Raw genomic sequence first — 115,343 nt, 5'->3', positions numbered from 1 at the left:
TCAACGTCATCCCGAAGGCATACGCCCACATCACGGGGGCGGCCTTCCGGAAAACCTGGAACGCTTCCTGGGCGACTACGGCGCGGACCTCACCATTCCCTGCTGGGACAACACCGCAGCCCAGAAAATCCTGAAGCATGTGGACCCGCAGGACCGCTTCAACACCTTTAACATGGGCATCGGCTGGGTAGCCATCGTGAAGCCGGAGGACGTGGAAGCCGCGCTGAAGGCAGGCCCCGGCGGCACCGTCATCGGCACGTTGAGAGAAGGCCGCGGCATTCATGTCAAGGTACAGGGCGAATAGAGAAGGCACCATCTCCTTGCAGCGGATACACCACACTTACAGGACAATCTTTTCATCACAATCCCATGAGCGATTTTCTTAAACACGAGTGCGGCGTAGCCGCCATTCGTCTGCTTAAGCCTCTCTCTTATTTTCAGGATAAATACGGCTCCACCCTCTGGGCGTTCAACAAGCTGCTCATCCTGATGGAAAAGCAGTACAACCGCGGCCAGGATGGCGCGGGCATCGGCTGCGTGAAACTGAACATGCCCCTCGGCCAGCCCTACCTGTTCCGCACCCGGGACGCCAGCAAGGACGCCCTCACCACCATCTTCAACGGGCAAATCAAGAAGCTTAACAAAAAAGTCCGCCGCGGTCAGGTCAACCTGAAAGACGCTGAAGACATTAAAAACAACTTTGACTACGGCGGGGAAATCCTGATGGGGCACCTCCGCTACGGCACCTCCGGCCTCTTTGACGAAGGCTCCTGCCATCCCTACCTGCGCCGCACCAACTGGCCGACGCGCACCCTGATGGTGCTGGGCAACTTCAACATGACCAACACGCCGGAACTGAACCAGCGCATGATTGAGCGCGGCCAGCATCCCGTCTTCGGCACGGACACGCAGACCGTCCTTGAAGAAATCGGCTACCATCTGGATGAAGCCCATACGGACCTTTACCGCGCCCTGCGGGACAGCGGCATGCCCGGCCCGGAAATCCCCCATGCCATCTCCTCCCGGCTCAACATCCAGGAAATCATTCACAACTCAGCCAGGCAGTGGGACGGCGGCTACGCCATCATGGGCGCCATCGGCAACGGGGACTACTTCTGCCTGCGGGACCCGCACGGCATCCGCCCCTGCCACTACCTGATTACGGATGAATTCATTGCCGTGGCCTCTGAACGCGTCCCGCTGATGACCGTCTTTGAAGTGGAAAGCGAACAGGTGCAGGAACTGCCGCCGGCCAACATGCTTTCCATCAAGGCGGACGGCACGCACGTCATCACGGAATTCACCACGCCCCTGAAACCCACGCCGTGTTCCTTTGAAAAGATATACTTCTCCCGCGGGAACGACCCCATCGTGTACCGGGAACGCAAGGCCCTGGGCGCGGCGCTGACCCCGCAGATCGTGGACTCCCTGGAAGACCGCTTTGACAAATCTGCCATCACCTACATTCCCAACACGGCGGAAACCGCCTACTACGGCCTGCTGGAAGGCCTGCGCGTCTACCGCCGCAAGCGCGTGCACGCCCAGCTACTGGAAGCCCTGAGAAACGGGACCCTGGATGAAAACATGCTGGACAGCGCCATCCTGAAACGGTGGCCGCGCGGTGAAAAAATCGCCCACAAGGACATCAAGATGCGCACCTTCATCACGCAGGAAAAGAGCCGCGCGCAGCTTGTCTCCCACGTATATGACCTCACCTACGGGGCCGTGGGACCGGAAGACGTGCTCGTCGCCATTGACGACTCCATCGTCCGCGGCACCACGCTGAGAAGGTCCATCCTCCGCATCCTGGGCCGCACCAATCCGCGGAAAATCGTCGTCGCCTCCACCGCTCCGCAAATCCGGTATCCGGACTGCTACGGCATTGACATGTCCGAACTGGGGAACTTCATCGCCTTCCAGGCGGCAGTCTCCCTGATCAAGCAGCACGGGCAGGCCCGGTTGCTGGAAGAAGTATACAAGGCATGCAAGGAGGAACTGACCAAGCCCAGGGAAGAACGGCGCAACTGCGTCAAGGCCATTTACGAAGGCTTGACGGACGCTGAAATCTCCCGTGAAATCACCCGCCTGGTCACTCCGCACGACGCCCCGTGCCCCGTGGAAGTCATCTTCCAGACCATCGAAAACCTGCACGAATCCATAGAAGGCCCCTGCGGCGACTGGTATTTCACCGGAGACTACCCGACTCCGGGCGGATATACCACAGTTAATGTGGCATACATGCGCTGGTTTGAGGGTAAAGGGGGGCGTGCATACGATTTGCCCTTGTAGCGGGTCCCTATTTTTGGGTATTCTGCTGCTAATATGTCGGGACCCATTGCATATACGACCTTGGAAGACACTGAACTGGTCGCCAGGGCGCGGGAGGGAGATTCGCGAGCTTTTGACGAACTTGTCATTCGCCACAGCCGCAAGCTCCATGCCACCCTGTACCAGATGACGGACAACTACGACGATGCCTATGACATCGCCCAGGAAGCGTTCTCCAAAGCCTACCGGGCCTTGCGCTACTTCAACGGACAAAGCGCCTTTTATACATGGCTGCACTCCATTGCCGTCAACCATGCCAGAAACTTCCTGAAAAAACGCAACCGCAGGATGACCTACAGCCTGGACGACGACGAGTACGGCGACCATACGGAAAAGGACATGAACATGGCTGACGAAACGGACGGAGCGGACCCTGAACGACGCACCCATCTGAACGAACTTCAGCTCAAGATTAATGAAGCATTGAAAAAACTATCCACCAAGCACAGAGAAGTCGTTGTGCTTCATGATGTAAAAGGACTCAACCACACGGAAATATCCGCCCTTCTGGGCATCTCTGAAGGAACGCTCAGATCACGTCTGCATTATGCCCACAAGGAGCTGCAAGGCCTGCTGGCGGAATATCTGAGTTAACGGTGGAAAAAATATTGAACATCGGTTCCCTCCGCCCTGTCAAACGCATAGTCCCAGATTCGGGACTAAAACACCCTAACCTTTATTACACTTAACATCAACGACGATGGATAAACAATCCACAGAACATAACGAGGAAACTCTGGTTGCCATGCTGGCATCTTTCCGTAAGGAAGCTTGTTACCATGACAACTTTGAAGAAGATTTCCTCCGCAATTTTCATCTTAGAAAGGAAACCGATCCGGCTACCCACTCTGCTTGGAAATTGTTACTCGAACGCCTGGACAACTATCTGCAGAACTTTCGTGGCTGGCAGTGGGTCTATGCTTCCATGTCCATCGTGACATTGGCTGCGGTAGGCGTTATTATCGCATCCGGGAACATGGATGATCCTTCCGACTCTTACGCATCCTCCACCAAGGATAAGGAAGAGATTCTCCTGAAGGAAAAAGCGGTTCCCGTAAGTAAGGAAACTATTGAACAACCCTCAACCGAAGTCGCCCCTGCGGAAAAACCCGAATTCACCACGGGAGCGCCTTCATATGAAACATCGGCCAACGACAATCAGCTGAAAACTGATTCCAATACCGATAAAAAACCGGTATCCCGAGTTCTCATCGAGATGTAACAATCCATGATGAACCTGGCTCCGATATTGGCGGGCATAGCCGTTGCAGGCTTGATTTATCAAGCGGCGGCCGTGCCTGCCCCTTTTAAGGTAGAAGCCATTCCCCACCAGGCGGAAGGAGAGCCGTACACGGCCATGGCGGCGCAGGTCGGAAAAGACATGCTCGCCTCCCTGATTCCCTACCGGGTCTTTAAAAACGGCGGTGTGACCTACTACCTTGGGGACAAGGACACCCCTCCCCTTCAGGTATGGGCCCAGGAAAAGCTCACGGGCCTGACGATTTTCAAGGTGGACGCTGCCCGCATACACGACGGGCAGGCGGTTGTGACGCCCTCCGGCCTTCTCAAGCGCGGCGACAAGCTGGCCTTTGCCAGCAGCCGGAATGAAACCACCCTGGGAATTTACGTGGGCATGGAGCACTCCATAGGAGACACCAGCTTCCCGCTGCGTCTTGTCCGCGCCCAATTCCCCAAACTGGCTGCGCCGCCCATCGGCCAGCCGTGCTATGACGCTGAAAACCGTCTGGTCGGCATCGTGCTGGGAGTTTCCCGCAAGGGAACCTGCCACCTGCTGCCCGCCCAGGCCATCTCCTTCCTGGCAGCCCATCCGGAAGCCAAGAGGGTGCGCCTGGGATGCCTGCTGGATATCAACGCCTCCACTCCCGTCATTGAAGGCCTCATTAACGGAGGCCCTCTCGCGCGGGGAGGCATCCAGACAGGAGACATCCTCATCAGCATCAACGGCACGACCATTAACAACTACGGGGACATGCTGGATGCCACCTATTACCTCACGGGGGAAAAGCCTCTGACCGTTGAAGTCATTCGCGGCACCCAGGTGGTAAAAAGCAGGGGCATCATCCCCACGCAGGACTCCCGTTAATCCGGAACCCCGGCTCCCAAGGGAATGCCGGGGTTCGGAACGGTCCTTCTCAAAATCGGCCCGTGCCTTGTTTCAGGCTTGAACTAACCCGCCGGCGCACTTAAAAAAGGGCGTGCTTCAAATCGTCTTCAATAAAATCAGCGCTGCGGAAGTATCCAGCATCCCCACCCTGGAACAACTGGACCTGCTCGGGGACTTCCAGGTCTCTGAATCCACCCTCCAAACCCTTGATGACGCCCGCTTCGGCAAGATGGAAAAGGATGGCAAAATTCTTTACCGCTACGTAGCCAGGGACTACCGCATCTACTTTGAAGTCATTGAAGGCAAAGTGGTCGTCCACCGCGTTCTGCACGCCAACAGCCTGAACGACTTTCTGTTCCGCACCAACATCTCCCCGACCGCAGGGGAAGATGAAATCCTGAGCCAGTCCAAACACTTCTGGAAACTCATTGACGAAGGCAAAAAAGCCTCCAAAGCCTGACCCCTCCCCACCCATGGCCTGCATCATTCTGGGCATCACCGGCTCCATTGCCGCGTACAAGGCGGCGGACATCGCTTCCGCCCTCGTCAAAAGCGGGCATGAGGTGCACTGCGTCTGCACGGCCAAGGCCCTGGAATTCGTTACAGCCCTCACCCTGCACACAATCTCCCGCAATCCCGTCTTCTCCTCCTTTGAGGATGAAAAGGCGGACTGGGTTCCCCCGCACATCCAACTGGCCCAGCGGGCGGACCTTCTGCTCGTGGCCCCCGCCACGGCCAACACCATGGCCAACTTCGCCCACGGCTTCGCCCCGGACATGCTCAGCTCCCTCTATCTGGCCTGCCAGGCCCCGGTGCTCATCTGTCCGGCCATGAACGTCCACATGTGGGAACACACGGCCACGCAGCAAAATGCGGCCGTCCTGAAACAAAGAAAGGGCCACTGCATTCTGGGGCCCTGTGAATCCGGCGTGCTGGCCTGCGGAGCGGAAGGAGCGGGAAAACTGATGCCAGTAGACCTGATTGTTCAAAAAACGCTCTCCCTCCTGCCGTAACGGCGGCATAAAATTACTCCATGCCTGTTTATTGGTTTGCCCCGGGAGAACTAAATCTTTTATCATGGACATTATGAAAATGCTCCTGTTCTTCCTTGGCTCCCTCATGCTCTGCTCCTGCGGCCCGGACAAGTATCCCGTCAGCTTCCACATGGAGACGGGAGCGACGGACAGCAAAAAATTCGCCTTTGAGCGGGACGGGCATTACTACAGCAAGGCTCCCTTCATTTCCCAGAAGGACATTGAATCCTACTACTCCTTCCCGGCAGAGGACAATACCTACGGCATTGTGGTCAATGTCAGAAAAGGCCTGGACAGCCGGGTAGAAGGAGTAACCGCCGCCAACCTCGGCAAGCAGATACTGCCGGTCGTCAACGGTCATGCCATGCAGCCTCTGCGCCTTTACAACAAACCCGTTACCTCCGGCAAACTGGCCGTCATGGGCGGCTTCTCCCCGGCGGACCTTGCCGCCATGGCGGAATTCATTCCTCCGGCGGACCCCAAGAGGGAAGAGCCCATCAACAAGCTGGCCGCCGTCACCAAGCCCCTTCTTCCCATCAAGGACCCCACCCAGGAAAAGAAGGAAGCCAAGGAGCCCGAAGAACATAAGGACCGCACCGTGGTCAGCACCCGCCGGGGGCGGATCTGATCCAGCACCCCTTGTATGAGCATGCACGGCAAGTTCTTCCCTTCCCTGATCGGCATCCTCTTGTTCTTCTGGAGCATGCCATTCCTGATGGCGGATATTGTCGTGCGCTTCCCCACGGAAAACACGGCCTTGCTGGACAACCGTCCGCAGGACTTCTACATGTACGTGGACCGGAACTTTGAAGGGAAGAAATCCCAGCCCTGGGAGGCGGAGCCTACGGCTTTACCCGGACCCTCGTCAGAACCCAGGCAGGCCCCGTAGCCGTCAAATTCCATGAAGGAATCGATATCAAGCCGCTCAGGCGCGACGCCTCCGGCATTCCGCTGGACGACGTGCATCCCGTAGCCGGAGGCACCGTGGTCCACGCTTCCGCCAACCCCACCCACAGCAACTACGGCCGCTATGTGGTCATCGAACACCAATTGGCGGACGGCCCGCTTTACAGCCTGTACGCCCATCTGGCTTCCGTCTCCTGCAAGGAGGGGGACCGGGTAGGCACCGGAAACGTCATCGGAAAACTGGGCTACTCCGGAGTGGGCCTGAACAAAACACGCGCCCATGTGCATCTGGAACTTTGCCTCAAGCTCCAGGACGACTTTGAAAACTGGTATTCCAGCCTGAAACTGGGTACCCCCAACCGCCATGGCGCCTACAACGGCCTGAATCTGGCCGGTTTTGACCCGGCCCCCGCCCTCATGCAGTGCAAGGACGGCGCGGAATTCTCCCTCTCCCGCCATATCTCCTCCCTGCCCGTTCAGTACGTCGTACGCGCTCCATCTACCGGAAGCCTGCCCAATCTTGTCAAACGCTACCCCTTCCTGCTGAAACCGGGACCGGCCAATCCCAAGTCCTGGGAAATCAGCTTTACGGGAACGGGAGTTCCCGTTTCCGTGACTCCCTCCGACCAACCCTGCACGGAACCCTCCGTCATCCGGGCTGTTCCCCATCCCTTCTCCCAACTGTACAGGACCTGCAACCGCGTTTCCGGCTCCAGCAAAGATCCGAAGCTGACCGCCTCCGGCAAACGCTACATCCGGCTCATCTTCATGGGGCCTGAATCATAATCCTACGATGATGCACACCTTCTTCAGTCCCCGTTTTTCCCTTGCCGTTCTTACGTCCTGCGCGGCTTTTCTGCTCACCATGGGGGGCACTCCCCCTGCAGCCGCGGCAACACCTCCTCCGGAGGCTCCCCTCTCGCAGGACAGGCAGGCCCTCCTGAAAAATAAAAAATACCAGCAGGGTCTGAAAGCCCTGGAAGACCGCCTGCCCCTGGAAGCCAGCAAGCATTTTCAGGAATGCCTGAACTCCAAAAATCTTCCGGAATCCCAGAAAGCCATCATCCGCCCCTTCCTGGCGGAAGCCCTGATCCGCGCCAGAAAAACGGAAGAAGGGCTGACTGCCTGGGAACAACTTCCGGACTCCTCCATGAAATCATACTGGATGGCGGCGGGCCTCTTTAACAAAGGCTCCTTTACCAGGGCCCTGGAAAAACTCTCCTCCATTCCTGAAACGGACCCGCTCTCCCTCTACGGCTTCCAGCTGAAAGCCCAGCTCGCGCGCCAGCTTCAGGACCGGCAGCTTTTACTGGATGCCCTCACCAGGCTGGGGCAGGCGGAATCCACCGCCATCTCCCGGACCGCGCACGTCCTTCTGGCGGACGTTCTGGTGAACCTGGGGCGCTATGCGGAGGCCGCCGCCATTCTTGAACAATTCAAGACGGGAATGGACGACGGCACGGCCAGGGACCTGCCCATGCGCTCTTATGCCGAACTCGTGGAAGGCAAACTGGCCGACAAACAGGGGAACCTGGACCAGGCCATAAAAATCTTCGCCGCCGTCATGGACAACAAGGCCTATCCGGGGAAAATCCGGATCTGGGCCGTCTGGCCCTCGCCAGGGCGGAAATCGTCCGGGAGAAAAACAACCCGGAACAGGCGGAAGAGGAAACGCGCGCCCAGCCTCAGGAAGAGGAAGCCCCACACACTGCCGGAACGGCGGAAGAACGCCTGCTGGCGTTCATTGGCGGCAAATCGGAATCCTCCCTGCTGATGGACGCCTTCAACATCCTGCTGGAGGAGGACATCTTCCGCACCAATCCCCAGGCGCTGGAAAAACTCACCGGCTGGGTGAATGCCAGGGATGCGGGCCGCCAGCCGGCAGCCATGTATGCCATGGGAAGCCTGCTTCTGGCAAAGGACGACCTGGCGGGAGCTGTCAAAATGGCGGAGGACGGCCTCTCCAAATATCCTCAGAGCCTTCCCGTCCAGACCCTTTCCCTGAATACCATCACCACTCTGCTGGACAAAAACCGCGTGGAAGACGCGGAACGCCTTATCTCCAAATATCCCGGAACGTCCCCCGGCCTCGTCTTCCAGCAGGGAGCCCTGGCCTTCCGCAAGGGAGACTACCCTCTGGCGCAGAGCCTCTTCCGGGAAGCAGCCCGGCGCGCCTCTGAAAAAACGGCGGAAAGCGCCCTGTTCAATGAAAATCTGGCTGCGCTGAACGCCAATGACGCCGCTGGAGCCGCCGCCCTGGTCAAGGAAGCCGCCGGCTCTGCCCAGCTCCGGGAACACATCCTCTTTGAACAGGCCCATTACGCCGCCAAAAGAATGAACCCCCAGGCTCCCGAACTGCTGGCGTCCTTCGTGGCACTGGCGACAGACCCGGCCCTGAAAACCCAGGCCCGGCTGGACCAGGCGGAAGTGGCCCTGAACCTCAACCCGCCGGACCTTGAAACCGTGCAGGCCATTCTTCCGCCGCTGGAAAAAGAACAGCTGACTCCGGAACAGACCATGCAGCTTGCGCGGCTGAACATCCTGGAGGCGGAAAGCCGGCAGGAATGGCCCAGCGCCATCCAAGCCTGCCGCCAGGCCATCGCCCTGGATTCGGAAGGCAAACAGGCGGACATGCTCTATCTCAAGCTGGGGGAACTCCTGTACAAGAACGGGGATTTCCATGAAGCGCAGCTTGTCCTCCAGCCCTTCCCCTCCAAATACCCTGGCAGCCCCCTCCAGGCGGCGGCCCTCTTCCTGGCCGGAAAAGCCGCCCAGCAAAGCAACACCGGCAATACGCTGAAAGCCGCCCTGAACATCTTCAAAACCCTGGGCGCGGGGGACACCCCCTTTGCGCAGCCCGCCAGGATAGAAGAAGCCTCCGTCCTGCTGCGCATGGGAGAAGCGGACCAATGCATCGCCGCTCTGGAAAACCTGCTTTCCTCCCCCCTTCCGCGCTACATGCGCCTGCTGGCCCTCTCCATCCAGGCGGACGCCTGGGTGACGAAGGAAGACACCCATTCGGACACCCTCCGCAAGGCCATCAACCTGTGCACGGAAATTCTGGACACCCCCAACCTGGGCCTGGCCTGGAAATTCAAGGCCCTCACCCAGCGGGCCCAATTCTACGAACGGATGAACGACCAGAAAAAGGCGCTGGATGACTACGCCTCCATCCTGGCCCATACGCCCAGCGGCAGTTCCGCCAACAAGCGCCGGGACTGGCACTGGTTCTACAATGCCGGTTTCGCCTCCATCCGCCTGCTGGGCCAGCTCCAGGACTGGGACGGCGCCCTGGCGCTGGCTAAAAAACTGGCGCAGACCTCCGGTCCCAGAGCCAGGGAAGCGGCGGCCTACGCGCGCCGCATCCAGCTGGAACACTTCATCTGGCAGGATGAACCGGAAAATGCCGCTCCAGAAACCGGAAAGCCGGAAACGCCGGCTCAAACCGCCAGTTAAGCCGCCCCCTCCCGTCATGGACACTCCATCTACAGCCAAAAACTGGAGACTCAACGCAGCAGCCGTCATCATGGACGCCGACGGCTACGTGCTGCTGGGCAAGGACAACGGCCGCAACCCGTACTGGCACTTCCCGCAGGGAGGCGTCATTAAAAATGAAAGCATTGAACGGGCGCTCGCGCGGGAGGTATGGGAGGAAGTGGGCCTGCGTCCCACGGAATACACCATTGTCAGTCGCCTCCCCGGCCTGCGGTACAAATACCCCTCCGGCAACCGCAAAGTCACGCGCTGGATAGGCCAGGAGCAAACCTACTTCCTGGTGCGCTGCAAGGCCAGGCGCCCCAAGACGGACCTGCACCGCAGCCCTGAATTCTCAAAAACGAAATGGATACCCCTCCAGGACCTCAAGCTGGAGATGTTCCCCAAATTCAAAAGGAAAGTCATCAAGGACGCCCTTCAGCAATTCTTCGGGCCGGATTTTCCGGCCAAACCCGCCGCCATGAAAACCTCTTCCACCTCCTCTCCCGCTTCTTCAACGTTAACTTCGCATACAATGAACCGTTACCTGGTGCCTCCGGGCAAAAAACTGCGTTTAAAGGATTACTCTCCGGATGACAAATCTCTCTTCTCCGGAACCAAGGAAGAATCCCTGGTTGAATTCGACAAGCTGAGGGAAGAACTGCAGGAACTGCAGAAAAAACTCTTCGCCCAGCACAAGCACAGGGTTCTCGTCATTCTGCAGGCCATGGACGCAGGCGGCAAGGACGGATGCGTCAAGCACGTCTTTTCCCGGGTGGACCCGCAGGGGCTGCACGTGGTTCCCTTTAAAAAACCCACTATTGAAGAACTGGACCACGACTTCCTGTGGCGCGTGCACAAGGAAGTGCCCGCCAAGGGGCAGATTGCCATCTTCAACCGTTCCCATTACGAGGACATCATCGCCGTCCGCGTGAAAAAAATCTTCCCGGACCCCGTCTGGAAGCGACGTTACAAGCACGTTCTGGATTTTGAATCCATGCTTGCGGAAGAAGGCACCGTCATCATCAAGCTGTTCCTGAATATTTCCAAGGCGGAACAGAAAAGACGGCTGGAATCCAGGCTCCAGGATCCGGACAAACTTTGGAAGTTCTGCATGGACGACCTGGATGACCGGAACCGCTGGGACGAATTCCAGACGGCCTATCAGGATCTCATTGAAAAAACGTCCACTCCGGATGCTCCCTGGTACATCATTCCGGCAGACCGGAAATGGTACAGGAACCTCGTCGTCGCCCGCCTGATGGTGGAAAAACTGCGCCATCTCCAGCTCACGTTCCCCACTCCCAACTTCAATCCGGCGTCCATTATCATTCCAGATTGATAAACTCTGTCATACCGATAACTAGTTTGTGCATCATAAAATTATTTTTGTACATTTCTCGGTATTCAATTGTCCCATTATTACAAAATCTGCATTATTCACAATAACAATCAAAACTTAGAATTTCTAACGCTTGACTGGGACAGTGAAAAATTGTTAGAAAACAACTTAACACCTAGAACGTGTAAACATTCTATATAGAAAAACAGAACCCAATGTATTTAGCATCCCAACGTAAAGAGTTCATTCTGAAAACGCTGGCCGAACATGGAGCCGCAAGAACCATTGCTCTGGCCAAACAGATGAAGGTCACGGATGAAACGGTCCGTAATGATTTGATTAACCTTGAGAAACGCGGCTTTCTCAAGCGCGTCCACGGCGGCGCTCTGGCCCTTACCCATAAATCCCTCCATGAAGACATTGTCACTCAAGACGATGTTTCCATAAGGATTGCAAAAAAAGCCGTCCAGAACATCCCCGCTTCCGTGGTCATGTTCATTGACAGCAGCACCATGGGCTACCAGATCTGCAACCACATTAATTCCAGGGATACGCACGTGGTTTCCAACAACCCCACGCTGCTGACCCGGCTTGAAGGCATTCCGAACCTGAGCTTCTACTGCACGGGCGGACGCTTCGACCGCGAAGCCCTGGTCTATGTGGGACAGGAAGCCGCCAAGGCCGCAGGTTCCCTGAGCATTGACATGGTTGTACTGACGCCGGACTGCTACTCCCCCAAGCATGGCGCCGGATACAAGAACATGCTTCAATCCGAATTCATCAAGAGCGTCATTCCCCCGGATGCCAAGGTGATCATCGCCATGCCTTCCACCAGCGTAGCGAACAACCCGGCATTCTATACCGTTGCGCCCTCACAGATCTCCATGCTCATCACTGATGAAGCCCTTTCTCCTGAAATGGCTGACCAGATTGAAAAGAGCGGCGTCAAGGTGGAGCTCGCCTGACGCCGGCCTGCTTTACAGGGGGCGGAAGTTCTTCGGAACTTCCGCCTTTTTTATGATGATCATATACTCTCTCCTTTCCATTCCGTCCAGTACTCCCGGCTTCCTGTCAGCTCGTCATCCCTGGAGCCAATCTCCTCAAATCCTCCACGCCTGTAGAACGCGCGGGCACGGGCGTTCTCCTCGTAAACGCCCACCGTCAGCATCCCCTTGCTGTGCTCCTTCACCCAGTCCAGCAGAGCCGTGCCTATTCCCTCGCACTGACGCTCCGGCGCCACAAACAGAGCGGCTTCTTCCCCTTCCCCCACCAGGCAGGCAAACCCGACAACACGGCCGCCGTCCCTGCACATCCATGACCCTTACGATTACTTAGGGATGCACCCTTACCGTGATTTATGGCCGGTCACACCATTTTTGAGCTGATAACAGTTTATACTTGACCATCCCCTGAATTTATCTGAAAAGAAAAATCGCTTATTTAGTATTTGGAAATGAGTAAAGGTAGGCTTGTTTCAGAATTGTATAAATAAACGAAAAACACCATAGATTTTCTGCAATAAACATGGAAAAGATTGCTGCTTCCCTGTTGGCGACAGCTGGTATTGCCTGCGCCCAAACATACAACTACGATTCCTCCTCTGAAACGCTTGTGATAACAGGCAAGGGCAATACGGTTGCCGACCGCATTACTCTGGAAGGACCAATAACCCCCGGGAGCACAGTCCCTGGGACTTCGGAAATATTCGGAGACACAAAAGAAATTATCTTAAAAGACGTTTGGACATCTCCCGATTCGATCCGCATTAAATATGTGGAGCCGACTTCTGAGGGAAACAACACGACGCTGAAATTAGAAAATTCGCGTTTGGGCGCATCGGGGGACTTTGATAAAGGCGGCACGGGGTTAATCCTTATTTTGGATTCCCAATCCAGTCTTGAACTATACGGGAACCGGCTCACCAACACAATCAGAATCGAAAACCAAGGCAACATAAGATGCACAAACGGCACTGTAAGTGCAAGCTCGTATTTGTGGGACAACAAGACAACCACAGGTTCTTCAGGCGTTCTGGGCGGAAGTGGATATTATAGCTTCGGGAACGTTTCCTCTATCGAGACTAATAAAGATTTCGGACTCATCAAGACCAGCGGTCAAATTACAGACCTCGAAATTTCGGGAATTTACACTGTGGACGGGAATTCCGCAAAAACAATCGACGACGACTCCTACATCGTGGGTGTGAACACGTCGAGCAGTTCTGACGGGCAGGCGATGACGATTTCGGGTTCACTTACAATCAATGCAAAACAAGGCACGGGGATAGGTATACTGGCCAACCAGCTCGGCAGCGACGACGTTTCGCTCAAAAATAACTATTCGGGCCAAATTTACGTGACAGCAAAAGACGCCTTCGGTGTAAAAGTTGGTAAAAACGCGGCCAAGGACCCCTCTGCTGCGGGCGACATCTACTCGCTTTCCGTGGGCGAACTCGACATCGAAAGCACAATCACTTCGGGCAGCACGCAGGGTGAAGCAACGGGTATATACGCAAAAAGCGTCAAGCGCGATTTGACAGCAAATGCAATCACAGTAAAGGGGTACACCAATGCAACCGGTATCCATCTGACGGAAGGCGGCCGCAACCTCACCATATCCGATATGCAAGTAAGCGCGGGAATCAGCGGCAACGCAGCAGGCATAATCGCCGCGCCAGGCAGAGATAACCCTGTTTCCACAGCCGGAAACCTCGAAAACATCAGGATAGATAATTTGGAGGTTTCAGGCGGCGCAGATGCCACGGGTATCTTTGCAAACTCCATTACAAAATCGGGCCAAAATGAAAACATCATAGGCAACATTACGGTTTCGTCTGAAAACGGATTGGCAAACGGTATTTTCGCCGACAACGCTGACATCACCCTCGGCGGCAAAATCCTATCCTCAAGCGAAAACTCCAACGCCTACGGAATTTGGACGGAAAACGACCTTTTCTTAAAAATGCTCGATGGTTCGGAAATCTCGGCAATCGCTGCAAACGAAAACTCCAGCGCCCAGGCAATCCGCTCGAAAAACCTCTATCTGACATTCGACGGCAGCGCGACGATAAATGGCGACCTCATGGCGGACGCCGGCATGGAGCTAAACAACGGAGGCAATGTAGTCGTCAACGGCAATATCGAGGGTAAACATCTTGCCGCAGAATCAACAATCGGCACGGTTTCAGGCAAAATGAAATTCGACTCGGTTGCCGGCCTGAACATTACCGCATCAGTGGGTTCGCTCGAAATCGGTACGTCGGGCGAGGATTCGGGTATATTAAAGTCAACACAGTCGAGACATCAGCAAACATTTCAAACGCCGTTTTGGTGACAATCGAAAACGCAAACGGCAACGTCTCGTTCAACTCGGTTAATTCGGCGACGGTAAACAACGCCGTTGGCGACATCTCAGCAACAAATGTCACTAACGGACTGAACGTCGGCGATGTCGGCAACATCCGCGTAAGCGGTACGAATGTCAATGTGCTTGACGGCAAAACTGTGAGCGGCGACATCGTTTCGACGACAGACCTCATACTGTCAAACGAAGGTTCGGCAACACTCACGGGTTCAGTTTCGGCGGGCGGGAACAGACTTACGATAAACAGTGTCTTCGGCATAAACTCTTCAGCCGCGACCGTAATCAGCGCGGGGACACTCGGGGGCGCGGGCTTGCGCGGCACCATCAACAACCACTACGACAACATCTTCGGTTTCTCCGCAACCGACGACTCTTCGGGAAGCCTCACCGCCGCAACCGCCTTGAAAGGCACGCACGACGTCGTCTCGAACAACATTTCGGGCATGATTGACGGCGACTTGGATCCTTTTGAAAACACCTACATCACCGTGAAGTACGTCAACGTCGGCAGCAATGTCGGCTACGAAATCAAGAAGAACACCTATCTTGCCGAAGCAGTTGCGACAAACGAATTCGAAAAGGCGTTGGCAAAAACCTACGACGATCTTGAATACATCGACGGCGACGACGCGGCGAACGAGGCGGCAGTTACCAAAAAACGTAATTTCGCCGCAATGGTAAAAAGCGGCACACTGGGTGCGATACTTCCGCAGTCGGTAGTGCACAGCGTGCGCATGAACATGGATCTTGCCGACATAATCCACCTCGACACGCTCAACCGCACGAGCGCGGCAATCGACGGCCTCGGCGCAAAAAGCAGCGGCACGGAAGTTTCGGGGGGCGTTTTTCAGGCATTACCGTCCGCAACATAAACAGGTTTGCCACCTACGGCGGCGATGAAAACATGGATGGGTCGAGCGACTATATTTCGGGCGGCTTGGTGAATTTTGAATACACGGCGGGTAACACGTTTCTTGCGGGCTTCGGCTTCGGCGGTTTTCAGGCAAAATCGTCAGGCAAGGGCAACTGCGGCAAGGCGGAAACCCAAAGCCTTGCGGTCAACGCCTACACCGACTGGCGGTTCTTCGGCAACTTTGACTGGTACTTCGGTGCAACCTATGCTTTCGGCATGAACAAAGCCGAAAGGATGAACATCCTGAACAAAAGCAAAGCCGATTGGAATTCAAACCTCATCGGTGTCTTCACGGGCGTTCGATACGCGTGGAAGCCTTTTGCCGACACCGGATTTTACCTGAAACCCACAATCGGCGTAAACGCGGACTTCCTGATGAACCCGTCGTTCACGGAAAAAAGCGGGGAAGAACGCATGAGCGCGGAATCAGAAAACTATACAAGCGTGAAGTCGCTTGTGGGAATTGAGGGCACTTACGCGTTTTCAAACGGCTTCTACTTTACGGGCAGAATGTTCTACACGCACGAATTTTGCGACGACCGCTACGGAGTAAATGCCATGCTCGGCTCTTCCTTCATAAGGGTAAGGGGCTGGAAAATGGACAGGGACGCTGGCGTATTCGGCGCAGGCATCGGATACAGCATCACGGAACAGTGGAGCGTCTATGCCGACTATGCCGCGGACGTTTCGGACAAAGTGCGCCACAACGTCAATATGGGCGTCACGTTTAAATTTTAAGTCGATTCGCGAATGAGCAAAAAATCTGCAATATATTTCTGCCGCAATAGAATCGCCTCATAAACATCTGTAAAAGCATTGATAGGGAGGGAGCCGCTGTTACTGAGCTCCGGTGTCATGGAACACAAACGGCTTTCTGTAAAAGCGCCCCAGCCTCTCAGCCCTTCCATTCTGGCCTGTACACGAGCACCGGGCCGGTACGCGAAGACTGAACGCCGCGCACCTTCCGAACGGCGGAGCCCACCAGGGCGGCAGCCTGTTCCACCTCCTCCTGCGTCGTCATGAAAGACAGGGAAAAACGCAGGGAGGAACGTACCGCCTCATCAGACAATCCCATGGCCGTCAGCACGTGGGAAGGCATCGGCTGCAGCGTGTGGCAGGCAGACCCAGCCGAACACAGCAGGCCGGCAGGTTCCAGCAACAGCATCAGCGCTTCCGCCGTACATCCGTCAAACGCCAGATTGGAAGTATTGGGAATACGTTCCGTTCCGCCGGAATGCACCGTCACGCCGCCCACCTGTGCCCGCAGGAGAGACTCAAAAGAATCCCGCATCCGGGACAGCCGTCCGGCGTCCTCCTCCAAGTGCCTCAATGCCGCCCGCGCCGCCGCACCAAAACCAATGATTCCCGGAACATTCTCCGTGCCGGACCTCAAACCGTACTCCTGCCCCCCGAACAGCAAAGGGGAAAAAGGAGCCCCCGCTCTCCTGTACAGACATCCAATCCCTTTGGGGCCATGGAATTTGTGTGCGGATACGGAAGCATAATCCACTTCCATTCCATGCAAATCCACGGGAATTTTTCCGGCGCACTGCACTATATCCAAATGCACGGGAACTCCATGTTTCCCGGCGGAGGAACACAAAACCGCCGCATCCTGCAATGCGCCTGTCTCATTATTGGCCCAGGCAAAAGAAACGCCGGACACGCCCCCTGCGCACATGGACTCCCATTTTTCCGGAACCGCTCGCCCTTCCCTGTCCACGGGGCAGACACAGCCGCTGCCCAGGGCCAGGGCCGTCTTCAAGGAGGCGTCATGGTCCGTGGACAAAACGCCTATCCCTCCCTCCCGCTCCCCGGCCATCTGGCGGAAAGCCATATTAGACGCCTCCGTTCCGCCGGAAGTAAATACAATTTCCGAAGGAAATGCGCCCAACAGGGCGGCAACGGCCGCACGGGCTTCCTCCACCGCCTCGCGCACGCTCCTGGCGCAGCCGTAACCGGCGGACGGGTTGAAAAACCGTTCTTTTAAAAACGGCTCCATGGCCTCGTAAACCTCCGGGGCCAGCGGTGTGGTAGCGTTATTATCCCAATAAATCACGCCTTCATAACTCCCCCAATCGCGGGAAGGAGTCAAGCCGGAACATAATGCGCAGCTGCACAAGATCACTCTTCACTTTTACCCGTGATTCCGCATAATGCCTCTCATGCGTTTTCTTATCACGGCAGGCCCCACCAGAGAAGCTATTGACCCCGTCAGATACCTCACCAACCACTCCTCCGGAAAAATGGGGTATTGCCTGGCGGAAGCGGCTGTTCACGAAGGCCACAGCGTCCTTCTCATCTCCGGCCCCACTTCCCTGGACATCCCGCACGGCGTGGACTTCCTGCCGGTTGAATGTGCACGGGAAATGTATGATGCTGTCAAAAACCAGGCTCCCTACGCCGACGCCGCCATCCTCAGCGCCGCCGTAGCGGATTATCGCCCCGTTTCCGTTCCGGACCGCAAAATCAAGAAAACGGGGAGCGCATGATTTTGGAACTGGAACGTACTGCGGATATTCTTGGCTCCATGCGCGCGGAATTCGGCTTCAGAGGCATTCTGGTAGGCTTCGCGGCGGAAACCCATGACGTGGAAAATTACGCGCGCGGCAAACTGGAACGCAAGCGGTGCGACATGATTGTGGCCAACGACGTTTCCCGCAGTGACATTGGTTTTAACTCCTCTGAAAATGAAGTGCTGCTCGTTTACCCGGACCGGACGGAGCTTTTGGAAAAAGCGCCTAAAACGCAAATTGCCTTTCAAATCATTGAGCGCGCATGCCGTCTCGCACAGGGAAAAGCTCCGTCATGGCGCACGGCAGACCCGTTCCACGCTTGAACCGGAAGAAGGTTTGCCCCACGATCCGATGTCGGCATGTAAATGCCGGCGGCCTTTCCCAAAACTACATTTTCCATTTTCATGCCCGTCACTCTTCAGGATTTAGGCTGGAACGACCACTTTCAACGCGCTTTCAACGCCGTCGCCAAACCCGGCTGGGTTCCGGGACGCCTCATCCGGGAAACGAAAATCAACTTCACCGCCCTGCTGGACGGCGGGGAAGACGTGGACGCGGTCGTCAGCGGCAAGCTCTGGCATGACGCCGCCACGGATGCGGAACTGCCCGCCGTAGGAGACTGGGTGGCGATTGACCCGGGGGAAGCGGGAGACGAAGCCGTCATACGCGCCATTCTCCCCCGCCAGACCTGTTTTTCCCGCAAAGCTCCGGGAAAAAGCAGCGCGGAACAGGTTCTGGGAACCAATGTGGACACCGTAGCCGTGGTGACGGAGCCGGGAACGGACTTCAACCCCAGGCGCATGGAGCGCTACTTTACGCTCATCCGCCGCAGCGGCGCCGCACCTCTCATCCTGCTCAATAAAACGGACCTTTTCTCCAGGGAGGAAGTGGACGAAGCCGTGCAGGCCCTGCGGGAACTCTCCCCGGAATGCTCCATCATCGGCATCAGCGCCCTGCACAACAAGGGAATCAAGGAATTCCGCAAATGCCTTTCCAGGGGAAAAACCATCTGCATCGTCGGTTCCTCCGGAGTGGGAAAATCCACGCTGGTCAATACCCTGCTGGGGGACGAATGGCTCTGGACGGGGGAAGTGAATGAGGTGACCGGCAAGGGACGCCATACGACCGTGGCGCGCGAACTGGTGCTCCTCAAACACGGCGGCCTGCTGATTGACAATCCCGGAATCCGTGAAATCCAGATGTGGACGGATGAACATACCCTGCGGGAAAGCTTTGCGGATTTGACGGAGCTGGCCCAGGAATGCAAATTTGCGGATTGCAGCCACGGCACGGATTCCGGCTGCGCCATCAGGAAAGCCGTGGAGGAAGGAACGTTGGACAGGGAGCGGTACTTGAATTTCCTGAATCTGGAAGATGAAATCGCGCGGCTTGCCAAACGCCAGAAAAAAAGGCAGATGAACGTGGAACGGGCCGGGAAGAGAGACCGGAAGGTACAGGCCCGGAATTATGAGGACCGCGTGGAACTGGAACGCCGCCACAAGCCCAACCACCGCAGCCATGACTGATTCTCCGTCAAATTGGCTTGTCAAACCGCAGAGGCGCGCTTACCAGTAAGGGATGCTCTTCCCATGCAGCCTTTTCCGCGCTTCCGCGGCCCTTCTGGCATTGGGCGCGCTTCCTCTCTCCGCAGCGGAACAGCCGGACCCCGCCCAAGCCAGGCCCGTCGTTTCCATCACGGACCTGAACCCCGTCCGGCTGACGAGAGACGCCCACAGCAAACTTCTTGTGGCGCAATGCACCATTAACGGCGTTCCATGCAATCTCATTGTGGACACGGCGGCCTCCCACACCACGTTTGACATCAAATTCATCAAGAGAATTTCCCCGGCCTGCCGCTTGAAAACGCGCAGATCGCCCCCGGCTCCAACGTCAACACCGTTCCCCAGCTTTTCGCCATGAAGTCCTTCTCCATCGGAGGGCTTCACATTAAAAACTTCTTCGGCCTCGCCATGGACCTCACCCCCCTTCAAAAAGATATGCAGGTCAGGGTGGACGGCATTCTGGGAATCAACTACCTGGGCTTCTCCCCGTTCCTGCTGTCCGTCAGGGATGCTTCCCTCCAATTTCTGGAACGCTCCCGCTTTCCCTCCCAGAACATGAAGCCGCTGGAAGTGGAACGCCACCCATCCGGAATTTTCTATGTCCGCTGCTCCCGGGGAGGAGACGCCTTCCTGCTGGCCCTTGATTCCGGTTCTTCCCTTTCCCTGGCCCCGCTGGAACAGTGGCCCGCGGACCCAAATGGAAACCAGCTCACGGCCAAGGCCTCCGACATCAACGGACACAGCGGGGACCGCAACGTCATGAAGCTGGGCATACCCTCCACCCTCCGCATGGGGCCGGACTTCCAGATGGACGGCCTTTCCTTCGCCGTGACGGGAACAGGCGGCAGATGCCAGATAGGCGTGGACACCCTCCAGCACTTTGACATCATCATTGACGCGCCGCAGGGGGAGTCTTCGCCCTGCCGCTCCATTCCAAGCCGGAGGCCCGCGGACAAAAGGCTCCCGCCGTTAAACGGGAATCTTGAGCATGATGCAGATCATGCGGATGGTGCGGGCCGTAGCGCCGAAATGGGCTTTCAACGCCACCTGCGCGCGGGAGGACTGGGCATGGGCCAGCAGCGGATTGTCCAGCATCTCCTTGAGCACGTCCGCCAGACGCTCCTCATCGCACCGGGTAATGCCGTCCACGCCCTCAAGCAGCTGGACCAGCGCATCGAAATTCTCCATGTGCGGCCCCGTCAGCACGGGCACGCCGCAGGCAACGGCCTCCGCCGGATTCTGGCCGCCGTCCGCCAGAAAGCTCTTGCCGATCACGGCCACATCCGCCAGCGCGGTCCAATCCCTCAATTCTCCGGTCGTATCCGCAATGTAGCAGACATTGTCCTTCAGGGTTTCCGGAAGCTCGCCATCCGTCCGCAGCACGCACTGCCAGCCGCGGGCCTCCAACTCACGCACCACCGTATGGCGGCGTTCCGCATGCCGGGGAACTATCAAGGGGAAGCCTCCCGCCTTGCGCACGGCCTCCGCAATCAGCACTTCCTCCCCGTCATGCGTGCTGGCGGCCAGCACCACGGGCTTGCCGCGCTTCAGCTTGTCCAGAATGGCGGCAAACTCCGCATTGGTTTCCTTGCGCTCCGCCATCTGCTGGTCAAACTTGATGCTGCCCGTCACATGGATGATGGAGGGGCGCACCCCCACGGATTCAAACCTCCGGACGTCTCCCTTGTCCTGCACGCCCATGGCGTCCAGCGTGGAAAAATAATATCGTGACACCCATTTAAAAGCGCGGTAGCGGCTCTCGGACCTGGCGGACATTCGGGCATTGATCATCGCCATGGGAATGCCCCGCACCTTGGCGGCGCGGGCAAAGTTCGGCCATAATTCCGCCTCTACCAACACAATGGCTTCCGGTTCAAAACGGTCAAAGCACCTCCCCGGCAGGCCCAGCAGGTCAAAGGGGGCATAAATTACGCGCACGCCGGACACCTGGGCATTCACCGCCGTATCATGCCCCGTAGCCGTGCTGGTGGCCAGCACCGCGGAACCGCCGCGCTCCCGGAGCCACGCCCGGAGAAATTTGAGGGCCAGCACCACTTCACCCACACTCACGGCATGCACGTACAGCACCCCCTTCGGCTCCCGGTTGTAGGAAACCCGGTACAGGCCGAAGCGCTCCATCAACCCCGTGCCGAAGCCGCCGCGCCTCTTCTGCTTGAGCAGGTAGGAAGGCAGCGTCACCAGCCACCCGAGGGTGTACAGGACATTGTAACAGAAAGAGAACAGGAAGGCTTTCATCTTACTTCTCAGGCAATCGATAGAACAACAGCATATTTTTCCCGTACCGGCGGGTATCCACCAGGTCCAGGCCGTCAAACTCCGCGGCGCCTTCCATGCCGGTTCCCCAGCCTTCCTGCACTTCCGCAATAAACACGCCGCCGTCCTTCAACAGTCCGGCAATTCCGGCCTCCGCCAGCTCCACAATAAAATCCCGGTCCGCCGGGCCCTTGCAGTAGGGGGATCTGCAAAAACAATGTCGTACTTCCTGCCGGCCAGCAGCTCCCTTTTCACAAACTGCACGGCGTCTCCCTGGATGACGGCGCCGCCCTCCAGGCCGGTTTTGGCAAGATTGGCCTTGGCCGTCGCGCAGGAAAGCCGGGAAAAATCCACCATGCGGGAGCTCCCTGCCCCGCGGCTGAGGGCTTCCAGGCCGAAGGCTCCGGAGCCGGTGAACAAATCCAGCACGTCGGCATGGTCAATCAGCGGGTTCAGGATGGAAAAAAGGGCCTCCCTGACCCGGTCGGTCGTGGGCCGCACTTCCCCTTTGGGAACAGACAGTGCTATGCCGCCGGCCTTTCCGCTGATGATACGCATGTTTTTACCGGAATGAAAGGAACGTCTTGTTGTCCCTACTGGCGCGCCTTGGCCTTGGCCTTTTCCAGCAGGGGGTCTCCCGTAATGCGGGTGATGGGGATGCGCAGCACGATGGACTGGTTGGCAATGGCAATATTATCCGGATTCTTCTCGGACATGTTGTAAACGAAATAGGTATATTTGCCGTCCTTGGTCTTGCCCGCGATAATGGTCTCCGTCAGGGTGGAAAGAATGGTCTTCTTTTCCATGGTCCATTCCTTGCCGCTCCATGCGCCGTACACGTTCAGATCGTCATAGGAAACGTCCCCTTTCAGGGCCAGGGCGCCGTTGGGGGAAATCCAGGATTTGGTATTGGAGTCATACTTCAGGGTGCTCATCGGCAGCGGTCCCTGCTGGGCCACCGCGGCCAGAGTCCAGATGCCGCGTTCCCCGGAGGCGAAAATGCCCACAGCTACGGGGGCCACTTCCTGCACCTGCTTCAGCTTCCAGCATTCCAGATACTTGGCATACTCATCCTTGGTCCAGCCCAGACGTTCGTCATACGGAACGGGCTGACCGGGAACGATCTGGCTGACGAGCTCCTTCTTGTCCTTGTCGGGCAGGGAGGCAAAAACGCCGTCAATCTTTTCCATGAATGGCTGAAGGCTTTCATCAAGCACAACGCTGACGGCGGAAGCTTCCGCCATTTTGCCGACCGGGAGATATTCATCGATTATTTCCGGCTTTTCTGCTGCGGACAGGGAAGAAACCAGAACGGGGACCATCAGTGTTAAAGCCAGATTGCGGAGCGCTTTCATAACGTGTTCGTACATTTTACTCAACAAAACACCCTTGGCAAGAGTCAAAGTGAGTGTTATCCGTATGTACATCATGAACTGGAAGTTACTTTTCACTACCCTGGCCGCCGCTCTGAGCCTTGCTTCCTGCGTGTCCACCCCGGCATCCCGCATCCAGAAAAACCCAGCCCTTTTCAATTCCCTTCCGCCCAGCCAGAAAACGCTGGTGGAAGCCGGACAGATTGCGGAAGGCATGTCGCCGCCCGCCGTCTTCCTGGCCTGGGGAGACCCCTCCGCCGTCGCGGAAGGCAACCTTAACGGAAAATCCGCCACCCGCTGGATTTACTCTTCCCTCCAGCCGGTTTACACCCCGCCGCCCTCCTTCTGGGCCGGGCCCTACTGGGGAGGCCCCTATTGGGGACCGGGGTTCTACCGTCCCTATTACCCGTATTACAATGACGTCACCTACGTCCCGGTGGATACCGGCTACGTGCTGTTCATCAACGGCAAGGTGAAATCCTGGGAACGCAGGCGCTGATTAAAGAACCGGCAGGCCCGCACGGGATGGAATGCGGCGGCGCAGCAGACGGAGGGAAGCTTCCGCATGATGCGCCGTTTTTCTTTTTGCCATTCTTCCGCGGCCTTTTTTCTTTCCCTTCCGTTCCCGGACTCTTCGTTCAATCCCTGTCCCCGGACAGGGGGCGTTCCAGTTCCTCCCGGAATTCAGGGAAGAACGCCTTCAATTCCCCGGACACCTTAGGGTATTCCAGTTTCATTTCCGCCAGTGCCTCCACAATGGCGCACATGCAGACAAGCCTGGAATACCACTTGTTGTCCGCCGGCACCACATACCACGGCGCGTCCCGGGAAGAAGTATGACGTATCATTTCCTCATACGCCTTCTGGTACTGGTCCCAGAACTCGCGTTCGTGGATGTCCCCCTCTGAAAACTTCCAGTTCTTGTGCGGGGTGTCCAGCCGCGCCAGAAGGCGCTTTCTCTGTTCCTCACTGGAAAGGTTAAGGAATATCTTCACGATGCGCGTCTTGTTGGCGAGCAGATGGCGTTCCAGATTATTGATGGATCTGTACCTCTCCTTCCAGAAGGCTCCCTTGGCATGGACGGGATCAAACCCCTCCCCCGCCAGAAATTCCGGATGCACGCGCACGCTCAGCACTTCTTCATAGTAGGAACGGTTGAAAATGCCGATCATTCCCCGCCGGGGAAGACGGGCCACGCACCGCCACAGGAAATCATGGCTCCGTTCCAGCGTGGAGGGCGGCTTGAAGCTGCTGACCACGCACCCCTGCGGATTGACTCCGCCCATCACATGCTTCACAATGCCGTCCTTGCCCGCGCTATCCATCGCCTGCAGCACCACCAGCAGCGCATAGGATTCGCTGGCATAAAGCACCTCCTGAAGCTGTTCCAGCAGCTCAATGCCCTTCTCCAGCTTGTCCACGGCTTCCTTCTTGCTGTCCTTGTCCAGCTTGCCCAGATCGCCCGGATCATAGTGGGATAACTTGAACCCCTTGCCGTCCGTCACCCGGTACGGCTCAATGAACTTTTTGCAGCGTTTGACCAGACGGGAAGGAATATCTATCATTCCGGTAATGACACCGTTCTGCGTCAAGACGTTGAAATAACCGTAAAAAACTCCGCCTTCCTCCCGGACGGCCGTCCGGCCCCTGCAGCATGAAAAATCCGCAAAAGGCGGAATGGCGCAGGGAAACGTCAATTCTCTATGCGCACCTGGTCCGCGGGAGTATTTTCCAGCTTGCAGTCCTCAATGGACCATGTGCGGGGAGGCTGAACCTTGTTATTTTTAATCAGGATGTTGGCGCACCTCTTGAACTGGAAGGGCTTCTGCCCCCAGCCCCTGAAATCATTGTTGTAAATGATTTTGTTGTTGACGAATTTAAGGTTATCCGTGGAAATGGCAAACAGCAGCGGCACGTCGAACGTCTTGAACACATTGTTTTCTATCAGGACATTGCGGTGATAATAATCCTTCTGCTTGTTCAACTGCTTGACTTCCGGGTAAATGGAAATGATGGCGTTCGTGAACTGGTAGCGGGAGGTCAGGTTGTTGATGAAGGTATTCCTGCGGATCACCACTTCATGGCAGGCGCCGCTTTCATACCAGCCCTGGGCGTCCCCGGCCAGCAGAATGGCCGCGCCGGAGGAATGGTCAAACAAATTGCCCTCCACCAGAACCTTCTCAGGCGTCGTGAAAAGAGAACCGCGGGCGCGGTTGTTGCGGACGATGTTGTTGCGGAATACTACGGAAGGGTAAAAATCCGCATTTTCCACGGCGTCCCCGGCCTTGACGGACGGAGGCAGCGGTTCTTCCAGCGTGATCACCAGTTCCGTAGAACTCTTCTTCACGGCGGTTTTTACGGTAGCGGTGCTTCCCGGTTCAAGCGTAGGCCCGTTGATAAAACGGATTTTTTCACCGGGCAGGAACACTTCAAACCCCACCGCCTGGCGGTGCATGTACTTGCATTTCAGCGTATGGCTGTCCACTACCTCCGTCACGCCCAGGCAGGTGGAATGAACGTTGATGGCGTCATCCATCATTCCCTCGAACAAGGCTTTCTCCACCACAATCTCGCCCCGGGTGTTGGAAAAATGGGTGGCGTCCGCCCCGGCGGTGTGCACGCGCCCCGTCCCTTTCCTGACCATGACGCCGCCGCCCTTCATGTGGAAATCCTCCGACCGCTGGACCAGCAAAGCCATGCCCGTGCTCTGGTGCAGGGCCACATCATTCAGGACCGTCTTCCGCGCCCGGTAAACCACGCATCCCGGATGGGGGCGGTTATAATTCCGCAGCACCAGCGTATCCCCCGGCTTGATTCCCTTCTGCTTGAGGTTCCAGTCCAGCCGGAGGCGGTTCCCTCCGAGGGGTTCCACCCGGCCGTTCCAGCCCATGTCCGACGTATTGGCAATGATGTGCCCGGTCCCCTTCTCAAAGGCCATGCAGCTCCCCATTCCTTCCTCCCAGCCTTCGCCCAGGAAAACGAACCTGTTGTTCCTGATTTCATAGGGGTAGGCTTTTTTGTCTATTTCCACCTCCGTGGACCTGTCGTCCGCATTCAAGACGCGCGCTTCCGTACAATAGGACCGTTCATAATCCACGGACAGACGGTTGATGCTGACGTTTTCGCTGTCCATGACCAGCAGGGGAACCACCTTGCCGTGAAACAGGAACAGGGAGCCATTGCCCTCTACGCGGACATTCCGCAAATCGGTCAGGGTCACGCACACCGGATGAACCAGGGGCTGGTCATGGTTGGAGATATTGAAGCTCATGTTCAAGGCTCCCTCCGGATAAAAATGATAGACTCCCCTAGGGATGTTCAGCACGCCTCCTCCCTGCTTCCGCAGGGCGGAAATCGCGGACCGCAGGGCCGGACCCTGATTTTTCCTGACGCCGGGAATCATGCCGAATTTGGCGGCATTCACCACGGCTCCCTTCATGCCCTGCGGCTCACCGCCCGTTTTCCAGACCAGGTCCACCCAGTCTGCGTGGTCATAGGAATTATTTTCCACCCGGTCAGCCATCAGGTAAAGATGCCGTATGCCGTTTTCCGCTACCGGAACGGAAAACTTTTTCGCAGGCATTCCCCTCTTCATCACGCCGGAACTCCATAAAACTTCGGAACCGCTCATTACACGGAATTCCACGCTGCCGTCTCCGTCCGTACCGTCGTCAATGCCGCAGGCCCCTTCCAGCTTCCACACTCTTGAGCCGCTGCCCTCCGGCACAGGGAGCGGAATCATGGATGTAGCGTGAGTGCCGATGCCCGCAGCGTATTTTTTACCCCCGATGCTCAATTCACCATTCTTGAAAGACCGGTCCAACCGCGTTTCCCCCACCTCCTGGCGGGCCATCAGCAGACTGGCGGCAGGCACCTTCACGGCTGCGGACCCGGATTGAGCCGCGCCTTCCTGCCCCCGGGATAGTGCCGGGAATGATCCCGCAACGCACGCTGCGGCCACAAAACTCCATGAAAACATCCGGTTAAACATATCCTTTATTATACCTTTTCCCCGGTTTTCTTCTATCAGAAAAATTCCAATTCCTGCAAAAGCCGCCCATGGAGAGAAAAGAGAGATTGCCTTCCTCCTCAAATTCGGGGACACTCTTTCCATGCGACCAGCTTTCCTCCTCCTGCCCGGCATGCTGCTGACGCTTTGCGCCTGCGGGCGCGGCGGCGCCACGCTTGAAACGGATAACGTCCAGGCGGAATGGTTCCCCAACGGGAGCCGCACGGCCATTGTCCTGGATGGTGAAACGGAACCTGCCCCAGCACGGGAAATCCAGCGCGCAAACTCCGGCATGACTCTCTTATACAACTCCCTGGGTGACGGCAGAGGCACCCTGGGAATCAACGGGGCTCTTCCGGAAACGGCAACGGTGACGTACCGGCAGGGAACATCACCCGCCGTCCTGCACTTTAAGACCTCATCCCGGGAAATACTCCTCAGCGGGGTGTGCCGCCTGGACGCGGAAGGCAAAACGTCCTCCCTGACCGGCTGGAGCTGCCAGGAACGGGGGACAGCCCTACCCCGCACCGGCACGGCCGGAACCATGACCACGGAAAATTCTGGACAATGAACCTCATGCGGATGCTGAAACCGGGAAAATGGAAAATCCTGAGCGCCCTGCTGGCCGGAGCGCTGGCCCTGGCGTGCGTCCAGTGTTCCGTCCGTTCCCTGGTGTACCTGCCGCCCCAGCCCAAGGACAAAACCGTGTATCTGGAAAAACGCGCCGCCTGGGAGCCCCACCGGCGCACTTTCCACCATAACGGGGCCCAGCTCAGCGGCTGGCTTATTGAAAAGAAGGGACAGCCCCTGCTGGTGTATTATGGAGGGAATGCCATGGACATCTCCATGATGCTTCCCTACCTGGACCGGTTCCCCCATGCCAAGCTCCTGGTCAACTACCGGGGATACGGTCTCAGCACCGGCACGCCCACGGAGCAGAACATCATGGGGGATTCCTTGGCGATTCTCGACTCCGTGCTGAAGGAAACCGGAAGAACGCCGGACGACGTCATCCTGGTCGGGCAAAGCCTCGGCTCCGGAGTCGCCACGCAGATAGCCTCCGTCAGGAACGTGAAAAAGCTGGTCCTGCTGGTTCCCTTTGACAGTCTTCTGGAAACCGCCCGCGGCCTCTTCCCCTACCTTCCCGTCAAGCTTCTCCTGCCGGACCACTTCCGGTCAGACCTGGCAGCGCCCAAAGTAGGCTGCCCCGTCAGCATCCTGGCGGCAGGATCGGACGAAGTCATCCCGCCTGACCACGCCAAGCGGCTCCGGGACTGCTTCTCCACGCCGGTCAACTACCAGGAATTCCCCGGCGCCATGCATAACACCATCTGGCTCAGCCCCGGCTTTGACAAGGCGTTCTCCAGGAGCATCAGCTACTGAGCCGCTTCATTCCACAGGGGCCAGAGACACCCGGCGCAGGCATTCCCCCTCGTGCTCCAGCAGCAGCCAGGAAGTTCCCTCCGGCAGCGCGTCCGGAAACAGGTTGGCCCATTCCACAATGAGCACCGCGTCCCCGTCCAGATACTCGTCCCAGCCTATGCCGAGCAATTCGGACTCATCCTTCAGCCGGTAAAAATCAAAATGGCACGCCCGTAGGCGCCCGTCCGCATGCTCGTGCACCAGGGAAAACGTCGGGCTGGCCGCCGCATCGGAACTCCCCAGCCCTTCCATAATCCCTTGAGTCAGGTGCGTCTTTCCGGCGCCCAGCTCCCCCACCACGCCCAACACTTCACCGGGCATTAAAATTTTACCTATTTGCCGTCCCAGCTCCCTCATTTCCTCCGGAGAATGAGTTAAAACGGGGCCGTTTTTAAAAATTTTATACCATTCGCTCATTTTTTCATGAAATTTTGCTTGTCTAAAAGAAGGTGATATGGTTTATTGCGGCTCCCGCATCCGCGGGTGAACCTTAACAGTGATAGCAATGGCATACGCAATTTTCAAAACAGGTGGCAAGCAGTACCGCGTTCAGGCGGGCGACGTGATCGACGTTGAGTGCATCAATACCCTTGAAGAGGGTGCTGAAGCAAGCTTCGATCAGGTGCTTATGGTGGAAAATGACGGAAACGTGACCCTCGGCACCCCGACGGTGGCAGGAGCTACGGTCTCCGCCAAGGTCGTCAGCCAGTTCCGCGACAAGAAGATCATCGCCTTCAAATTCAAGCGCCGCAAGGGCTTCCACAAGAAAAAGGTTCCCGCCGCGCCATGACGAAGCTGGAAATCACCGGTATCAACGCCTAATTTCAACCCTTAATTTTATCCTAATCTTATGGCTCACAAGAAAGGTCAAGGTTCTGTCAAGAACGGTCGCGACTCCCGCAGCAAGCGCCTCGGCGTTAAAAAATTCGGCGGGCAGGAAGTGATCGCGGGCAACATCATCATCCGCCAGCGCGGCACCAAGTGGCACCCCGGCAAGGGCGTGGGCATGGGCCGTGACTACACCATTTTCTCCCTCGTGGACGGCCGCGTGTTCTTTGACCGCGAAGGCCGCCGCGTCAATGTGGCCCCGGAAAGCTCCGAGGCTGCCAACTAAATTACAGATAACTCTATCTCCCTGCAGGGGCGGCCATCCACAGGGATGACCGCCCCTTTTTTACCCCTCCCCGCGCCCGAATAAATAACAGGAATTGTTCTTGCAAAACAATTGACCCTCCCCCACTATCCACGCAGAGCATGAAAAATAAGATATGAATCCCAAAACAGATTCCAAACAAGCCGCCCGCACCGCCTCTACCCTCCCGGTTATTTCCGGTTTGAGACTCACCAAGCAGCGACAGGAAGTCTACCAGGTTCTCCTGGAACAGAGAGACCATCCCACCGCGAATGAAGTTTACCAGCGGGTGCGCAAAAAGCTCCCCAGCATCTCCCTGGCCACCGTTTACAACTGCCTGGAAGCCCTGGTGAATCACGGCCTGGTCAATCAGGTCAACTTTGAACGCAGCTCTTCCCGCTTCTGTCCCAATCTCGTTGATCATGGGCACTTCCAGGACACCCGGACCGGCTGCATTTACGACATCACCATCAAGGAGGGCGTGGATTTGAAGGAATTCATCAACCTGCCCGACGACGTGTGCATCGAAGAAGCCCAGATCACCCTCAGGGGCTCCATCATCACGCCGCAGGGCTAAATCCCTTTCATCATCATGAGTCTGGTCATTAAAAATTTGCACGCCAAAGTGCAAGGCACGGAAATACTTAAAGGCATCAATCTTGAAATTCCCAAGGGAGAAGTGCACGCGATCATGGGACCCAACGGTTCCGGAAAAAGCACCCTCTCCAAAGTCCTCTGCGGCCACCCGGACTATGAGGTGACGGAAGGGGAGGTCTGGCTGGACGGACAGAACCTGCTGGACATGAGCATTGACGAGCGCAGCCGCGCGGGCCTCTTCCTGGCGTTCCAGTATCCCATGGAAGTTCCCGGCGTGTCCAACGCCAACTTCCTGCGCGCCGCCATGCAGGCCCGCATGCCCCAGGGGGAGGAACTGGATGCGGTTACCTTCTACAAGACGCTGTATGCAAAAATGGACCAGCTCGGCATGTCCCGCAAATTCACCTCCCGCGCCGTCAACGAAGGCTTTTCCGGCGGTGAAAAGAAGCGCAATGAAGTGCTGCAGATGCTTCTTCTGGATCCCCTTTACGCCATTCTGGACGAAACGGACTCTGGCCTGGACATAGACGCCCTCCGCATCGTTTCGGAAGGAGTCAACTCCATGCGCTCTCCCTTCCGCAGCTTCCTCGTCATCACCCACTACAAGCGCCTGCTGGATTACATCAAGCCGGACGTGGTCCACGTGCTGGCCGACGGACGGATTGTCCGTACCGGCGGCGGAGAGCTGGTGGACGAACTGGAAAGCAGGGGATATGAATTCCTGAAAGAGGCGGAAGGAGCGGAAAAGGCGTAACGCCGCCAATCCGGCAGTCAATCATGAGCGACACACCTGACATGTCAGAGGACGGGAACAAACAGAACCTGTTTGACTTCGACCGGAGCAAGGGGAACTTCTCCTTCCCGGAACGCCATAAATTCAACGCCGGCTACGGCCTGACGGAGGCCACCATCGACTACATCTGCGACGTCAAGGACGATCCGGAATGGGTGCGCCAGTTCCGCAAAAATGCGCTTGCCGTCTTTGAAAGCAAGCCCATGCCCACCCACTGGGCGTCCCCGGACATTGAAAAAATAGACTTCTCCCAGATCCGCTACTATCTTTCCGACGGCGAACGGCCCAAGCGAAGCTGGGACGACGTGCCGGAAGACGTAAAGCGCACCTTTGAACGCCTGGGCGTCCCTGAACAGGAACGCCAGTTCCTGGCGGGCGTGGAAGCCCAGTATGACTCCGAGTCCGCCTACTCCAACATGAAGGAGGAACTCCGCAGCCAGGGCGTCATCTTCGTCAACTCCACGGAAGGCCTGAAATACCATGAAGACGTCTTCCGCCCCTGGTTCGGCAAAGTCATCCCCACGGGAGACAACAAATTCTCCGCCCTGAACAGCGCAGTATTTTCCGGCGGTTCCTTCATTTACGTACCCAAGGGCGTGAAACTCAAGCACCCGCTCCAGGCGTACTTCCGCATCAATTCGGAAAACTTCGGGCAGTTTGAACGCACCCTCATCATTGCGGATGAAGGGGCGGAGCTCATGTACATGGAAGGGTGCACGGCCCCCCAGTTTGAAACCACCACCCTCCACTCCGCCGTCGTGGAGCTGGTGGCCCTCAAAGGAGCGAAAATCCAGTACGTCACTGTGCAGAACTGGTCCTCCAACGTCTTCAACATGGTCACCAAGCGCGGACTGGCCATGGAAGACGCGGAAATCCGCTGGATAGACTGCAACATAGGCTCCGGACTCACCATGAAATACCCGGCTGTGGTGCTCAAGGGCAGGCGTGCACGCGGGGAAGTCATCTCCATCGCCCTGGCGAATACGGGCCAGCACCAGGACACGGGTGCCAAAATGATCCACGCGGCGGACGACACCACGTCCAACATCGTTTCCAAATCCATCAGCATCGGTGAAGGGCGCGCCAGCTACCGGGGCCAGGTGGTCATGGGCAAAGGCCTCAAGGGCTGCAAGAACAACACGGAATGCGACGCCCTCCTGCTGGCGGCCAACAGCCGCACGGACACCTACCCCGCCATCACGGTGAAGGGGGACAGGAACACGGTGCAGCATGAAGCTTCCGTCTCCCAGGTCTCTGAAGAAATGCTCTTTTACATGCAGCAGCGGGGCATCCCGAAGGCGGCGGCCATGTCCCTGGCCGTCAACGGATTCATTAACGACCTCGTTCAGGAATTCCCCATGGAATATTCCGTGGAACTGCGCAGGCTCATTGACCTGGAAATGGAAGACAGCATCGGATAAGGAGGGAAATGATGAACCACTTGCTCAACGAAGAACAATTCCCCGCAGGCTTCCTTCCCGCATGGTTTGAAGCCAGGCACCGCCAGGCCCTGGAACAGGCGGGCCAGCTTCCGGAACCCTCCCGCCGCATGGAATCCTGGCGTTTCGGAACTCCCGGCAACGAATCCCTGGAAAACTTTGAAGCCGCCCCTCCCGTGGCACCGGAAGCCCTGGCCTCCATCATCAGGGAGCATGCCTCCATGCCGGACGCCATCCGCATCGTTTACGCCAACGGCCTCCCCGTCTCCATCCCGGAAGAACTGCCGGAAGGCCTCGCCGTGATGGATCTGGAAGACTTTGTGCTCCAATACCCGGACGCGGCCCGGAAACACCTGGAAACAGCGCCGGAAACGCTCGGTTCCGAAAAACTGGCCGCCCTGAACACGGCTCTCCAGCACAACGGTCTGGTCATCATGGCGGACCGGGAAATCTCCTGCCCCCTGGAAATCTTCCACTTCATCTCCGGGGACAACGTGGCCGTCTTCCCCGCCACGCTGGTCATTGCGGAGACCGGAAGCCGCCTGCACATCCTGGAACGCCACGTCAGCGCGGACCACGGCAGCCAATTCTGCGGAGCGCTCCAGCAGCACCATCTTTCCTCCGCTTCCTCCGTCAAATACGCTTTGGTCCAGGAGCTCAACAGCCGTTCCCGGGCCGTGGAGCTCTGCCACATTATGGCGGACGATTCCGCGGAAATGGAGCACCTCGTCAGCCATCCCGGCGCGGCATGGGCCAGACAGGAGACGGTCTGCCTCCTGAACGGAGACAGCGCCAACGTACGCCTGCTTTCCGCCAGCCACCTGAAGGAAAACAAGGAGCTGGACCAGAGAACCTACCAAAAGCACCTCTATCGCGGAGCCTCCAGCAACCTGCTTTACGTCAATGTGCTGGATGACGAGGCCAGCAGCATTTTCAGCGGCATGATCCTGGTGGCGGAAGGTGCTCACGATACCAGCGCCTACCAGAGCAACCGCAACCTCATCCTCAGCCCCCGGGCGGAAGCAAACTCCATTCCCGGCCTGGAAATCCTGGCGGACAGGGTGCAGTGCTCGCACGGTTCCGCCACCTCTTCCATCTCTCCGGAAGAAATCTTCTACCTGCTTTCACGCGGCATTCCGGAGCACACGGCGCGCAGGATGATTGCCCAGGGCTTTCTGAAACATGCGCTGGACCAATTCAGTGATGAAACCCTCCGCGCCGCTGTAGAGGAAATCGTCCTCTCCTGAACCGTTCTTCATCCGGGGAAACCGTGTCCCTTTCCTCCTCCTTTCGCTTCCTTGATAAAAGCCTCCGGAATGAAGCACGGTTTTAATTGCCGGGAGGCATTCTCCCGGAGAAACGGTCCCGCGATTGACAGGGACCATCTTCATTCATAATGGAAAAACCAGCGGATTGCGAATCCGGCCAAAAGAACGGCGGTTGATGCAAACCTGAAATCTTTTGCAAGGCAGAATTTTATCAGGAATCCACACCTTCAAATTAAAGAAAAATTTCTTTTCCGATAACCGGTCTTTTCTATTAACTAATTCGGTTTCAGAAAAACATGTTGACTTCGAATTCGCAATCCGTAATCTCTGGTAAGATACTCAATTTTCAAAAGGTCATCACATGATTTCCATCGCCATCATTATCCCCGCCTACAATGAAGAATTGACCATTCGGGAAGTGATGCAGGATTTTCATTCCCACTGCCCGGAAGCGGCCATTTATGTAGTTGATAATAATTCTTCCGATAAAACTGCGGAAATAGCCAGGAAAACTTATGAAGAATTAGGCTGTTCCGGCACGCTGCTTCAAGAAAAACGGAAGGGTAAGGCCATGGCCATTAAAAAGGCGTTCCGGGAAATAGATGCGGACGTTTACGTAATGGTGGATGCAGACCTGACCTATCCCGCCGCCGACCTCCCCCGCCTGCTGGAACCGGTTCTCCAGGGAGATGCGGACATGGTATGCGGAGACCGCCATGACGCCGGCATTTACAGCCGGGAAAACAAGCGCCCCATGCACAATACGGGAAACAAGGCCGTCCGCATGCTCATCAACAAACTGTTCCAGGGCAACCTGCATGACATCCTGACGGGCTACCGCGTCTTTTCCAAGCGGTTCGTCAAAAACTTCCCCATTCTCTCCACGGGCTTTGAACTGGAAACGGAAATCAGCATCCACGCCCTGGACAACGGCTATTCCGTCGTGGAAATCCCCACTAATTACATGGACCGCCCGGAAGGCTCCGTATCCAAGCTCTCTACCGTATCTGACGGGGTGAAGGTCATCAAAACCATCTTCGCCGTCCTGATGAACCACCGCCCCCTGTTCTTCTTCTCCATCATCAGCGCGGTTCTGCTCATCCTCGCCATTCTGGCCGGCATCCCTGCCGTTCTGGACTACTTCCGGTACGACTATGTCTTCCACCTTCCGCTGGCCGTCCTGTCCATGGGCCTTTTCACCGTATCGGCCCTCGCGCTGACCATCGCCTTCATACTTCACGGCCTCCGGTCCGCCCAGCGGTACGACCATGTCCTCTCCCTCATGCATTGGGAGGAACGCAATCTTAAGCATGAAAAACACTGACTCCCTCTCCCGGCGCTCTTTCTGGCTCTGCTGCCTCCTCTGGGCCGTCCTCGTTGGGGCCTGCTTTGCCCCGGCCATCTTCGGGGGCAAAGTGCTGGCGCCCATGGACATCATGGACTGCCTCATCTCCCCGTATGCCACGCAGCCCATGGAAAACGTCCACAACCACTTTACCGTGGACGCCATCTCCCAATACCTGCCCTACAACTACTCCGTAGCGCAAAGCTTCCGGCAGGACGGTTACATGGGCTGGAATCCGTACACCCACAACGGAACGGCCATTGCGGAAAACACGATGCTGTGCCCCGGTGACTGGCACCACGTCCTCTACTTCTTCCTGCCCTTCTGGACGGCCTGGGACACGGGCATCATCCTGCAATTCTTCCTTGCGGGTCTGGGCATGATCGTCTTCCTGCGGAGCCGCCAGGTTCCGGCTCCCTACTGCCTGCTGGGGGCGATAGGCTACGGCTTCTACTCCCAATTCGTCCTGTGGATTTACCACCGGTGGGTGCTGGGAACCATGTGCTGGGCCCCGTGGATATTATGGGCGCTGATGCGCAACAGGGAAAAAAGAATCATCGACCTTCCTTCCATCCTCTTCATCGCCCTCGGGTTCCGGGGCGGCCACCTTCAGGCGTGCCTGTTCATCGTACTGCTCACGGGGTGCGTTTGGCTGGCGGACTGGTGGACGTCCCCCTCACGCTGGAAGTTTAAAACCCTCTGGCGCGTCTCCCTGCCCTACCTGGTGTCCGGCATCGCCGGGGGCCTTCTCTCCATAGACGTGCTGGCCCAGACCATTCCACCCCTGATGGAAGGTTGCAGGCCCATTCCCTTCCTGACCGGAATCACTCATCTTCCCTCCCTGGTCACCGTCCTGTTCCCCACGCTCCTGGGCGTTCCGGAAACGATTGACCTGTTCAAACTCATGGGCCAGGACCTGTTTGACCTGAAATTCACCGGAGGCGTCATCTTCGTCCTTGCCGTGCTGGGCCTCTTTAACAGAAAAGCCCCCCTGACGGCAAAATTCCTGATGGTCATCAGCCTGATTCTGGCCTTCACCCCCCTCATCACCTATTTTTATTCCCGTTCCACCACGGTCTATGCCCTGGGCGCCTCCTGGCTGGCCGCGTGGCAGCTCCATGCCTTTACTCAGGAACCCGCAAGAACGGTCTGGAAGAAAATCTTCATCGCGCTGGGCATCCTAACGCTGGGATGGCTTCTGTGCTCCATCCTGATTCAAATCTTCCACCAGGACATTCTCTCCACCCTCCAGAGAAACCTTGTTTCCCGCCTCTCACCCGCTGAAACGGGCAGGGAAGCCTGGTACATGCTGAGGACGGAACGCCTGCTGGAACAAACGTGCATCTGGTATCCCCGCACGCTGGCCCTGCTTGCACTGCTGTGGGGAGGCCTGTGGGCCGCCTCCCGCATCCATGTCTTCGCACGGCACAAGCTGCTGCTGGCCTCCGCGGTCATTCTGTGCTCCCTGGGGGAACAGCTTCTCGTTCAGGCCACCTGGGTCCACTATGCGGACAAGCCCGAATCCGCAGGCCTGTACAGGGAACCCGAATGGCTGCCGCACCTGAAACAGCAGGTGGGGGACGGTTCCGTCCTGTGCTACACTTCACACAGGGACAAGGACTATTTCCACGACAACCACCTTTCCAGCTTCGGCATCAAACAGGCGGAAGGCTATGAAACCGTCAGGCCCAAACGTCTCCATGCCCTTCAGGACATCCTGACCCATCCGGAAGCCGCCGCCAAGGCAGGCATTTCCCACCTTCTCGTTAACCCGCGCCAGCAGCTCCCGGAAACCAAAGGCTGGAACCTGGTGGAAAACACTTCCCGGTACGTCCTCTTTGCCAACCCGCATTACAGGGGCAGATACTTTGCAAACGGCCCTGCTACGGAAGAAAGCGCCGTCGTGCACCCCAACTGGCTCACGTACAATAAAATGGACTTCACCGTCCCGCCGGGGGCCTCCTCACTGGATATTCTGGAAAGCTATTCCGAAGGCTGGACGGCACGCATCAACGGAGGGGTGCCCGTTCCCGTGGAATGCTCGGAAAACTACGGCATCATCGTTCCCCTTCCCGTTTCCGACACGCCCGCGCATGTCCTCCTCCAATACAGGGACCACCGCCAGAACACCTATTACTGCATCATCCTCGCCACCCTTCTCCTGATTTGTGCCGCCTGTCTCTGGCGGCATGTAAAAAAACGGCCTTCCTCCCCCCATTAAGATAGACCTCTCTCCCGTCCTGCTGGGTAAAAAATCCGCCCTGAAAGACAGGAAACCCGTGGTTTGGGCGGGAGGCGGCTACGGCGGCCAGGTGGCCGTGCGCTTTGACGCAAAGAAAGTCATCCGCCTCAACCTGTTCCCTGGCAAAAAACCCGGCAACTGGGAAGTGTACGACATCGTAAAAGACCCCGCGGAGAAAAACGACATCGCCGCGGAAAACCGTGACCTTATTGACAGGGCCATCGCCATCCTGGACAAGGAATACAAGCCCGCGCCCGGATTCCAGGCCCTGCGCTACAAGGCCCCGGAACAGCCGGCCAAATAAGGAAAAAGGGAAGGATTCCCCACGATACGTAACCCCCGGCATTCTGCCCTTGACGTGAACCGCGCCGGGGGTAGTCTTTGACGCATGAGTCTGACCTCTTCCCTCCTCTCCAGGGTGCTCCAGGGCGGTTCCTGCACCAGAGAAGAACTGATAGCCCTCAGCCGGGAACCGCTGGAGGAGCTGTGCCAGGCGGCCAACGCCATCCGGGAGCACTTCTGCGGAAACGTCTTCGACCTCTGCACCATCATCAACGGGCGCAGCGGCAAATGTTCGGAAAACTGCAAGTACTGCGCCCAGTCCGCCCATTACTCCACCGCGGTGGAGGAATACCCCCTCTTAAGTGATGAAGCCCTGCTGGCGGGCGCCAGGTACAATGACGAACGGGGCATCCTGCGCTATTCCATCGTCACCTCCGGCAAGAGGCTGACGGATGCGGACGTGGACCGGCTCTGCGCCAGCTACAGGCACATCGCCGAACGCTGCGGCATCTCCCTCTGCGCCTCCCACGGCCTCATCTCCAAAAAGCACTGCGAACAATTGAAGGCCGCGGGCGTCTCCCGTTACCACAACAACCTGGAAACCTCCCGCCGCAACTTCCCGAATGTCTGCACCACGCACACGTACGACGACAAGCTGCAAACCATCAAGTGGGCTATGGAAGCCGGGCTGGAAGTGTGCAGCGGCGGCATCATGGGGCTGGGGGAAACCCTGGAGGACCGGATAGATATGTACATGGACATCGCCGCACTGGGCATCAAGTCCGCGCCCATCAACTTCCTGACGCCCATCCCCGGTACGCCGTACGCGAACATGACCCCGCTTGGGGAGGAAGACCAGCTCCGCATCGTGGCGCTGGTGCGCTTCATCATGCCGGATGGCTTCGTCCGCATCGCCGCCGGAAGGAACACCATGAAGGACCACGGCAGGAAAATCTTCATGTCCGGGGCGAATGCCGCCATCTCCGGGGACATGCTCACCACCTCCGGCGTCACCATCCGGGAAGACCTGGCCATGCTGGCGGAGCTGGGCTATGAAGTCCGCATGAAATAAGGGCTGTCCCGTTTTCCCGCTCCTTTCCCCATGAATCACTCCGACTGGTCAAAAAAAGATCTGGAATACATCTGGCATCCCTGTTCCCAGATGAAAGACTATGAAACGCTGCCCCCCATCGTGATCGAACGCGGGCAGGGAATCCACCTGTACGACGTGGACGGGAAGCGCTATCTGGACGTGGTCAGCTCCTGGTGGTGCAACCTGCTCGGGCACTCCCACCCTAAAATCAACCAGGCCATCAAGAACCAGCTTGATTCCCTGGAGCACGTCATCTTCGCCAACTTCTCGCACAAGCCGGCCATCACCCTGTGCGAGGAGCTGATGAAAAAAATCCCGCAGGGACTCTGCAAGTTCAATTTTTCCGACAACGGTTCGGCGTCCATCGAATCCGCCATGAAAATGAGTTTCCAGTACCACTACCAGACCGGAAACCGCCAGAAAGTGCGCTTCATGTCCCTGAGTGACGGCTATCACGGAGAAACCCTGGGAGCCCTCTCCGCAGGCGGCCTGGACCTTTACTCGGAACTCTACAAGCCCCTGCTGCTGGACATCGTGCGCATTCCCGCTCCGGACTGCTACCGCTGCCCCAAGGGAAAAAAACGAGGCTGCTGCCAGGCGGAATGCATTGACGCGGCCCAGGAGGCCTTTGCGCGCCATGGGGACGAATGCGCCGCCCTGCTGGTGGAACCCCTGCTCCAGGGCTCCGCGGGCATGCGAATGTACCCCCCGCCTATCTGGCGAAGCTGCGCGCCCTGTGCGACGCCTATAACGTGCACCTCATTGCGGATGAAATCGCCACCGGCTTCGGCCGCACGGGCAGCATGTTCGCCTGCGACCAGGCCGGCATCTCCCCGGATATCATGTGCGTCTCCAAGGGGCTCACGGGCGGCTACATGCCCATGTCCATCACCATCACCACGCAGAAGATTTACGATGCCTTTTATGCGGACTACCGGGAAGGAAAGGCCTTCATGCACAGCCATACCTACTCCGGCAACCCCCTGGGCTGTTCCGCCGCCCTGGCGGTGCTGAAGATTCTGGACGAGGAACAAATTATTTCCCGGGCGCAGGAAAAGGCCCCCCTCTTCCACCGGATGATCGCCGATGCGCTGGGGAACCATCCGCACGTGGGGGAAATCCGCAGCCTGGGCCTGGTGAACGCCATTGAACTGGTGGAGGACAGGGAAACCAAGAAGAGCTTCCCGTCCGAACGGCGGCTGGGATACCAGATTTACAAGGAAGCGCTTAAACAGGGCCTGCTGCTTCGGCCGCTGGGAGACGTCCTGTACTTCAACCCGCCCCTCATCATTTCCCCGGAGGAAATGGAGGAGGCCGTAGCCGTCTGCTCCGCCTGCGTCCGCAAGGTGCTGGGGTAAACATTTTTCCTCCGTAACAATATGTGCTGTTCTTTTTTTTGAAGAAAAGCTGCAACTTTTCTTCAGGGGAGGGGTTTGTAAAAATACCCTGTAACCTCATACCGTCATGATACACTTCACCCCGCTCCGCAAACGTCCGGCGCTTTCCGCGCTGATGCTTCTCATCCTGGGCTCCGGTTTCTGCCAGGCTCAGGAAATGCTTACCGATTCCGCAAGGAAGGAAGCCACCGAGTGGCTTAAGGAAGTCAAATCCGGCTACCTGAACACCAGCTCCGCCCGTATCCAGAAGGCTGTGACCGCCCTCACCGCGGCCACCAGCACGGAAAACGCCGCCATGAAACTTTATGTAGACGCCATGAAAGACCGCTTTCTGAACCCGACCAGCATGATGTCCCGCATGCTGAACCGGGGCGGAGGGGGAGGATTCCGGATGATGCGCATGCCGGGCTCCGGAGGAAGAGGAGGCAGCAACGGCAACAGCAGCAAGCCGGACAGCCCCAGCACCGCCTTTTCCAACTGGCGCAAGCAGAATACGGGGAACAACGTGGCCCCAGGCTTCAAAAAAGCCCTTCAAATCCAGTGCAAATGGATGCTGCTGTGCCTGAGAAAGGCGGATGCCGAGAAGAACGAGCGCGAACTCAACGTTTCCTCCAGCGTCTTGTCCATGCTGGATGAAGTGGCCGCCAACGCCAAGGATGTGGGCGAACAGCTCCCCATGGTGGGCGGAGCCAGTGAAGTAATCCGCTCCTACCTGAACATCAGCGACTACCGTTCGGATACTCTGCCGGACAACCTGATGGACCTCAACACCATCTTCGACCGCGTGCTGCTGGCTCCCTACAAGGAAAAAAAGGATGTGGAAAACTTCCGGAAACTCTGGAATAAACGCATCGGACTGGAAGCGACCCTGCTGCAAAATAATTCCGCCAGCGACAAAAAAACGGCGGAAGTGGAAAAAGCCAGCTTCCTGGTCAAAAGGCAGTGGGAACGGGAAAAGGCATGCTTTGAGCTCGGCGACCAGGTGGCCGCCCTTGAAAAAATGAAAAGCCTGATTTCCGGCATCAAGGATCCCGCTGAAAAACAGCGCGCCATCCGCGACCTGGAATTCCTGCTTCTTACCCCGGCGGAACAGGCAAAACTCCGTGAAGAGCGCACAAACAGGCGCATGCCCGGCGGCGGCCCGCGCTTTTAACAACCGTCGACAGCTCCAATTTCCCTTTCATCCCCCGGTGCGCAGCGTGCATCGGGGGATTTTACTTTCCGGCGCGGCGCATCACCGGGACGGAGGCAGTTCCTGCTTCCCGGGCTGGAACCATGTCTTGCGCAGGCGGTAAATGCGCACGCCCTCAATATTCTCATCCAGATGCCAGGCCGTGCGTACGCCGTGCCGCTCCCATATATGGCGGCTGAGCATCCCCATGAACTTGCTGTCCATGTCGGAAACGTCCCCCTGCGGAGTCAGGCAGACAATATATACGTTGTCCCTGCACAGGTTCAGGGAGGACTGCCCCTCCCAGCCCATCTCCTTCAGCTTCCGCTGCACGGGCTTCAACGGAAAATTCCAGCCGCCCAGCGTCACGACATTCTTCCGGGAACAGCTCCATGCCTTGCGGAAAACGGACTGTCCCGGAGCCAGGTCGTCAATGGTGCCGCCGGACATCTGGACGCAGAACAGGGAATCCGGTTCACGGTCCACCCGTTCGCACAGCAGGCGGCCGGCATCCGGGGAAAAAGACTCCAGATTGGCCTCCCACACGGCGGCGCACGCCTGTGACAAAGAAACGGTGAACGCGCAGAACATGGGCACGCCGCCTGTCAGGGCGCCCTTTCCGGTCCATTTGAAACGAATGGGGCGGTATTTATCCGACCATAGCAGGCACAGCCCGGCAATCAGGAACGTGGGATACACCACGCGGAAATACAGGCGGTCTATGCTGGACATGTACAGCAGAATCAGCACCAGCAGGGCGCCCACGCAGAACACCAGAGCCGGGGAATCCCCCCGCCGGAAAGACACGCGGCAGGCCAGGCCGAATAAAATCCAGCACGGCAGAAGGTCCATGACGGAATCCCAGGAAAACAGATGAAGGGCCTTCTCCCCGCGGACCCAGGCCCTGGGCCAGAACTCGCCCCCGTCCCGCGCCAGCAGAAGCCTTTCCAGATAATCCGTGTTGAAAGCGTCCATATCGCAATTGGTGAACATCCGGACCATCTTGATATCGTTGGCGAACACGCCGTACTCCTCGCACTGGTAGGCGCCCTCCGGCCTGATGGGGCATGTGTCCGAAAGGAGGGCGCGGGCCTGGTTCCACGCCGCCACGTCACAGCCCTCCAGCACATTCCGGTGGGCGTGCTTGTTATACTCATTCAGACCGAAGGAGACTGCCAGTACGCCGGCCAGGGCCAGCCAGAGACGGCCGCGGGCACGCATCTTTTCCCGGGACGGTTTAAACCCGTCCAAACTGCCAGCCAGCAGGATGGCCCCCCAGAAAGCATCGCACACCAGGGCGGCGTCCAGCCGGATCATGCTGCCCAGCACGCACAGGAATCCCCCCGTGCACAGTCCCTTCCAGGAGGAGGAACCGTACTTCAGGCATACCAGCACTCCGGTGAACCCCGTCAGGAAGGCGGCATGGCTGAATTGCAGGGCGGCATAAAAGCCCGGCATGATTAAAAGCCACACCAGCAGCAGGACCAGCGTATTGAAATCATATCTGCGCGCCTTGCGGGCGTGCGCCGTCAGCATCGTGAAAATGGCCGCTCCGCTGGACAGCGTGGCAAGCGCCAGGAACACGGGCCAGACGGACAGGCCGCCCAGAACGGGAGCCGCTTTCAGCAGCAGCCCGGTCAGCAGGGGATTGACGAAAATGACGTGAGCGTCCGCGTAGGAGGGGTCGCCCCAGCCGTCAAGCACGGACGCAATCACCAGATCGTCATTGGATTGGTACGCCACGCCCACAATGCTCCAGGCCAAAACCAGCAACAGCAGGTTGAACCATACGGGATGGAGCAGCGGAAAAAGCGATACCCATCTCCAAACCTGTTTCAACATAAGCAAATTCCCTGACTTTGCGGGCTGTTCTCCCTGCCCGGGCCCGCATACTAGAAACGGATAAAATGAAAGTCAAGAGCCTATCCCGGCGCAAAGCCCGGAAGGACCAAAAGGCCATGGCCGCCGCCTCAGCGGTTCAGGCAGATGATAATGCCCGCAATAATCATCAGGTTGCCGCCCACCTTGCGCATGGTAATGGGCTTGCCGAAAAAAATCCGGTCGAAGAAAAGGATGTACACGTATGCGGAGCATTCCAGCACATTCACTGTAATCATCGGCAAATGGGACAGGCAGTAAAACGTGAGCAGGCAGCAGCCCAGGAAAATGGAATACGCCGTCACGGTGGCCGGATTCACGAAATAGGAAAGGCCGGACAGCCGTTCGTTCATGGCGGACTTTTTCAGAATCACCTGCGTGCAGGAGGCCAGGAAAACGGAAAACAGGTTCAGGCCGATGTAGAATTCCTCATTCATGCGCGTCCTCCTCCGTGGAAACAAGAATAATGCCGCTGATAATCAGCACCGCCCCTGCCGCCAGCGTCCAGGAAAGGGTCTCCCCCAGGCAGAGCCACGCCAGCAGGATTCCCCAGATGACCACGGCGGAACGGTTGGCATAAGCCACGCCCAGATTGAACTTTTTCAGCATCACCTGCCACCCTGCCGCATAAATGCCCAGCAGGAACAGCACGCCGGCCAGCAGGGCGAACCGGTGCCAGTCCGTCCAGCTATAGGGAGCCGCCATCCGCCCCAGAACGGTATTCAGGGCGTAAACGATGAACAGCAGGTGCAGAATAAGGTAGTTGATCATGAGAGAAAAAGAGCGGAGGAACTCACTCATACCGGCGCGCCACCACTACGGCGGGCCTGTGCTTGGTCTCCTTGTAAATCTTGGAAATGTAAATGCCGATGACCCCCAGGCTCATCAGAATCAGACCGCCGACCAGCCAGATGGAGGCCACGGAGGAGGCCCAGCCGGGAGGCGCCACATTGTACAAAAGCTGGCGCACAACCACCCAGATGACGTACAGCATGGCAATCAGGGTGACCCCCAGTCCGAAGTAGGAAATGTACACCAGCGGCCTGGCGCTGTAGGAAACCACGGAATTCATCGCCAGCGCCATCTTCTTGCGGAAGGTGTAGGTGGTGGGGGAAGAGGACGCCTTCTTCACCGTGCACGGCACCTGCCGGAAGCCGGCGGAAACGCACAGGCCGAAGAAAAAGGGCTCCCGGTCCTGGAATTTCAACATCTCCCGCAGGAAACGCGCGCTCATCAGCCGCGCCGTGACCATGTTCCTGGTAATCTGCTGGTCGGAAAGCAGGTTGAACAGCGTGTAAAACAACTCTCCGGAAACGGCTTCAAACAGGCCGCCCTTTCTCTTCTCCTGCACGCCGTACACCACGTCCGCCCCGGTGGAGGCCATCTCCCGGGAAAAATCCGCCAGCCATTCGGGGGCTTCCTCCAGATCACTGTCAATCAGGAACACGCGCTCTCCGCGGGCTTCCTCGCAGGCTACGTACATGGCCAGATGGTGGCCGAAATTGCGGGACAAATCCACCACGCGCACCCGGCTGTCCTTTTCCCGTTCCTTCAGGGCCTGTTCCAGCCCTCCCCTGGGGCAGCCGTCATTCACCAGCACCACCTCTGTGCGGGAGGGGTCATAACCCGCCTCAAGCGCGGCAGCAAAACTGCGGGAACAGAACTCCGCCAGATAGCCACCCGTGCAGTACACGGTAGCCACAATGGACAGTTGAACCTGTGGATCAGTCATAACATTTTTACATACATCAGAACGCGCTTTCTTTCCCCGTTCTTCTCGCACTCCCCGTCCTCTTCCGGGGCATGGGAAAATCCCATGCGTTCATGAAAACGGATGGAAGCGGCGTTATTCTCCAGAATCCGGGCGTACAGCCGTTCCAGCTCCAGCTCTGTTGCAGCCAGCTCCATCATCCGCGCATACGCGGCGGAAGCCGGGCGCAGTTCCCTGAATCCCCGGTCATACAGATAAATGCCTATCTCACCGCGGCGCGCGGCGCGGTCAAACCACGGCAGGTACACCAGCCCCAGCGGCACCCGGTCCGCGTAAATCACGCAGGCAAGGGCGTCCTCACCGCGGATATTCCTTTCCAGCCATGCCTGGTGCTGGTCCTCCGTTACCTGGTCCAGCAGAAAAAAAGGGCTGACCGCGTCGGAATTGCGCCACATGCGGAGCTGCATGCGCATGGACTCGTCCACATCGGACACGTTGACCAGGTGAATCTTCATCATTCTTCAAACTCTTCCAGGCCGAACCCGGCCCGCAGCACTTCCCGGCAGCCCTCTTCCCCCAGGTCATAATACAGGGGAAGCCTCAGCAGCGTTTCACTGGTGCGGTCCGTATGCGGCATGGGGCCGGCACAACGCCCAAACCTCACCCCGGCGGGGGAGGAATGCAGGGGGATGTAATGGAACACGGCCTTGATTCCGCATTCCGCCAGTTTGCCAATCAGGCTGGTGCGCTCCTCCAGAGAATTGAGCAGGATGTAATACATGTGCGCGTTGTGCGCGCAGTGTTCCGGAACGCACGGACGCCGCAGGACGCCCTGTTTTTCCAGGGGTTCCAGCGCGCGGTGGTACATATTCCACCACTTCAGTCTTTCCCCGTTGATCTCCTGCCCGTGTTCAAGCTGGGCGTACAAATAGGCGGCTGTCATCTCTCCGGGCAGGTAGGATGAGCCTACGTCCACCCAGGTATACTTGTCTACCTGGCCGCGGAAAAACTTGGCCCGGTTGGTTCCTTTTTCCCGGATAATCTCCGCGCGCTCCATCAGCTCCCGATCATTCACCAGCAGGGCGCCGCCCTCTCCGGAAATGACGTTCTTGGTCTCATGGAAGCTGTAGCACCCCAAATGGCCGATGGAACCGAGTCTGCGCCCCCTGTAACAGGAGCCTACGCCCTGGGCGGCGTCTTCAATCACGTACAAATGGTGCCGCCGGGCAATCTCCATAATCGCATCCATCTCGCACGCCACGCCCGCATAATGAACTACGCAGATGGCGCGGGTGCGGTCCGTGATGGCCGCTTCAATCAGCGTCTCGTCAATATTCTGCGTATCCGGCCTGATGTCCACGAACACCGGAACGCCGCCGCGCAGCACAAACGCGTTCGCCGTGGAGACGAACGTATAGGAAGGCATGATAATCTCGTCCCCCGGGCGGCAATCGATCAGCAGGGCCGCCATTTCCAAAGCCGCGGTTCCGGAATGGACTAGCAGGGCCTTTCCGGCCCCGGTGCGCTCCATAAGCAGCTCATGGCATTTCTTCGTATAATAGCCGTCCCCGCATAAATGGGCACGCTGGATGGCGTCCCGGATATAATCCAGTTCGGGACCGTGTTTGTGAGGTTGGTTGAAAGGAATCTCCATGGCTCCAGAAAGGACCGGCTCATGACGAACGCCCGGCGCAGGCATGCCGGTCCACGCGGAAAACGCTCCACGCGGCAGCGCCGCCCGCACGCGGAAGACCCTACTATGAACGGAGGGCTGAAAACAAGCCTAGACCTTGATGAAGGTCCGGTTTTTGTACATGTAATACAGCACGCCCCAAATCAGGGCGTAATTGCACAAATAAAAGACAAACCGGTTCGCATCCCCGAAACACTCGCTGAACCCGGTAAACAGCACCCGGGAGAAATTGCGCGTGGGGGGCACAGCTCCGCCCACATGTACACGAAAATGGCATTGCTCCCGATCACGGAGAAAAAGAACGTCAGCCAGTTCAGTTTCAGCACATCCGTCAGCAGGTAGAACAGGGCCAGCAGGAAATAGCACCATCCCGCCGCCCACAATACCATGGAGCTGGTGAACAAATGCTTGATGATAGGAAAATCCAGGCTCCAGACATATCCCAGAATCAGGCAGCCCGCACCTGCGCCAAGCAGCCACGCCAGCTTCTTCCCGTGCCCCTGCACCCCTTTCAGAATCTGGCCGCCCAGCAGCCCGAGCATGGTCATGGCCCCAAAGCCGAACTGGGCCAGAATCCACGCGTAATTCGTCTTATCCTGCCAATCCCCCATCAGGTACTTGTCCAGCAGCAGTGCCAGGTTCCGTCCCGGTTCCAGCATCCCTGCCGTGCAGGAACCCACTACGGGGTCGGAAAAAGGAACGAACTTCATGACCAGCCAGTACACAACCAGCAACAGCCCTGTTACCACTACCTGCCACCGGATGGACAGATGAAGAAGGCAAATGGCCGCAATCAAGTAGCCGGAGGCGATGGCCTGGAGCGTATTGCAGTACAGGGACATCTTGGACGGTTCAAAACTCAGCAGGTTCCCCTGCACCACCATCCCCAGCAAAAAAAGCACCACCACCCGCTTGGCCACCTTCAGGTAAATCTTCCACATGGGTTCCGTGCCGATGCGCCTGGAAAAGGAAAACGGCATGGCTGTCCCCACAATGAACAGGAAAAGGGGCATCACCAGGTCCCAGGCCGCAAACCCCTCCCAGTTCACGTGCGCGCTGTGCTTCACCAGCCATGCGGGGCTCTGGTCATAAAAAAGATTGATGCCGGCTACCACCAGCGCCAAGCCTCCGGTCAGAAAAAACATGTCAAAACCCCGCAGGGCGTCAATGGCCGCAATCCTCTGCGGCTTGGTACCGGAAGCTGAACTCATAGTGATATTCCCTATTACGGAGCCCTTCCCTTCAACCTTTCCGCATGCTTTCTTTTTCCGCGATCCTGCAAAGAAAAACGGTCGTTCCGTAAAAAAGACGCCCCCCTGCGGCAACTCCGTCATGATGACCTTCTCCGTATTTCCTTCCCCGCGTTCCGTGCTATGCTCTCCCCGCAGCATGACCATCGGGAACCTCCAATCCGGCAACCGCGACAGCTTCCGGGACATTGAAATCTACGCCCGGCTGAAAATGGATGAACTGGGCCTCCCGGACTGGAAATTCGGCTGGGACCGCGCCCGCAGGAGGCTGGGCGTATGCCGCCTGCTGGAAAAAAGCATCTCCCTCTCCGTCCACTTTGTCCGCGCCAATCTGGAAGCCCCCCATGAAATCCGTGACACCATCCTGCATGAAATAGCCCACGCCCTGGCCTGGACACGCCACGGAGAACGCACCCACGGCCCGCGGTGGAAACAAATCTGCCGGGAAATAGGGGCCGTCCCCTGCGCTGCCGCCAAACCGGACGCCATCCGCGTCACCACATACAAGTACCTTCTGCGCCTGAAAACGACGGGCGAAGTCGTCGGCAAATACCACCGCCGCCCCGCCTTTGCCAAACATCTCAAGCGCATGGCCCTGAAAGGGCGCCCCGACACCCTGGGGCAACTGGAATTGATTCCCAGCGAAAAACAGGATACGTCATTATCATAAAAGCTCACCTTCTGCATTCTTCCAGCGGGTCATCAGGGAGTTGTACCGGCATTCGTATGTGGTCATTGTTTGACCATTCCATCCTGACCGTTGCCGATGGCAGTCACAAGATTGAGTTGGAATGGTAGATATTACTGCGAAGTTTGGCGTTGGGATAGGAGAGCCGGTAAAAGAAAACGCCGATCTTGTCACATGCGGTTTACCGCCTATATCCACAGACATTATTTCTTCATTACTTTTACTTTAAAGTATCTATTGTACTTCAGGCTTTTCATCCGATATGACTGGATACACAAATTGATGTAAAAACTCCGAATGCAGAATAAGAGCAATATCCATGATCATATCCTGGAATTTGGTCAAATTTTCATCATTCACAATGGATGAACTTTTTTTCCATTCCAGATCATTGGGCATTCGGATATAAAATAGTTCGGAATCCGATATTTCTTCTTTCCGTTGAAAACGTAATTGGGAAAACAAGGTTTTCATTTTTGAAAACAGATCATTTGAAATGATAAGACCTCTTGTGACACCATCCAAACTAAGAGCCATTTCCCAATACTCTTGTTGAGATAATTTACGCAACCCATATTGATGTTCCAGTTGCTCGTAACCTGCTGGAATCGGCAATGTCTTATGAAAAAATAAATCATTGAACAAGTGCATTTTATCATTTTTGATCATGGCGTAATAAATATACTTCCCGCGAATTGACAACCCAGCTGTATATTGGAAATCCAAAAATAAAATCCGGATGCTGTCGGGATAATCTTTCGGGAATAATATATTCCATAACCGCTTCGAATCAAACTGATCAGCCAAATAATTATGATTATCTTTATTTTTTAATTCATTATTTGCTTTGAATTGATGGGCAATCCATAATTGCTCATATACCCCAAGATGAGCAAACTCAGACGTATTATAAATCAGTCTATATAAATACTGATATTTTCTGACTACGCGACTAATATACTCGCTGCACCACACAAGCCATGATTTGTCTTTCAAATCAGTTCTGCCGGTGAAATATGAACATAAGGCAACCCATGGCATATTTTGGTATTGGATCATGGAAAGGGTTCCTCCGTATTCCTGCATATTCAAGGAACCTATATCTACCCACTCCATTCCAAGTCTTCTCGGTGAATGTTGAAATAGACTCATGGTATCTGAAAGCTGTTTCAAAAGACATGGCAATAGTTGTATGGCTTGCAGTTCAGGAGCATTGATATAATCAGTCAAACTGTACATCCAGCAGGGCATTAAATTTAGGTATTCATACCAGAAATGCGTGAACGGGTAATAATGCCGATACAGGAGTTGCTGGCGACATATCCTCCATGTCTTAATGCCATATGGGTTACTGGGCAAATCCGGTGATATGGGAAATTCCAGCCATGAGAGAGAGCCTGATTCAGGATAGATTTTCCGCAATTCTGATTCCAACAAATTGTTCTTATCTTTTTCCAAATTTCCCCAACATGGATCACTCACCAAGTAAAAAATCTGTATATCACTATCGTTAAGACTCTTGCTGCTGGAATCTGTAGAAGATACAAATATATCATCTAAGTTTGCAGAAGACTCTCGCAGGTGATCATCCCCCACGAAAAAGAACCTAAACATAAATATATTATTAAGATATTAGTGCCTAGTCTTCCCAGATTTCGGAGGACGTGGCTTCGGTAGTAAAGGTTTTCCGTGTTCATCTAAAATAACAATATTTGCTTCTTTATTTGATTGAGGGTCATCAATCTGTCGCGCTACCAAGATAGCTGTGAAATCTTCTTCTGAGAATTGTGTTTTTATATCTTGATCCAACGTTTTTAGTCTGAGAGCTTTGCGAGCTGGTTTCGGAGTACTTTGGATAACATATGCAGGGACACTTTCAGGATTGTCCATTTTAGGAACTCTATGTCCATTAGCCCATACAAATCCATATCCAGTACGTTCATCTTCTGGAGAAAGGGAACCAGGTCCAAATACGCCTTCCAACCTTCCGCCTAGAACGAACCCTGTTTTTTCATTTATACCATCGTGTTTGAATACGATATTGTGAGAATGCCAAATTGCTACTTCACAATAATTTTTTGGAGCTACTTCTGGTTGGTGGTGATATGTTTTACTCTCTGCTTCGTGATTACTTACTTTATATGAATAGGAATTAGCTGTTTTTTTTCTAAATAAAGCCCCTCCATGCTCGACAGTTTGCCTGCCACTTAACATCTTAAAATTAGCTTTTTTAATAATTTTACTTAGTGCAGCTAAAATATGCTTAGATACTTCTTTTTTCAAGAATTTTGTTGCATTATCATAATCATCCATCAAAGCAGGCTTTAATCCTAATAAGTCTAATTTATTTATCACAGCATTTCCTGAAAATGCATATAAATTTGCTCCCCCTGTTCATCAATAGGATCCCTGTTAATCCATCTGCCGTCTGTAGGATTCAGGTAGCGGTAATTGTAGTAGATCAGGTCAAGCTCGTCGTCCATGAACTCGCAGGAAAACCTGAACTTGTTTTCCTGAGCCCTGTCGCCCTGCGCCGTGATTAGGGCTCCAAGGGGGCATACTCATAGCGCGCCCTTCGCGTCTGCTTACAGTCAAAGATGGAAGTGACGTTCTTCAGAGCATCGTGCATGAAGCAAAAATGTTCCTTTATTCCCGTACCATTATCCTTCCAGCTGGTCATCATCAAGATACGCGAGGCCATCGGTTCCGTCGGATCCCACAGATAGGTTTTCGCAAGTCTGTAAGAAGGGCGCATCAAATCCAGTTGGGCCACCTGCAAATAGCCCCGGTAGAGGAACCAGCAATAGCTGGCTGTTAATCCGTTGACGGTGACCTTCTTGCTGAAGCGTCTTCCCTGGTAGTCGTAGCCGCAGGTAAGGACAGTCCGTCCGTCTTTGCTGGTAAAAATTACAGGGCGGTCATTGGCATCATAGCTCACTTTCCAAATGCCGATAGAAGTCTTGATTCTGGTCTGATTGCCGTCTGCATCGTAAGTGGGAATGAATGGTTCCGTATTTCTGGTAATGTCCGTGTACTGGTTAAGCCGGTCGGCATTGTAGGATACTTCTTCCTCCAGTTCCCGTGCAGTCTTGCGGTTGCCGATGTTGTCGTACCGGTAGCTGTAGCTGCCTCTCTCCCTGAGTTGATCTCCAGTCAATTCACTGCGGCTGTTGTAGGTAAAATCTCTTACTGTGGCAGGAAGGGCGGCATCTCAGGAGTCCCGGCGTTGAACTGGACGCGTCAGGGCATCATACTGGTATTCATGGCCGGCGGCCATGCCTCCATTTCCCTGTTTCTCATAGCCAATGGAAGCCACGAGGTTGAGCTTGGGATGGTAGATGTTTCTGCGAACCATGCCGTTGGGGTAGGTGAGCCGATTGAGGAAGCCGCTGGTTTCATCGTATTCCCAAGTGAAGGAAGAGGCCAAACCATCCAGATTCACCCCAATCATGCCACCTTTCCGATCGTAGTCAAGATGGGAGCGCTGCACCGTGCGGGGCTCTGGTCATAAAAAAGATTGATGCCGGCCACTACCAGGGCCAGCCCCCCGTCAGGAAAAACATGTCAAAAACCCGCAGGGCGTCAATGGCCGCAATCCTCTGCGGCTTGGTACCGGAAGCTGAAATCATAGTGATATCCCCTATTACGGAGCCCTGCCCTTCAACCTTTCCGCATGCTTTCTTTTTCCGCGATTCCGCAAAGAAAAACGTCTGTTTCCGTAAAAAAACCATACCCTCCGCGGCAACTCCGTCATGATGACCTTCTCCGTATTTCCTCCCCACACTCCGTGCTATGCTCTCCCCGCAGCATGACCATCGGGAACCTCCAATCCGGCAACCGCGACAGCTTCCGGGACATTGAAATTTATGCCCGCCTGAAAATGGATGAACTGGACCTCCCGGATTGGAAATTCGGCTGGGACCGTGCCCGCAGGCGGCTGGGCGTATGCCGCCTGCTGGAAAAAAGCATCTCCCTCTCCGTCCACTTTGTCCGCGCCAATCTGGAAGCCCCCATGAAATCCGTGACACCATCCTGCATGAGATAGCCCACGCCCTGGCCTGGACACGCCACGGAGAACGCACCCACGGCCCGCGGTGGAAACAAATCTGCCGGGAAATAGGGGCCGTTCCCTGCGCCGCCGCCAAACCGGACGCCATCCGCGTCACCACATACAAGTACCTTCTGCGCCTGAAAACGACGGGAGAGGTTGTGGGAAAGTACCACCGCCGCCCCGCCTTCGCCAAACACCTCAAGCGCATGGCCCTGAAAGGGCGCCCCGACACGTTGGGCCAGTTGGAGCTGGCGCCTTATGAAAAAGAATGACCAAGGGTGGCATACAAAATTTCTGATATTGTCGCATTAATATCAAAAGTTTCCTCTCTGCCTGGTTTGACTTTCAATCGGTCCACCACAGCTATTGTAACAATCGCCAAGCCTGGCTTTTAAACTGGTGCGGCATTTGAAGAATATCCAAAACAACGACAGGAATATTTGAAACCTACATACTTGACTAATCATCCTTAAATAGTCATCTGATTCGTCCAAACCGGGCATCTCTCTTTTCATTAAATCCAATAAATAAAAAATGGAAAGAAACTGTGAATTATTATTAAAATTTAATGATATAAATTTCTAAGTATATCATTCAAAAATTGTTCACCTTCAAATAATAAAAAGATGTAAAATAGTCTCATTAGTCAAGTATATAGATTCCTCAAAAACACCGGAACGGCTATACAACCCAGCAAAGCTATCTGCTATAAATCAGCAAAAGCAAACCCTCCGGAAAATGCAACTTTCCGGAGGGTTTGGAAATATTAAAATCTTACGTCTAACCCTGTAACGCTTTTTCAGGACGAACCATACCTATCATTTTGTCAATTCCATAGCTTTACATCGTTGATTCCCTTCTGCTGACCAAGCGTATTCAATATGGAGCAATTTAATTGACATATCTTGAATTTCAAAAGTGAAAAGAACACAATCCGGATCACGTTTCATTCCATTTTCTTCTGGCAACGGAGGCAAGTCGGTGGAATTCAACGTAAATTGATAAATATCCTTCCCTTTTAATTGCAACTGAATCGGCAATATACTCCTATTCGTAAATAATACCAATCGGTCACCATTTCGAATATTTTTCAATTTTCCCTTTCCCTTGATATCTTCCGTATAGATAGTGCTTTTATTATGATAAAAAGAACCAACAGGATTAATAATTTTTTGAAAAAACGAATTATCTCTCTCAAGAGAGATGAAAGCCTTTACAGGTATCTCGTCTTGATTTTTTATGGTTACTTCCAATTGCTCTTTTCCAAATAAATTCATTAAAGAAAAAGGAATTAAAATTAATAAAATAATTAGAATCTTATTTCTTACATTTTTCATTTTCGTCGAATTCATCATTTCCTGGTTGAGATTCTGGAGGATCATAATCACCGCCAATACAATTCCTATAAGCAGTTTTCCATGTTGTATTGCTGTTATTGCCTAAAGGCTTATAGATATAACATTCTTGATTTATTTTTTCCATTTCTTTTTGGATACAACTATAGGCTATTGAACACATTCTTTCACTCACGATAGCTACAGTCTCACAACGATTAGGATTGCTTTCGGCATCATTAAGATCTTCAGTGATACCTACGCTGAGAGGATCCGTTCCATTTGAAATCGAACCACATCCTCCAATGACATTCCCCCATGAGCCACAACATCCCTTACAATGAGAGCTTTGTCCATTTCCGTTACCACTACCGCTACTACCGCTACTACCACCAGCACCGCTACTTTTTCCTCTTCCTGTAGGACCTCCTCTACATCCTCTGGAGGGGCCTGACGAAGAGACAAACCTGATCACGCAATGGGCTCTGCTAAAGACCGCTACAGGCCTGCAACAAATTTGGATTGAACATCCTTCTTGCGGAGGTGTTGGTGCAGGAGGTGTTGGTGCAGGAGGTGTTGGTGCAGGAGGAAAAATAGGAACTTCAACGATTCCAGAAGCACCTCCATTGTAGGGGGGTATTTTACCTAATAAATCCACTTCTATGTTAATTCTATTCCTAATAAATGCATACAAATTCCAACCTCCTTGTTCCTGAATGGGATCCCTGTTGATCCATCTTCCGTCTGTGGGATTGAGGTGGCGGTAATTGTAGTAAACGAGTCCCAGTTCGTCATCCATGTACTCGCAAGAAAAGCGGAACCTACTTTCCTGAGCCATGTTTCTCTCTGCCACAATAAGTCTGCCAAAGGGTGCATACTCATAGCGAGCTCTTCGCGTTTGGTAATCATCAAAGATAGAAGTGACATTTTTCAATGCATCGTGCATGAAGCAAAGATGCTGATCAATGGTTGTTCCACCGTTTTTCCAATTAGTCAACATCAGAACGCGTGTAGCGGTCGGTTCCGTCGGATCCCACAAATAGCTTTTTACCAGCAAAGGTTCAGGATGCATCAAATCCAGCTCGGCTACCTGCAAATAGCCTCGGTACAAGTACCAGCAATGGCTGGATATTGTTCCATTGACGGTGACTTTCTTCTCGAAGCGCCTTCCCTGGTAGTCGTAGCCGCAAGTGATGGCCGTTCGGCCATCCTGGCTGGTGAAGACAACGGGGCGGTCGTTGGCGTCGTAACTGATTTCCCAGATACCTGTCGAGGTCCTGATGCGGGTCTGGTTGCCATCTGCATCGTAAGTGGGAGTGAATGAAACTTCATTCACGGTCATGTCCATGTACTGATTGAGGCTATTGGCCGCATACGAGACTTCCTCTTCCAGTTCCTGAACAGTCTTGCGGTTGCCAATGTTATCGTACCGATAGTTGAAGCTCCCACCCTGCCGGATTTGATCTTTGACCAGTTCACTGCGTTTGTTATAGGTAAAATCTCTTATCGTCGCAGGAGTGGCAGCATCCCATGAGTCCCGGCGTTGAGTGGGACGCATCAGCGCGTCGTAGTCGTATTCGTGGCCGGCCGCCAATTCGCCATCCGCGCCCTTCCTGTAACCGATGGCGGTTACGAGGTTGAGCCTGGGATGGTAAGTATTGCTGCGGACCATGCCATTGGGGTAGGTGAGATGGTTGAGGAAGCCGCTGGTTGGATTGTACCGCCAGGTAAAGGAAGACTCCAGTCCTTCCAGATTCATCCTAATAATGCCACCCTGATGGTCATAGTCAAGATGGGAGTGCTGCACGGTGCGTGTGCCGAGCATCAGGCGATATCCGTTGGAACGCCCCTGGGCATCGTATTCTTCCTGAGTGCAGCTTTCCACACCTCCAAAGAAAGTGTCCTGGATCATGCGGCCGTAGGAATCGTAGGAAAATTCCCTGATGCCGGAGGCATCGGAGATAGAGACCACTTGACCTAGATGGTTATAAGAATAGAGCCAGGATATGGTTTCATCGCTGTGAGAAATGGAGACAAGTTCTCCGGTCAATGGCGCGTAGATATAGCTAGCGACAATCCCTCTGGCCTTGGTCAATGTCTCCAGACGGTTGAGTCCGTCGTAGGTTTTGGAGACACAGGACCCGTCTGCATAGGTCTTCTTAAGTTCCAGCCCCGTAGCCACGTGGTAGAGCCAAGTGGTGGTGTCTCCGTCAGTACGGCCGGAAGGATTATTCGTAATATCCCCTTCATCCATCCTGAAAGTAGTCAACGCCACCATGTGATCGGCTTCGTCGTAGGCGAAACAGGCCGGCTGAATGGCGGTGCCGTACTCGGCTATCTTTCTGCCGCGGATGTCGTAGGAATAGCAGGTAGTGCCTCCCAGCCCGTCGGTGATGGAAGCCACGGCATTGCAGCAGGGAAGGTAGCTGGTGGTGGTCATGGTGCCGGATGCGTCCGTGATCTTGACAGTACGTCCTGCAAGATCCGTTTCCTCAATAGTAGTGTTGCCGCGGCCGTCGGTTTTTTCTAGAATCATGCCTGTGGAGATATAGAAGCGCTGCTGTGAGGCATGGATGCCGGTGTGATTCGTTTGACTTACCATAAAGCCGTCTACGATGACAGATTCGGCTATAATATCCGAAGTCGGAATCTGGTTGAACCGGGCGCGTTTAGTCGGAGCGGTATACTCCGTCCACTGGATGCTCTGCTGCCCGTAGACGTCTGTGGTGATGGATTTGTTTTCCAGAATTGCACTGAGCCTGGAAATCATATTCTCCGTGGTTTGAGTGAGGGGGCAACCGTCGGCATTGTAGGTAGTGGAAGTGTGCACCTGGTAGATGCCGTCTTCCCGAACCCGGAAGCAGGATGAGGTTTCCGATATCCTGTTTTTTGAAGTATCCTCCGGATGGAGAGTGTCCAAGAGAACAGTTCGTCTTATGGCTTGCCCCAGTTCACTGTAAGTGGTGACCGTGGGTGCCAAATCTTCCTTTTGGGTGTGTACGAGCAGTCCTTTCTCATTGTAGGCATTCCTGGTTGTTACGAATCCCCCCTTCGTATTGGGTTGTTCCTGCCGGACGGTTTGGCCAAAACCGTTTTCCAGATTGCGTGAGAGAATGGCTCCTTTGGACAAAGTGGTGGTCAGGATGCCTTCTTCTGTCAGCTCCAGCCGGGTCTCCATCTCTCGCTGGCCGGTTCCGCCTTGTAAGATGGTAGTCCCGTCATAGTACCTCTTGGTAAGTAGTGTGGCTCCCGAAGGAGTAGTGATGGTTGTTGTAAGGTAGTCCTCTCTGTATTCCGTTCGTGTCACTCTGCCAAGTATATCCGTAGAGGAAACTACTCGTCCCAGATCGTCGTACTGCGCCCCTTCTACCGTGGTCATGGCTCCTATGTCGCGGCGTGTCGAAACCTTTCTTCCCGCCGCATCATAGCTGTAGGAAGTAATTGTTTCCGGAGTGGTTTCCGTCGCCGAGCGAATGGTTTCCTCCAGCTGCTTGGCCGAGTTGTAGCCGTAGCTGGTGGTGATGCCGTCTTCGTCAGTTTCCCTCAACGGGCCACAGCACATCCATTCCGTCGTGCTGGTGCGCCCGTTGCCCTTCGTCGTCTTGACGAGCCTCTGTTCGTCATCGTACTCGTAGTCCTCCGAGGCAATCAGCGACCAGTCCTCTCCGGTGTGAACGTATTGTTCTTTCCTGGTGGTGGCGCCGTTTTCAGCGATGTATTGCACGTTTCGTGTACTTTGTCCCGGAACGATGCTTCCGTTGGCCTGCACGGTCTCCGTCTCCTTGTGGAGGGCTCCGTATTCCGCGGCTGCTTCATAGGAATAAACCCTCTGGACGCCATTGACGCCCTGGCTCATCTTCCGCCTGCCCCGGGCGTAGGGATACTCCGCCGCCTCGCCGTAGGTTTCAGAGATACTGATATGTGTGTTTTCCGACCCCAACGCCGTTTCCTTCACCGTGGTGCGGCTGACCTGCGGACTGTCTTCATACGTGTAAGTGCGCTTGAGAAGTTCCGTTTCCGTTCCATCCTCGGCAATGACCACCTTAGTTTCCGTGGCTGGCCTGAAGTCGTTAAAGCGCAAGTCGGCGTAAGTGGTTCGGGTCCCTCTCTCCCCGCCTCCGGCCCAGGGAGCAGCGGAAAGCACGGTTCTGCCCTGGTCATCGTACTCGTAGCGCGTGTAACCGCCGTCGGGCTTGATCTCCAGAGACACCCGGAACTGGTCGTTATAGGTATAGAGGGTGGTTCGGGCCAGAGGTGTGTTGTATCCCTCCGTCCGGCTGATAGTCAGCCAGCCCCCGTCGGTGTACTTCTTCACCGTGCGGGTACAGGAAGAAGGCGTTTCCTCGTCGATGCCGCGCAAGCTCTCAATCATTTCCCATTTGCCTCCGGGGAGGACATTTTTCTCCACCGTTCGCACGGTGCGCTCATCCCCCTCTCCCTGAATGGTCGTCACCTTGTTGCCTTCCGTCCTTCGCTGCGTCCGGAAGACAGGCATCCCTTCCCTCTGTTCGGCGATATCCATCACCTGCACGCCCTGGTCGTCACTCAATTCATAGCTGACCGTCTTGTAAGGAGTTCCAGTGCCGGCAAAGCCGCGCGCATTCTTGCTCACCTGGCCGGGAGCGTACCATTCCAGGGTGAGCCTGTTGCCTTCCCCAACCGCCTGGAGCAGTCCCTGGGACTTGGACCAGATGCTTTGAATGGCTCCCGTGGAAGGATGGCGGTTCACCTTCATCTGCCGGGAATAATCTTCCGCCGTGGTTTCCACGCCGGAGGCGGAAACCATGGAGACGACCTTTCCGGTGGCTGCCGAGAAGCGCAGGGTGCGCCCATTGCTCTGGACCATGTCCAGATAGGCGGGAGAGCCGCCGGTGCAGGGAGACTTGTCGGCATTCAGCTTCTGAACCTTGTAGTTCAACTTGCGCGAACTTCCGGAGACGGAGGCTTCGGCATGGCCGTCAGAACTCTGGAAGGAGATGGAACTGCCCGTGGGTCGTTTGACGGAGATCTGTCCGGTTTCGGGATTGCAGGAGGCGCTCCATTCGAGAGGGTGCTTGTAGCGCAGGGTGATGGAAGAGAGGGCGGAAGGTTCGGCAAGGGTGCGGGGAACGGGGAAATTACTTCCTCCTGCCCCTCCTGAGTCTCCGGTTCCTACTTCCAGTAAGCCTTCGCAGTCGTCGGCTCCATCCGGGTTGCCGCCGAAGAAATGGGAGGTGTTCTTGCTGCAATCGGACTGTTCGATGTCTTCGTCGCAATCACAGGAACAGGGGCACGGGCAACCGCCTTCCTCCGGCTCGCTGGAGGAAGAAGAGAGGGAACTGGAACTACTGCTGGAAGAGGAACTAGAGCTGGAAGAACTCGATGAACTTGACGAGGACCAGGAAGAACTGCTTGACGAGGAAGAGCTGGAGCTACTCAAGGAACTTGAGGACGAAGAACTCGAACTGCTGGAGGACGACGAACTGGAAGAAGAACTGCTGGAACTGCTCGAGGAAGAGCTGGAAGACGGAGCGCTGCTGGAGGAAGTTGGTGTTTCAGGCACCAAGGAACTGCTGTGGAAACTGGAAGACGACCAGCTGCTGGAAGAAGATGACGAGGAAGAACTCGAACTGCTGGAAGACGACGAACTGGAAGACGACGAACTGGAAGACGACGAACTGGAAGACGACGAACTGGAAGACGACGAACTGGAAGACGACGAACTGGAAGACGATGGAGCGCTGCTGGAAGAATCCGGAGGCTCGGGAGCCGAAGAACTCTGCCAGGAGCTGGAAGACGAACTGCTCGAGGAGGAAGAGCTCGAACTGCTGCTGGGCTTGGGGTCAAACTCAAAGGAATCTCCTCCCCCTGCCGAGGAACTGCTAGACGAGTTCCCTTCCTCCTCTTCCTGGTACAGGTTGACCAGGGTTAGCACGGTTTCTCCTTCTTTGCCGGCAGGCGTGTTTTCCGCCAGCAGGTAATAGTCCAGGTCGGGCTCGCCTTCCTTGTCGCATATCAGGGCAATGCAGAACTCGGCTTCCGACCCCTGGTCGGGCTGGTGTTGATGGACGATGTGGCACCAGTAGTATCCCTGTTCGAACTGGATCTGGCGACAGAGAGGAGCGGAAGATCCGGCCTCCGTGGAGAGTTCCAGATCCTTGGCGGGAATGGAAAGGGAGATAGAAGAGTGGGCGTGGAGGTGGAGAAAACAGGTGGCGGGAGCCATGACCTTGAGGTATCCGAACCATTCGTGGCGGGAGGAGGAGGAAGCAGCGCGTTTGGGGATAAGGACAGGAGCGGAGAGGCCGTTGACCAGGAAGTTGCCCTGGGGCTGTCCGTTGGGGTACATGGGAATGAAGGGGTAGACGGTGTCCATGGCGCCGATGTTGAAAGTGTTGTTCATGGTAATGAAATGATGTTGGCTCAATAGTTGCGACTACCATGAGAACAAGAATTACCAGTGTAAACACGCCGGGAACGTTATGGTATTCAAATACACGATAATATTATCAACATAGGTATTTCATAAAATACATAATACTTCTTCTGATTCTCTTGATTAATCAAGGCGGCAATACAGATTTTTCCAGCGACCAGCTTTAAAGTCCCAATCAAGCACAAGACATCTGATCATCCATATCCAGGACGCTAGATACCGCCGGTCAGCGAACTTTCTTTCCTCCTATAAGATTTCCCTGGAAGCACCATCTAACCGAACGTCAGTTCTACAGACGCTCTGCTTCACCAAGCCTCCTCCCACCGTCACGATGCAGAAACATCATTCACCATCGACCGGTTTGGCCGTGGAACTCAGCGTGCACTGGCGCACGTAATCGTACACCTTGGGGTCACTGTCTCCCGCGGCCCAGACCACTCGCAGGAAGTCAGCGGGATGGATGTTGCCGTGTTCCCGGAAGAAGCGGCGGTCGTTCTCACAGCAGTAGATGATGTCATCCCCCATGGAGCCGGCCAGCTTGGCCCGCGCCTTGGCAATCAGGCGCGGAAGGTAGGGAAGGCCGCTGAGTTCATCCCCGAAGCCCGGCAGGTCATACCCGATGACGGGCTTGCCCTGGTAAAACTGCCCGTGCTGGATGGTCAGGAAGAAGTCCCTGCGCGCCGCGGCCATCAATAGTACCGTGGTGGGGGAAGGTTCTCCCGTGCGGGCATAGAGTTCCACAAAGTCAAACAGTTCCCGCGTGCGGCAGCCGATGGAGGACAGGAAGATGATTTCCTGGTCCGTAAAGAAGCCGTCCACATTCCTGTGACCTTCATGGTAACGCCCCACCGCCTCGCGGAAAAGGTCGTAAAACGTGTCGTTCCAGTCTTCCGCCATCATCTGCCCGGGGATTTGTGTTTGCGCTTGAAGTTGAGCATCATGATCTGCTTGGTCAGGTTCGCCTCAAACCGGGCCTGTTCCTCGCGGGACATTTCCGAGCGGGCCTTCAGCACTTCCTGCGCTTCCTGAATGGCCCGTTCCACGCTGCCTTCATCAATCTGGGAGGAGTTGAGGGCCAAGTCCGTCACCATCAGGACGTGGTCGTCATTGACCTGGACAAAGCCGGTTCCCACTACCATGCTTTCCTCCGGGCCATCCAGGGGCTTGTAGCGGAGTTCCCCGGTTCCAAGGAGGTGATCAGGGCCGTATGGTGTTCCAGCACGCCCATCTCCCCGAGGCTGCCGGGCAGATACACGTATTCCACCGTGGCGGCAACGGCCACTTCATCCGGGGTAATGACTTTGAACTCCATGCTCATGGTGTGGAATTGCGGGAAAAGGGGTTATTCGGCGTCCTTTGCATCCTTGAGGACGTCATCTATGCCGCCGCGCATGAAGAAGGCGTCTTCCGGAACCATGTCCAGCTTGCCTTCCAGGATTTCCTTGAAACCACGGACGGTTTCCGAGACGGGCACGTAAGCGCCGGGAATGCTGGAGAAGACTTCCGCCACGTGGAAAGGCTGCGTCAGGAAGCGCTGGATCTTGCGGGCGCGGCTCACGATGAGCTTGTCTTCTTCCGAAAGCTCGTCCATGCCCAGAATGGCAATCATGTCCTGAAGGTCTTTGTAGCGCTGCAGCACCATCTGCACGCCGCGCGCCACCTCATAGTGCTCATTCCCCACGATTTCCGGGGCCAGGGCCTTGGAGGTGGAGGACAGCGGCTCCACCGCGGGGAACAGGCCCTGGGCGGCCAGGGAACGTTCCAGCACCACCGTGGAGTCCAGGTGGGCGAAGGTAGTGGCCGGGGCCGGGTCCGTCAGGTCGTCCGCAGGAACGTAAACGGCCTGCATGGAGGTGATGGAACCGTGCTTGGTGGAGGTGATGCGTTCCTGAAGGTCCGCCATTTCCTCCGCCAGGTTCGGCTGGTAGCCCACGGCGGACGGCGTGCGGCCCAGCAGGGCGGACACTTCCGACCCCGCCTGGGAGAAACGGAAAATGTTGTCAATGAAGAGAAGAACGTCCTTGTGCTCCTCATCGCGGAAGTATTCCGCCATGGTCAGGGCGGACAAAGCCACGCGCAGACGGGCGCCGGGAGGCTCGTTCATCTGGCCGTATACCAGCGCCACCTTGGATTCCTCCGGCTTTTCCAGGTTAATCACGCCGGATTCTATCATTTCATTGTACAGGTCGTTCCCTTCACGGGTGCGTTCCCCCACCCCGGCAAAGACGGAGAGGCCGCTGCGCGCCTTGGCAATGTTGTTGATGAGTTCCATGATGAGCACGGTCTTGCCCACCCCCGCGCCGCCGAAGGCGCCGATTTTGCCGCCTTTCAGGAAGGGGCAGATGAGGTCGATCACCTTGATGCCCGTCTCAAGCACTTCCGTGCTGGTGGATTGTTCCTCCAGCGGAGGGGCGCTGCGGTGAATGCTCTTTTTTCCGGCGCAGTCAAGGGCGCCGCGTTCGTCCACGGCGTCACCCAGCACATTGAAGATGCGGCCCAGCACGCACTGCCCCACCGGCACTTCAATGGGGTGCCCCGTATCCCGCACGGGCATGCCGCGGCGCAGGCCATCCGTGGAGCTCATGGCCACGGCGCGCACCCAGCCGTCACCGATGTGCTGCTGGACTTCCAGCACCAGGGTCTTGCGCTTTCCGTTAACTTCATAGTCCACTTCCAGCGCATTGAGCAGGGCCGGAAGCGTTTCAGCCTGGGAAAAATCCGCATCGACCACGGCGCCGATGATCTGAACGAGAGTGCCTGTGTTATTCATCATGAGAAAAACTTGGTGTTGAAATAAGAGGAGTGAGGGTTCTGTTTGAAAGGTGGGTGAATAAACGGAGTCCGGCGTTATTCCATGGCGCGCATGGCCGTGGTGATTTCCAGCAGTTCATTGGTGATCTGCGTCTGGCGGGCCTTGTTGTAGTCCAGGGTGAGGCCGTCGATGATGTTCTTGGCGTTTTCCGTGGCGCCCTTCATGGCCACCATGCGGGCGGAGTGCTCGGATGCGCGGGCTTCCAGCACGATCTGGACCAGGCCGTGGAAGACGTAAAGGGGCAGGATGGTATCCAGCAGGGCGGAGGGGCTGGGTTCCAGCAGGAATTGCTTGTGGGCATTTTCCCCGTCCAGGGCCGCGCCTCCGGCCTTCGCCATCTTCATCAACGGTTCCGGTTCAATGGGGAGAAGCTGGCGGAAGATAGGCTTCTGGACCATTGTGTTCACAAAGCCGGAGAAGGCTACGAAGACGCGCCCGTATTCCTCCGCCTTGAATTTCTGCACAATGAAGTCGAACACCGGCTTCAGTTCCAGCAGGGAGAGCGGGTCCGTCAGGCTCCAGGTGGCTTCCAGCCGTTCATTCCATTTGGCCAGCGCGGCGTTCAGCTTGCGGCCGATGGTGATGTAGTGGGCGTTTTCCGGAGCGTGCTCCCGGGTCATTTTGATGAGGTTGGCATTCAGGCCGCCGCAGAGGCCGCGGTCCGTGTTCACCAGCAGCACCAGGTCCGCGCCGCCGTGGGTCTGCATCAGGGGGCTGTTGCTGGTGTCTATTTCATCCTGGAGATGGTAGAGCACTTCCGCCAGGGCGCGGACATAGGGGCGCCCCTTCACGGCTTGGTCCTGGGCGCGGCGCATCTTGGCGGAGGCCACCATCTGCATCGCCCTGGTGATCTGGGACGTGTTTTTGACGGATTTGATCCGGCGTCTGATGTCTCTCAGGTTGCCCATGTTTCAGTGCTCCCGTAATCGTTAGTTCCAACTGAGCTTGAAGGATTCAATGGCGGCTTTAAGCCCCGCGTCTATTTCCGGCGTCAGATCCTTTTCCCTCAGGATGCTTTCCAACAGGTCCGGATGCTGGTCCTTCATGGTGGCTTCCCACGCGTTCTGGTATTCCTTGATCCTGTCCACCGGAACATCGTCAAAGTACCCCTTCTGCATGGCGTACAGGTCCGCGGCCTCCAGCCCCAGTGATTTGGGCTCATACTGGTTCTGCTTGAAGAGTTCCACGATGCGCTGGCCGCGGGCCAGCTTGGCCTTCGTGCTGGGGTCCAGGTCGGAACCGAATTGGGCGAAGGCCTGCAATTCCGTGAATTGGGCCAGGTCCAGCTTGATGGAGCCGGCCAGTTTTTTGATGATTTTCGTCTGGGCGGAGGAACCCACGCGGGAGACGGAAATGCCCACGTTAATAGCGGGGCGCACCCCCTGGTAGAACAGGTCCGTTTCCAGGAATATCTGGCCGTCCGTGATGGAAATGACATTTGTGGGGATGTAGGCGGAAACGTCCCCGGCCTGCGTTTCAATGATGGGGAGGGCCGTCAGGGAACCGCCGCCGTGTTCCTTGTTGATGCGCGCGGCGCGTTCCAGCAGACGGCTGTGCAGGTAGAATACGTCCCCCGGATACGCCTCGCGACCGGAGGGGCGGCGCAGAATCAGGGAAATCTGGCGGTAGGCCACGGCATGTTTGGAGAGGTCGTCGTAGACGATGAGGGCGTCCTCCCCCTTGTCCATGAAGTATTCGCCCATCGCGCAGCCGGCATACGGGGCCAGGTACAGCATGGCGGCAGGGTCGGAGGCGGAGGCCGCCACCACGATGGAGTATTTCATGGCGCCCGTTTCTTCCAGCTTTGCCACGAGGCGGCTGATGTTGGCGCGCTTCTGGCCGATAGCCACGTAGATGTTGTAAAGGGGCTGGTGGTCCGCCAGCTTGCCTTCCTCCGCCAGGCGGTTCTGGTCCGCCTGGGCGATCATGGTATCCATGGCAATGGCGGTTTTCCCGGTGGCGCGGTCCCCAATGATAAGCTCGCGCTGGCCGCGGCCGATGGGAATCATGGCGTCAATGGGCAGAATGCCCGTCTGCACGGGAACAGTGACGGACTGGCGGGAGATAATGCCGGAGGCGATTTTTTCCACAGGATAATACGCTTCCGCCTCAATCGGCCCCTTGCCGTCAATCGGCTCTCCCAGCGTGTTCACCACGCGGCCCAGCAGGGACCGCCCCACGGGCACGGAAAGAAGGCGTCCGGAGCATTTGACCAAGTCCCCTTCCTTCAAATTGGAATCATCCCCCAGAATCACGGCGCCCACCTCATGTTCTTCCAGGTTCATCGCCAGGCCCATCACGCCCCCGGGGAACTCAATCATTTCATTGAGCATCACGCCGCTCAGCCCTTCGATTTTGGCGACGCCGTCCCCCACGGAACGAATAACGCCCACGTTTTCCTGGCTGACGGAAGCCGTGGCTTTTTTAATTTCTGCTTCGAGTTCTTGAAGTATGTTGCTCATGGAAAAAAGTTTCGTTGGTTAATTGGAAAGATTGCGGGCCATCTCGGCCAGACGGTCGATTCTGGAGCGTACGGAACCGTCTTTCACGTCGTCCCCCACCTGGATGCGGATGCCCCCCAGCAGGTCCGGCGCCACCTCCCAGTGGTAGTAGAGGCCGTCGCCATATTTGGCCGTCAGCTTGGCTTGAATTTGGGAGCGTTCCTCCTCTGTCAGCGGTACGGCGCTTTGAATGGTGGCCGTACGGCTTTTCACGGCGTATTCCACCATGCGGGAAAAGGCCGTCAGCAGAGCGACATAGTTACGGGGTTTGCGTTCCGCAATTTTCCGGGCGATCAGGCGCACGCGGTCCTCCGCCACGGTATTCCCGTCCATGCAGAGCCGGAACAGCCTGCGGGCGGCATTGAGCGTGTCCTTTCCGATCTTCATAAAGCGTATCAGGAATCCAGGCTGTCGATCGCTTCCCGGTTGATTCTCCGCTGGTCTTCTTCCGTCAGCATTTTTCCGGTGACCTGCGCGGCAGCCAGGGCCACCAGCTGGCCGAATTGTTCTTTCAGCGCTTCGCGTTCCTTCTGCTGTTCCAGTTCCGCAAGCTGCCGGGCCTTTCTGACTATTTCCTCCGCCTTTTGGGAGGCCACGGTTTCCTGTTCCTCCAGCAGGCGGGAGGCGGCGGCCTTGGCGGCGTCTATCTTTTCCTGTCCCTTTTCGCCCGCTTCCACCAGCATTTCATGCGTCTGTTCCTTCACGGAAGCCAGCTGGCGCTCGCTTTCCTCACGCATTTCCTCTCCCTCCTCAATGCGCTGGCGCCTTTTTTCCAGAACGTTCTGGATGGGCTTGAACGCCAGGTAGCGCAGGATCACCACCATCAGGATGAAGGCGATCAGGTTGGCAACAAAGGGTTCCCAGCTTGTCACCCCGAAGGGCGCAAAGGGATTCCAGGACTGGTCGGCTATGAGATTCAGCATAAAATGAACGGGTTGAAACATGCCGGAAGTTTTCCGGACCGGCAGGAACGGCTGCGCCGCCCCGGAGCGGAAGAAGCTCCCTCCGGGAACGGGGCCTCCGGGTTATTTCACAAAGATGGAGATGAGGGCCACGCCTTCAATCAGGGCGGCCAGCGTAATGGCAATCACCATGATGGGGGAGGAGGCTCCCGGGTTGCGCCCGGTGGCTTCCGCGGCTTTCGCGCCGATGAGGCCGATGCCGAGGCCGGCGCCGATGGTGACGAGGCCGAAGCCCACGTTGCCGGACAGTTCGGCCAGGGAGGTCATTGCGGTAGGATCAATCATGTTATTGGTATGGTTTATGTTTTTTGTTGAACGTTCCCCCACAGGTTGCCCATGGTCCGGAACGGAAAGTTGGCGGTGCGGCTTATGAGGCCTTTCCGGACGGCAGGCTGTCCGGCACGGATGGTTCTTTTCCCTCATCCTTGGCGGCATGGCCGTGGGCATCCCCGTCCCCCACTTGCAGTTTGAGGAAAATCGCCGTCAGGAGGAGGAAGACCAGAGCCTGGATGAAGCCCACCAGCAGCTCAATCGCCAGAAACGGGAGTACGCACAGGGCGCTGAGGACGGGTCCGAACATGTGAGCCATGGTGTCAATGATCGTTTCCCCGGCGTAAATGTTGCCGTAAAGACGGGCCGCCAGCGCAATAGGACGGATCGTAATGCTCAGGACGTCCACCAGCCCCACGAAGATGAAGATGAGCACCAGCACGAATCCCATGAAGCCGGGCAGTCTTCCCTTGGGCCCGAACAAGTGGATGAAGAAGCCTTTCAGGCCCTGTTCCCGGATGGACCAGTAAAGCCACATCAGCGCATAAAAGATGCCCAGGAACATCGTCACGTTCATGTCCGCATTCGCCCCGCGGAACAGCGGCACTCCGTTATAGGTGATGGTCCCTACCCCGGGGAGAAGCCCCATGTAGTTGCTGACCAGGATGATGGTGAAGATGGTTCCGAAGTACCAGAAGTACTTGCGCGTCAGTCGCGGCCCCAGCAGGGATTCCACAAAGTTGTACAGAGTCTCAAAGAAATATTCCACCGCATTCTGGAACCGGGACGGCAGAATGCGCATGGCGCGGGTGGCGAACCATACGACCACCCCTATCAGCAGAACCGCCAGAAAGAGCATCAGCATGGAGTTGGACACCGGCAGTTCAATGCCGCCTGGAAGCGGAATGGAGAACAAGTGGGGGGCGGCCTGCTCCAGTCCGTGCTCCGCTCCTTCCTCCGCCGCACACGCGCTACCGCCCATCATGCCGGGCACCGCCAACGCCGCCAACCACAGGAACTGGAAAAATCTGCTCATCGTCTATCTTTCACCATTATCGCGCCAACTCCTGTAAATACGGGAAAAGGGAAGCCATTCCCTTTATTTGACGGTTTTGATTGTGTACTCTCCCCTCCCCCTTGGCAAGCCCAAAACTTGGCACGCGCACAAATTATATACATTTGTATATAATCTTAAGGCGGCTGCAGGCTTGCCGTTGCAAAACTCCGTTTTTTCTTCCGGGCATTAAAAAATTTTCCGGAGATAACTTCCAGAACGGCAGGAACAAGAAGCTTCCGGAAATTTCTTCCCGGAAGCCTGTAAATCCAATGGGAAACCCCTGTTATTTGGCAGCGGAAATAACGTGGATGTGATACACGTCCCTGCCGTCCGCGCCCTTGCGCCCCGTAGCATGCACGCCCGTGACGTCGGAGGTGATCACGTCCAGGGTTTCCACGGCCTTCCGGATATCCTTGTTGCCTTCCGCCGCGCTCTTCAGGGCATCACGGACCGGAACGAGGTTAAGCTGGAATTCCAGCGGAGCCACCTGCCCCGGGGCCTTCATGGATTCCTTGACGACTTCCATGCCGAAGGCCTTCGGCATGCTGATGGCCCAGCGGGTGTCGGAAACGCTCACCACCGGATTCAGGTCGGCGCCCAGCGGGCACTCGTAATCGTAGGTGGTGACATCCCCTTCCACGGAGGATTTGGGGGAGGGCAATTCCGTCATCTTGCCCTGGCTGGCCAGGGTAACGATGGTCTTGGCGGCGTCAGACACTTTCTGCCACGCTTCGCCCAAGGCGGCACGGTTCTTCACTTCATAAGCCGCGGAGAAGCGCGGGGCCGGAACATTCTTGAGCGTGGGGCTGGGAGCGCCCTGCATGTCCATGATGAACACGCCGGAATCCGTAAGGCCGGAAAGTGCGGTCTTGTACGCCTTCCAAAGTTCTTCAATGGTGGGCCGGGCCATCTGGAGCATGGGGGCAACCATGCGGATCTGGTCGCTTACGTCATGCTTCGGGTTGGAAATATACGCATTGCCGTAATCCCAGCCGATCTGCGCGATGTTTTCATACAGGGTGCAGCCCATGTCAACAATCTGCGGATTGATGCGGAAGGAAGAATACAGCACCGTATCCGCCCCGGGACGGACGGAGTTCATGGAGGAGGGAGCGTCCAGGAGGTAGAATTCAAGCGGATACGTGCAGGCTTCCACATGCACCCCCTGGTCCTGCCACGCGTAGTAGGAAACGGGCGTGGCATTCTGCGCCACCTTTTCATACAGCCCAAGGAGGCGGCCCTTCATGGAATCAAGCGCGGCCATGGAAGGAGCCAGATTGGCAATCTTCCAGTCGGTGCCTACCGTCTGCATCAGGTCCTTCAACCCGGAGAACATGCCCTTGTAGTAGGCGATGTCCAGGTTAATAAGGCCCTTGGCGCAAGCCTTGTCCGCAAATATCAGGCCATAGGCGGGATACTGGAGCTGGGCGTCAGCCATGGAGAAATCCGGACGCGCCAGAACAGAATCCTGGGAGAAGCCGCCAGGCGGACCTGCTTTTCAGGATTGGTGGTTATAAAGCCCACGAGGGTATCATCCACGAAAGCGACGGCCACATACAGCTTGGATTCGTCCAGACGCTTGAGAGCCGCCTTGAGACGGTCCAGATTTTCCTGGGAGACGGTTATCTGGGCTTTAGCCTCTTCCAGCCTTTCTTCCAGCTTCGCCCGCAGTTTCTTGCAGTCCACTTCCGCTACCTTGCAAGCCAGGCCGTTGTAGGTCTTGTCATACAGGGAAACAATGCCGTGCAGTTCCATGCCTTCCGGGAGATTGGCGTCCTTCAGGGTAGCCTTGGCCTGGGCAAGGGCTTCCGGCGTCAATTTGGCGGCTACCATTACGGGAGCCGTCGCGGCCTGAGAGGGGCGCATATCCACCAAATCAATCCACTTAATGAGCATTTCAGTATATCTGTTGCCCATTACTTCCACTTCTGCGTCACTAGCTTTCTTGTTACCATTGATTAAATCCTGGTAAAGCTTATAACCGGACAGAATTCCCTTCATTTGGTGCAATCCCATGCCTGTAAAAGCGGACTGGGCGCTGTCCATCCACGGAGCCCATTCGGGGCCGAAGCCGATCATCGCGTCAATGACGGGGGTGTTGACGGAGCACTTTTTCCGGACGGGCTTGGGTGCATCCTCTCCCGGAATGGCTATGGATTCATCAGCGTCTTCCCCAGCGGAGCAGGAACCCCAGGTTTTGACCATGTTCAGATTCTGAACGCTCCTGATCATGCCGGGGACGTCGTAAACACCGGCTACAATACCCATGTCCATGGGAAAGAGGGCGGCGATTCCGAGCCGTTCCGCACGCTTCGCCACCAGATCGGAAGCAACGGGGGCGGAGGGATCAAGCGAAGAAGCCGGGGTTAAGCCGGCGGCATCCTGTCCGGCCTTGGCGGAAGATGATTTATTGTCGTCAGAGCAGGCGGCAAGAGCGCAGGTCAGCGCAAAACAGGGTATGGAGTAGAAATAATGCGTTTTCATTATCTTTAAACGTAGGGGTCATGATGCCATCCAACAAAAGCGCCGCTCCTTACGGCAACAGTCTCATCGACGCGCACCATCCGCATTATATAGGCGCTTCCCCGCAATGACGCAAGCACAATGAAAAGCATTAACGGGCCAAAGGCCATGCATGACCCTGTTACGGCGAACGCCCTGAAAAGCATTGCCGGACGATTCCGCCTTCCTTAAAAGCCGGTCTAAAGAGGTTCCGCCATGGGAATGTCATCCTCCGGAAGGGGGGCCTGGGGCGCGGGAGCTTTTACGGGAGAGGAATGGTTGAGATGGCGGGGAATCTGATGGGGAAGGCCGGGAATGTAGTCGGAATCTCCGCGTCGGGGCGTGAGGGGTGCGGCAGAAGGCTCCTCCGACAAGGAAGGCGCGGACGGCCTGGCATGCCCGGAGGAACCGCCCACCGGGGTCGCCTTGATTTCCGCATCGGAAGAGTCGTCCAGATCGGCAGGGATTTCATGAACCTTGATGGGCTCCATTCCTTCCGGATCATACAGGCCGGGCGGCAGATTGTCTGGCACTACGGCAGGCAATCCCCCGCGTTCGCGAAGGGCGGCGGCAGCCGTTTCCGGGGTTTCCTCCACCGGTTCCGCTACCGGGATGTCGTCCTTGGGCGGGTCAATGATGGCCTTGATGTCCTTCTTCTCCGTCTCAAAGAATTCCTTCACGATGGGGGCGGCGGCGGCGCCCCCGCCCAGCCGTTCGTGGGCGCGGCCTTCATACAGAACCACATAGGCGAAGCGGGGATTGTCACAGGGCATAAAGCCGGCGAACCACGCCAGGCGCTTGTCTTCCCGTTCCGGTCCCCACTGGGCCGTGCCGGATTTGCCGGCGATGCTGGAATAGGACAGGCGGGCGCGGCCGCCCGTGCCGCCTTCAATCACCTCCCTCATGCCCTTGCGCACGCTGGACAGGGCACGTTCATAGGCCGGCAGGGGGCGCTGGACCTCCTGCGGCTTGGGAGCGTAAATGACATTGGCGTTGCCGTCCTGAATCTGCTTGATGAGCTGGAGCCTGGGCAGGTAGCCGTTCGCCACGCCGGACATCATGTGCGCCACCTGGAGAGGCGTGACCAGCAGCGTTCCCTGGCCGATGGAAAGGTTGGCGGCGTCTCCGGACATGAAATCCCGCTTGTAGTTGCGGATCATGTAGTCGCTGGTGGGCACCAGGCCGGGATCGTCCGGAATGGGCAGCCCGGTGCGCTCGCCAAGTCCGAAGGCGCGGGCCGTATCCATCAGGGCTTCCGCTCCCAGCTTGAGCCCCATCTGGTACATGAACGGGTTGTTGGACATCGCCAGGGCGCGGATGCAGTTGATGTCCCCCAGGGGCGTCTTGCTCCAGTTGTTGAAAACGTGGTTGCCGATCGTGATGGATGCCGGGCAGTAGATCTGCGTATTTTCCGTGATCTTGTTGTTTTTCAGGGCGCTGGCCACCGTCAGCACCTTGAAGGTGGAGGCGGGGGGTAGCGCCCCTGGAAGGCGCGCGCGCCCAGCGGTCCGGCGGGGTCGTTGCGCAGGGCATCGTAATCCTTCTGGGATATGTTCGGAATGAACATGTTCGGGTCATAGGACGGCGTGGAGGCCATTACCAGCACTTCACCCGTTACGCAGTCCAGCACCACCATGGCGCCGCGCCTCTTGCCGCGGGAAAGGATGCGTTCCGCATCCCGCTGCCATTTCAGGTTCAGGGTGGTGACGATGGCGCCGCCGGGCTTGGGGCGTATCTGAAGTTCATCCAGAATCTTGTTGCCGTCCTCGTCAAACATCAGGCGCCATACGCCGGGCGTCCCGGTCAGGTCCTTGTTGAATTCCTTTTCCAGTCCCGCGCGGCCTTCCACCTGTTCCCACAGCGGGTCCATATGGTTGATGGGGCCGGTAGGCAGTTTTCCCTTGGAACCCACATAGCCGATGATATGTCCGGCGATTTCCTTTTCCGGATAGGAACGGATGTAGATGGGCAGCAACTGGAGGCCGCGCACCCCCTTCACCTTGTCCTTCAGTTTTTCCGCTTCCTCCGCGCGGATGACGTTGGTGAGGGGAAGAGGCAGCCAGCGGCGGTGCTCATAGTGCTTCCAGAGCTGGTCATCGGAAAAGGACCACGCCTTTCCGGCAATTTTCTTGGCCTGTTCCAGGCAGTTGCGCCCGAAGTCCACCACGCGGGAACGATTGGGATTTTCAAAAATTTCAAAACGCAGGGCCAGTTGGTAGGCCACGGAGGTCACGGCCAGAGGCTCTCCGTTGCGGTCCAGAATGGGGCCGCGCGGAGCCGGAATCAGCAGGGCCATGGTTCTGGCGGAAGGCCGCGTGCTGGTGTGCGCTTCCCGCGCCGCATCCATCCTTCCCCCTTGAGGGAGGGAATCAGGGACAGGGAATCCAGGCCGTTCTGCTCCTTCTCCGTTTCCTTGGGCATTTCCGGGGCGTCAGCCACGCCTTCCCGTTCACCGGACGCCGTGCCGGATTCCCTCTTCTTATCCCCCAGGTCAACCGTTTCCACGGCGTCATCCTCTCCGCGCTGCTGCGCCGCAGCCTGGCGCACGGGCGTTCCCCCGCGGGAAGACGAATGGCGTGACGAGGACTGGCCCCAGGCCGTATCCGCCGTCCAGGCGGCCAACCCGGCCAGCAATACCAGGGAACGTATCAGAACCTTCATTTTCATCAGCTTGCAGGAGTGTGACAGATGCACCGTAAGGAATCAACGATTATTCACGCTCGCGCTTATTCCTGAACTACTACGGTTGTTCCCATGCCGCATTTGTCAAACAAAATGCGGCATGCCTCCACAGGCACCCGGATGCACCCGTGGGAATTGGCGTCCCGGAACACCGTGCCCACATGCAGCCCTATCCCGCCATGAATGCGCATCCACAGCGGCATCTTGGCGCCGATGAATTTGCCGCCGGACGGCACGCGGGAAGAAGAGGTGGCGTCCGAATTCACGCACAGGCCGCTTGCATCAAACACGCTGCCATAGGACCGGGAGCGGTAGTCCGCATCCTTCTGAATGATGGAGAATTTGCCGCGGGGCGTCTCATGGGTGGATCTGCCGGTGCACACGGGAAAGTTCATGGCCGGCTGGCCGTTGACCCACAGCACGCCGCGCTGGTCCTTCAAATGAATCACGATTTTGCTGTTCCGCGTCTGCGCCTGCCGGATGCGCTCGTCATGGTACCAGATGTCGCGCGTGAAGCGGTACTGGGGGTCCGCTACAAAAGCGTCATAGGAAGAAGAGTACCTGCCGTCCTTCATCAACGGCTTGCCATGCGGAGTCTTGGGCGTGGAGGAACAGGCAGCCAGCAGCAGTGAGACACACAGGAAAAGGAGAAAGGCGAGAGGGGAGCGCGGCATGCGGCCTGCTTTACCCTCTTCCCCCGTGGAAATCAAGCACGATTCCCCTCTGTTCCGGCATGTTTGGAGGAATCCTGATAAAGACGCCCTTTTCCGTCCGTACCTGTTCCCGTTCTTCCTCCCCGCCGCCATGACCGCCTCCTCTTCCGTTCCCGCCCGTTCCCCCGGCTGCACTCCCTGGATGCCCTGCGCGGGCTGGACATGCTCATCATCCTGGGGCTGGACGCCCTGGTCCTGCTCCTGGCCTCCAGAAATCCGGAAAACGCCTTCCTCCGGGAAGCCGCGCGCCAGATGTCGCATGCCCATTGGGCAGGATTGCACCTGTATGACCTGGTGTTCCCCGTCTTCGTGTTCATCTCTGGCGTTTCCATGTTCTTCTCCCTGGCGAAATACACCGGCGGAAACTCCTCTGCGGCCCCCGGGCTTCTCCACCTTTGGAAACGGGCCTTCGTTCTGGCCTTCCTGGGCCTCCTGGTCAACGGAACGCTTACCTGGACGGAGGATATGCGTTATGCCTCCGTTCTGGGCCTGATCGGCTTTTCCTGCGCCATCGCAGGCACGTGCATCCTGCTGTGCCGCCGCACGGGAGCGATTGCCGCTGCGGCGGGAGGCCTTCTGGGCCTCATCGCCCTGCTTCAATTCACCTGCGGCAGCTTCACGCCGGACGGCTCCGTCAACTCCTGGGTGGACATGCACTGGCTTCCCGGCCGTCTGCACGGAGGCGTCTTTGATCCGGAAGGCCCCCTCTGCATCGCCTCCGCTTCCGCCCTGTGCATGGGCGGATGGCTGGCGGGAAAATTTTTGAAGGAAAGTCGCCTGCCTTCCGTCCGCCTCTGCATGGCGATGATGGGAGCGGGAATCCTCCTCTTTTCCGCCGCCCGAATGCTGGACGGCGCCTATCCCATCATTAAAAGCATGTGGACCGGCACCTTCGTTCTGGCCGCTGCCGGAATCTCCCTGATGCTCCTGTCCCTGTTCCATCTGGCCGTCGACGCATGGAACGGCGGAAAATGGGCCAAATGGGCCTTTCCCCTCCGCGTCATCGGCGTCAACGCCCTGGCCGCCTACCTCATCCACGCCCTGCTCAACGTGCATGAACTCAACCAGCGCATCTTCAGCGGCGCGGCGGACTTCTTCCCGCCTTTCCAGCCCGTATTGCTCGCCGTTTCCCTTCTCCTGCTGCAATGGCTGGTTCTGCTCTTTTTTTACAGGCGCCGCATATCCTTCGCCAAAAGCCCGGCCAAGTGACGGCGTGGATGAAATTCCCGGCCATGAGGCCGGCTCTCTCCGGAAAACACCCCGTCATGAATATTCCCATCCGGAGAGAACCGGACAGCCGCTAAAAACGGTGGCCATGACCGGATAAACAAAAACGCCCCTCCCGTGCAGGAGAGGCGCTTCCGAAAACCAGTCCGGACAACAATGCCCGGCTCAACGCATCCGGCGGCGGCGCAGCAGGGCCAGCAGAAGACCGGCGGCGGAAAGGCCTGCCGCAGCAGGTTCCGGAACTGGAGCCGCTCCGGTGATGTAATGAATCTTCACGTTGGCCCAGGCTCCCCCATTGGTGGTGATCCAATACTTGCCCACATTTTCTTCCGTAGCTTCCAGCGGACCGTCCGCACGGGTCAGGATATTCCCGTCAGCGTCCCTGACCACGTAGTCAACCGTATCAAACCCGGAGCCTCCCGAGGAAGAGGAACTGTTCTGCCCCAGCAGTTCACGCACCGCAGTCCCGACGGTTCCGGTGGTCGTGTACGGATCAATGGCGGCCTGGATGGTTCCCCCGCTCGCATTGATCCAGAGGCTGGTCGTCGCAAGACGTCCGTTTAATCCGAAATCCCAAACATACCCCGTGGACAGCCCGCCTCCCAGCGCTCCTGAATTGATGCTGGAATCAATAGTCAAGTTGCCCCAGAGCTGCGTATTGCCTGAGTTCAGGGAAAAAGATTTGTCCATGTCCACGTTCCCTAAAACCAAGGCCCCTCCCGTATTGTTGCTGAGAGTACCCGTGCCTTTCAGAACAAACTGGTCGACATTCCTGTAATTCAGGCTCCCCGCGCCGGCGGTGGAGATGGAGGCGTCACTGTTGATGATGATGCTGTTTCCCGCGCCGAGAGTAGTAGGAGGCACGCCGGCCTCCGTCCAGTTGTCCGCGTCCGTCCAGGAGGATCCGTCCCCGTTTCCCGTCCACTGATAGGTGGCCGCTGCGCCCAGGCCGGACAAGGCAACCAGGACGCAGGAAGCAGTGAATAAGGTTTTCTTCATAAAATCAAAAGTTAAATATGGATATGAATGGATCCGCACCTATCGCCGGACTGCTGCACAAATCCGCTCCCGGGAGCGTTCTGCGGTCAGAAGCCAAGACTTGGAACCCTGGTTTTTCTAATATCGGATTGCTAATCCGGCGTCATAGCTCTGATTTTACAGGGAAAGGTGCTTATGTTGCCCGGTCCGTTTTATAACCTGGGCAGTCATGATTTTCTCCGGAGAAAAGGCTTCCTCCGTTGCGTTGTCGGTACGTTGCAGAGCCGCGAAGCCTTTGCGGGTGTGGAACATACATATATTCCGTCGGAATATACTGAATTTCAGGAAAGAGAAATCATTGCTGCACAGGTTGGCGTCCGGATGCCGAGGGGCTTGCGGCGCACCATGCGGCATTGGAACTATTCCGTAACGGATTAGCAATCCGTTTTCCACATGGAAAAAGAAGCAAAATAAGGCGGAAACATCATTTTTTGCTCGTCTCCGGCAAATGCTTTGCCATCATGGCGCAACGGCTTTTTTTCCGAAAAGCAGGGAAGCGACCCTCCCTGCCCTCCTGCTAGTCCATCTGCCACCTTCCTTAACCTAATGATGATTCCCATGAAAGCATTCACGTTCCCGGCTCTTGTCCTGGCGGCCCTGAGCATCTGGACTGCCGCCGCCCAAACCCGGATATCCACCATTCCCCCGCTGCCGGGAAAAAACGCACGTTCCCTTCAGGTACCTCCCTACCAGTCCTTCTGCTGGTTCGCGGCGGACCGCGGCCGCTGGCCCGGAGACGGCAACCGGGTGCTGCCCTGGTTCGGCCGGACGGCTCCCGGCAACCTGCTGGACAGCAAGCCGAACCCCAGCACCGCCAAACCGGGGGACCACGCCATGTTTGCGCTGTTCCACCTCAAGGACGGCAATTTCATGGCCGTGCTGCCCGTCGCCACCCCTGACTCCCTCACGTGGCTGAAGCTTGACGGAGACGGCAAATTCCTTGTGGAATCCGGCACGCTGGGAACTTCCACCGCCAAACCGCAGCCCGTCCTGGCCGTCACCGCCGTGGACAAGGATATTTACCGCGCCTGCTCCGCCGCCTGGAACAAAGCCCTTTCCCTCCCCTTCATCAAGGGCAGAACCTTTCCCGGGAAAAGAAGGTTTATCCGGAACCCTTCAAGTACCTCGGATGGTGCAGTTGGGAGCGGTATAAAAAGAACATCTCCTCCAAGCTGCTTGAAGAAACGGCCAGCCAACTGGAGGCCTCCCCCATCCCCGTCCGGTGGATGCTGGTGGACGACGGGTTCCAGACCCAGGAAGGGCTTAAGTTGATCAGCTTCCAGACCCGCCAGGACAAATTCCCGCAGGGCTGGCAGCCCCTGATGAAGCACAAAAGCTCCAAGTTGAAATGGATGGGCCTGTGGAACTGCTATTACGGCCTCTGGAACGGCATCCACCCCAAGCACCGGCTGGACGCCCAGACGGCCCGCGGGCTGGTCAGCACTACCAAGGGGAAAATCCTCCCCGGTGACGGCCCCGGAGGAGCCGGGGCGTTTTACAACCCTTTTCTCCAATCCGTCAAGGACGCCGGGTTCGACTTCGTGAAGATCGACGTGCAGGCGGAATACCTGAAGCATGCGGACGGCCTGGACAACCCGGTCCGCCACAACACCAAGTGTTCGGAAGCCTTGGAACAGGCATGCCGGAAGACGGGCCTCAGCCTGATGAATTGCATGGCGCAGGGCACCGTCAACATCCAGAATACCCGCTACAGCGCTATCACCCGGTGCAGCATTGACTACAAGCTGGGGGATGAAGCCATGGGCAAGTCCCACATCCTCCAGTCCTACGCCAATACGCTCTGGCTGGGGCAGACCGCGTGGCCGGACCATGACATGTTCCATTCCACGGACCCCACCAGCGCGCGCCTCATGGCCGTTTCCAAGGCCGTATCCGGGGGCCCCGTCTACCTTTCAGACCCGGCTGACAAGCTCAATCCGGAAAACATCATGCCCCTGGTCTGGTCCGACGGCCTTCTGCTGCGGCCGCTGGCCCCTGCCGTCCCCCTGCCGGATTCCGTCTTTCTGGATGCGCTGAACGAGAACCGCCTGTACCGGGTGATCGCCCCGCTGCCCGGCCAAAGCGCCGCCGTGGTGCTGTACAACCTCAAACACCCCTCCCCGGCGGAACCGGTGCAGGGGAAAATTTCCCTGGGGGATTATAAAAACGCGGCGGCCCTGCTGAACGGCAACGCGGCGGAAGCCTATGCCTCCATTCCGGCGGAGGGAATCGCCGCCTATTCCGCAGAGGGAGGCCGCGCGCTGACCCCGGCACAGCCGGACCTGGACGTGAAGCTAACGGGCTTCAAGGACCGCCTGTTCATCATGGCGCCCATCGTCCGGGGCTGGGCCGTCATCGGCAGGGGAACAAATTCCTCTCTCCCTGCGCCCTGGCCGCCGCTCCGGAATACGGGGCGGACAGCCTCCGCTTCCGCGTGAAGGAATCCGGCCCGGTCGTCGTCTGGCGCGGGAAAAGCCCCGTGAAGGCAGGGAACGTTCCCGTCAAGAACCTGGGCAACGGTTTTTATGAATTGCAATTCCCCGTTTCCGACCGCCCGCTGGACGTTACCGTGACAGCCGAATGAGCGCTGCCGTCCCTTCCCAACCCTCTTTCCTTCCCCCCATGCATCTGCTGCGCCCGTTCCTGGCTTTCGCCCTGCTGTTCCCGTTCTGCTGGCACATCCCGTCCTCCGCCGCCGCTCCGGCGGGACTTCCCGCACCGGAACCCGCGGAGGCCAAACAGGCGATTGAACAATTCCTGGGCCTCACCGCCATCTGGATGCTGGAAATGGAATGGACCCACGCCTATGCCAATAAAACGCCCAAGGCGGAGGACTTCCGGAACGCCATGCTGGCGGCGGGCCTTCAGCAATGCCCCGCTGATTTTCAGGAAGCATGGCTGCGGCAGACGGACAAGCCGGGGCGCAATTACGCGGCGCCCGTCCTGCGTAAGTACGGCGTCAGCCTGAAGGACCTCCGGGAACGGCTCCAGGGCAAACTGTTCAAGATCAATTCCCGGGTGCATCCGCCCATTCCCCTTTACGACGAGGATGAACAAATCCCCCGCATGGATCCGCGCACCTGTGGCGACCCCAAGGCCATCCTGGAAGCCCTGGCCGCCCTGCGCGCCCAAGTCATGGGCCTTACCCCGGACCAACTGGCCCAGGCCAGGCAATCCATTGAACGGGTCATGCTGGAATTCACGCTGGCCTACATGGAAACCGCCATCTGCATGAACACCGCGGGCATCCGGGAAAGCCAGGTCAGGGAACTGTTCGCCCCCATCAGGACGGACGGATGCCCGGAGGACTTCCGCCGCGCCTGGCAGCACGACCTGCCTTTCTTCCTCAAGGGCCGCTTCACGGGACCGGAACTGACCCTCTCCACCGTCTGCAAGAAATACGGCGCCAGCGAGCAGGAGGCATTCCTCAAGGTCCGCAAAAAGATGAAGGAATGGGATATCCAGCCGCCTACCCCGCAGACGCAGCCCGCCTTCCGCCGGGACATGCAGGAAATCCGGGAAAACATGCTGGGCGGCCGCTGACAGGAAAGCCCCACCCTTGCCGCCGTGTATTTCACGGGCGGTATTCTCCGGTCAGCCCAGCAATCCGGCGTCCATTCCCTCGTTATATTCCCAAATGCCCTGCTCCACCATGAAGGAACTCCAACTGTTGAGCAATTGCTCAAAATAGGCGGCATTTACATTGAAATGGTAAAACGTGTGGTCCGCCACGTCCAGAAGCTCAAATCTGGAGCGGTTTTTCTTTTTCCGCCACAGCTCCGCCAGCCGCTCGCTATTGCGCCACGGCAGCAGCCTGTCTCTTCCGCCATGGCTCGCGAACAGGGGAGGCAGCCCTTTCTGCACGCGCCGCAGGGGATTGACGGCATCCCGCTGGTCAGGGGGCATCATGCCTCCCAGTTTAAAGGCGGACTGCGCCGCCAGATCGCACACGCCGCGGAACAGGGCCACGGCGGCAGGACCGGGCGGAAGGGGAGCCTTCCTGCGGAACAGGGACCAGCGCGCGGGATGGTCGGGGAGGGCCACATGCAGGGCCATCAGTCCTCCCGCATCGCTCCCCGCTACGGTAATGCGGGCCGGGTCCAGACCCAGCAGGGCGGCGTTTTCATACACCCAGGCCCAGGCTTCCCGGCCCTCTTCCAGAATATCCATCGGCTCCACCTCATAAGCGCCGCGCGTACGGAACATGGGAATAATCCCCACAATTCCCTGCTGGGCAAGGTGAAGCGCCCATGGCACAAAATCCCCCAGGCTCTTTCCCACCCACATGCCGCCGTGAAAAAACAGCACGGAGGGCGCGGAAGCGCCCTCTCGATGGCCAGGAGGAAAAAAGACGTAGGCCATCAGCTCCTCACCGTCTGAAAACCGCCTCCACACAAAGCCGGGCTGTTCCCGCAACAGTTTCCTGTACCGGGCTTCCGCCAGATGATCGGCTTCCGTGAACAATTCCATAAGAACGGCTTCATGATGCAATTGTGTTGCACTCCGCGCAAGTTTGATGTCTAAATAATCGTGTAATGACTTTCCGCTCCATTCTCACCATGGCCTGCTGCGCCGCAGCTCTTCTCGCCCCCGCCTCCGCCGCCCCCCGGCCCGGAGACGCCAAACTGAGGGATGATCTGGACGTAGCCTACAACACATGGCGCCTGCACCTGCTGCGCGGCAACTATGACGGCTGGAGAGCCACCACCTCCGCCTACCGCCAGGTGAAAGTGCGCAACCTGGCCGTCTCTGAAAAACGCCCCTTTCCCGCCTCCCTGTTCCGGCAGCCCATGGCTCCGCCCGCGCTCGCCCCGCTGATGTACGTGGGCTCCGTGGTGGACGGTCCCACGGCCGCGGCCACCTACTACGGCAAGGTGGACCTGGGGCTGGGCCAGGAACCGACGGACTCCAACGCCCTGGTCCTGCTGTTCACCCACGAAAACGGCAAATGGAAATACGACCAGGCGCGCTTCTTCAACCTCACCCGCCTGCCCGCCGTCAAGGAATGCCTCAAGCGCGGCGACGCCACCGTCCTGATGGAGCAGGACGGCTTCCAGCCCCTTGGAAAAATTCCCGCCGTGCCGCCTGTCTGCCCGCCGCCCAAATACATCGCAAAAATTCTGGTGGACTGCCCCGGCCGCACCGTCAAGGCGAACGTAAACAACATTTCCCCGCATGAATTCGACAACACGCGCCTGGCGGAAATCATTTCCGGCGGGCTGAGGGACGGAACCAACTCCCTCACGCTGAACTTTTCCGACAGCCCTAACGGCAAAAAGGGCGCCGTTCTCGTGGAGGTTTACATCATGCCGGAAATCCCGGGACAACTGCCCGCCAGGGCCTTTTCCTACTTCGTCCCCCCAGGCGCACCCCAAAAGCGGCCCCGTTCTGATCAACGTCACTCCGGAGCTGCTGAAGACCATGGACCCGAAGAACACTCCGCCGCAGGCATCCGCCGGCAAATAAAATCGTCATTCTTCAACGTTTCCGCCGCGGGTCCGGTCATACCGCCATATGACAACTCAACCTCAAGTCAGCAGCTCCGCGGTATCCGGCAACTCATGGTGGATGGGTATCCTTGGCGTCATCGAGCTATTTCTTGGCTTCATCGCCCTGGCCTCTCCCTGGATTGTCGGGGCCAGCTTCATCTGGGTGATCGGCATCATGCTGATGATCCTGGCCGTCGTCCGGCTGGTCCAGGTCTTCACCGTCCCGTCCTCCCGCTGGTGGAACCTGGTGACGGCCATCCTGTACGGCATCGCCGGCTGGTTCCTGTTCCGGGACCCCAATATTTCCCTGGCCATCACCACGCTCATCATCGGGTGGGGCCTGGTCATCGCCGCCGTCTTCCAGGGGGCCATCTGGCTCCAGACCCGTTCCCTGCCCGCCAGCGGCTGGCGGCTCTTCAACGTGATCATCACGCTGATCCTGGGCCTCATGGTCATCTTCGGCTGGCCTGAATCCACGGCCTGGTTCATCGGCACCCTGATCGCAGTGGAACTGATCTTCTCCGGATGGACGCTGCTCCTGTACGCCTTCAGCGGCAACTCCGCCCGCCGTTAATCCCGACGACAGCAATGACCCTCACCCAGGAAGAAACCGAACGGTACGCAAGGCATCTTTCCCTTCCGGAACTGGGCGAACAGGGCCAGCAAAAACTCAAACGGGCGCACGTCGCCCTGACGGGCCTCGGGGGGCTTGGCTCCCCCGCGGCCCTTTATCTTGCCGCCGCGGGCGTGGGGCGGCTGACCCTGATCGACCCGGACGAGGTCTGCCTTTCCAACCTCCAGCGGCAGATCCTGCATGCCACGGATGCGGCGGGAACGGCCAAGACCGCCAGCGCCGCCAGGCGCCTGTACGCCCTGAACCCTTCCGTCCACATCAACACGGTCCACAGGCGGCTCACCCCAGACAACGCCGTTTCCCTGCTGGAAGGGTGCGACCTGGTCCTGGACGCCTCGGACAACTACGCGGCGCGCTTCGCCATGGCGGACGCCGCTTGCGCCCTGCGCCTGCCGCTGGTGCACGGAGCCGTGAAAGGCTTCATCGGCCAGGTGGCCGTCTTCGCCCCCCACCAGGGCACCGCGTGCTACCGCTGCCTCTTCCCGGCAGACACGCCCATGCAGGAGAAAGACACCGCCTCCGCCGCCGGCATCCTGGGCGCGCATGCGGGCATCATCGGCTGCATCCAGGCCATGGAAACCCTGAAATACCTGGCCGGCATCCCCTCTCCGCTGGTGGGAGCCATGCTCTCCGCAGACACGCGGCGCATGCGCTTCACCACCATTCCGCTGGCAGCCAATCCCGCGTGCAGGTGCCGGAAAAACGGGGACCGCGGAGCCGCAATGAAAAATTGACGGCCATGGGGGCATCTGGCATCATTCCCGCCAGATATGAATCATTTAACACGCGCCAAATCCGTTTTTGAAATGGAGATTGAAGAGCTGCGCGGCGTCCTGTCCCGGCTGGATGACAATTTCAACCAAGCTGTGGAACTCATGTCCCAGGCCCTGGACCGCGGCAACAAGATCGTCATCGTAGGCGTAGGCAAATCCGGCAACATCGGAGCCAAAATCGTCGCCACCCTGAACTCCACCGGAACGCCCACCGTCCTGCTGGATTCCCTGAACGCCCTGCACGGGGACCTGGGCATCGTCCAGGACGGCGATGTCTGCATCGCGATGTCCTTCTCCGGGGAAACCTCGGAACTGCTGGCCCTGCTCCCTTTCATCAAACGCTTTGAACTGCCCATCATTTCCATGACGGGCAATACGGCCTCCTCCCTGGCCAAATACTCGGACATCGTGCTGGACACGGGCGTTTCCCGGGAAGCCTGCCCGCTGAACCTGGCCCCCACCTCCAGCACCACGGCCATGCTCGTCATGGGGGACGCCCTTGCCATGGCCCTGGTGGAAGCGCGCCACTTCACCGCGCGGGACTTCGCCAAACGCCACCCCGGCGGCTCCCTGGGCCGCGCGCTGCTCACCAAGGTGAGCGACATCATGCGCCGGGGGAGGAAATGGCCATCCTTCCGGAAACCGCCTCCGTGAACGACTGCCTGAAGGCGATGACCACCGCCCACACCGGCGCCTGCATCCTGCTGACGGCGGACAACAAGCTGGCCGGCATCTTCACCCACGGAGACTTCGTCCGGGCGTACGGAGCCAATCCCCTCATCGGGGAGCAGCCCGTCAGCGGCCTCATGACCCGCAACCCCATCTATGTGATGGAAGACGACCTGGCCGCCGAGGCGGTGAAGGCCGTCAGCAACCGCCACATTGACGACCTGGTGGTGCTCAACGCGGAAATGACTCCCGTGGGCATCGTCGACCTTCAGGACCTTGCCAGGCTGAAACTGGTTTAGGCTCCCTCCATCATTCCTTCCAGGCATCCGTGATTCAAAAGTAACAAATCAATCACGGACGCCTTTTTCATTGAACGGAAGCTTTCATTTTCACAATCTAATTTCCATAAACATGTTCCTGAAATTTACGATCACCCTGCTTGCCTGCTCCTGGGGCTTTGCCCATGCGCAGGACGTTTCCGCCCCGGCGGGAGATCCGGATGCGCCCGCACCAGAGGAAGCCCCCCGGGAAGTCCCCCTGCCGGACGGCAAGACGGTACCCAAATTCGAACCCCTGGACGAGCACCGCATCAAGATAGGCAACGTGATCGTGAACCACAAGGAACGCACCGTCAGCTTCCAGGCTCAGGTCAACATGCAGGCGGGCATTCTGGAATATATCTGCTGCATGCCCAACGGCAAGCTGCATGAATCCCTGCTGGTGACGGAGGCGGACCCCCTGCACATCAGCCTGGGCATGACGCTGCTCAAATTCCACCGCTTTGAAAAATTCTTCCCGGTGCGGGATGAAAACTTTGAATGGCTCCCCTTCACGGAGCCCAAGCCCGCGGACTATGCGGACTCCTACGTGCAGGTCGCCATGACCTACACGGAAAACGGCAAGGAGCAGAAGAGCGACTTTTCCGACATGGTCGTGAACTCCCAGACCCGCAAGGGGCTGGACCCCAATGACTGGCTTTACACCAACTCCTTCTTTTACGAAGGGGCCTACCAGGCCAGCCTGAGCGGAGAAGTAATCTCCATCTTCGCGAGCCGCACCTCCCCCATCAACTACATCGGCGACTTTCATGACGGCGTCAACGACACGGGCTGGATTGTCAACCCGAAGAAAAACCTGCCCCCCGGCACGAACGTCACCGTCACCATCTCCCAGAAACCGGTTCAACCCAAGCAATAGCACATTATGTTCAAATCCGCACTTTCATTAACGCTGGCCGCCGCGCTGGGCACAGCCGCCTTCGGCCAGACCACCGTGACGGCCGTTCCCGGAGAAGCGGCCGCCTCCAAATACGCCTCCATCAGCCAGGAAATCCTGCGCGCCATTGAAAAAGGGAACGAATACCTGAAAAGCAAGCAGAACCCGGAAGGCTACTGGGCGCAGCCGTCCTATCCGGCCCTGACGGCCCTGGCGGTCACCGCCTACATGCGCGACCCCGCCAACCAGGGCAAGCCCATCCCGGAATACATCCGGAAGGGGTATGACTTCGTCCTGAAATCCCAGAAGGAGGACGGCTCCATCTTCAACCGCGGCATGTCCTCCTACAACACCGCGGTGTGCATGATGGCCCTGCTGGCCGCCAACAAGGAGGAATACGCCCCCGCCATCCTCAAGGGCCGCGCCTACCTCATCAAGCAGCAGAACCACTTCGCTCCGGACAACCCCTACAACGGCGGCATCGGCTACGGGGATAAAAAGGCCCCTCCCATTGCAGACCTTTCCAACACCTCCCTGGCCCTGGAAGCCATTTACTACTCCCAGAAGCTCGCCAAGGACGGCAAATACGGGGAACAGCCGGACCTGGACTGGAACGCCGCCACGGAATTCATCAACCGCTGCCAGCAGAACCCAGCCGTCAACAAGGAACCCTGGGTCTCCAGTGACAAATCCCAGCTCGGCGGCTTCGTGTACCGCCCGGGCGTCGCCAGCGCCAGGGACAGCAAAAGCGCCGCGTTTGACAAGGCGGAACCGCCCAGGGCCTACGGCAGCATGACGTACGCGGGCATGCAATCCCTCATTTACGCCAATGTGGACAAGAACGACCCCCGCGTCAAGCTGGCCCTCAAATGGCTGGAAAACAGCTACAACCTGGATGAAAACCCCGGCATGGGCGTCCAGGGCCTGTACTACTACTACCAGGCCATGTCCAAGGCTCTCAGCGCCATGGGAATAGACACCCTGACGCTGGAAGACGGCCGCAAGGTGGACTGGCGTGACGAACTGGCCAACAAGCTCATCTCCATCCAGAAGAGCGACGGCTCCTGGGTAAACACCAACAACCGCTGGTGGGAGGCGGACCCCGTCCTGGTGACCTCCTACTGCGTGCTGGCGCTGGAACAGCTTTACCATTCCATTCCCCGGTAACGGACGCGCCATCCTGACTTCAAGGGCCGGAGAGGGAGGAAATGACCTCCTTCTCCGGCCTTTTCCATGCCCGGAAATGAACGTCCCATGGAATAAAAGGGTCTTTTCTTCAACCATTTCAAATTCATGGACACCATTGATTCCATTACCATTATTGCGGCGGCGTGGGGGTTGCTGGTCCTTCGGCTGACGCTGGCCCTGATCCTGTGGCCGCACGGAGCCCAGAAAGTGCTGGGCTGGTTCGGGGAGCGGGCTGGGACGGCACGTACCAGGCCTTCACGGAAAAAATGGGCATTCCCCCCTTCCTGGCCAAGGTGGCTATGCTGACGGAATTCTTCGCCCCCATCTGCCTGGTGCTGGGCGTCTTCACCAGGATAGCTGCGCTCGCGGTCATCATCATGATGGCCGTCGCCATGACCAAGCACGTTAAAAACGGCTACTTTGCCAACTGGTCCGGGAAAAAAGCCGGGGAAGGCGTGGAATTCCACCTGCTCTATGCCGGCTCCGCCCTGGCGCTGCTGCTGACCGGTCCCGGCCCGTGGTCCGTGGACGCCTGGTGCATGGACATCGTGCACGTCATCTTCGGCTGACGGAGGCAGGTCATGCCCGGCTGGGCATAGGACGTACTTTCCGGTTCTCAAATCCGCCGTACTCTGGTACTTGTGGGGGTGCAGCCTTCCCCTTCGGGAAAGGCGGCTCCTTTTGCCTTTCCACCTTCTTCCGCCATGACCAGCCTGAAACGCTCAAAACTCCGGCAGTGCACCAACTGCGAATGCATCATCAACGGAGTATGGGACTGGGTGGTGGAATGCGCCCGCGAGGCGGCTGAGGAAGAACCCGCCATGCGCGGCATTCTGGACGACGTCTGCCTGTCCCGCAATTCCCTGGCCACCTCCATCTCTGCCCGGCTGGCACGCAAGCTCTCCCGCCGGGACATGCCGCGGGAACTGATCGAACCCCTCATCCGGGAGGCGCTGGCGGAAAACCAGAACATCCTCAGCCAGATCGCCAACGACCTGATCGCCATCGTGGACCGGGACCCCGCCTGCCGCACGCCGCTGGAACCCCTGCTCTTCTACAAGGGGTTCCACGCCATCACCACGTACCGCATCTCCCACTGGCTGTGGCAGCACGGCCGCACCATCATGGCCCTTCAGTTCCAGAGCCTGGCCAGCGAAGTCTTTGCGGTGGACATCCACCCGGCGGCCACCATCGGCTGCGGCATCCTGCTGGACCACGCCACCAGCTTTGTAGTGGGGGAAACCGCCATCATCCGCGACAACGTCTCCATCCTGCATGAAGTAACGCTGGGCGGCACGGGCAAGGAGGAAGGAGACCGGCACCCCATTGTGGAATCCGGCGTCCTGATCGGCGCGGGGGCCAAAATCCTGGGCAGGGTCACCATCGGCGCCTGCGCCAAAATCGCCGCCTGCTCCGTCGTCCTGGAAAACGTCCCTCCCCATACCACGGTGGCGGGCGTTCCCGCCGTCATCGTCAATGACTCCATTCCGGACAACCCTGCGCTGGACATGAACCAGTGCCTTTGTGACTAATCCTGCAACGGATTAGGAATCCGTCAGTTACTGCTAAAAACACGGCAAATCCCAAGCCCTGCAAAAATCAGGGGAAAAAGCAAGCTCCAAAAAGACCAGACGTGTCACAATGATTTCAATCTCAATGTATTGAAATTTATAATACACTAAACTTCAACATTTTGAGTTGAGGCCGGATTCCTAATTCGCATACTGCTAGGATATGCGTTTAAGATTACCCTTCTCTCTAAGGTCCGTCCTGCTTGCGTGCAGCGCCCTGTTCTCTACCGTGGCCTCCGCCTCTGTTTCAGACGGAAACCTTGGCAACGTCATGTACGTAGGGGACTCCATCACCCATGGCGTCAACAGCGGCTCCTGGCGCTGGGCCATGCACAAAATTTTGCAGACAACGGCATCAGCTATACCGAAAAAGGTATCATGACCGGCAACTACAGCGGCGGAGTGGCCGCGGGAACCTCCTACGGCGGCAGGATTTTCCAGAATCTCCATTCCTCCGCGGCCAGCGCGCGGGCCTATGAAATCGCCGGCAGGGCGAACAGCAGCAGCTACGGACGGTTTGACGGCTCCAACATCAAGAACTGGCTGGGCCTGAGCACGGAAAAAACCCAGGGGGAACCTACACGGGCCAGACCTTTACCGGGGCCGACACGCCGGACACGTTTTTCCTGCTCGCCGGCACCAACGACCTCCTTTCCGACAACAACAACAGTACGCTGCACCTGCGGCTGGACGGGGTCACCTACCTTCTGCTGAGCGACATGGATTCCATCGTCTCCTCCATCCGCACCGCCAACAGCCACGCAAGCATTCTGGTGATGACCATCCCCTGCTGGACGCAGCATTCCAACGGGAACCTGGCTGAAACGCACCAGGCCGTAGCCACCTACAACGAATCCCTGAAAGAATGGGGCGCAGAAAACGCCGCCAACGGCGTCAAAGTCATTGACATCAATGCGGGCATCATTGACGTGGCCTCCTCCACCCCTTTCTACGGGGTGCGCTCCATGTTCCACAATCCCACGGCGGACGGGCTGCACCCGAACGCCCAGGGGGACCTGCTGATGGCGGGCAACCTGGCCAAGGGCATGGGGTACGCGGGGCGGTCCGCCGGGCAGGAAAGGAAAGCCGCCCACGAACTGGGCGTCAACTTCGGCCAGACGCCCTCCATCACCCAGCAGACGCTGACGGCCAAGGGCTTTACCGCCAATAACGTCACCATCTCCAACAACACGATCAACTTCAACAAATCCGGCAGCAGCACCCTCACTTACAACTGGGGAGCCTCCCAGGGGCAGGACAAGGGCTACACGGTGGATTTCACCCTGCGCCTGGGCAACGGCGCCACGGGCGGCTGGGACACCACGAACAACTTCTCCCTGAATCTGGGCAACGGAACGCTGAACATCAATGAAGCGTACATCCAGTGGGGAAGCACCATCCTGTACTCCAAAGACATGTCCGCCAATGCGGATTCCATCCGCGTGGCCTACGTGGCGGGGGACAACGCCCACGGCCTGAACGCGGGCTACTATATCTGGCTGGGGGACGTCCTCATCGGGGAGGCGCAGACGGCGGCGGGGGGCAGCTCCTCCGGCCTCACCTTCAGCTATTCCGGCACGCTGGACGCCATCCTGTCCAATCTGGCGCTGGACGGCTCCCTCTCCTACGCGCCCTCCACCAGCGGCATCACCGGACCGGAAGCCCTTTATCTGGCAAACGGCGGAGCTTCCTCCGCCCTCAAGCCGGGCATGATCGAATGGACAACGGGCGCCGCCGCCACCGCCGTGGCTACGGCCGGGGCCAATGCCACGTATAATGCCCGCAACGGCACCAACTCCAACATTGCCAGCATCACGGGAACGGGAAGCACCAAATTCATTTACGCCAACAACGGGGCCTATGGCAGCGCGGACAGCCGCCAGGACCTGTGGGTGACGCTGGGGGAAGGCGTCAGCAGCGATAACGGCTGGATAGGAGGCCACACGTCGGGCGACCTGTACGGGGACATCCACCTGCGCCTGGCGGAAGGGGCCATTGGCAAATCCACGGTATTCGGCACTGTTAACGGGGGCACCGTCCACGGGGATATTTACCTGGAATTCTCCTCCTCCACCGGGACCTATGACACCTCCTTCACCAACGGGGAGGCGGACCGCACCTCCGTGGCGGGAGCCTATGCCACCGCCGTGAACGGGGACATCACCATGGTGTTCAATGACGGCGTGTTCTCCCACCGCATTTTCGGCGGCCTTTACACGGGAAACAAAACCATCTCCGGCTCCACCTCCCTTTACATCAACGGCGGAACGTTCATGAACGAAATCTACGCCGGGAACAAAACGGACGGCACCATCTCCCAGGGAACCAGCCTGACCGTCACGGGCACGGACGCCATTCTGGGCAAGGCTGACGGGGACAACTGGACATGGACGCTCCTGTGCGGCGGCAACAAGGCCAGCGGCACCATCAACGGAGGCACCGCCATCACCCTGAAGGACATTGCCGCCACCACCGGAGACGGTTCCGAACACAAATTTGACAAATACGCCGGCACCATCGACGGCAAGGGGGAGGAACAGTGAACGGGGAGAAGAAGCTCGTCTTCGACCACTACACTACCAGCTTCCTCGGAACGCTCCAGAACTTTGACAAGGTGCAGGTCACCGGAAATTCGGACCTTGCGCTGGACAAGGCCCTGGGCAATACGGTCGCCTCCCTGACCGTGGATGCAGGCTCCGCCCTCCGGTTCAACCAGGACCAGGGAGCCACGCTGGACATCACCAACAACGGCACGATTCGCACCTCGCACAACCTGACCCTCAAATCCGCAGACACCGGAACCGGAACCTATTGGGTGGAAGGAGGAACGCTGGACCTGGCCGGGCAGGCCGTCTCCGGAAAAATATCCATCTCTGCGGGGGCACTCGCCAATACGGCGGGACTGGGAGCCGGGAGTGTCTCCGTCTCCGGCATCACCGGGAACGTCAACCTGGGCGGACTGGACGGAAGCAAGCTGAACTCCATCAACATGGGCAGCGGCACAGGAACCATTTCCGGCCTGACGGGCCATGCGGACCTGTCCGGCTCCGACACGCAATTGAGGCTTTCCGCCGCCAACATGGGCGCGGACGGCACGGGAATCATCCAGTTCAATGACGCGGCTAATTCCACTCTGACCCTGGGGAACCTGACCCTGACGCTGACGGCGGATGCCGTGGCGCTGCTCGCCGCTCCGGGGGACTACGCCTTCCACGTCACCAACGCCGCCCTGCACGCGGATACCAACCACATCACGCTGAGCGAATACAACGGCATGGCGTGGGACATTACCCGGACGGAAGGCGGCCAGGTAATCATCTCCTTCGGCCAGCTGGACGCCATGGTCATTGACAAGGGAGCTTCCAAAAACGTCACCTCCGCCAGCACCCTGGGGCAACCCCCAGCGTCACCAACAACGGAACGCTGAACATCGACCTGTCCGCGGCCACTGCGCCGGAAGACAAAACAACCACCATCCGCTATCTGGCCGGCACGGAAGCCGGTGCCGTCGTGAACACGGGAACGGACAGCGACGTGATCATCACGCTGCTGAATGAAACCTCCGCAGATCCGGACAAACCAGGCAACACCGCTTATGCGGGCTCCATTGAAGGAGCGGCGCAGCTCGTCAAGGACGGTGAACAGAGGCTGACCATTGACGGCAGCGTGACCGCCTCCGCTCTGGACGTGCAGCAGGGAGAGCTCGTGCTCCAGAACACGAAGGAAAGTTCCATCATCTCCGGCGCCCTGAACGTGGAACAGGATGCCGCGCTGACGCTGAACTCCGCCTCCCTGGCCGCCGGGGATCTGGCGGGCTCCGGCTCCATCACCCTGAACGGGGGCGCCCTGCTCACCATCGCCAGAGACACGCTTTCAGACCTGACGCTCCACGCAAGCGTCACCGGCTCCGGCACCATGAAACTGGACAATTGCAACCTGATTCTGGGCACGGACAGCAATCTGGGCGAAGACGTGCTGCTCCATCTGGGGGGCGGCAGCCTGCGCCTGCAGGACGGCTCCACGATCGCGCTGGAAGGGCTCCACCAGGAGCAGGAAAACGGCGCGCTCCACCTGGGGGCAAACGGACGTCTGGAACTGGCCTCCAACGACGGGAAAACCTACTCCTTCAAGGGGGATATCACCGGCACGGGAGCCATCACCCACCGGGGCGAAGGCACGCAGATCATCCTTTCCTCCGGGAATGGCGGCGTGGACGTCAGCCATACCCGGGCGGGTGGCCACCTCGTCCTGGGAGACAAGGACCTGGCCGCGGACGGCTCCATGACCTACAGGGACATTTCCATCGGCAGCAACACCCGGGACGCCTCCGGCCTGGACGCCACGGCGGACCTCTCCCTGATGAACAATACCACGGCCAACACGCTCTCCATCGCCTCCAACGGCAAACTATACCTGGGCGGCAATCCCAACCAGCGGGCGGTCCAGCTCGTGCTGACCGGCAGCAACGGCGGAGTGGCGGCCAATCTGGACTCCGGCGCTTCCCTGGACCTCACCGTCAATACGGAAACGCTGGCCCGCAGCGCGGACAACGCCTGGGCCGCCGTGAAGGCGGAAAACGGCTCCATCCGCATCAACGGGGCGGACCCATCCATCAACGTCAACATTTACGGCCTGGGTACCGCGGGAGACTGGGCCATCCTGCCGGAATTCACCATCAACGCCTTCTATGCGGAAAACGGCCTGGCCACGGCAAACGGGGAAACCTGGACGGCGGACATGGTGAACCTGACTTATGCCGGCTTCGCCAACCTCGTCTATGACATCAGCAAGATACTCTCCGACGACGGCAAGCTGTTCCAGGTCCACTTCACCAAACTGGGAGACAGCCCGCTGAAGGACTTCGCCTCCACGGAAAACCAGAGAGCCGCGGTGGACAGCCTGTGGGCCGTCACCTCCTCCCCCGGAAGCATCACCCCGGCCATGATGGAATTCCTCAATGCCGTGGGCACCGCCCAGGCCATGGGGGACACGGGCGCCCTTCAATCCGCCCTCTCCTCCTATGCGGGCAGCGGCGTCACCGCCCTGCACTCCGCCCAGAAGGGAGCCCTCCGGGACCAGGTGCTCCACCTGCGCAACCGCCTCTCCCAGATGGGAGCCTCCCCGCAGTACATCAACGATGACCTGCCCTGCTTCAACGCCTGGATTGAAGGGGAAGGCGGCTACCGCAAACTGGATGACCGGATGGACGAATCAGGCTACAAGCTCAACACCTGGGGCGGCACCTTCGGATTTGACGTAACGTGCAGCGACAGCTTCGTATGGGGAGCGGCCTTCTCCGCCAGCTATGGCGACCTGGACGCCTACATGGCGAACGGAGACCTGGACTCCTACTACGGCAATCTGTTCTTCCGCATCCAGTCGGGCCGCTGGGCGCACAACGTCATCCTCACCTACGGATGGAACGACGCTTCCCTGGACCGCACCGCAGGCATCCCCGGAGCCGGCATGTACGCCATGCACGGCAGCACCAGCGGCAGCAGCTATGGCGCCTTTTATGAAGGCACGTATGACCTGTACCTGGATGAAAATAAAACCTCCGCGTTCCAGCCCCTGGTGAACGCCTCCGTGTACAAGAGCCGGATGGACGGCTTCACGGAATCAGGGGGCCTGGGCATGAGCGTGGACGACATGGATTCCACCTACGGCACCGTGGGACTGGGGGCGAGGCTCCGCGGAGAGCTCTCCAGCAACCTGACGGGCCGCGCGTCCATGGGTGAACTGCGGGTGCAGGTTGTCCAGCTCCTGGGCGACCGGAAAACCACGGCAGCGCTGTCGCCCGCCGGCGTGCCCGGCGCAGGATTCCGCGTGAACGGAGCCAGGGAAGGAGCCACCGGCGTGCAGGCAGGCGCGGGCATCACCATTCCGGTGGGTTACACCAGCTCCATTTTTGCGGATGTCAATGCGGACTTCCGCAGCCGCGCCACCAGTTTCAACGGAAGCATCGGCTACAGGCTGACTTTCTAACGGGACTTCTTCAGGGGTGTGTACAAGCGGGGAGCATCGCGGCCATGCTGCGGTGCTCCCTTTCTGATTGCGGACGTGCCTGTTCAGGCGCGGTCTTCCCGGAATCCGGGAAGGGTCCTTCATCTGCCCGCTGCCTTCAATGACGTACTTGTAGGAGGTCAGCTCGCGCAGAGCCATTGGCCCGCGGGCATGAAACTTGTCCGTCCCGATGCCTATCTCCGCGCCGAAGCCGAATTCCTCCCCGTCGCTGAACCGCGTGGAGCAATTATGGTAGACGCACGCGCTGTCCACCCGGCTCATGAAATAATCGCGGGCCTTTCCATCCTCCGTGATGATGGAATCACTGTGATGGGAACCGTAGCGGTTGATATGCTCCACGGCATCCCGGACGCCGTCCACCACCTTCACGGAGAGAATCAGGTCTTCATACTCCGTAGACCAATCCCTTTCCTCCGCAGGAACGGCCTCCGGACCGAAAAACGGCCTGCTCCGCTCACACACGCGGCATTCCACGGCACGCCGGCGCATGCGCTCCGCCGCCATCGGCAGGAACCGTTCCGCCGCGGCGGCGTCCACCAGCAGGGTTTCCGCCGCATTGCAAACGCCCGGGCGCTGTGTCTTGGCGTCGTCCAGCACGTTCACGGCCATCTTCAAATCCGCTGCGGCGTCCACATACACGTGGCAAACGCCGTCCAGATGCTTCAGCACGGGAACCCTGGCGTACTCCGTCACGGCGCGGATCAGCCCCTTTCCACCCCTGGGAATGACCACGTTCAGGAAAGAATCCAGCTCGCACAACTGCCGCACCTCATCCCGGCTGCCGGAATCAAGAAGCTGCACGGCGTCCGCGGGGACGGCGGACTCCTTCAGCGCGGCGCGCAGAACCTCCGCCAGAACCCGGTTGGTCCGCAGGGACTCGCTCCCGCCGCGCAGAATGACGGCATTCCCGGACTTCAGGCACAGGGCGGCGGCATCGCAGGTAACGGTGCCGCGGCTCTCGTAAATAAAACCGATGACCCCCAGGGGAACGCGCACCTGGCGGATATGCAGGCCATTGGGGCGCGTCCACTCCCGGATGCATTCGCCCACGGGATCAGGGAGGGCCGCCACCTGCTCCATGCCGCGGGCCATGTGCTCCACGCGCTCCGGCGTCAGGAGAAGCCTGTCCAGAAACGCGGCATTGCGGCTGCCCTTCCGGGCCTCTTCCATATCAAGGCCGTTCTCCCGGACAATCTTTTCCGCGGCGCTCCGAACGCCTGCGGCCATCAGGCGCAGGGCCTGCGCCTTCTCTTGCGGCTCCAGGGCAAGCATCTCCCGTGAAGCCGCCAGCGCGGCCCGTCCCACCGGTTCAAGAGGATTCTCCATCTTCATAACTTCATCCCTTCGGTACAAAATACGTTCCGGCTCCTTCCGCCTTCCCCTCCAGCAGCAGCGCGATGCGTTCCGGATGGCGGCCGTGCAGCATGTAAACGCCCGTCCCCGCATTCACGGCCTCCCGGATGGCCTGGAGCTTGGCGCTCATGCCGCCCATGGAAAAGCGGCCCCGGTCCTCCTCCGCGAACGCCAGCACGGCATCCACGTCCTCCACCCGGGGAATGATGGCTTCCCGGCTGCCTCCGGGGGATACAGGCCGTCCACGCTCGTCAGGATGAACAGCGCGTCAGCCTCCACCAGGCGCGCCATGTGCACGGAAAGAATGTCGTTATCCCCGAACTTCAGCTCTTCCACGGATACGGTGTCGTTCTCATTCACGATCGGGATGATGCCTCCGTACTCAAACAGGCGCAGCACCGTAGCCTGCACGTTGTGGCGGCGGCGCTTCAAATCCTCTGCCGTCAGCAGGAGCTGGGCCACATCCACGTCAAAATGGTTGAAAAGATTCTCATACGTCTGCATCAGCCGCGTCTGCCCCACGGCCGCGCAGGCCTGCTTCAGGGACAACTCCTGCGGATAGGACGGCAGCCCCAGGACGGACACGCCGGACCCCACAGCCCCGGAGCTCACCAGCACCACCTGGTGGCCCTGCTGCATCAGATCCGCCAGCGCGCTGACCAGATGCACGATGGAAGAACCATCCAGCTTCCCGTTCTCACGGGTCAGAACGCCCGTTCCTACTTTAACTACGATTTTCATGTACTTCTGCCCTCTATGATATAACAGGCTCTTTCCTCACAGAAAGCAGAAAACGCGTTCTTCCCGCAATGCCGCGGTTCCGCTGGCCGCGCAGGGATTCCAGCCATGAAAAAACCTCATTTCCGCGCGAACACGTCCCTGGTGCAGTCATCATTCCACACGTATTCGAGCTGCTCCGCTATTCCCTCCGCCCGTGACCTGCCAAACCGGTCGCTCACAAACCCGAGGGCCATGTCCATTCCGGCGGAAACGCCGGAGGAAGTATAAAACTTCCCGTCCGCCACCCACCGGGCACGTTCCTCCCAGCCGACTGCGCCGCGGACGGACTTCACCCATGCAAAAGACTTCTTGTTGGAAGTTGCCCTTCTGCCGTCCAGCGCGCCGCAGGCGGCCAGCAGCGCGGCCCCCGTGCAGACGGACAGGCAATACTCCGCATCGTCCGCCATGCCCCGGAGAAAATGCAGGAAAGGCGGAAAAACCGCCAGGCGGCGGGTCCCCCTTCCTCCCGGAACCACTAAAATTCCGCAGCCGTCCGCCTCCGTGGCTGGTTCAGTGACAATTACCGTCTTTTGAGCACTTGCGACGGTTCCGCCATGTTCGGAAAAATAACGCAGCCGGTATTCCTCTACTTTGCCCAGCACTTCCACCGGGCCGAATGCATCCAGCGTCTCAAAATCATCAAAAAGCAACACATTCACATCCACCAGGCCACATTACCCCATCCGTCCTCCCTCCGCACCTGATATTTCACGATTCCGTGTGCTGCCTGCCGGAATTCACGGCCATCAATCCCCTGGCTGCGTCAAACGGGTAAAAAACGGGCGGAAGCCTCCCCTTCCGGAGAAACTTCCGCCCGGAACACCCAAATTTGATTATCCCTTGAACATGCCGAGGGCCTTGGCCACTCCTTCCCCGTATTCGGGGTCGCACTGCATGCAGTGGTCGATGTGACGCTGCTTGATAAAGTCCGGCGCGTCGCCCATGGCGCGGGCGGTATTGCCGTACAGGGCCTCCCTCTGCTCCGGATTCATCAGCCGGAACAGGGCGCGGGGCTGGGAATAATAATCGTCGTCATCCTCGCGGAAATCCCAGTGCCAGGCCGCGCCGTCCAGCTCCAGCGGCGGTTCCCGGAACTCCGGCTGTTCCTGCCACTCCCCGTAACTGTTCGGCTCATAGCCCAGCGTGCTTCCCGCATTGTCGTCCACACGCATCATGCCGTCCCGGTGGTAACTGTGGAACGGGCAGCGGGGGGCGTTCACCGGAATCTGGTTATGGTTCACCCCCAGCCTGTACCGCTGGGCGTCCCCGTAGGAGAACAGGCGCCCCTGGAGCATCTTGTCCGGGGAAAAGCCGATGCCGGGAACGACGTTGGCCGGGTTGAACGCCGCCTGCTCAATCTGGGCGAAATAGTTGTCCGGGTTCCGGTTGAGTTCCAGCACGCCCACCTCCATGAGGGGGTAATCCCCGTGCGGCCATACCTTGGTCAGGTCAAACGGATTGAAGGGGCATGCCTTGGCCTGCTCCTGGGTCATCACCTGGATGTACATCGTCCAGCGCGGGAAATCCTTCCGCTCAATGCTCTCATACAAATCCCGCTGGTGGCTCTCCCGGTCCTTCGCGATAATCGCTTCCGCCTCCGCGTCCGTCAGGTTCTTGATGCCCTGCTGGGTTTTCAGGTGGAACTTCACCCATACCCGCTCATTGTCCGCGTTCAGCATGCTGAACGCATGGCTGCCGAACCCGTGCATGTGGCGGTAGGAGGAAGGAATGCCGCGGTCGCTCATCACGACGGTGACCTGGTGGAAAGCCTCCGGCAGGGAAGTCCAGAAATCCCAGTTGTTCCGCGCGCTTCTCATGTTGGTGCGCGGGTCGCGCTTGATGGCGTGGTTCAGGTCCGGGAACTTGAGCGGATCCCTCAGGAAGAAAACCGGGGTATTATTGCCCACTAGGTCCCAGTTTCCCTCCTCCGTGTAAAACTTGATGGCAAAGCCGCGGATGTCGCGCTCCGCGTCCGCCGCTCCCCGTTCCCCGGCCACGGTGGAAAACCGCACCAGCAGGTCGGTCTTCTTGCCAATTCCGGAAAACATGGCAGCCTTCGTGTAACGGGTGATGTCCCCCGTCACGGTAAACGTGCCGAAGGCGCCGGAGCCCTTGGCATGCATGCGCCGTTCCGGGATCACTTCCCGGTCGAAATGGGCCAGCTTTTCCAGGAACCAGACGTCCTGGAGCAGCATGGGGCCGCGGGGGCCGGCCGTGAGCACGTTTTCGTTATCCGGAACGGGCGCTCCGACGGAGGTCGTTAAATTCTTTTGGTCACTCATGGTGTCTTTTAGTTAGAATTATTATAAACTAATTTTTTCAAGGGTGTCAACAAAGTTTCTTTCAAATCCCGGAAAGGCAAACAACTTGCTTGCGGCCTTCCTCCGCGGGACGGGAAAACGGCGCATGGCGTACCCCATGAAGCCAAGCCCTCCCGGCGGCTGCCTCCAGGCAACGGGGCCAAGGCCATTGCGCCATTTTCCGCTTGACCCTGAATGGAGAATCCGGGAGAGTGCCTTTCTCGATGAAGAATCGGGGCTTTCCTCATGAACCGTTTTCTTGCAACAATCTATTGCAACCTATCTCTTTCTCCGCAAACGAGAAAGAAGCGCCGCGTCCGCCTGGGTTTGAAGACGGGAGGGGAAGGTTATGTAAACCCGGTAGGAAACCGCATTTTTCTCATTCTTCCTTCCGGCGAAAAACAGCTTGTCGAGCCGTACCAGATACCGGGGTCCGTCCGGCTGAACATTGAGGGAGAGCACAACACGCTCATCTTCCATGCTCCGCTCTCCTTAAACAATATCTCCATCCACATCTGGAAACATGTCCGCGGCGCGAAAATCGAATTCGGCTCCTCGTCGTCCGGGCACAGCCACTGGAACAATGTCAGCATTCTGGCAGCTGCATCCGGAAGCGCCCTGTCCATCGGCCATTCGACGAGCATCGAAGGATTAGCGGTCATGCTTGTGGGCGGCAAATGCCACATTGGCAACGATTGCATGCTGTCCTCCGGAATCACCATCTGGGCAAACGACTCCCATCGCCTGATGGACGCCGACACGGGGGAACTGCTCAACGACCAGCCGCAGGGCGTCCTCATCGGCGACCACTGCTGGATCGGGCAGGGGGCAACCTTCACCAAAAATGCCATCATCCCGGCAAATACGGTTGTCGGCCTGCAATCGGTCGTCACCAAATCCTTCCGGGAGGAATTCACCGCTCTGGCGGGAAACCCGACCAAGGTCATCAAAAACGGGGTCAAATGGAGCCGTGAAAGAGAAATGGGCTAAGGACGCCCAACACGTTCCTCCGCAGCTTCATGGCCTGAACCGCCTGCGCATGCCGGGCCATGTGCCGCAGGGGGCGCCGCGGCATGCGGACCGGAGATGCCCGGCGCTTCCATCTTCAATGCTTTTCCCCGCTCCGCCCTGTTGCCGGAGACGCATTTTAGGCTTCCAATATGGGGCTGATCTGCTCATATTGCCCGGGCATGAATCTTGACCTTCTCCAAAAAGCCGCCAACCAGGCGCGGGGACTTGCCATGGATGCCGTTCACGACTGCGCATCCGGCCACTTGGGCCTGCCGCTGGGGTGCGCCGAAATCGGGGCCGTCCTGTTCGGCGATCTGCTCAACATCTGCCCCGCGCAGCCCCGCTGGCTCAACCGTGACCGCTTCATTCTCTCCGCCGGCCACGGCTCCATGTTCCTTTACGGCTGGCTGCACCTGTCGGGATTCAACATCGGCATTGAAGACCTCAAGGGCTTCCGCCACAAGGGCTCCATCACGCCCGGCCACCCGGAATTCCGGGATACGGAAGGCGTGGAATGCACCACGGGGCCGCTGGGCCAGGGCATTGCGAACGCCGTAGGCTTCGCTCTCTCCGCCAGGCGCGCCGCCGCTCGGTTCAACAAGCCCGGCATGGACATCTTCACCCAGCACATCTTCTGCCTCACGGGGGACGGCTGCCTCCAGGAAGGCGTGGCCCGCGAATCCCTCGCCCTGGCCGCCGTCCTGAAGCTGGACAACCTCATTCTCATTTACGATTCCAACGACATCACGCTGGACGCCCCTGCGGAACGCACCCAGCTTGCCGACCCGCGCGCCGTGTATGAAGCCCTGGGCTGGGACGTGCGCCAGATCGACGGGCACGACCTCAAGGCCATCGCGGAAGCGGTGGAAGCCGCCAAAAACGCCAGGAACGGCAAGCCCCAGCTCATCATCGCCAAAACGGTGATCGGCAAAGGCATCCCCGGCATTGAAGGCACCACGAAGGGCCACGGGGAAGGCGGAGCCAAGCTCCAGGAAGAAGCCCACGCCAACTGGAGCATTCCTGCCGGGGAACGCTATTACGTCTCCGAAGACGTCCGCAGCGCCTTCACGGACCTCAAGGCCAGACGGGAAGAAGCTTTCAACGCCTGGAACGCCACCTACGAACAATGGCGCCGGGCTTATCCGGAACTGGCCGCGGAACTGGACTCCGGCATCTGCGCCTGCGCCAGGGGCGTCAATCCCGCGGACTCGGACAAGGCCATCCCCGCCTTCCCGCAGGACTACAGCGACGCCACGCGTTCCGCCGGAGCCGTCGCCATCAACGCCATCGCCAAGGCGGACCCCTGGTTCCTGACCACCAGCGCGGACCTGTACAGCTCCAATAAAAACTACCTTTCCGGCGCGGGGGACTTCTCCGCGGAAACCCCGGAAGGGCGCAATTTCTGGTTCGGCATCCGTGAACATGCCATGGCCGCCATCTGCAACGGCATCGCCTATGACGGCCTGTTCCGCGTGAGCGCCGCCACGTTCTGCGTCTTTGTGGACTACATGCGCGCCGCCATCCGCGTGGCCGCCCTCAGCGGCCTGCCCGTCACCTACATCCTGACGCACGATTCCGTGGCCGTGGGCGAAGACGGCCCCACCCACCAGCCGGTGGAAACCGTCTCCGGCCTCCGCGTCATCCCGAACCTGGACGTCATCCGCCCGGCGGACCCGGAAGAAACCGCAGGAGCCTGGATGGCCGCCATGCAGCGCGCCGACGGCCCCACCGCCCTCATCCTGACCCGCCAGAAGGTAGCGACCCTGAACAATATTCCCGTGGAAACGCGCCGGGAAGGCGTGCTGAAAGGCGGCTACGTAGCCCGGAAGGAAAAGGGAACCTTGAAGGCCATTATCCTTGCCAGCGGTTCCGAACTGGAACTGGCCCTGAAGGCGGCGGAAAAAACCGGAGAAGGAATCCGCGTGGTTTCCATGCCCAGCTTCTTCCGCTTTGACAAGCAGTCTGCCGAATACCGGGAAAGCGTGCTTCCCTCCTCCTGCGCGAAGAGGGTTTCCGTGGAAGCCGGCGTCACGGACCTCTGGTGGAAATACCTGGGCTGCCAGGGCGAAGCCGTGGGCATCAACCGCTTCGGCTTCTCCGCACCCGGAGCGCAAGTTCTGGACGAGCTCGGCATGAACGTGGACAACGTCGTTGCCGCCGTCCAAAAGGTGCTCTCCAAATAATCTGCGGCGTTTAACCGCCATTCCTTTTCAGGGGCTGTCCCGCATCCGGCGGAACAGCCCTTTTTCATGACCCGCCAGAACATCCCCCGGAAAAGGGTTGATGAAACCCCACCCAACACCCCCTCTGCCCGCAAGCTCCGTCTTTCTCCGTATGAATATGAACTGGCCAACCCATTAAACCCGGCTATTTCCACATGCCGCGGGGATTGTGCCTCCGGCATCCCGGAAAGGAAGGCCTGCATCATTCATCCTCTGGATCCACTCACCAGGCGGTTCAGGATAAAAAATGGACAGCCTTCACCTTATTCCCGCGACACCTTCAGCCTCAGGAACCGCCGCGTCGGCGCGTTGCCGTCAATCACTATGGGATCAAGGTATTCGGCACGGTCTCCGGATGGCTCGACCGTCGCTTCCTCCCTCCAGGTAACCAGGTCTTCCGTGCTTTCCACGCTGAACGTCACGTCCGTGGCCGCCGTATTCACCGGCCATTCCAGCACCAGGCGGCATTCCCCGTTTTCCTCCCTGACCGCCAGCCTCGTGACGCTTCCGCAGGGCTTGTTCGGGTCCAGCCCCGCGGCATACTTCATCAGGTTGGTGATGCCGTCGCCCGCGGGACAGGCGTCCGGGACAGTCTGGTCCTCCGGCGTTCCGTCGGCAAAATGGTCCTTCTTCCATTGGTCATACGGGGAAGGCGTACGCGTCCAGGCTAGCACCAGGGCGCTTTTTCCCGCCGTATTCTCCTGTTTCAGGGAAAAAGAACCCTCACTCTTCCAGGCTTCCGCACTGGCGGCGTCATAGGAAACGGAGGGAAGAGCCGCCATGGAAAGAGTGGTCCCTTCCACCAGCTTCCAGCTCTGTTCCTGTTCCTTCCCGGCCATGGCAGGGAGAGCCACGCGGATTTCCGCCGTGCTATCCAGAGACACTGGCCCCTCCGCGCTCCACTTGGCCTCCTGGCTAGGGTTCCGGGGGAGAGAGAAGGACAGGCATGCCCCTGCGGCCACGTCCAGCCGCGTCATTCCGCGCACGCCGGCGTTCGTGCCGAGCCGCACCGTTCCGCCTTCCACGCTCACCGGAAAATGGCACAAGGAAATGCCGCCTAAGCCCAGCGTTCCTCCCCCGTCTTTCTCAGGCTGGAGGTGGAGGAATACCCGGCGAAGGAATAAAGAGGGTCTTCCATGCTGACCAGGCAATCCGGGTCCGCATGCATCACCAGGCGCACATGGCCCATGACCGTGATGGAATTGGGCACGCCGCCCGTGGAGGCTCCCGCGGAACGCCCCCGGAAATTGCCGCTGAAGGAAACGGGGCGGGAGGAATCCGTGGACCGGAGGTTGAGCACGGTGGGAGCCTCCGCGCTGCCGCCGGAAACGTAAACGGCGCCCCCCAGGTTTCCGGCGCTGTTTCCGGTAAAGGAACAGCCGCCTTCCACGTTCACGGTGCGCTCCTCCTCCCCGTCATTGGCATCCAGGCACAGGGCGCCCCCGTTGTGGGCCGCCGCGTTGCCGGAAAAGGAGGAACCCGCCGCTACCTGCACGTTCCCGCGGCTGTAGAGCGCGCCGCCGCTGCCACCCTCCGCCCTGTTGCCGGTAAAGGAAACGGCGGCCTGCTGGACTACGGAACCTGCGTAAACCGCTCCGCCCTGGGAGAAGCCGCGCACCGTGTTATTTTCATAGGAGGCGGAGCCGGAAAAAGTGACCTGCCCGTAATCCAATATGCCGCCGCCGTTGCCCGTCTTGTCCGCATTGCTGGAGCCGCCGCCGGCATTGACCAGCACATCCGCCAGCAGAAGGGCCCCGGAGAGGAAGGCGGCGGACCCAAGGCCAATCCTGAGAAGACGCAGACGACCGGGAAGAACGGAAAAACAACGTGTTTTCTTCATGAGTCTTGTCCAGTTGGTGAAAAGTTTATTGCCGGATGGGAACGAAGGAGGAAGCATCATCCGGGTCCGTTTCACCGGGATCGATGACGCCGTTGCCGTTGGCGTCCTCCACAAGGTCGGGAACGCCGTCGCCGTCGGAATCCACGTCCGGGAAATCAGGCATGCGGATGTAGGCCGTCCCCACCGCCTGGCCGTTCCTGGTGAGGACGGGATATTGCGCATCCGCCTGACGGAGTTCCCGGATCAGGGAGCGCGCCATGCGCATCAGGCGTTCCTGCTGCGCCGGGTCCTGGGCCAGGTCATTGCTCTCTCCGATGTCGTCTTTCAGATTGAAAAGCTGCCACGGGAAGCGGCCCGCGGTCCTGTAGCCGTTGCCGGAATACAAATCCGTATGGGCGTACTGGTCCATGTAATTGTAAATGACCTTCCAGTCTCCTTTCCGGTAGGTGGAATAGAAATTGGCGTAGGAATGGTGGTGCGGGAAATGCTGGAATATCTTCTGGGTGCGGTGGAAGGAAGAATCCCCCCGGAAATAGGGACTGATGTCCTCCCCGTCCACCTGATGGCCCACCGGAACCTTCAGCTTCAGCATATTCAGAATGGTGGGATAAATGTCCCAAATCGCCACGATGTCATGGTTCACGGAATTCTGCGGAATGGGATATTCCTGCTGGATGGGGCTGGAGGAATCGACCTCCGCCCAGCCCACGATCATCGGGATGCGCGTTCCCCCTTCGTAACGGCTGCCTTTGCGCCCTCTCAGAGGAGCTACGGCGCTGATTTTCTCAAGCCATGGAATATCTCCGCTATAGCTCTGCTGGATGGGAGCGTCTCCGCCGTTGTCGGACATGAAAATGACCAGCGTCCTGTTGGCCACGCCCAGTTCCTTGAGGTAATCCATCAGATCCCCCAGGGATTTGTCCATGCCGCCGATCAGGGTGCCGAAATTGCGGAGATTGCCGCCAATGGAAACTCCCGGTTCAAAGGACGTGCCCGAGGGATAAGTATCGTAGTCCCCGTTGGGGTCCGGCTGGTCGTGCCGCTGGTGGACGGCGTAATGGGTCATGTACGCGAAGAAAGGCGCATTCTCATCCACGGCGGCCTTGATCTGCTTCTTCATCTCCAGCGTCAGGGCATTTGTCAGGAAATTCCTCTTCCTGTCTTCCGTCGCAGTGGTTCCGTAATATTCCTCCAGGTCAGGAACATGGGTGTTCCCGGAGCCGAACTGATCCTCTCCCCGGTAGGAGGCGGGCTGTCCGGCGGAGCAGCCGGCTATGTTGACGTCAAATCCCAGGTTGGCTGGATTGGAATAAAGCTGGTTGGACGGGGCGAAGTGGGCCTTTCCCACCGTGATGGTCCGGTAGCCGGCATCCTTCAGCACGCGGGGAGAGGAATTTCCTGCTGGCTCATCCCTGCCATGTTCCACTGGGGAGCACGGATGTGGGGAAGACCGCCGCTGTATTCATTCAGCGTGGGGGCATTCACGGCCGTCCAGTTGGTGACCCGGTGACGGGCGGAGGTCTTGCCCGTCATCAGGGACGTGCGGCCCGGAGAACACAAAGGGCACGAATAGGCATTCGTGAACTTCATCCCCTGCGCCGCCAGCCTTTCCATGGAGGGCGTTTTATAAAAGGCGTTCAGCTCCGTAACGACGGGCTGGCCGTCCTTGTAATAAAATGGCACGGACGTATCCTGCCAGCCCATGTCGTCCACCAGGAACACCAGGACGTTGGGCGTGTTCTCCGCCAGCACGGAAATAATCAGGGACTTGCTCTTCTCCGTGCCGTCCGCCGCGGTCAGCGTCAGCGTGTACTGCGTCGTCTCCGCGGGAGACACCTGAACACTGCCGGCTCCCGCCGTGCTGGTGATGGGAATCTCCGCGCCATTGGCGGTCAGGGCGAGGCTTTCCGCTTTCACCGTGCTCCATGTCAGAGTGGCTTTCTCATCACTGCCGGGAGCAACCCTCTTTTTGTCGGATTCAAAGAGAAGGATTTCCGGTTCCTGCTTCCTGACGGTCACCGTCACTTCTTCCTTGGAAACGGTTCCGTCCTCACAGGCGGCGCTGAGAATGTAGGTCGTGGTGGCATCAGGCTTTACCGTGACGGAACCCGTGCCGTCTTCCGTAGTGGCCGGAATATCCCGGCCGTCCCTGGTGCTCAGCGTGACCGCTCCGCACTTCCAGGTTTTCCAGCTCAGGACGGCTCCGGAGGTTGAATCTTCCATGACCTCTGAAGGAGTCGCCGTAAAAGTCACGATGCCGGGAGAAGGAGCCGTCAGGCGGACCGCATTGATGGCGGAACGCGTTTGGGAGGCCCCGTTGCCCGTAATGGTAATCGTTCCTCCGGTGACCGGCACATACTTCAGCGTCAGCTTGTTGCCTCCTTCCTGAAACGCGCCGGAAAACGTGCCGCGGTCCTGGATGGTGCCGGTGAGGCCGTTAACCGTATAAAGCATGTCCCGGTCCGAGTCATTGCAATCCCCGTAAATTTCCACATGGCAGTATTCCGCCATGGAATCGGGAAGCCGGGAAATCACGACGTTTTCCGTTCCCCGGATACCGGCCCAGGAATCCATGAGCAAATAATCACGGTTCCTGCCCGACGCAAAAATGCCGTTACTGGCGCAATAACCCGGATTGATGGCGCAGGAGGCTTCCGTGGACACTCCCGCCGCAGTTTTCAAGGAGGAAACGGTCGTAGCGGCATTCGCCGCAGGCTTGATGAAATTCCATGTTTTTCCTTCCTCCGCCAGGGTTCCGGGCTCCGCCTGCCGGAACGCCGCCTCCGTGGCCGCAGTTCCGTTCAGCACTCCTATCCCTATTTCTTCCGCATGCGCCAGGGAGCAGGCGGCCAGCACAGCCGGAACCCATCCGCACCAATTCAGCTTTCTCATGGTGATTTCCTCTTCCGTAAACAGGAAGGCGCCGACTGTTCCTTTCGCGAACGGCCGGCGCCTGCATGAAGAACAAACGTTACGCGCGCCTGCGGCGCATCAGCAGAGCGCCCAGGCCCAGCAGGCCGAGGCTGGCCGTGGCCGGTTCCGGAACGGAGGTCAGCGCCAGGGCATTGATGTTGCCGGTACCTCCCTGGGACTGGATATCAAGCCGGGTGCCATCCGCCGCCACGTCAAACGTGTAAGTAATCAGCATCCAGTCCCCGGTATGCGTGTTGCCCGTGACGGTGGCGCCGTTCAGCGTAGCGCCGGACCCGGTGGAGTAGTCGTCCAGGCTGGCGGAAATGTTGGAGATTCCGGTGCCGTCAAGGCTGAAGGAAGAAGTGTTGCCCGCACCGTAATTGTTTCCGCGTCCCACCAGCATGGTCAGCGTGTAGGTGCCGGCGGACAGGTTGTTCAGGGACATCGTGAAATTGCCGTTCGCGGAGCCTATCGGATTGATCGCGCCCCCCATCGGATTGCCGGTAGTCATATCCTGGCCGAAAACATCGTAAAACTTGTTGCCCTGGCCCAGGGCGGACCCTTTGGCAGCGGCATCGGTCATGGCGCCGGGACCTCCGCAGCAGAGTCCTCCCGTCGTCAGGGTGATTCCGGTGCTTCCTCCCCCCGTAGTGACCAAGGTTCCGGAAGTATAGGAATTACTCTGTCCCGTGGAAATCTTGTTCACTTTCTGTCCGGGTTCTCCCAGATACGTGCCGTCCACAACGGCGGTGCCATTGCCTGAATTGATCCCGAACGAGATCAGAACGGTGGAGGCTTCGGCCGCCACCGCCGCCGCAACCATAGTTGCCAGAATGAATAATGTTTTCTTCATGGTGTCAATGGGATATGTGATTGGAAATGATGAAACACCGCTTCCATTTCTTGACAAATAACGAATTTAGAATCCGTTATGAATGTTAGAAGAAAATCTGAAAAAATATACTGCGCATCTCATTGAAAATAAGCCGTTTTATTTTTTGTGCCTTGAAAAATGAATCTTTGCCGGAGAGATTGTCCAGCCCATTCAAACAATAGTCTGTTTGATTAAGGTATTCATACTAATGAAATAATAATCCGAACTCTGGTCTTTTTTGTTGACCACGGATTCTAAATCCGTGAAACAATGGAAAGTTTTTCCATGAACAACAAAAAGGCCTTAGTCAAAAGGGAAAGCAACTCTCTTAAAAATTAAAAAGCGGCTTCAATCTTCGTAATGGTGAACACTTTCTTCTTGTCGCCGTCCATCGGCACGATCTTCACCTGGTCTCCCACGCTCCTGCCCGTCAGCTCCTTGCCAACCTGGGAAAGATAGGAGACAATGTGCTTTTCCGGATTCGTATCCCACGCGCCCAGAATGGTGTACACCACGGCATCCCCTCCGGCCAGGGGCTGGAGGGTCACCTTCATCCCCATGGCGGCCTTGGAGGTATCCGTCACGGCAAAGTCCGTGCCGCGGGCCAGGGCCAGCGCCTGCTCCAGTTCGGAACGGCGGCGGTTGAGCACCTTTTCCACTTCCTTGGCATCCTGGTAGCCGCCGTTTTCACGGAGGTCTCCCTCCGCACGGGAAATCTTCTTGTTGTGCAGGTTTTCCGGAATCTTCACATTCACCAGCTCTTCCAGCTCCTTCTTGCGGGCTTCCAGGCTGTCCCAGGAAACGAAAATCGGTTCCGGCTTGTCGGAGGTATCCACCAGGGCGTCCAGCACGATGGCGTGCAGGTCAGGGAACACGCTGATCACGCGGGCCATCAGCGCACCGCGGTCCTGTTCGGAGAAGGCGGAGGTATTGTACAGCATCTTGGCGAACTGGCGCACTTCCGCCACGTCCTGCCCCTTGATCATTTCCTGGATGATGTTCTTGTCCTCCATGAACAGGTTTTTCAAGCGCAGCATGCGGTTGGGGCCGCCGTCCATGTGGTCCTGTTCAATCAGGGAAAGCATCGCAATGCCGACGGGAAGGCCGAAGAGGGGCTTGGAGGCGTCATGCCGCTGGCGGCATATCCAGATGAGGGATTCAGCCGGAAGAGTCTGGCGCAGCAGTTCATGCTTCAAATGCTTGACCAGGGCCTTGTCATGCCCTTCCTCTATCAGGAACTTGGCAATCTCTCCCACGGCGCGGGCGCCGCTCGCGTCAAACAGCTCCAGCGCCTTCTGCGTCCACTCTTCTCCAAAGACGGCGGGCAGCGTAACGTACACGCGCTTCTGGCGCACGGCGGGCATGGAATTGAGCACTTCCGCGAAGCGTTCCACATCGCCGATATTGGCTTCTACGATGGAGCGGAGGGGGTAGACGGCCTGGGCCGCTTCCGTGTTCTTCACGGCGGCGATCAGGTCGTCCCGGAGCACGGCCAGCTCCAGCACCTGCTGAAGAGCCAGGCTTCCGCCGTTGCGCACGTCGGCGTCCACCGCCTGAACCAGGGCGTTGACGGCGTCCGGCTCCGTCATGACCGTTTCCATCTTGATGCCGTCCAGCACGCGCACCTTGGCTTTCAGGTCCGCGGCCTTGTTGTAATCCTCCAGGGCGGCCTGGGCGCGGGAAAGAATATTCGTGCGGAGCGTGATGCGCTCTCCCTTGCGGGTAGGCATCATGAACTGGACGTTGGAACGGAGCATGGCGCGCACCTTGTCCCACCAGTTCTTCCATTTGTCCGCGGCAATCACGGTGCCTTTCAGCGCAGCTTCCAGCTTTTCCGGGGTAAGGGAATTGCCGTAGCCCTGCAAGGTGACGCGCACCAGTTCCACCGGATCGTCCACGGACAGGTTGATCAGGGATTCGGTATCTTCATAACGCCTGGCCAGGAAATGGTCATCATGGAGGAACTCCAAAATTTTTGGAGCAAATTCCAAGGCAACTTCGTGTTCCGGATTTTCCTCAAAATCAATAACCAGCTTTTTGGCGGCCAGGTTCCAGGAAATGACTTTGCCGGCGCCCCAGGTGGTATGGAAGCAGTAACGGCCAGGTGCGATGCGATCAAGTTTTTCAGCGAGAGAGGGGGTGATTTTCCCCAGAGACAATAATTTCTCCAAGTCGGCGTGCATACTAAAGTGCATGATACGCGCACCCCTACCGGTATCAAGACTAAATTCCCGTAGAGGCACACGGCCAGTGCATCAAGGGCTGCCTGAACCCCTTCCGCCTACCAGTCAAAACGGCTCCCATTGATTCCAAAGCACTCTTTGCGGGGGTACCCTCCCGCCGGCGGAGTCTTCCCGCAACACATCGTAATGCTTCATGATATACCCCGCACTGTCCTTCACGCTTTCGTCCTGGTATGCGCTGTACGCACACTCCAGCAGCTTCTCCACGGTTTCAAACCCCTCGTCCTGCGGCATCAGTATCCTGGTTTTTCCGTCCATCCCGCGGATGATCACCATGTCCAGGGAATCCGGGTCTGAATCCCCCGCCGCCTTCCCGGCGGCAATCTCCCCGGAAGCGGCATGGTCCAGGACCCGGATGATCAGCCGGGACAAACCCTTCCCCATATCCATCCACCCCCGTTTCACCCTGGGTGAATAATCCCGGCCCACGCCCCCGGCATCCATCCAGAATGGTTCGCCTTCATAAGGAATAAGGCGCCTTTCAGGAGTTCCTTCAAAAAACCAATTGCAATACATCTGGGCAGGATTCAAATTCAGGGAAGAAGCCCGGACTATCAGCGTTCCGTCCAGATAAAAACCGAACTCCTAGTCAAAGGACCCCAGGTAAATGCAGGCATACGTAAAGGGGGGATTTTCCGGGAAAAGCATTTCCCAATAAACGCCGGCGTCACCCCAATAGGCCTCTTCCCAAGCGCATGCGAAATATTGGGCCGGGTAAATGAGAGTCATTCCTTCTTCTACCTCCTCATCTGCCGCCGATGGAAAAGGAACCAGCGAAAAAGTCATCCAGAAGCAGAGCAGCAGTTTGAACATCAGTATTTTTTTAAACCAGTAGAATACCATGGGCAAGTTAATAAAGGCAATTCATCTCCGGCCCTTCCGCTGCGGAGCCCTAGCCCGGACGTTTCCGGAAAAGACACAGGGAAAATCCCCCCGGCCCCGGATTAAAACCACCAGGCCCGGCCACCCCTGCTGCTCCACAGGCCGCTTTCACGGCGATATTCCCGCGCCCCTTCCTCCGGCGTTCTTCCCTGCAGCACGGCACGCTTCTCAATAATTCCCTTCAAATAATCCTCATCGCAAGTGAACAGCAGGTCCATGGTATACAATAAATCCATCAGCTCCACCACGGTTCCCAAATCAGCATCAGCGGCAGACATGATCCTCTCCGTTCCGTCAGCCCCGCGCACGATGCAAAAGCCGGTATCGTCCACGTGATGAGCCGTTCTCCCTTTTCCGGACACCAGCTCTCCCCTGGCAATCCCGGTGAGCAACCCTTCCATCATGCCGCCTATCTCCCTCCCGACGATGAGCCACTCCCTCTTCACCCTGGCTTCACAATCCCCCTCCGCATCCGGAATGCCCTCATAAGGGAATAACTCCCTTTCCGGTACCCGGTGAAAAAACCAGCTGTCATAAACCTCCCAGGGATGATGTGACTGGGATTCCGCACGCCCCATGAGGGGGCCATCCAGATAAAAACCGCAGATGCCGCGCCCGGGAAGCAAACAGCACACGGCGGGCTTCCCCTCCGTCCCCGCCGGGAACAAATCCTTCCAAAGGGGATTTGTTCCCAAAGGCTTCAGAAAACGCTCCCGGAACCCACGGACATATTTTTCTCCCGAATACGGGGAGGGCGCTTTTTCTTCCGGCTCCTCTTCCGCAGCTGCAAACTCCCCGCGCATGCTTTTTTCCCGTTCCCGGGCGGCCTCATCCTGCTCCATTCGTTTCCAAACCCGTTTACTGAATCCCTCCACCCATTCACTGGACACCATGGGAGGCGGCTCGTCACCCGCTTCTGCGGCATACTTCCGGACGGCGGCGCACTGCTTCATCACCCATTGCTCCCCTGCCGGGGTCAAATCATCCATCATGGCCATGTCTGCCAATCCCCAGGCCAGAAACCTCATGGCCGGCCTCATCCTGCCTTCTCCCCGGCACAGGTCTTCCGCCATAGCGCCGGACTCCCCGCGGAAGTAGCAGTAATTCCCGTCGCACCCGGTCACGTACTGGCGGTACAGGTCCATGGGGAAAGTTCTGCGAGTGACCGCTTCATCCCACGTTTTGCGAAGTTCAGCCGCTACGGCAGGGTTTAATGCCGTCCGGCCTCTTTTAACAAATAAGCGACTGTAAAGAACAGGATTGACCACGGCCTCCACCCAGGCGGCAGAGAGCTCACGATATTCCCGGAATTGGAGGAAATTCAGAACCATATTTCTTTTACGCCCGGCAAAAGGGTCTTCTTCCGTTACGGTATCGGCAACACAGTCCCATCCCTCCAAAAGATTCCCTAAAACGGGAAAGTGCAAGCAGGTCAGCAGCACGGCAGCCTGTTTCATCCCGGGACTCCGGAAATCCGCCACCGGAAACTGGGATAGCATCTGCATGCTGCATGGCCCGATGGCTCTGGCCCAGCACAGTTCGTTCCCGTCCAGATAAAAGCCGAATTCACGGTCAAACGAAGGAAGGTACAGGCACGCATAGGCAAAGGGCGGATTGTCCGGAAAAAGGGTCGTCCAATAGCGGCTGTTCTGGGATTCCACGGCAAAATACTGAACCGGGCATCTTAGAGTACTCCAACTTTCAACATCGGAATGGCAGGTGTCCTCCGCCCGGGACGGAAGTGTGAGAGCGAGAGCCGTCCAGAAACATGCAGCCAGTTTGAACATCAATCATCTTCCTAACATCCGCGGAAACAGGTGGCAAGTTGATTATGCTTTTTTCATTCAGAAGAATAATGGCCGCCGGTTTGTGCCGGATTTCAGACATTCACCTCCGTGGCTCTCCGGAAAAGACCCGAGTCCAGAGACCGGAAAACCGGGTTTGCCCGGTTGGATGGCCCTTGTCAATTCCTTCCCCATGGGATAGCCGCAAGGGCGTGCGGAGGCGCCCCCTTCCTTCGTCCAGTTGCGGCTTGACCGTGCGGAACGTCTGGCGTAACATCCCCGCACGCATTCAACCCTGCGCAACACGTATCATGGAACCTATTTACGAAGGGAAGGCCAAACGCCTTTATACGACTGACAATCCCAACGTCCTCCGCATGGAATACAAGGACGACGCCACCGCCGGAAACGGAGCCAAGAAGGCCCAGTTTGAAAACAAGGGCAGGATGAACAAGGCCATCACCCTGGTCATTTACCGCATGCTGGAAAGCAAGGGTGTGAAGACCCACCTGGTCGCGGACGTGGACGACATCAACATCGACGTGAAAAAGGTTTCCATCCTTCCCCTGGAAGTGATCGTGCGCAACATCGCCGCCGGCTCCTTCAGCCGCCGCATGGGCGTCAAGGAAGGCACCCCCTTCAAGAAGCCGATCGTGGAGTTTTCCTACAAGGACGACGACTTGGGCGATCCCTTCATCAATGATGATTACGCCCGTGAACTGAATGCCGCCACGGAAGAGGAATGCGCCTTCCTGAAGGACCAGGCCCGCATCGTGAACGACGTGCTGATTGATTTCTTCAAGCAGGTGGGCCTGACGCTGGTGGACTTCAAGATTGAATTCGGCCGTCTGGCGGAAGATCCCTCCCAGATCGTGCTGGCTGACGAGATTTCCCCGGACACCTGCCGCCTGTGGGACATCAAGACCGGCGAGAAGATGGACAAGGACCGCTTCCGCCAGGACCTGGGCAACGTGATGGAAGCCTACGAGGAAGTCCTCTCCCGGCTCCAGAACAAGGCCTGAGCCCTTTCCCCTTTCATGGGAGCCGGTTGTCCGACCGGCCCCCATTTTTCATTTTACCAACATTCTTGAGCGATATGACCCTCCACTTTGAAGTTATCAGCCGGTTCCAGGCCGCCGCCAACGCGGACGCCCTGCTCTACACTCCCCTGAATGCCGGCCTCACCTTCCGCCGCAGCCGCGTTTACACCGTAGAAATCAGCGGGGACGAACAAAAAGCCCGCGAATATCTCCTGAGTGTACTGGTGGACCCCATCTCCCAGGAATGCACGGAACAGGCCGCCCCCATCCTGAAAGACTCCCTGTTCACGATTGACTACGGCATGAAGGCCGGCGCCCTGGACCTGGAAAAGGAAGCCATCCTGCAAAACTACCGCGGCCGCCAGAACATGGGCTTTACCCTGGACGGCCTGAAAATCACCCAGCGCGTGTACGTCTTCGGCCAGGGGGACAAGGAAGCCCTGGCGGCGCGCTTTGCCAAGGACGTCTGCAACCCCGCCATTCACAACTGGACCATCGCCTAACCCCTCTCCTTCCCCATCCACATGTCCGCCAAAACCTACCGCACCGTTCCCGTGAGGGACCTGAGCAGCGACGAACTGCTTGAACTCAGCAAAAAGCAGAAGCTTTCCCTGTCCCGCGAGGACATGGAAGTCGTCCAGCAGATTTTCCGCGAAATCGACCGCGACCCCACTGACGTGGAGCTGGAAGTGATTGCCCAGACCTGGTCGGAACACTGCAAGCACCGCATCTTCTCCGCCTCCATCAGCCACAGCGTCAACGGAGGCGCGCCGGAAACCGTGGACAGCCTCTTCAAGACCTACATCAAGAAGCCTTCCGAAAAGATCATGGAACGCAAGCCGGGCTTCGTGCTCAGCGCGTTTGACGACAACGCCGGCTTCATCGCCCTGGACGACAAGCTGGCCGTCTGCCTGAAGGCGGAAACGCACAACCACCCCTCCGCCATTGAACCCTATGCCGGGGCCAACACCGGGCTGGGCGGCGTCATCCGCGACATTCTGGGCGCAGGCAAGGGCGCCAAGCCCATCGCCTCCCTGGACGTCTTCTGCTTCGGCGCTCCGGACACGAATCCGGCGGACATCACCGCTCCGGACGTCATCCACCCCCTGGGCATCATGCGCGGCGTGGTGCGCGGCGTGCGCGACTACGGCAACCGCATGGGCATTCCCACCGTGAACGGCGCCATCCAGTTTGACCCCACGTACATTTACAACCCCCTCGTCTTCTGCGGAACCGCCGGCGTGATTCCCCGCGGGGACATCCTGAAGGAAATGCGCCCCGGCCTCAAGGTGATCGTCATCGGCGGACGCACGGGACGCGACGGCCTCAAGGGGGCCACTTTCTCCTCCGCCGCGCTGGACGAAGCCTCCCACGAAGAGGACTTCACCGCCGTGCAGATCGGCAACCCGATTGAGGAAAAGAAAACGCTGGACTTCATTCTGGAAGCGCGCGAACGCGGCCTCATCGTCTTCATCACGGACTGCGGCGCGGGCGGCTTCTCTTCCGCCGCCGGGGAAATGCTCTCCGTCACGGGCGGGGAAATCTTCCTGGACAACGCACCCCTTAAGGAACCGGGCCTCATCTCCTGGGAAATCTTCCTGTCGGAATCCCAGGAACGCATGGTCCTGGCCGTGGAGGAAAAAGACCTGCCGGAGCTCCAGAAGCTGGCGGACACCTTCCAGACGGAGCTGACCGTCCTGGGCCATTCCGACGATACGGGCATCCTGAAAGTCTGGCACAAGGGGGAACTCGTCTGCTGCCTGGACAACTCCAAGCTGCATGACGCCCCCATCAAGAAGCTGGAATCCGTCTTCACCCCCGGCAAGGGCCTCACGGGCCTGCCCCTCCCGGACAAGGACCTGAACAAATCCCTGGAAACCGTCATGGGAGACTTCGCCATCGTCTCCCGCGAACCCATCATCCGGGAATACGACCATGAAGTGCAGGGCAACACCATCCTGAAGCCCCTGGCGGGCGCACAGGCGGACGCCCCGCAGGACGGCTCCGTGGTGGACATCGACGGCTCGGACAAGTGCATGGCCATGGCCTGCGCCATTCTTCCGGAATGGGGCAAGACGGACCCCTACGCCATGGGCACCGGCACCGTGGACGAATGCGTGCGCCAGCTCATCCTGGTAGGCTCCAACCCGGACAAGATCGGCCTGCTGGACAACTTCTGCATGGGCAACCCGGAAGACCCGGCGGAACTCGGCCGCCTGGTGGAATGCGTGAAGGCCATCGCCAGAGCGGCGGACGCGTACAACGCCCCCTTCATCTCCGGCAAGGACTCCTTCTACAACTACTTTGAAACGGAAGACGGCCCCATCAACGTGCCCGTCACCTTCCTCTGCTCC

At 58.0% G+C, this 115,343-nt stretch carries 112 protein-coding genes and 7 pseudogenes (2 of these 119 only partly in view); 62 read left to right on the top strand and 57 right to left on the bottom strand.

Going from position 1 to position 115,343, the window contains the following annotated elements:
* The 15 genes from PVA48_RS08435 to PVA48_RS08365 all read left to right on the top strand — a co-directional run.
* Positions 1–134 carry the 3' portion of a phosphoribosylformylglycinamidine cyclo-ligase gene (locus PVA48_RS08435; protein WP_423231587.1) on the top strand. Its footprint begins 697 nt before the window's first position, so the window shows 134 of its 831 coding nt (coding positions 698–831); the start codon falls outside the window, past its left edge; its stop codon occupies positions 132–134.
* The gene (locus PVA48_RS08430) at positions 20–304 is read left to right on the top strand and encodes an AIR synthase-related protein (protein WP_423232508.1); all 285 of its coding nucleotides are present in this window, start codon (positions 20–22) and stop codon (positions 302–304) included. Before PVA48_RS08435 ends, PVA48_RS08430 begins: the two co-directional genes overlap by 115 nt.
* A 65-nt stretch (positions 305–369) precedes the next feature.
* Complete coding sequence (locus tag PVA48_RS08425; protein ID WP_022396487.1) at positions 370–2,289, top strand: glutamine amidotransferase; 1,920 nt, start codon at positions 370–372, stop codon at positions 2,287–2,289.
* Between the two features lie 60 nt (positions 2,290–2,349).
* Positions 2,350–2,922: an RNA polymerase sigma factor gene (locus tag PVA48_RS08420; protein WP_179218865.1), complete on the top strand. Its 573-nt coding sequence runs from the start codon at positions 2,350–2,352 to the stop codon at positions 2,920–2,922.
* 106 nt (positions 2,923–3,028) lie between these two features.
* Positions 3,029–3,550 carry a hypothetical protein gene (locus PVA48_RS08415; protein WP_102722652.1) on the top strand — a complete coding sequence of 174 codons (522 nt, stop codon included), beginning with the start codon at positions 3,029–3,031 and terminating at the stop codon, positions 3,548–3,550.
* A gap of 72 nt (positions 3,551–3,622) precedes the next feature.
* Positions 3,623–4,432, top strand: coding sequence for a PDZ domain-containing protein (locus tag PVA48_RS08410; protein ID WP_146019197.1), 810 nt, complete (start codon positions 3,623–3,625; stop codon positions 4,430–4,432).
* Positions 4,433–4,544: 112 nt separating this feature from the next.
* On the top strand, positions 4,545–4,913 hold the full coding sequence (locus PVA48_RS08405) for a hypothetical protein (protein ID WP_022396483.1): 369 nt from the start codon (positions 4,545–4,547) through the stop codon (positions 4,911–4,913).
* A 13-nt stretch (positions 4,914–4,926) separates the two neighbouring features.
* Positions 4,927–5,466 carry a flavoprotein gene (locus PVA48_RS08400; protein WP_022396482.1) on the top strand — a complete coding sequence of 180 codons (540 nt, stop codon included), beginning with the start codon at positions 4,927–4,929 and terminating at the stop codon, positions 5,464–5,466.
* A 64-nt stretch (positions 5,467–5,530) separates the two neighbouring features.
* Positions 5,531–6,115 carry a hypothetical protein gene (locus PVA48_RS08395; protein WP_022396481.1) on the top strand — a complete coding sequence of 195 codons (585 nt, stop codon included), beginning with the start codon at positions 5,531–5,533 and terminating at the stop codon, positions 6,113–6,115.
* 15 nt (positions 6,116–6,130) lie between these two features.
* The gene (locus PVA48_RS08390; RefSeq protein ID WP_423231586.1) at positions 6,131–6,376 is read left to right on the top strand and encodes a hypothetical protein; all 246 of its coding nucleotides are present in this window, start codon (positions 6,131–6,133) and stop codon (positions 6,374–6,376) included.
* Positions 6,307–7,179, top strand: a complete 873-nt coding sequence (locus tag PVA48_RS08385; RefSeq protein WP_423232507.1) for a M23 family metallopeptidase — start codon at positions 6,307–6,309, stop codon at positions 7,177–7,179. Before PVA48_RS08390 ends, PVA48_RS08385 begins: the two co-directional genes overlap by 70 nt.
* 7 nt (positions 7,180–7,186) lie before the next feature.
* A complete protein-coding gene (locus PVA48_RS08380; protein ID WP_423231585.1) occupies positions 7,187–8,167 on the top strand; it encodes a tetratricopeptide repeat protein in 981 nt (326 codons plus the stop codon).
* Entirely contained in the window at positions 8,167–9,849 is a 1,683-nt protein-coding gene (locus PVA48_RS08375; RefSeq protein WP_423231584.1) for a tetratricopeptide repeat protein, read from the top strand. The genes PVA48_RS08380 and PVA48_RS08375 overlap by 1 nt, the downstream gene beginning before the upstream one ends.
* A 16-nt stretch (positions 9,850–9,865) precedes the next feature.
* Entirely contained in the window at positions 9,866–11,209 is a 1,344-nt protein-coding gene (locus tag PVA48_RS08370) for a PPK2 family polyphosphate kinase (RefSeq protein ID WP_423231583.1), read from the top strand.
* A gap of 215 nt (positions 11,210–11,424) precedes the next feature.
* Entirely contained in the window at positions 11,425–12,174 is a 750-nt protein-coding gene (locus PVA48_RS08365; RefSeq protein WP_022396477.1) for a DeoR/GlpR family DNA-binding transcription regulator, read from the top strand.
* A gap of 59 nt (positions 12,175–12,233) precedes the next feature.
* On the opposite strand, the gene PVA48_RS08360 is transcribed toward PVA48_RS08365, so the two are convergent.
* The gene (locus PVA48_RS08360; protein WP_022396476.1) at positions 12,234–12,521 is read right to left on the bottom strand and encodes a GNAT family N-acetyltransferase; all 288 of its coding nucleotides are present in this window, start codon (positions 12,519–12,521) and stop codon (positions 12,234–12,236) included.
* 212 nt (positions 12,522–12,733) lie between these two features.
* On the opposite strand from PVA48_RS08360, the gene PVA48_RS08355 reads away from it, so the two are divergent.
* Genes PVA48_RS08355 through PVA48_RS08345 form a run of 3 tightly spaced genes read left to right on the top strand, consistent with a single transcriptional unit; the run spans position 12,734 to position 16,223 of the window.
* Positions 12,734–14,542, top strand: coding sequence for a hypothetical protein (locus tag PVA48_RS08355; protein ID WP_423231582.1), 1,809 nt, complete (start codon positions 12,734–12,736; stop codon positions 14,540–14,542).
* Positions 14,539–15,444 carry a hypothetical protein gene (locus PVA48_RS08350; RefSeq protein ID WP_423231581.1) on the top strand — a complete coding sequence of 302 codons (906 nt, stop codon included), beginning with the start codon at positions 14,539–14,541 and terminating at the stop codon, positions 15,442–15,444. Before PVA48_RS08355 ends, PVA48_RS08350 begins: the two co-directional genes overlap by 4 nt.
* A 32-nt stretch (positions 15,445–15,476) precedes the next feature.
* Positions 15,477–16,223 carry an autotransporter outer membrane beta-barrel domain-containing protein gene (locus PVA48_RS08345; protein ID WP_215832659.1) on the top strand — a complete coding sequence of 249 codons (747 nt, stop codon included), beginning with the start codon at positions 15,477–15,479 and terminating at the stop codon, positions 16,221–16,223.
* 157 nt (positions 16,224–16,380) lie between these two features.
* On the opposite strand, the gene PVA48_RS08340 is transcribed toward PVA48_RS08345, so the two are convergent.
* Entirely contained in the window at positions 16,381–17,580 is a 1,200-nt protein-coding gene (locus PVA48_RS08340; RefSeq protein ID WP_423231580.1) for a cysteine desulfurase family protein, read from the bottom strand.
* A gap of 61 nt (positions 17,581–17,641) precedes the next feature.
* Between PVA48_RS08340 and PVA48_RS08335 the strand changes: the two are divergent.
* A pseudogene (locus PVA48_RS08335) lies at positions 17,642–18,324 on the top strand (phosphopantothenoylcysteine decarboxylase).
* Positions 18,325–18,405: 81 nt separating this feature from the next.
* On the top strand, positions 18,406–19,527 hold the full coding sequence (gene rsgA, locus PVA48_RS08330) for a ribosome small subunit-dependent GTPase A (protein WP_102728839.1): 1,122 nt from the start codon (positions 18,406–18,408) through the stop codon (positions 19,525–19,527).
* Positions 19,528–19,566: 39 nt separating this feature from the next.
* Here the strand turns inward: rsgA and PVA48_RS08325 are convergent, their stop codons facing one another.
* The 5 genes from PVA48_RS08325 to PVA48_RS08305 form a co-directional block, all read right to left on the bottom strand.
* On the bottom strand, positions 19,567–20,442 hold the full coding sequence (locus tag PVA48_RS08325; protein ID WP_423231579.1) for a hypothetical protein: 876 nt from the start codon (positions 20,440–20,442) through the stop codon (positions 19,567–19,569).
* Between the two features lie 90 nt (positions 20,443–20,532).
* Positions 20,533–21,819: a 3-deoxy-D-manno-octulosonic acid transferase gene (locus tag PVA48_RS08320; RefSeq protein ID WP_022396470.1), complete on the bottom strand. Its 1,287-nt coding sequence runs from the start codon at positions 21,817–21,819 to the stop codon at positions 20,533–20,535.
* Position 21,820: 1 nt separating this feature from the next.
* On the bottom strand, positions 21,821–22,003 hold the full coding sequence (locus tag PVA48_RS08315; RefSeq protein ID WP_423231578.1) for a hypothetical protein: 183 nt from the start codon (positions 22,001–22,003) through the stop codon (positions 21,821–21,823).
* Complete coding sequence (locus PVA48_RS08310; RefSeq protein ID WP_423231577.1) at positions 21,967–22,395, bottom strand: RsmD family RNA methyltransferase; 429 nt, start codon at positions 22,393–22,395, stop codon at positions 21,967–21,969. The genes PVA48_RS08315 and PVA48_RS08310 overlap by 37 nt, the downstream gene beginning before the upstream one ends.
* 35 nt (positions 22,396–22,430) lie before the next feature.
* A complete protein-coding gene (locus PVA48_RS08305) occupies positions 22,431–23,192 on the bottom strand; it encodes a hypothetical protein (protein WP_146017860.1) in 762 nt (253 codons plus the stop codon).
* A 73-nt stretch (positions 23,193–23,265) separates the two neighbouring features.
* Between PVA48_RS08305 and PVA48_RS08300 the strand changes: the two genes are divergently transcribed.
* On the top strand, positions 23,266–23,709 hold the full coding sequence (locus tag PVA48_RS08300; protein WP_146017859.1) for a hypothetical protein: 444 nt from the start codon (positions 23,266–23,268) through the stop codon (positions 23,707–23,709).
* 139 nt (positions 23,710–23,848) lie between these two features.
* Here PVA48_RS08300 and PVA48_RS08295 read toward each other — a convergent pair whose 3' ends face one another.
* Positions 23,849–24,775 (bottom strand): polyphosphate kinase 2 family protein, encoded by a 927-nt coding sequence (locus PVA48_RS08295; protein ID WP_102728840.1) that lies wholly within the window; start codon positions 24,773–24,775, stop codon positions 23,849–23,851.
* Positions 24,776–24,903: 128 nt separating this feature from the next.
* Entirely contained in the window at positions 24,904–27,090 is a 2,187-nt protein-coding gene (locus PVA48_RS08290) for an NPCBM/NEW2 domain-containing protein (RefSeq protein ID WP_423231576.1), read from the bottom strand.
* Positions 27,091–27,352: 262 nt separating this feature from the next.
* Here PVA48_RS08290 and PVA48_RS08285 point away from each other — a divergent pair, with 262 nt between their 5' ends.
* A complete protein-coding gene (locus PVA48_RS08285; RefSeq protein ID WP_022396464.1) occupies positions 27,353–27,790 on the top strand; it encodes a hypothetical protein in 438 nt (145 codons plus the stop codon).
* Positions 27,787–28,602, top strand: coding sequence for an alpha/beta hydrolase (locus PVA48_RS08280; protein WP_180972889.1), 816 nt, complete (start codon positions 27,787–27,789; stop codon positions 28,600–28,602). Before PVA48_RS08285 ends, PVA48_RS08280 begins: the two co-directional genes overlap by 4 nt.
* A 6-nt stretch (positions 28,603–28,608) precedes the next feature.
* Here PVA48_RS08280 and tsaE read toward each other — a convergent pair whose 3' ends face one another.
* The gene (gene tsaE, locus PVA48_RS08275) at positions 28,609–29,058 is read right to left on the bottom strand and encodes a tRNA (adenosine(37)-N6)-threonylcarbamoyltransferase complex ATPase subunit type 1 TsaE (RefSeq protein WP_102722640.1); all 450 of its coding nucleotides are present in this window, start codon (positions 29,056–29,058) and stop codon (positions 28,609–28,611) included.
* Positions 29,059–29,146: 88 nt separating this feature from the next.
* On the opposite strand from tsaE, the pseudogene rplU reads away from it, so the two are divergent.
* The 12 genes and pseudogenes from rplU (at position 29,147) to PVA48_RS08215 (ending at position 41,382) form a co-directional block, all read left to right on the top strand.
* Positions 29,147–29,463 (top strand): annotated as a pseudogene (gene rplU / locus PVA48_RS08270) (50S ribosomal protein L21).
* A gap of 28 nt (positions 29,464–29,491) precedes the next feature.
* Positions 29,492–29,755, top strand: coding sequence for a 50S ribosomal protein L27 (gene rpmA / locus PVA48_RS08265; RefSeq protein ID WP_022396460.1), 264 nt, complete (start codon positions 29,492–29,494; stop codon positions 29,753–29,755).
* A 154-nt stretch (positions 29,756–29,909) separates the two neighbouring features.
* On the top strand, positions 29,910–30,350 hold the full coding sequence (locus tag PVA48_RS08260) for a Fur family transcriptional regulator (protein ID WP_022396459.1): 441 nt from the start codon (positions 29,910–29,912) through the stop codon (positions 30,348–30,350).
* A 15-nt stretch (positions 30,351–30,365) separates the two neighbouring features.
* Complete coding sequence (sufC, locus tag PVA48_RS08255) at positions 30,366–31,124, top strand: Fe-S cluster assembly ATPase SufC (protein ID WP_102722639.1); 759 nt, start codon at positions 30,366–30,368, stop codon at positions 31,122–31,124.
* A 23-nt stretch (positions 31,125–31,147) separates the two neighbouring features.
* Positions 31,148–32,584 (top strand): Fe-S cluster assembly protein SufB, encoded by a 1,437-nt coding sequence (sufB, locus tag PVA48_RS08250; RefSeq protein WP_022396457.1) that lies wholly within the window; start codon positions 31,148–31,150, stop codon positions 32,582–32,584.
* A gap of 8 nt (positions 32,585–32,592) precedes the next feature.
* Positions 32,593–33,849: a SufB/SufD family protein gene (locus PVA48_RS08245; RefSeq protein ID WP_102728731.1), complete on the top strand. Its 1,257-nt coding sequence runs from the start codon at positions 32,593–32,595 to the stop codon at positions 33,847–33,849.
* 382 nt (positions 33,850–34,231) lie between these two features.
* Positions 34,232–35,194, top strand: a complete 963-nt coding sequence (locus PVA48_RS08240) for a glycosyltransferase family 2 protein (protein ID WP_022396455.1) — start codon at positions 34,232–34,234, stop codon at positions 35,192–35,194.
* Positions 35,181–37,436 carry a hypothetical protein gene (locus PVA48_RS08235; protein WP_102728732.1) on the top strand — a complete coding sequence of 752 codons (2,256 nt, stop codon included), beginning with the start codon at positions 35,181–35,183 and terminating at the stop codon, positions 37,434–37,436. The genes PVA48_RS08240 and PVA48_RS08235 overlap by 14 nt, the downstream gene beginning before the upstream one ends.
* Positions 37,437–37,494: 58 nt before the next feature.
* On the top strand, positions 37,495–37,761 hold the full coding sequence (locus PVA48_RS08230) for a hypothetical protein (RefSeq protein ID WP_102728733.1): 267 nt from the start codon (positions 37,495–37,497) through the stop codon (positions 37,759–37,761).
* Positions 37,762–37,845: 84 nt separating this feature from the next.
* Entirely contained in the window at positions 37,846–38,811 is a 966-nt protein-coding gene (gene bioB, locus PVA48_RS08225) for a biotin synthase BioB (RefSeq protein ID WP_102726658.1), read from the top strand.
* 30 nt (positions 38,812–38,841) lie between these two features.
* Positions 38,842–40,190: pseudogene (bioA, locus tag PVA48_RS08220) on the top strand (adenosylmethionine--8-amino-7-oxononanoate transaminase).
* Between the two features lie 106 nt (positions 40,191–40,296).
* Positions 40,297–41,382 (top strand): hypothetical protein, encoded by a 1,086-nt coding sequence (locus tag PVA48_RS08215; RefSeq protein ID WP_022396450.1) that lies wholly within the window; start codon positions 40,297–40,299, stop codon positions 41,380–41,382.
* An 81-nt stretch (positions 41,383–41,463) separates the two neighbouring features.
* Here PVA48_RS08215 and PVA48_RS08210 read toward each other — a convergent pair whose 3' ends face one another.
* From PVA48_RS08210 to PVA48_RS08180, 7 genes are all read right to left on the bottom strand, one after another.
* Entirely contained in the window at positions 41,464–43,242 is a 1,779-nt protein-coding gene (locus PVA48_RS08210) for a hypothetical protein (protein WP_102728735.1), read from the bottom strand.
* A gap of 128 nt (positions 43,243–43,370) precedes the next feature.
* On the bottom strand, positions 43,371–43,715 hold the full coding sequence (locus PVA48_RS08205; RefSeq protein ID WP_022396448.1) for a hypothetical protein: 345 nt from the start codon (positions 43,713–43,715) through the stop codon (positions 43,371–43,373).
* Positions 43,708–44,049, bottom strand: a complete 342-nt coding sequence (locus PVA48_RS08200) for an EamA family transporter (protein ID WP_022396447.1) — start codon at positions 44,047–44,049, stop codon at positions 43,708–43,710. Before PVA48_RS08200 ends, PVA48_RS08205 begins: the two co-directional genes overlap by 8 nt.
* 22 nt (positions 44,050–44,071) lie before the next feature.
* The gene (locus PVA48_RS08195) at positions 44,072–45,010 is read right to left on the bottom strand and encodes a glycosyltransferase family 2 protein (RefSeq protein ID WP_022396446.1); all 939 of its coding nucleotides are present in this window, start codon (positions 45,008–45,010) and stop codon (positions 44,072–44,074) included.
* Positions 45,007–45,507: a GNAT family N-acetyltransferase gene (locus tag PVA48_RS08190; protein ID WP_102722630.1), complete on the bottom strand. Its 501-nt coding sequence runs from the start codon at positions 45,505–45,507 to the stop codon at positions 45,007–45,009. Before PVA48_RS08190 ends, PVA48_RS08195 begins: the two co-directional genes overlap by 4 nt.
* Positions 45,504–46,643, bottom strand: coding sequence for a dTDP-4-amino-4,6-dideoxygalactose transaminase (gene rffA / locus PVA48_RS08185; RefSeq protein WP_102728736.1), 1,140 nt, complete (start codon positions 46,641–46,643; stop codon positions 45,504–45,506). Before rffA ends, PVA48_RS08190 begins: the two co-directional genes overlap by 4 nt.
* Before the next feature lie 182 nt (positions 46,644–46,825).
* On the bottom strand, positions 46,826–47,893 hold the full coding sequence (locus tag PVA48_RS08180) for an acyltransferase family protein (RefSeq protein WP_423231575.1): 1,068 nt from the start codon (positions 47,891–47,893) through the stop codon (positions 46,826–46,828).
* A gap of 121 nt (positions 47,894–48,014) precedes the next feature.
* Between PVA48_RS08180 and PVA48_RS08175 the strand changes: the two genes are divergently transcribed.
* Positions 48,015–48,602 carry a SprT-like domain-containing protein gene (locus PVA48_RS08175; RefSeq protein WP_215451146.1) on the top strand — a complete coding sequence of 196 codons (588 nt, stop codon included), beginning with the start codon at positions 48,015–48,017 and terminating at the stop codon, positions 48,600–48,602.
* A gap of 252 nt (positions 48,603–48,854) precedes the next feature.
* On the opposite strand, the gene PVA48_RS08170 is transcribed toward PVA48_RS08175, so the two are convergent.
* The 5 genes from PVA48_RS08170 to PVA48_RS08150 are packed head-to-tail and all read right to left on the bottom strand — an operon-like array spanning position 48,855 to position 52,071.
* Positions 48,855–50,216, bottom strand: a complete 1,362-nt coding sequence (locus PVA48_RS08170) for a hypothetical protein (RefSeq protein WP_423231574.1) — start codon at positions 50,214–50,216, stop codon at positions 48,855–48,857.
* A 36-nt stretch (positions 50,217–50,252) separates the two neighbouring features.
* Positions 50,253–50,975 (bottom strand): hypothetical protein, encoded by a 723-nt coding sequence (locus PVA48_RS08165; protein WP_423231573.1) that lies wholly within the window; start codon positions 50,973–50,975, stop codon positions 50,253–50,255.
* Complete coding sequence (locus PVA48_RS08160; protein ID WP_423232506.1) at positions 50,972–51,160, bottom strand: RHS repeat-associated core domain-containing protein; 189 nt, start codon at positions 51,158–51,160, stop codon at positions 50,972–50,974. The genes PVA48_RS08165 and PVA48_RS08160 overlap by 4 nt, the downstream gene beginning before the upstream one ends.
* Positions 51,160–51,777, bottom strand: coding sequence for a hypothetical protein (locus PVA48_RS08155; RefSeq protein ID WP_423231572.1), 618 nt, complete (start codon positions 51,775–51,777; stop codon positions 51,160–51,162). The genes PVA48_RS08160 and PVA48_RS08155 overlap by 1 nt, the downstream gene beginning before the upstream one ends.
* A 54-nt stretch (positions 51,778–51,831) precedes the next feature.
* Positions 51,832–52,071 carry a hypothetical protein gene (locus PVA48_RS08150; RefSeq protein ID WP_102722625.1) on the bottom strand — a complete coding sequence of 80 codons (240 nt, stop codon included), beginning with the start codon at positions 52,069–52,071 and terminating at the stop codon, positions 51,832–51,834.
* Positions 52,072–52,428: 357 nt separating this feature from the next.
* Here PVA48_RS08150 and PVA48_RS08145 point away from each other — a divergent pair, with 357 nt between their 5' ends.
* Positions 52,429–52,665: a hypothetical protein gene (locus PVA48_RS08145; RefSeq protein WP_146021157.1), complete on the top strand. Its 237-nt coding sequence runs from the start codon at positions 52,429–52,431 to the stop codon at positions 52,663–52,665.
* Positions 52,566–52,943 carry a SprT-like domain-containing protein gene (locus PVA48_RS08140; RefSeq protein WP_102722623.1) on the top strand — a complete coding sequence of 126 codons (378 nt, stop codon included), beginning with the start codon at positions 52,566–52,568 and terminating at the stop codon, positions 52,941–52,943. The genes PVA48_RS08145 and PVA48_RS08140 overlap by 100 nt, the downstream gene beginning before the upstream one ends.
* A 546-nt stretch (positions 52,944–53,489) precedes the next feature.
* Here the strand turns inward: PVA48_RS08140 and PVA48_RS08135 are convergent.
* Together PVA48_RS08135 and PVA48_RS08130 are read right to left on the bottom strand one after the other, a co-directional pair.
* Positions 53,490–54,008, bottom strand: coding sequence for a hypothetical protein (locus PVA48_RS08135; RefSeq protein ID WP_146018222.1), 519 nt, complete (start codon positions 54,006–54,008; stop codon positions 53,490–53,492).
* A complete protein-coding gene (locus tag PVA48_RS08130) occupies positions 53,989–54,951 on the bottom strand; it encodes an RHS repeat domain-containing protein (protein ID WP_423232505.1) in 963 nt (320 codons plus the stop codon). Before PVA48_RS08130 ends, PVA48_RS08135 begins: the two co-directional genes overlap by 20 nt.
* 4,294 nt (positions 54,952–59,245) lie before the next feature.
* On the opposite strand from PVA48_RS08130, the gene PVA48_RS08125 reads away from it, so the two are divergent.
* The gene (locus PVA48_RS08125; RefSeq protein ID WP_249853116.1) at positions 59,246–59,965 is read left to right on the top strand and encodes a hypothetical protein; all 720 of its coding nucleotides are present in this window, start codon (positions 59,246–59,248) and stop codon (positions 59,963–59,965) included.
* Positions 59,966–60,045: 80 nt separating this feature from the next.
* Positions 60,046–60,414: a hypothetical protein gene (locus PVA48_RS08120; RefSeq protein WP_146021158.1), complete on the top strand. Its 369-nt coding sequence runs from the start codon at positions 60,046–60,048 to the stop codon at positions 60,412–60,414.
* Positions 60,415–60,762: 348 nt separating this feature from the next.
* Here the strand turns inward: PVA48_RS08120 and PVA48_RS08115 are convergent, their stop codons facing one another.
* The 15 genes and pseudogenes from PVA48_RS08115 to PVA48_RS08045 all read right to left on the bottom strand — a co-directional run bounded on the left by PVA48_RS08115 (position 60,763) and on the right by PVA48_RS08045 (position 73,880).
* On the bottom strand, positions 60,763–61,320 hold the full coding sequence (locus tag PVA48_RS08115) for a DUF5069 domain-containing protein (RefSeq protein ID WP_102722701.1): 558 nt from the start codon (positions 61,318–61,320) through the stop codon (positions 60,763–60,765).
* The gene (locus PVA48_RS08110) at positions 61,317–61,559 is read right to left on the bottom strand and encodes a hypothetical protein (RefSeq protein ID WP_423231571.1); all 243 of its coding nucleotides are present in this window, start codon (positions 61,557–61,559) and stop codon (positions 61,317–61,319) included. The genes PVA48_RS08115 and PVA48_RS08110 overlap by 4 nt, the downstream gene beginning before the upstream one ends.
* Positions 61,553–61,738, bottom strand: a complete 186-nt coding sequence (locus PVA48_RS08105; RefSeq protein ID WP_423231570.1) for a hypothetical protein — start codon at positions 61,736–61,738, stop codon at positions 61,553–61,555. Before PVA48_RS08105 ends, PVA48_RS08110 begins: the two co-directional genes overlap by 7 nt.
* Before the next feature lie 24 nt (positions 61,739–61,762).
* Positions 61,763–63,190 carry a F0F1 ATP synthase subunit beta gene (atpD, locus tag PVA48_RS08100; RefSeq protein WP_102728842.1) on the bottom strand — a complete coding sequence of 476 codons (1,428 nt, stop codon included), beginning with the start codon at positions 63,188–63,190 and terminating at the stop codon, positions 61,763–61,765.
* A gap of 77 nt (positions 63,191–63,267) precedes the next feature.
* A complete protein-coding gene (gene atpG, locus PVA48_RS08095) occupies positions 63,268–64,140 on the bottom strand; it encodes an ATP synthase F1 subunit gamma (protein WP_102728744.1) in 873 nt (290 codons plus the stop codon).
* Positions 64,141–64,161: 21 nt separating this feature from the next.
* The gene (gene atpA, locus PVA48_RS08090; RefSeq protein ID WP_102728745.1) at positions 64,162–65,694 is read right to left on the bottom strand and encodes a F0F1 ATP synthase subunit alpha; all 1,533 of its coding nucleotides are present in this window, start codon (positions 65,692–65,694) and stop codon (positions 64,162–64,164) included.
* Positions 65,695–65,712: 18 nt separating this feature from the next.
* Positions 65,713–66,120 (bottom strand): F0F1 ATP synthase subunit delta, encoded by a 408-nt coding sequence (locus tag PVA48_RS08085; RefSeq protein ID WP_102728746.1) that lies wholly within the window; start codon positions 66,118–66,120, stop codon positions 65,713–65,715.
* Positions 66,121–66,128: 8 nt separating this feature from the next.
* Entirely contained in the window at positions 66,129–66,656 is a 528-nt protein-coding gene (locus PVA48_RS08080) for an ATP synthase F0 subunit B (protein WP_022397544.1), read from the bottom strand.
* Positions 66,657–66,758: 102 nt separating this feature from the next.
* The gene (locus PVA48_RS08075) at positions 66,759–66,980 is read right to left on the bottom strand and encodes a h+transporting two-sector ATPase C subunit (protein WP_022397545.1); all 222 of its coding nucleotides are present in this window, start codon (positions 66,978–66,980) and stop codon (positions 66,759–66,761) included.
* Between the two features lie 82 nt (positions 66,981–67,062).
* Positions 67,063–68,001, bottom strand: a complete 939-nt coding sequence (locus PVA48_RS08070; protein WP_022397546.1) for a F0F1 ATP synthase subunit A — start codon at positions 67,999–68,001, stop codon at positions 67,063–67,065.
* A gap of 304 nt (positions 68,002–68,305) precedes the next feature.
* Positions 68,306–69,460 carry a hypothetical protein gene (locus PVA48_RS08065; RefSeq protein WP_423231569.1) on the bottom strand — a complete coding sequence of 385 codons (1,155 nt, stop codon included), beginning with the start codon at positions 69,458–69,460 and terminating at the stop codon, positions 68,306–68,308.
* Positions 69,421–70,506 carry a hypothetical protein gene (locus PVA48_RS08060; protein WP_423231568.1) on the bottom strand — a complete coding sequence of 362 codons (1,086 nt, stop codon included), beginning with the start codon at positions 70,504–70,506 and terminating at the stop codon, positions 69,421–69,423. The genes PVA48_RS08065 and PVA48_RS08060 overlap by 40 nt, the downstream gene beginning before the upstream one ends.
* A gap of 218 nt (positions 70,507–70,724) precedes the next feature.
* Positions 70,725–72,820, bottom strand: a pseudogene (locus PVA48_RS08055) (penicillin-binding transpeptidase domain-containing protein).
* Complete coding sequence (locus PVA48_RS08050; RefSeq protein ID WP_423231567.1) at positions 72,808–73,218, bottom strand: hypothetical protein; 411 nt, start codon at positions 73,216–73,218, stop codon at positions 72,808–72,810. The pseudogene PVA48_RS08055 and the gene PVA48_RS08050 overlap by 13 nt, the downstream one beginning before the upstream one ends.
* Before the next feature lie 32 nt (positions 73,219–73,250).
* On the bottom strand, positions 73,251–73,880 hold the full coding sequence (locus tag PVA48_RS08045) for a L,D-transpeptidase (RefSeq protein ID WP_022397549.1): 630 nt from the start codon (positions 73,878–73,880) through the stop codon (positions 73,251–73,253).
* A 201-nt stretch (positions 73,881–74,081) separates the two neighbouring features.
* Here PVA48_RS08045 and PVA48_RS08040 point away from each other — a divergent pair, with 201 nt between their 5' ends.
* A complete protein-coding gene (locus PVA48_RS08040) occupies positions 74,082–75,128 on the top strand; it encodes a hypothetical protein (RefSeq protein ID WP_423231566.1) in 1,047 nt (348 codons plus the stop codon).
* A gap of 183 nt (positions 75,129–75,311) precedes the next feature.
* On the opposite strand, the gene PVA48_RS08035 is transcribed toward PVA48_RS08040, so the two are convergent.
* The gene (locus PVA48_RS08035) at positions 75,312–76,145 is read right to left on the bottom strand and encodes a PEP-CTERM sorting domain-containing protein (RefSeq protein ID WP_102728750.1); all 834 of its coding nucleotides are present in this window, start codon (positions 76,143–76,145) and stop codon (positions 75,312–75,314) included.
* 413 nt (positions 76,146–76,558) lie between these two features.
* Entirely contained in the window at positions 76,559–76,744 is a 186-nt protein-coding gene (locus PVA48_RS08030) for a hypothetical protein (protein WP_146018258.1), read from the bottom strand.
* 375 nt (positions 76,745–77,119) lie between these two features.
* Here PVA48_RS08030 and PVA48_RS08025 point away from each other — a divergent pair.
* The 4 genes and pseudogenes from PVA48_RS08025 to PVA48_RS08010 form a co-directional block, all read left to right on the top strand.
* Positions 77,120–77,380 (top strand): annotated as a pseudogene (locus PVA48_RS08025) (hypothetical protein); the annotation flags it as partial.
* A gap of 30 nt (positions 77,381–77,410) precedes the next feature.
* Positions 77,411–78,622, top strand: a complete 1,212-nt coding sequence (locus PVA48_RS08020) for a Sip1-related alpha-galactosidase (protein ID WP_423231565.1) — start codon at positions 77,411–77,413, stop codon at positions 78,620–78,622.
* On the top strand, positions 78,619–78,768 hold the full coding sequence (locus PVA48_RS08015; protein WP_423231564.1) for a hypothetical protein: 150 nt from the start codon (positions 78,619–78,621) through the stop codon (positions 78,766–78,768). The genes PVA48_RS08020 and PVA48_RS08015 overlap by 4 nt, the downstream gene beginning before the upstream one ends.
* A 38-nt stretch (positions 78,769–78,806) precedes the next feature.
* Positions 78,807–79,727: a hypothetical protein gene (locus tag PVA48_RS08010; RefSeq protein WP_146021159.1), complete on the top strand. Its 921-nt coding sequence runs from the start codon at positions 78,807–78,809 to the stop codon at positions 79,725–79,727.
* A 51-nt stretch (positions 79,728–79,778) separates the two neighbouring features.
* Here PVA48_RS08010 and PVA48_RS08005 read toward each other — a convergent pair whose 3' ends face one another.
* Both PVA48_RS08005 and PVA48_RS08000 read right to left on the bottom strand, forming a co-directional pair.
* On the bottom strand, positions 79,779–80,654 hold the full coding sequence (locus PVA48_RS08005; protein WP_022397554.1) for an alpha/beta hydrolase: 876 nt from the start codon (positions 80,652–80,654) through the stop codon (positions 79,779–79,781).
* Positions 80,655–80,704: 50 nt separating this feature from the next.
* Entirely contained in the window at positions 80,705–81,361 is a 657-nt protein-coding gene (locus PVA48_RS08000; RefSeq protein WP_423231563.1) for a hypothetical protein, read from the bottom strand.
* A 337-nt stretch (positions 81,362–81,698) separates the two neighbouring features.
* Between PVA48_RS08000 and PVA48_RS07995 the strand changes: the two genes are divergently transcribed.
* From PVA48_RS07995 to PVA48_RS07940, 12 genes and pseudogenes are all read left to right on the top strand, one after another.
* Positions 81,699–82,247 (top strand): HdeD family acid-resistance protein, encoded by a 549-nt coding sequence (locus tag PVA48_RS07995; RefSeq protein ID WP_102722689.1) that lies wholly within the window; start codon positions 81,699–81,701, stop codon positions 82,245–82,247.
* A gap of 14 nt (positions 82,248–82,261) precedes the next feature.
* Positions 82,262–83,041 carry a HesA/MoeB/ThiF family protein gene (locus PVA48_RS07990; RefSeq protein WP_180975231.1) on the top strand — a complete coding sequence of 260 codons (780 nt, stop codon included), beginning with the start codon at positions 82,262–82,264 and terminating at the stop codon, positions 83,039–83,041.
* Between the two features lie 36 nt (positions 83,042–83,077).
* Complete coding sequence (locus PVA48_RS07985) at positions 83,078–83,734, top strand: KpsF/GutQ family sugar-phosphate isomerase (RefSeq protein WP_423231562.1); 657 nt, start codon at positions 83,078–83,080, stop codon at positions 83,732–83,734.
* Entirely contained in the window at positions 83,731–84,048 is a 318-nt protein-coding gene (locus tag PVA48_RS07980; protein WP_423231561.1) for a CBS domain-containing protein, read from the top strand. Before PVA48_RS07985 ends, PVA48_RS07980 begins: the two co-directional genes overlap by 4 nt.
* 112 nt (positions 84,049–84,160) lie before the next feature.
* The gene (locus tag PVA48_RS07975; protein ID WP_102726680.1) at positions 84,161–84,946 is read left to right on the top strand and encodes a YdjY domain-containing protein; all 786 of its coding nucleotides are present in this window, start codon (positions 84,161–84,163) and stop codon (positions 84,944–84,946) included.
* A 6-nt stretch (positions 84,947–84,952) separates the two neighbouring features.
* A complete protein-coding gene (locus tag PVA48_RS07970; protein ID WP_022397560.1) occupies positions 84,953–86,131 on the top strand; it encodes a prenyltransferase/squalene oxidase repeat-containing protein in 1,179 nt (392 codons plus the stop codon).
* Between the two features lie 126 nt (positions 86,132–86,257).
* A pseudogene (locus PVA48_RS07965) lies at positions 86,258–86,721 on the top strand (DoxX family protein).
* A 135-nt stretch (positions 86,722–86,856) separates the two neighbouring features.
* On the top strand, positions 86,857–87,684 hold the full coding sequence (gene cysE / locus PVA48_RS07960; protein WP_022397562.1) for a serine O-acetyltransferase: 828 nt from the start codon (positions 86,857–86,859) through the stop codon (positions 87,682–87,684).
* A 417-nt stretch (positions 87,685–88,101) separates the two neighbouring features.
* Positions 88,102–88,437, top strand: a complete 336-nt coding sequence (locus tag PVA48_RS07955) for a hypothetical protein (RefSeq protein WP_423231560.1) — start codon at positions 88,102–88,104, stop codon at positions 88,435–88,437.
* On the top strand, positions 88,350–90,266 hold the full coding sequence (locus PVA48_RS07950; RefSeq protein WP_423232504.1) for a GDSL-type esterase/lipase family protein: 1,917 nt from the start codon (positions 88,350–88,352) through the stop codon (positions 90,264–90,266). Before PVA48_RS07955 ends, PVA48_RS07950 begins: the two co-directional genes overlap by 88 nt.
* Positions 90,263–91,150 carry a hypothetical protein gene (locus PVA48_RS07945; RefSeq protein WP_423231559.1) on the top strand — a complete coding sequence of 296 codons (888 nt, stop codon included), beginning with the start codon at positions 90,263–90,265 and terminating at the stop codon, positions 91,148–91,150. Before PVA48_RS07950 ends, PVA48_RS07945 begins: the two co-directional genes overlap by 4 nt.
* A gap of 83 nt (positions 91,151–91,233) precedes the next feature.
* On the top strand, positions 91,234–93,708 hold the full coding sequence (locus PVA48_RS07940) for an autotransporter domain-containing protein (protein ID WP_423231558.1): 2,475 nt from the start codon (positions 91,234–91,236) through the stop codon (positions 93,706–93,708).
* A gap of 129 nt (positions 93,709–93,837) precedes the next feature.
* On the opposite strand, the pseudogene PVA48_RS07935 reads toward PVA48_RS07940, so the two are convergent.
* From PVA48_RS07935 to PVA48_RS07915, 5 genes and pseudogenes are all read right to left on the bottom strand, one after another.
* Positions 93,838–95,073: pseudogene (locus tag PVA48_RS07935) on the bottom strand (glutamate-5-semialdehyde dehydrogenase); the annotation flags it as partial.
* Positions 95,074–95,083: 10 nt separating this feature from the next.
* Positions 95,084–95,230, bottom strand: a complete 147-nt coding sequence (locus PVA48_RS07930; RefSeq protein WP_423231557.1) for a hypothetical protein — start codon at positions 95,228–95,230, stop codon at positions 95,084–95,086.
* A complete protein-coding gene (proB, locus tag PVA48_RS07925) occupies positions 95,227–95,841 on the bottom strand; it encodes a glutamate 5-kinase (protein WP_423231556.1) in 615 nt (204 codons plus the stop codon). The genes PVA48_RS07930 and proB overlap by 4 nt, the downstream gene beginning before the upstream one ends.
* A gap of 116 nt (positions 95,842–95,957) precedes the next feature.
* Positions 95,958–96,545, bottom strand: coding sequence for a DJ-1/PfpI family protein (locus tag PVA48_RS07920; protein WP_102728758.1), 588 nt, complete (start codon positions 96,543–96,545; stop codon positions 95,958–95,960).
* A gap of 168 nt (positions 96,546–96,713) precedes the next feature.
* Positions 96,714–98,162, bottom strand: coding sequence for a catalase (locus PVA48_RS07915; protein ID WP_022397569.1), 1,449 nt, complete (start codon positions 98,160–98,162; stop codon positions 96,714–96,716).
* 264 nt (positions 98,163–98,426) lie between these two features.
* On the opposite strand from PVA48_RS07915, the gene PVA48_RS07910 reads away from it, so the two are divergent.
* Together PVA48_RS07910 and tkt are read left to right on the top strand one after the other, a co-directional pair.
* Positions 98,427–99,170, top strand: coding sequence for an acyltransferase (locus PVA48_RS07910; protein WP_146021160.1), 744 nt, complete (start codon positions 98,427–98,429; stop codon positions 99,168–99,170).
* Between the two features lie 200 nt (positions 99,171–99,370).
* Complete coding sequence (tkt, locus tag PVA48_RS07905) at positions 99,371–101,374, top strand: transketolase (protein WP_249853114.1); 2,004 nt, start codon at positions 99,371–99,373, stop codon at positions 101,372–101,374.
* A gap of 302 nt (positions 101,375–101,676) precedes the next feature.
* Here tkt and PVA48_RS07900 read toward each other — a convergent pair whose 3' ends face one another.
* The 9 genes from PVA48_RS07900 to PVA48_RS07860 all read right to left on the bottom strand — a co-directional run bounded on the left by PVA48_RS07900 (position 101,677) and on the right by PVA48_RS07860 (position 111,826).
* Positions 101,677–102,444 carry a hypothetical protein gene (locus PVA48_RS07900; protein ID WP_423231555.1) on the bottom strand — a complete coding sequence of 256 codons (768 nt, stop codon included), beginning with the start codon at positions 102,442–102,444 and terminating at the stop codon, positions 101,677–101,679.
* Between the two features lie 26 nt (positions 102,445–102,470).
* A complete protein-coding gene (locus PVA48_RS07895) occupies positions 102,471–103,253 on the bottom strand; it encodes a hypothetical protein (RefSeq protein ID WP_423231554.1) in 783 nt (260 codons plus the stop codon).
* A gap of 25 nt (positions 103,254–103,278) precedes the next feature.
* Positions 103,279–104,634, bottom strand: a complete 1,356-nt coding sequence (locus PVA48_RS07890; protein WP_423231553.1) for a sulfatase-like hydrolase/transferase — start codon at positions 104,632–104,634, stop codon at positions 103,279–103,281.
* Positions 104,628–106,145: a sulfatase-like hydrolase/transferase gene (locus PVA48_RS07885; RefSeq protein ID WP_423231552.1), complete on the bottom strand. Its 1,518-nt coding sequence runs from the start codon at positions 106,143–106,145 to the stop codon at positions 104,628–104,630. Before PVA48_RS07885 ends, PVA48_RS07890 begins: the two co-directional genes overlap by 7 nt.
* 79 nt (positions 106,146–106,224) lie before the next feature.
* Positions 106,225–107,019, bottom strand: coding sequence for a PEP-CTERM sorting domain-containing protein (locus PVA48_RS07880; RefSeq protein ID WP_102728763.1), 795 nt, complete (start codon positions 107,017–107,019; stop codon positions 106,225–106,227).
* Between the two features lie 356 nt (positions 107,020–107,375).
* Positions 107,376–109,211 carry a GreA/GreB family elongation factor gene (locus PVA48_RS07875; protein ID WP_418177826.1) on the bottom strand — a complete coding sequence of 612 codons (1,836 nt, stop codon included), beginning with the start codon at positions 109,209–109,211 and terminating at the stop codon, positions 107,376–107,378.
* 117 nt (positions 109,212–109,328) lie between these two features.
* The gene (locus tag PVA48_RS07870; protein WP_423231551.1) at positions 109,329–109,667 is read right to left on the bottom strand and encodes a hypothetical protein; all 339 of its coding nucleotides are present in this window, start codon (positions 109,665–109,667) and stop codon (positions 109,329–109,331) included.
* A gap of 201 nt (positions 109,668–109,868) precedes the next feature.
* Positions 109,869–110,126, bottom strand: a complete 258-nt coding sequence (locus tag PVA48_RS07865) for a hypothetical protein (RefSeq protein WP_022397577.1) — start codon at positions 110,124–110,126, stop codon at positions 109,869–109,871.
* A gap of 101 nt (positions 110,127–110,227) precedes the next feature.
* Positions 110,228–111,826, bottom strand: coding sequence for a hypothetical protein (locus tag PVA48_RS07860; RefSeq protein WP_102729045.1), 1,599 nt, complete (start codon positions 111,824–111,826; stop codon positions 110,228–110,230).
* Positions 111,827–112,260: 434 nt separating this feature from the next.
* Here PVA48_RS07860 and purC point away from each other — a divergent pair, with 434 nt between their 5' ends.
* From purC to purL, 3 genes are all read left to right on the top strand, one after another.
* Positions 112,261–112,971 (top strand): phosphoribosylaminoimidazolesuccinocarboxamide synthase, encoded by a 711-nt coding sequence (purC, locus tag PVA48_RS07855; RefSeq protein ID WP_022397579.1) that lies wholly within the window; start codon positions 112,261–112,263, stop codon positions 112,969–112,971.
* Positions 112,972–113,045: 74 nt separating this feature from the next.
* Positions 113,046–113,492 carry a hypothetical protein gene (locus tag PVA48_RS07850; RefSeq protein WP_022397580.1) on the top strand — a complete coding sequence of 149 codons (447 nt, stop codon included), beginning with the start codon at positions 113,046–113,048 and terminating at the stop codon, positions 113,490–113,492.
* Positions 113,493–113,513: 21 nt separating this feature from the next.
* Positions 113,514–115,343 carry the 5' portion of a phosphoribosylformylglycinamidine synthase subunit PurL gene (gene purL / locus PVA48_RS07845; RefSeq protein ID WP_102729044.1) on the top strand. It continues 573 nt past the right edge of the window, so only the first 1,830 of its 2,403 coding nucleotides appear in the window; it begins with the start codon at positions 113,514–113,516; its stop codon lies off the right edge, out of view.

The sequence above is a fragment of the Akkermansia sp. JRP_AM1 genome (assembly GCF_049262625.1).
Classification (GTDB): domain Bacteria; phylum Verrucomicrobiota; class Verrucomicrobiia; order Verrucomicrobiales; family Akkermansiaceae; genus Akkermansia; species Akkermansia massiliensis.
The sequence above is the reverse complement of the archived record's forward strand: the minus strand, read 5'-3'. Positions and strand labels throughout refer to the sequence as shown.

Bases quoted from the DNA above. Each gene is read 5' to 3' on its own strand.
- PVA48_RS08425 (WP_022396487.1), top strand. From the start codon at position 370: ATGAGCGATTTTCTTAAACACGAGTGCGGCGTAGCCGCCATTCGTCTG.
- PVA48_RS08415 (WP_102722652.1), top strand. From the start codon at position 3,029: ATGGATAAACAATCCACAGAACATAACGAGGAAACTCTGGTTGCCATG.
- PVA48_RS08400 (WP_022396482.1), top strand. From the start codon at position 4,927: ATGGCCTGCATCATTCTGGGCATCACCGGCTCCATTGCCGCGTACAAG.
- PVA48_RS08395 (WP_022396481.1), top strand. From the start codon at position 5,531: ATGGACATTATGAAAATGCTCCTGTTCTTCCTTGGCTCCCTCATGCTC.
- PVA48_RS08390 (WP_423231586.1), top strand. From the start codon at position 6,131: ATGAGCATGCACGGCAAGTTCTTCCCTTCCCTGATCGGCATCCTCTTG.
- PVA48_RS08380 (WP_423231585.1), top strand. From the start codon at position 7,187: ATGATGCACACCTTCTTCAGTCCCCGTTTTTCCCTTGCCGTTCTTACG.
- PVA48_RS08375 (WP_423231584.1), top strand. From the start codon at position 8,167: ATGGACGCCTTCAACATCCTGCTGGAGGAGGACATCTTCCGCACCAAT.
- PVA48_RS08370 (WP_423231583.1), top strand. From the start codon at position 9,866: ATGGACACTCCATCTACAGCCAAAAACTGGAGACTCAACGCAGCAGCC.
- PVA48_RS08365 (WP_022396477.1), top strand. From the start codon at position 11,425: ATGTATTTAGCATCCCAACGTAAAGAGTTCATTCTGAAAACGCTGGCC.
- PVA48_RS08360 (WP_022396476.1), bottom strand. From the start codon at position 12,521: ATGTGCAGGGACGGCGGCCGTGTTGTCGGGTTTGCCTGCCTGGTGGGG.
- PVA48_RS08355 (WP_423231582.1), top strand. From the start codon at position 12,734: ATGGAAAAGATTGCTGCTTCCCTGTTGGCGACAGCTGGTATTGCCTGC.
- PVA48_RS08345 (WP_215832659.1), top strand. From the start codon at position 15,477: ATGGATGGGTCGAGCGACTATATTTCGGGCGGCTTGGTGAATTTTGAA.
- rsgA (WP_102728839.1), top strand. From the start codon at position 18,406: ATGCCCGTCACTCTTCAGGATTTAGGCTGGAACGACCACTTTCAACGC.
- PVA48_RS08320 (WP_022396470.1), bottom strand. From the start codon at position 21,819: ATGAAAGCCTTCCTGTTCTCTTTCTGTTACAATGTCCTGTACACCCTC.
- PVA48_RS08310 (WP_423231577.1), bottom strand. From the start codon at position 22,395: ATGCGTATCATCAGCGGAAAGGCCGGCGGCATAGCACTGTCTGTTCCC.
- PVA48_RS08305 (WP_146017860.1), bottom strand. From the start codon at position 23,192: ATGAAAGCGCTCCGCAATCTGGCTTTAACACTGATGGTCCCCGTTCTG.
- PVA48_RS08300 (WP_146017859.1), top strand. From the start codon at position 23,266: ATGAACTGGAAGTTACTTTTCACTACCCTGGCCGCCGCTCTGAGCCTT.
- PVA48_RS08295 (WP_102728840.1), bottom strand. From the start codon at position 24,775: ATGATAGATATTCCTTCCCGTCTGGTCAAACGCTGCAAAAAGTTCATT.
- PVA48_RS08285 (WP_022396464.1), top strand. From the start codon at position 27,353: ATGCTGCTGACGCTTTGCGCCTGCGGGCGCGGCGGCGCCACGCTTGAA.
- PVA48_RS08280 (WP_180972889.1), top strand. From the start codon at position 27,787: ATGAACCTCATGCGGATGCTGAAACCGGGAAAATGGAAAATCCTGAGC.
- tsaE (WP_102722640.1), bottom strand. From the start codon at position 29,058: ATGAGCGAATGGTATAAAATTTTTAAAAACGGCCCCGTTTTAACTCAT.
- rpmA (WP_022396460.1), top strand. From the start codon at position 29,492: ATGGCTCACAAGAAAGGTCAAGGTTCTGTCAAGAACGGTCGCGACTCC.
- PVA48_RS08260 (WP_022396459.1), top strand. From the start codon at position 29,910: ATGAATCCCAAAACAGATTCCAAACAAGCCGCCCGCACCGCCTCTACC.
- sufC (WP_102722639.1), top strand. From the start codon at position 30,366: ATGAGTCTGGTCATTAAAAATTTGCACGCCAAAGTGCAAGGCACGGAA.
- sufB (WP_022396457.1), top strand. From the start codon at position 31,148: ATGAGCGACACACCTGACATGTCAGAGGACGGGAACAAACAGAACCTG.
- PVA48_RS08245 (WP_102728731.1), top strand. From the start codon at position 32,593: ATGATGAACCACTTGCTCAACGAAGAACAATTCCCCGCAGGCTTCCTT.
- PVA48_RS08240 (WP_022396455.1), top strand. From the start codon at position 34,232: ATGATTTCCATCGCCATCATTATCCCCGCCTACAATGAAGAATTGACC.
- PVA48_RS08235 (WP_102728732.1), top strand. From the start codon at position 35,181: ATGAAAAACACTGACTCCCTCTCCCGGCGCTCTTTCTGGCTCTGCTGC.
- bioB (WP_102726658.1), top strand. From the start codon at position 37,846: ATGAGTCTGACCTCTTCCCTCCTCTCCAGGGTGCTCCAGGGCGGTTCC.
- PVA48_RS08215 (WP_022396450.1), top strand. From the start codon at position 40,297: ATGATACACTTCACCCCGCTCCGCAAACGTCCGGCGCTTTCCGCGCTG.
- PVA48_RS08210 (WP_102728735.1), bottom strand. From the start codon at position 43,242: ATGTTGAAACAGGTTTGGAGATGGGTATCGCTTTTTCCGCTGCTCCAT.
- PVA48_RS08205 (WP_022396448.1), bottom strand. From the start codon at position 43,715: ATGAATGAGGAATTCTACATCGGCCTGAACCTGTTTTCCGTTTTCCTG.
- PVA48_RS08200 (WP_022396447.1), bottom strand. From the start codon at position 44,049: ATGATCAACTACCTTATTCTGCACCTGCTGTTCATCGTTTACGCCCTG.
- PVA48_RS08195 (WP_022396446.1), bottom strand. From the start codon at position 45,010: ATGACTGATCCACAGGTTCAACTGTCCATTGTGGCTACCGTGTACTGC.
- PVA48_RS08190 (WP_102722630.1), bottom strand. From the start codon at position 45,507: ATGATGAAGATTCACCTGGTCAACGTGTCCGATGTGGACGAGTCCATG.
- rffA (WP_102728736.1), bottom strand. From the start codon at position 46,643: ATGGAGATTCCTTTCAACCAACCTCACAAACACGGTCCCGAACTGGAT.
- PVA48_RS08180 (WP_423231575.1), bottom strand. From the start codon at position 47,893: ATGAGTTCAGCTTCCGGTACCAAGCCGCAGAGGATTGCGGCCATTGAC.
- PVA48_RS08175 (WP_215451146.1), top strand. From the start codon at position 48,015: ATGATGACCTTCTCCGTATTTCCTTCCCCGCGTTCCGTGCTATGCTCT.
- PVA48_RS08150 (WP_102722625.1), bottom strand. From the start codon at position 52,071: ATGATTGGGGTGAATCTGGATGGTTTGGCCTCTTCCTTCACTTGGGAA.
- PVA48_RS08145 (WP_146021157.1), top strand. From the start codon at position 52,429: ATGACCATCGGGAACCTCCAATCCGGCAACCGCGACAGCTTCCGGGAC.
- PVA48_RS08140 (WP_102722623.1), top strand. From the start codon at position 52,566: ATGCCGCCTGCTGGAAAAAAGCATCTCCCTCTCCGTCCACTTTGTCCG.
- PVA48_RS08135 (WP_146018222.1), bottom strand. From the start codon at position 54,008: ATGAAAAATGTAAGAAATAAGATTCTAATTATTTTATTAATTTTAATT.
- PVA48_RS08130 (WP_423232505.1), bottom strand. From the start codon at position 54,951: ATGCACGATGCATTGAAAAATGTCACTTCTATCTTTGATGATTACCAA.
- PVA48_RS08125 (WP_249853116.1), top strand. From the start codon at position 59,246: ATGTCTTCGTCGCAATCACAGGAACAGGGGCACGGGCAACCGCCTTCC.
- PVA48_RS08115 (WP_102722701.1), bottom strand. From the start codon at position 61,320: ATGATGGCGGAAGACTGGAACGACACGTTTTACGACCTTTTCCGCGAG.
- PVA48_RS08110 (WP_423231571.1), bottom strand. From the start codon at position 61,559: ATGGTAGTGGGAACCGGCTTTGTCCAGGTCAATGACGACCACGTCCTG.
- PVA48_RS08105 (WP_423231570.1), bottom strand. From the start codon at position 61,738: ATGAGCATGGAGTTCAAAGTCATTACCCCGGATGAAGTGGCCGTTGCC.
- atpD (WP_102728842.1), bottom strand. From the start codon at position 63,190: ATGAATAACACAGGCACTCTCGTTCAGATCATCGGCGCCGTGGTCGAT.
- atpG (WP_102728744.1), bottom strand. From the start codon at position 64,140: ATGGGCAACCTGAGAGACATCAGACGCCGGATCAAATCCGTCAAAAAC.
- atpA (WP_102728745.1), bottom strand. From the start codon at position 65,694: ATGAGCAACATACTTCAAGAACTCGAAGCAGAAATTAAAAAAGCCACG.
- PVA48_RS08085 (WP_102728746.1), bottom strand. From the start codon at position 66,120: ATGAAGATCGGAAAGGACACGCTCAATGCCGCCCGCAGGCTGTTCCGG.
- PVA48_RS08080 (WP_022397544.1), bottom strand. From the start codon at position 66,656: ATGCTGAATCTCATAGCCGACCAGTCCTGGAATCCCTTTGCGCCCTTC.
- PVA48_RS08075 (WP_022397545.1), bottom strand. From the start codon at position 66,980: ATGATTGATCCTACCGCAATGACCTCCCTGGCCGAACTGTCCGGCAAC.
- PVA48_RS08070 (WP_022397546.1), bottom strand. From the start codon at position 68,001: ATGAGCAGATTTTTCCAGTTCCTGTGGTTGGCGGCGTTGGCGGTGCCC.
- PVA48_RS08065 (WP_423231569.1), bottom strand. From the start codon at position 69,460: ATGGCTGACGCCCAGCTCCAGTATCCCGCCTATGGCCTGATATTTGCG.
- PVA48_RS08060 (WP_423231568.1), bottom strand. From the start codon at position 70,506: ATGAAAACGCATTATTTCTACTCCATACCCTGTTTTGCGCTGACCTGC.
- PVA48_RS08045 (WP_022397549.1), bottom strand. From the start codon at position 73,880: ATGCCGCGCTCCCCTCTCGCCTTTCTCCTTTTCCTGTGTGTCTCACTG.
- PVA48_RS08040 (WP_423231566.1), top strand. From the start codon at position 74,082: ATGCTCATCATCCTGGGGCTGGACGCCCTGGTCCTGCTCCTGGCCTCC.
- PVA48_RS08035 (WP_102728750.1), bottom strand. From the start codon at position 76,145: ATGAAGAAAACCTTATTCACTGCTTCCTGCGTCCTGGTTGCCTTGTCC.
- PVA48_RS08030 (WP_146018258.1), bottom strand. From the start codon at position 76,744: ATGGGAATCATCATTAGGTTAAGGAAGGTGGCAGATGGACTAGCAGGA.
- PVA48_RS08020 (WP_423231565.1), top strand. From the start codon at position 77,411: ATGCTGGTGGACGACGGGTTCCAGACCCAGGAAGGGCTTAAGTTGATC.
- PVA48_RS08010 (WP_146021159.1), top strand. From the start codon at position 78,807: ATGCATCTGCTGCGCCCGTTCCTGGCTTTCGCCCTGCTGTTCCCGTTC.
- PVA48_RS08005 (WP_022397554.1), bottom strand. From the start codon at position 80,654: ATGGAATTGTTCACGGAAGCCGATCATCTGGCGGAAGCCCGGTACAGG.
- PVA48_RS08000 (WP_423231563.1), bottom strand. From the start codon at position 81,361: ATGCGGGGAAATGTTGTTTACGTTCGCCTTGACGGTGCGGCCGGGGCA.
- PVA48_RS07995 (WP_102722689.1), top strand. From the start codon at position 81,699: ATGACAACTCAACCTCAAGTCAGCAGCTCCGCGGTATCCGGCAACTCA.
- PVA48_RS07990 (WP_180975231.1), top strand. From the start codon at position 82,262: ATGACCCTCACCCAGGAAGAAACCGAACGGTACGCAAGGCATCTTTCC.
- PVA48_RS07985 (WP_423231562.1), top strand. From the start codon at position 83,078: ATGAATCATTTAACACGCGCCAAATCCGTTTTTGAAATGGAGATTGAA.
- PVA48_RS07975 (WP_102726680.1), top strand. From the start codon at position 84,161: ATGTTCCTGAAATTTACGATCACCCTGCTTGCCTGCTCCTGGGGCTTT.
- PVA48_RS07970 (WP_022397560.1), top strand. From the start codon at position 84,953: ATGTTCAAATCCGCACTTTCATTAACGCTGGCCGCCGCGCTGGGCACA.
- cysE (WP_022397562.1), top strand. From the start codon at position 86,857: ATGACCAGCCTGAAACGCTCAAAACTCCGGCAGTGCACCAACTGCGAA.
- PVA48_RS07955 (WP_423231560.1), top strand. From the start codon at position 88,102: ATGACCGGCAACTACAGCGGCGGAGTGGCCGCGGGAACCTCCTACGGC.
- PVA48_RS07930 (WP_423231557.1), bottom strand. From the start codon at position 95,230: ATGAGCGCCAAGCTCCAGGCCATCCGGGAGGCCGTGAATGCGGGGACG.
- proB (WP_423231556.1), bottom strand. From the start codon at position 95,841: ATGAAAATCGTAGTTAAAGTAGGAACGGGCGTTCTGACCCGTGAGAAC.
- PVA48_RS07915 (WP_022397569.1), bottom strand. From the start codon at position 98,162: ATGAGTGACCAAAAGAATTTAACGACCTCCGTCGGAGCGCCCGTTCCG.
- PVA48_RS07910 (WP_146021160.1), top strand. From the start codon at position 98,427: ATGAACCGTTTTCTTGCAACAATCTATTGCAACCTATCTCTTTCTCCG.
- tkt (WP_249853114.1), top strand. From the start codon at position 99,371: ATGAATCTTGACCTTCTCCAAAAAGCCGCCAACCAGGCGCGGGGACTT.
- PVA48_RS07895 (WP_423231554.1), bottom strand. From the start codon at position 103,253: ATGAAGAAAACACGTTGTTTTTCCGTTCTTCCCGGTCGTCTGCGTCTT.
- PVA48_RS07885 (WP_423231552.1), bottom strand. From the start codon at position 106,145: ATGAGAAAGCTGAATTGGTGCGGATGGGTTCCGGCTGTGCTGGCCGCC.
- PVA48_RS07880 (WP_102728763.1), bottom strand. From the start codon at position 107,019: ATGAAGAAAACATTATTCATTCTGGCAACTATGGTTGCGGCGGCGGTG.
- PVA48_RS07870 (WP_423231551.1), bottom strand. From the start codon at position 109,667: ATGGGGAAGGGTTTGTCCCGGCTGATCATCCGGGTCCTGGACCATGCC.
- PVA48_RS07865 (WP_022397577.1), bottom strand. From the start codon at position 110,126: ATGGTATTCTACTGGTTTAAAAAAATACTGATGTTCAAACTGCTGCTC.
- purC (WP_022397579.1), top strand. From the start codon at position 112,261: ATGGAACCTATTTACGAAGGGAAGGCCAAACGCCTTTATACGACTGAC.
- PVA48_RS07850 (WP_022397580.1), top strand. From the start codon at position 113,046: ATGACCCTCCACTTTGAAGTTATCAGCCGGTTCCAGGCCGCCGCCAAC.